The organism is Algibacter sp. Ld11, assembly GCF_045066735.1.
Classification (GTDB): Bacteria; Bacteroidota; Bacteroidia; order Flavobacteriales; family Flavobacteriaceae; genus Algibacter.
On the sequence record NZ_JBISHH010000025.1, the window covers coordinates 634,386 to 724,393 of the forward strand.

Consider the following 90,008-nt stretch of genomic DNA (forward strand, 5'->3'; position numbering starts at 1 on the left):
AAGGTGGAATTGGTGGTTTATTGCCATTTGTATTAATGTTTGTAGTAGTGTATTTCTTTATGATTGCACCACAAATGAAACGTGCAAAAAAAGAAAAGAAATTTGCAGCCGAGTTAAAACGTGGCGATAAGGTTATAACCAAAAGTGGTTTACACGGCAAAATTTTAGAACTTAATGACAAAGACGGTAGCTGTGTTATCGAAACAATGTCGGGAAAAGTGAAATTTGAACGTTCGGCAATTTCTATGGAAATGAGCACTAAACTTAACGCTCCTGCAGTAGTTAAAAAATAAACATTTACTTTAATGTGAATAAAAAAAGAACCCTTTTGGGTTCTTTTTTTTTGATTCATTTTAACTGCGAATATATTTTATCTATCAAATTGTAAGAAAGAATCACCTTATAATGGCGTTAGGAAATACTACTGGACTTTCAAAACCATCTTTTCCAACGGAAGCAATTCCAAAGAAATAATTGTCAATTACAATTCCGTTAAGCATAAACTCTAATACATTACCAACATAACGGCTATAGTCCCAAGTGGGTGAGGTGGTATCTCTCCAGTATATTTTATAGCCAACAGCGCCAGTAACTTTTTCCCATTTAAACTTAACCGCTGGTTCTACAATACCTCCAATAGCAACGGATTTTGGAGCAGGAGGCGCCCAAGCTAAACTAGCCAAGTTAATAGCATTTACTGTGGTTAGCTTTTTTGCATAATCAAAATTAACGTGCTCGATGACATCCCCATATTTTATACCGTTTTCTTCTCTTATATCTTGATGCTGCTGCGTGTAGTTTTCATGAGCTTCCATAATACGGATTCCTGCGAAACCTAAGTCGTTGAAAGGTCTGTGGTGTCCACCACGTCCAAAGCGATCTAATCTATAAACCATTATTGGGTTCATTTCTGGCATGTATGTTTTTACCGTTTTATTAATATAGCGTGCTAATTGACGTGAAATCCCATCGACTTCGCCTCCATAAAACCGTCGTAAATTGCGTTGTTTTTCAGTTTCGTTAGCAGGAACTGGTTCTGAGAAAATTCGGAATGTACGGTTATCAATAACACCATCGACACCTTTTATATTTCCAATCATATCATTATTAAGTATTCCAATAATGTCCCAATCATTATCTTTAGCGTATTTGGCTAAGCCTCCACCACCAAATAAACCTTGTTCTTCACCAGATAGACCAACATAAATAATACTGTTTTCAAATTTATAATTAGATAGTACTCTCGCCGCTTCAATAGTTCCGGCCATACCAGATGCATTATCGTTTGCTCCAGGAGCATCTTTTGTAAACTCCATAGTATCGCTACCACGAGAGTCTATATCGCCGCTCATTATAATATAACGATTTGGGTATTTTGTTCCTTTTTGAATGGCTACAACGTTAACAACCCATGCATCATGAGGAACACGTTTATTACCTTCTTTAGTAACAAAATCCTTTTGGTAAAAAACGTTTAGACAATTTTTGCAATCTTGAGATATGGTTTCAAATTCAGATTTTATCCAGCGTCTTGCGGCTCCAATACCTCTAGTGTCGGAAATAGTATCGCTAAAAGTATTTCTCGTTCCAAAATCAACTAGTTTTTGAATATCTGTCTCAATGCGTTCTGCAGAAATAGCCTCAATGATATCATATAGTTTTTGATTGGTTTGGGCCGATGTTATTGTTATTGAAAGAAGGAGTAAAGGGAGTAGTAATTTTTTCATTCAGTTTTTTCTTAAAAGTACGAAAAAAGAAAAAGGCTAAGCTTGTGATACTCTTTTTAACTAAATATTTAATAAATTAAATTTTAGGGTATAAAAAAAACGCTTCAAAAATTAATTTGAAGCGCTTCTTAACACTTGAGTTAATCACTAATTAATTGTTTTAATCCCTTAAAAGCAATATTTATTTTCGGCCTTAACTTTTTCGGCTATTTCGTTACGTAAATCTACAATGTCTGGGTAGTTTTGATATTTTGTAAAACGTTTAAGTCCCATAAGCATCATACGTTGTTCATCACCTTCAGCAAAAGAAATAATACTTTCTTTCCCTTTTTCTTCAATAATATCCACGGCGTGATATAAGTATAATTTAGACATTGCAATTTGAACAGATTGAGAATCGGCTCCAAAGCGTTTGGCATTTTTTTCGGTTCTTAATATAGCAGATTCGGCCATATATATTTCAATTAAAATATCGGCAGCAGCAATAAGTAATTGTTGGTGTTTGTCTAAATCTGGGCCAAATTTTTGAACAGCGCCTCCTGCAACCATTAAAAAAGTCTTTTTCAACTTATTAATCATTACTTTTTCTTCAGAAAATAATTCTGAGAAATCTGGAGTTTCAAAAGATGGTATTCCCATTAATTCTTCTTGAACTTTTTGAGCAGGACCTAATAAATCGACATGACCTTTCATGGCCTTTTTTACAAGCATTCCAACGGAAAGCATTCTGTTAATTTCGTTTGTTCCTTCGTAGATACGTGCAATACGCGCATCTCTCCAAGCAGATTCCATAGGCGTTTCTTCAGAGAATCCCATTCCGCCAAAAATTTGAATACCTTCATCAGCAGCATGTTGTACATCTTCAGATACGGCTACTTTCAAAATAGAACATTCAATAGCATATTCTTCAACACCTTTTAATTCAGCTTCCTGATGCGTGTTTCCTGCCGCTTCTCTTAAAGCAATTCTGTCTTCAATATTTTTTGCAGCTCTATAAGTTGCAGATTCTCCGGCATAAGCATTAGTTGCCATTTCAGCTAATTTCACTTTAATCGCACCAAAATCTGAAATAGGTGTTTTAAATTGCTTACGCTCGTTAGCGTAATTTACAGCCGTAGATAAAATTCTTCTTTGAGAGTCTAAACAAGCAGCAGCCAATTTAATACGGCCAACGTTCAATGCATTCATCGCGATTTTAAAACCTTCACCACGACCAGCTAGCATGTTTTCAGCTGGAACTACAGTGTCGTTAAAAAATACTTGACGCGTAGAAGAGGCACGAATACCTAATTTGTGTTCTTCTTCACCTAAAGTAATTCCGTTAGGAGTTTCACCATTATATTCTACTATAAAACCAGTAATATTTTTATCATCCTCGATACGAGCAAAAACGATCATCACGCTACAGAAACCTGCATTGGAGATCCACATTTTTTGACCGTTTATTTTGTATGTTTTACCATCCGCAGAGAGTTCAGCAGTTGTTTTACCAGAATTTGCATCAGATCCTGCTCCAGGCTCTGTTAAGCAATAAGCGCCAAACCACTCACCAGATGCTAATTTTGGCACGTATTTTTGTTTTTGCTCTTCTGTACCATATAAAGTAATTGGCATAGTACCAATACCTGTATGTGCACCAAAAGCAGTACTAAAAGAACCTGTTCCGCTTGAGATATAATCACAAGTTAATACCGTAGAAACAAAGCCCATTCCCATACCGCCAAAAGCTTCAGGAACCGCAACACTTAAAAAGCCCATATCGCCAGCTTTACGCATAACTTCTTCAGTTAATGCATAATCTTTAGCTTCGAAACGCGCTTTATGAGGAATGATTTCACGATCGTTAAATTCCATTACGGATTCTTTCATCATTGTTTGTTCTTCTGAAAAATCTTCAGGAGTAAACACATCTTCACAATTTGTTTCTTTCACTAAGAATTGACCACCTCTTAAGATGTCTTTTTCATTTGCTTCCATTTTATATTTTTGTATTTAGTTCTTTATTAGTTTAAAAATTCAAATATTCCACAGGCACCTTGACCTGTTCCTACGCACATGGTAACTGCTCCATATTTCCCTTTCATGTTTTGCTTACGCATTTCATCAAAAAGTTGTACTGATAGTTTTGCTCCTGTGCATCCTAATGGGTGACCAAGGGCAATGGCTCCACCATTTACGTTAATGATATCTGGATTAAGGTTTAACTCTCTAATTACTGCTAAAGATTGAGAAGCAAAGGCTTCATTCAATTCAATAAGAGATAAATCGTCTTGTTTTAATCCTGCTTGTTTTAATGCTTTTGGAATTGCTTTTACTGGTCCAATACCCATAATGCGCGGTTCAACACCTGCAGCGGCATAGTTAACCATTCTTGCAATTGGTTCTAAACCTAGTTCTTTAACCATGTCTTCACTCATAACCATTACAAAAGCAGCACCATCACTCATTTGAGACGAGTTACCAGCGGTAACACTTCCTCCAGCAGCAAATACAGCTCTCAGTTTTGCTAAGGCTTCTTTGCTTGTTCCTGCACGAGGTCCTTCATCTTTAGTTACTGTGTAAGATTTTGTAGCTTTCTTTCCGTTCGCATCAATATATGTTTGTTCCACGTCAATTGGTACTATTTGATCTTGAAAACGATTTTCAGCTTGAGCTCTTAAGGCTTTCATATGAGAATTAAATGCAAACTCATCTTGGTCTTCACGTGATACTTTAAACTGTTTTGCAACAGCTTCTGCAGTATTTCCCATGCCCCAATAATAATCTTCATGCCCCATTTTTACAATGGCATCATAATTTAATTCTGGTTTAAAACCTGTCATTGGTACGCTACTCATGCTTTCTGCTCCACCAGCGATAATACAATCGGCCATTCCAGCTTGTATTTTAGCTGTTGCCATACCTATAGTTTCTACTCCAGAAGAGCAAAAACGGTTTACGGTTACACCAGGAACATCAACAACATCTAATCCCATTAAAGAAATTAAACGCGCCATATTTAATCCTTGAGCGCCTTCCGGCATGGCGTTACCCACTATAACATCGTCAATACGTTTAGGGTCTAGACCTGGCAATTCTTTCATCATATACTTGATGGTTTCAGCTGCCAATTCATCTGTTCTTTTAAAACGGAACACGCCTTTTGGTGCTTTACCAACTGCGGTTCTATATGCTTTTACTATATATGCTGTTTTCATTTTTCTTAGTTTCTTAAAGGTTTACCTTTTGTTAACATGTGCTGAATACGCTCTAGAGTTTTACGTTCTGTACATAAACTTAAGAAAGCTTCACGCTCTAAATCCAATAAATATTGCTCGCTAACTAAAGTTGGTTCAGATAAATCTCCACCAGCCATAACGTAAGCTAATTTATTAGCAATTTTCATGTCGTGTTCACTAATGTAATTGGAATCTTTCATAGAATCTGTTCCTACTAAAAACATACCTAATGCTTGTTTTCCAAGTACTTTGACATCCGAGCGTTTTACAGGTTGTGTGTAGCCAGAATTAGCCATTAACATAGCGTGTTGTTTTGCAACTGCAATTTGTCGGTCTTTATTAACAACAACAACATCTTTGCCTTTTTGTAAAACTCCCATATCAAATGCTTCGTAAGCCGAAGTTGATACTTTTGCCATACCAATAGTTAAAAAGTATTCTTGAAGTGTATTTAGCTGAACATCTCCTTTTCTGAAAGTATCTGATGCTCTTAAAGCCATTTCTTTAGAACCGCCACCACCAGGGATTACACCAACACCAAACTCTACAAGTCCCATGTAAGTTTCTGCAGCTGCAACTACTTTATCGGCGTGTAATGATAATTCACAACCACCACCCAAAGCCATTCCGTGAGGAGCAGAAATAGTTGGAATTGAAGAGTAACGCATACGCATCATACTATCTTGGAAATATTTAATAGCCATGTTAAGCTCGTCATATTCTTGCTCTGCAGCCATCATGAAAATCATGCCTATGTTTGCACCAACAGAGAAGTTTGCAGCTTGATTACCAACCACTAAACCAGCAAAATCTTTTTCGGCTAAATCAATAGCTTTATTTAATCCGGCTAAAACGTCTCCACCAATGGTGTTCATTTTAGATTGGAATTCTAGGTTAAGGATGCCGTCTCCAATATCTTCAATAACAACACCAGAGTTTTTAAACACTTCGTTTGTTTTACGAATATTATCTAGGATGATGAAACTATCTTGACCTGGAATTTTTGTTTGTGTTTTAGAAGGAATATCATAGAAATATGTTGCACCTTCTTTTACAGAATAGAAAGATGTGTTACCAGAAGCAAGCATCTCATTAACCCAAGCAGCAGGTTCCAAACCTTCAGCTTTCATTAATTCAATTCCTTTTTCTACGCCTATGGCATCCCAAATTTGGAAAGGTCCGTGCTCCCAACCAAAACCAGCTTTCATGGCATCGTCAATTTTATAAACGTCATCTGAAATTTCAGGAATACGATTAGATACGTAAGCAAATAATGCAGTGAAGCTTTTTCTGTAAAACTCGCCTGCTTTATCTTTTCCTTTTACTAATACTTTAAAACGGTCAACAACTTTATCAATCGTTTTCGTAAGTTCTAAAGTTGCGAATTTTGCACGTTTTGCAGAACGATATTCTAGAGTATTTAAATCTAGAGAAAGAATTTCTTTAGACCCATCTGCTGACACTTGTTTTTTATAAAAACCTTGTCCTGTTTTACTTCCTAACCATTTGTTTTCCATCATGGTATTGATGAAGTCTGGTAATTCAAATAACTCTAAACGTTCATCATTTGGACAATTTTCTCTAATTCCGTTTGCCACGTGAACCAAAGTATCTAAACCAACAACATCTACCGTACGGAAGGTTGCCGATTTTGGACGACCAATTACTGGTCCTGATAATTTATCTACTTCCTCTATAGTTAAATCTAAATCTTTAACTGCGTGAAATAAACTTTGTATACTAAAAATACCAACTCTGTTTCCAATAAAAGCAGGTGTGTCTTTAGCAACAACCGATGTTTTACCTAGGAACTTTTCACCATATTCATTTAAAAATTCTAAAACAGAAGCATCCGTTTTTGGTCCAGGAATTATTTCAAATAACTTTAAGTAACGAGCAGGGTTAAAGAAGTGGGTGCCGCAGAAGTGCTTTTGGAAATCTTCACTGCGCCCTTCACTCATAAATTTTATTGGAATACCGGAAGTGTTAGATGTAATTAATGTCCCTGGTTTACGGTATTTTTCTAAGTTTTCAAACACCATTTTCTTGATGTCTAATCTTTCAACTACAACTTCCATGATCCAATCTACATCTGCTACTTTAGCAATGTCATCTTCTAAGTTACCGGTAGTAATTCTACTAGCGAAATCTTGATGATAAATTGGAGATGGTTTTGATTTTAATGAGGCCATAAGTGCATCATTAACCAATCTGTTTCTAACTATTTTGTCTTCTAAAGTTAAACCTTTAGCTTTTTCTTTGTCATTGAGTTCTCTAGGAACAATGTCTAGTAACAGAACATCTACTCCAATATTAGCGAAATGACAAGCTATACCGCTTCCCATTATTCCGGAACCAATAATTGCAATTTTTTTTATTCTACGTTTGCTCATTTTATTTAACTAGTTGTCGTTTGGTGTATATATTTTTTTATTTGAAACCATCTCTAGAATCACGTCGGCCACCTCATTAAAGTGCTTTAGTTTTTCATCGGAGATGTTGTTTTTAATTTTTTCATTAAAAGTTAAAACTCGATCCTTAGAGTAGGTGCGTTTCTGGATTCCGAATGGTGTTAGTTTAATGATAACTCCGCGACCATCTTCAGGATTAGGATGTCTATCAATTAAACCTTTTTTTTCCATAGCTTTTAAAATTCGAGAAAGGCTTGTCGCTTCCATGCCCATTTTTGGGCCTAAAGCAGTCGATGGTGTTCCTTTTTCTGGATCTATGCTTAATAAGGTAAAACCTGTTGCCATAGTACTGTCAAATTTTAATGCTTCTTCATTATACATTTTTTGAACGGCCAGCCATGTTGTTCTTAAAATGTAATCGATGGTTCTATCTTTCATGTTGAGAGGTTGTTGTTTTCAAATATAGTAAAATTTATTATGCATGCATAATAAATTTTTAATATTTTAGTTAAACCTTTATTAATATCAACACATTTTACTATCCTCTGTAGATTTTCTCAATAAGAGCAAGGTACTTTTGTTTTATAACTTTACGCTTCATTTTCATGGTTGGCGTTAGGTGTCCGGCATCTATAGACCAAACGTCAGGCGTGATTTCGAATTTTTTAATTTGTTCCCATTTACCAAAGTTAGTGTTGGCATGGTTAATTTCTTCTTGAATTCGTTCTAATAATTGGGTGTTTAATATAATGTCCTCATTGGTTGTAAAAGGAATATCATGGCGTTTTGCCCATTCCTTAACAAAATCGTAATTGACTTGTACTAATGCCGCTGGCATTTTTTCGCCTTCACCTATAACCATAATTTGCTCTATAAAACGCGATTGTTTAAACTGGTTTTCAAGTAGGGTGGGTGCAACATATTTACCTCCTGAGGTTTTAAACATTTCTTTTTTACGGTCGGTTATCTTAAGAAATCCATCAACATCTATTTCGCCAATATCACCAGTATGGAAATAACCATTTTTAATGGCTTCGGCTGTTTTAGTGTCGTCTTTGTAATAACCCATCATTACATTAGGGCCTTTTACCAGTATTTCGCCATCTTCGGCTATTTTAACTTCTACATCGTCAATTATTCTACCGGTGGTTCCTACTCTAAAGCCACCATTTCTCATATCGTTTACGGATACAACAGGGGAAGTTTCTGTTAAACCGTAGCCTTCCATAATAGGTAAGCCAGCAGCTGCAAATACTCTAGTAAGTCTTGGTTGTAATGCGGCACTACCAGAAACCATAAGGTCTAGATTTCCTCCAAGGCCTTCTTGCCATTTACTAAAAATAAGCTTTCTAGCTATTTTAAGTTGAAACTCATACCACCAACCATTTTGTTCGTAAGGCTCAAATCTTAGTCCAAGGTTAACGGCCCAAAAGAAGAGCGATTTTTTTATTCCTGATAAATCACTGCCTTTAGCTATAATTTTATCATACACTTTTTCATATAGGCGCGGCACAGCTGTCATAACATTTGGCTTGATTTCTTTGAGATTGTCGCTCATTTTTTCGATAGACTCTGCAAAGTAAACTTCGGCACCGCAATATTGATATAAATAAAGTATCATGCGTTCAAAAACATGGCAAACAGGCAAGAAGCTCAGTGTTTTTGCTTTGCCATATTCAAAAGGAACCCGATTTTGGCTATTTAAAACATTTGAAACTAGATTTTTATGTGATAGCATAACACCTTTTGGTTTTCCTGTGGTTCCAGAGGTATAAATTAACGTGGCTAAATCGGTCGATTTTACTTCGTTTTTTCTAGTCTCTACTTGAGGTTGGTCATTTAAGTCTTCACCTAACTTAAGGACTTCTTTCCAGCTAGATTCATTTTCAATATCATTAAAGGTATAAACGTTTTTAAGTTTTGTGTTTCCTTTTATTGTATTCAATTTCGCTAGAATTTCTTCATCTGAAACAAAGCAATAGATAGATTCTGAATGATTTAGGATATATTCATAATCTTCTGCGCATATTGTTGGGTAAATAGGCACATTTTGGGCGCCTATTTGTAAAACTCCTATATCTAATATATTCCACTCCGTTCTGTTTGTAGAAGAAATCACTGCAATTTTATCGTTAGGCTTTATACCTAACTTTAATAAACCTCGACTTATGGCATTAGCTTGATCTACATATTCTTGTGAAGAAGTAGATTGCCACTTTCCATTATGTTTTGTATTAAAAGCCTTATCTAAATTGTATGTTTCTAATTGATAATAAGGAAAGTCAAAAAGTCTAGTGATGTTGGTCATTTGCTATTAAAATTATGTAGTGCAAAATATGAAATAAAATAAGATTAACAAATATATGGTCTTAAAAGCGGTGTATTCTTATAAAAGATTGTTGTTTTTTGTCGATTTTGCATTGCTAAGACGTTTGAATCTGTTGATAAGTAAGAAAGTTATTACCTGTGTTTTTTCAAACAAACTTGATTTTATAGTATTTAAAGATACTAAAATCAAGTTTACTATCCTTTATATTTAACTTTGTTTTTGATGTTAAAAAAAGTTAACGTTAAATGGCAGGTTTTCTGTTTGTTAGAGTCGTTTAAGTGGTTTGTATTTTCTATTTAAATAAAATTAAGTTAAGATTAAAACGTATTAAAGATAGTTTACTTTTTATGTGATTTTTGTTTTAAACGAACTTTTTAGTTCAAAAAATATATTCGCTCGTCTTTAAATATATGGCGAATCAATTACAACGTTTTCGTAAATAAAGATTATCTAAAATTTTCATTTTTAAGGGATAAGCTGATAAATGTCAGTTTTATTATTGGTTTTTGATTATAAATTTGTTGCAAACAAAAAGTTTCAAAACTTAAAAATACAATACAATGGAAGTAAAAGAATTTATACACGGAATTTGGACAGAGCAAATAAATGTTAGAGATTTTGTTATTAACAATATTACACCTTATCATGGAACAAGTGAGTTTTTAGTTGGTCCAAGTGTAAAAACCCAAAAATTATGGGATGTTTGTAAAGAAGCCACTCAAGAAGAAAGAGAAAATAACGGTGTTCGTTCTGTAGATACTGAAACTATTTCTACTGTTAGCGCGTTTGAAGCTGGATATATTGATAGAGACAACGAGGTAATTGTTGGTCTTCAAACCGATGAATTATTAAAAAGAACAATGAAACCATTTGGTGGTTTTAAAGTGGTTCAAAAAGCATTATCAGAACAAGGTGTAAAACCTAATGAGGCTATTACTGAGTTGTTTTCTAAATATGTTAAATCTCATAACGATGGTGTTTTTGATGCCTATACTACAGAAATAAAAAAATTCCGTTCATTAGGATTCTTAACCGGCTTACCAGATAATTATGCTAGAGGTAGAATTATTGGTGATTATCGTCGTATTGCACTTTACGGAATCAATTTTTTAATAGAATCTAAAAAAGAAGATTTAGAGAATATTACAGGCCCAATGACCGAGGCTGTAATTCGTTTACGTGAAGAAGTTGCCGAGCAAATAAAAGCTTTAAAAGAAATTATTGAGTTAGGTGCTAAGTATAATTTAGACTTAGGGCGACCAGCAGAAAATGCAAGAGAAGCTGTGCAATGGACATATATGGCTTATTTAGCGGCTGTAAAAGAGCAAGATGGGGCAGCAATGTCTTTGGGTAATGTTTCTACTTTTTTAGATATTTATATAGAAAATGATTTACAAGAAGGATTAATTACAGAAGAAGAAGCTCAGGAGTATGTAGATCAATTTGTAATGAAATTACGAATGGTGCGTCACCTTAGAATGGGAGCTTACGATGAAATATTCGCTGGAGACCCTACTTGGGTAACAGAAGCAATTGGTGGAATGTTTGAAGATGGAAGAACAAAAGTGACTAAAACATCGTTCCGTTTCTTAAATACATTATACAATTTAGGACCATCACCAGAACCAAATATGACAATCCTTTGGTCTGAAGATTTACCACAAAACTTTAAAGATTATTGTGCAAAAGTATCTATCGATACCTCTTCAATTCAGTTTGAAAATGATGAATTAATGAGAAAAAGTAGAGGCTCTGATGATTACGGAATTGCTTGTTGTGTATCATACCAACAATTAGGTAAATCTATTCAATTTTTTGGAGCGCGTACCAACTTAGCTAAAACGTTACTATTAGCTGTTAATGGCGGTCGTTGCGAAAATACAGGAGTACAAATGGTTGATGGTATTGAGCCTTTAGATACAGAATATTTAGATTACGATGATGTCATGGCTAATTTTAAAATAGCGATGAAAGAAGTAGCACGTGTTTATAATGACTCTATGAATATTATTCACTACATGCACGATAAGTATTATTATGAAAAAGCACAAATGGCTTTAATAGATACAAACCCTAGTATTAATATTGCTTACGGTATTGCTGGTTTATCTATTGTTGCCGATTCACTTTCAGCTATTAAATACGCAAAGGTAAAACCAATTAGAGATGAAAATGGTTTAACTGTAGATTTTAAAATTGATGGTGAATTCCCTTGCTATGGAAATGATGATGATAGAGTAGATGTTTTAGCAGCAAACGCAGTTGCCGATTTTAATAATGAATTAAAAAAGTTACCAGTTTATAAAAATGCAGAACCAACAATGTCTGTATTAACTATAACATCTAATGTATCTTACGGTAAAAAAACTGGAGCAACACCAGATGGTAGAGCGAAAGGAATTCCTTTTGCACCAGGCGCAAACCCAATGCATGGTAGAGACTCTCAAGGCGCTATAGCTTCTTTAAACTCTGTAGCTAAAATAGATTATGAAGATTCTCAAGATGGTATTTCTAATACATTCTCAATTGTTCCAAAATCTTTAGGAGCAAACAGTGAAGAGCAAGTAGAAAATTTAGGAACTATTTTAGATGGTTATTTTTCGAGAAATGCGCAGCACGTAAATGTAAATGTGTTAAATAAAGAGACTTTAATGGATGCCATGGAGCACCCAGAAGAATATCCACAATTAACAATTCGTGTATCGGGATACGCTGTAAACTTTGTTCGCTTAACAAGAGAGCAGCAGTTAGAAGTTATTACTCGATCTTTCCACGAATCAATGTAATTTATACTAATATTTTAAAACATCTAGATAAAGAAATAGGTTTCATTATCTAGATGTTTAATTTTAAACCTAATCCTATCAAAACAACTGAAAATATATTAAACGTACACTCTATTGAATCTTTTGGTACTCATGACGGTCCCGGGATTAGAATGATTGTATTTTTACAAGGCTGTAAGCTAAAATGTCTGTATTGCCATAACCCAGATTCTATAGACACTTCTGGAGGTCAAGAATATCATATAGAAGATTTGGTTCAAAAGGCTATTAAAATGAAAGCTTATTTCGGTAAAAAAGGAGGAGTAACTGTTTCTGGTGGAGAGCCTTTATTACAAGCCAAAGCTTTAATTCCATTTTTTAAAAGATTAAAAGAAGAAGGTATTCATACAAACATTGACACCAATGGCAGAATATTGAATCATTTCTCCACGGAGTTATTAGATGATTATGCCGATTTAATTATGCTGGACATAAAGCATATGACTGAAGAAGGCTATATAGCTCTAACAGGTAAGCCTAACAAACAAATCGCATTTAATCTAGCAAAACATAGAGAAGATTCTGGTAAAAACATGTGGTTACGTTATGTGTTAATTCCAGAATTGACTGATAGTCCAGATTTGTTACATGCACTCGGTAATCATTTTAAAGATTATAAAAGCATTGAGAAAATTGAAATTCAGCCCTATCATAAATTAGGAATTCATAAGTGGGAAGCTTTAGGTTGGGATTATGAGTTGAAGGATGCTCGCGAAAATACAGATGAAGAATTGCAAAAAGCATCCGATATTCTAAGTCGATATTTCAAAAAAGTTAAATTGAATTAAGACTTTTTTAAATACTTTCAGTTAATATAATTATTTGTAATACATATGTTTACGAGGTTTTTCGCTTTGTGAAAGGGCTATGTATTGCCAAAAAACTAAGAGTAAATAGTATTTAAATTTTGTCATGCAGAAAATACAAGCGTATGAAAACTTACAAGGAAGAACACAAGAAGGCATCAGAGTTTAAAACCCGATCAGAGTATTTGGATCATGAGTTACAAATAATGAATCCAAGAAGATATAGACTAAATTTACCTGGAAGAGATTTTAGATTTGAATGGGAAGATTTAGTGCCGGCTTTTGCTGGAACTTTAGGGATTATTGCCATGTATTCTTCTGTAATGATGGCTTGGGCCGAAGGCTTAACAGAAGCGTGGGACCATATTACACTTGGTAAAGAATTTGCCATAGAAGTCTCAAGGGTAGAGATGTTAATTCCAGCTTTGTTATTCGTTATTTTAGCTTCAGGGTTTTTCAATCCTAGAGCAAATTTAGCAGGTAATCATGGTCCAATGATACCGCTTATAGCTAGTATAGCTCTAGCAGGGGCTCATCCTTTGGCTTTAGCCATCTTAATTGGTGTTTTTGGCTTACTTCTTAGTTTTTTTAAAGGTGGTTCACGCCTCGTTAATTTAACGAGCAAGGGTGTTGCTGGTGGTTTGTTGATATTTTTGGGGTTTTCTGGTGCTTTAGTTCAAATAGAGACCATTCAAAAATGGAGTATGGGATTAGAGTCTAGTACCGTTGAAGCAGGTTCTATGGGGTTTTTAGGGCTCCTAATTTTGGGTGTAACAGTAGTATTGTATAGTTTCCTTGCACGTATTGAAAAACGTTGGTTGGCCATACCTGCATGTGCTATTACAGCTTTAATAATGGCTTTAATTGGAGGAGCGAGTTTTGATTTGCAATTTACCACTGAGGTGGGGTTACCAAACTTAAACCCTGTATATTGGTGGGGCAATACAGAAGAAGGGTGGATGCTTGGTTTACCAAATACGCAACACTTTTTAGCATCTTTACCATTTGCTATTTTGGCTGTAGCCATGTGGTCTCCAGATTTTTTAGGTCATCGTATTTTTCAGGAAATGAATTATCCTAAAAAAACAGAGAAGGTACTTATGGATGTAGATGATACTATGACTATGTGTTCTATTAGGCAAATGGTTGGTACAGCTATTGGTGGTGGTAATATTACATCATCTTGGGGAACGTATATGATTCCTGCGGCAATAGCAAAAAGACCTATTCCAGCAGGCGCAATCTTACTTGGTTTAATGGTGATTGTTGTTGCTATTTTGGGTTTTCCAATGGATATAGCTGTGTGGCCACCTGTAAGAGCAATTGCATTATTAGTTGGTGTGTTTTTACCAATGATTGAAGCTGGTATACAAATGGTGAGAAAAAGTGCGTGCTCCCAAGCTGCAGGTATCTGTATTTTTACTGCTATGGTTACCAACCCAGTGTTGGCTTGGGCATTAGCTATGTTTTTAGATAATAATGGATTAATTGGAGATAAAGAGCGCCCTAAAACGCTTTCTTTTGTAGATAAATGGGTAATACCATTAGCTATATTAATAGTTTGTATTGGTGCAATGCTGGCCGTTGGTATGTTGGAATCTAGCTATGGTATCTTACCTTACTTATAACTAAAACTATTCTTTAAATTAGAAAACCCAGAAGTACTTTATGTGCTTCTGGGTTTTAATTTGTTTTAAATTTGAATTTAATTACTTTCTATCCAAAGTCTTGCATTCACAAATGCTTCTAACCAAGGAGAAACTTCGTCCGTTCTTCCTTCTGGGTAATTTGCCCAGTTCCACTGAAACGTAGAACGCTCAATATGTGGCATAGTTACCAAGTGACGTCCTGTTTTATCAGAAAGCATTGCTGTGTTATAATCCGATCCGTTTGGATTGTTTGGGTAACCTTCGTAACCGTATTTTGCAACTATGTTATAGTTTTCTTCGGAAAGTGGTAAGCTAAATTTACCTTCACCATGAGAAATCCAAACCCCTAATTCTGTTCCTGCTAAATTAGAAAGCATTACAGAGTTATTATCTTGAATTTTTACAGAAGTAAAAGAACTTTCGTGTTTATGAGAATCATTATGAATCATTTTTCCGTGTACTTCATGTTCCGTATTGATTTCTTCTAATTCCATGAATAATTGGCAACCATTACAAATACCAATCGATAGCGTATCTTCTCTTTTAAAGAAATTTTGAATTACTTTATTTGCTTTCTCGTTATATTTAATTGCGCCGGCCCATCCTTTTGCGGAACCAAGTACATCAGAATTACTAAAACCACCAACAGCACCTAAAAACTGAATATCTTCTAAGGTTTCACGGCCAGAGATTAAATCTGTCATGTGTACATCTTTCACATCAAAACCAGCTAAATACATAGCATTTGCCATTTCGCGTTCCGAATTTGATCCTTTTTCACGAAGAATAGCTGCCTTTGGGCGTTTGCCAGTAAAAGCTTCTAGTTTTCCTGTGAAATTTTTAGGGAATGTATACTGAAGCGGTTGATTTTTATAATTATTGAAACGTGCTTCAGCTAAATTATTTGCCGTTTGTTTTTTGTCTAATAAATAAGACGTTTTATACCAAACATCTCTAGTTTCTGAAACATCGAAAGAGAAACTCTCGTCGTTGTTTTTAATGTTTAATTGTCCTGTATTGTTTACAGAACCAATATTAATAGCCTTTATTTTATTTTCTGCTAAGATAGTTTCTACAGAAGCATCTGCTTGAAAAACAATTCCTGAGTTTTCAGCAAAAAGTACTTTTATAGCATCTTCTTCACCTAATTTAGAAAGATCTAAATCGGCTCCTAAATTAACATCAGCAAAACAAAGTTCTAATAAAGTAGTAATTAAACCACCAGAAGCCACATCATGACCAGCTGCAATTTTATCGTCTGTTATTAAATTTTGAATGGTATTGAAAACAGCTTTAACGTAAGCTGCATCTTTTACATTTGGTGTTTCATTTCCAATAGCATTTAATATTTGGTTGAAAGAACTTCCTCCTAATTTAAAATCGTCTTGAGAAATATTGATATAGTAAATGTTACCACCGTTTTGTTTTAAAACAGGCTCAACAACTTTAGTAATATCATTACAGTTAGCACCGGCAGAAATAATAACTGTTCCTGGAGAAATAACATCACCATCAGGATATTTTTGTTTCATAGAAAGTGAATCTTTCCCGGTTGGTACATTGATTCCTAAATCTATAGAAAATTCTGAAATAGCTTTTACAGCTTCGTATAAACGTGCATCTTCGCCTTCGTTTTTACAAGGCCACATCCAGTTTGCTGAAAGCGAAACCGCATTTAAACCATCTTTTAATGGTGCCCAAACTAAGTTTGTAAGTGCTTCTGTTATTGAGTTTCTACTTCCTGCTACAGGGTTAATTAAACCAGAAATAGGCGAGTGGCCTATAGAGGTTGCAACACCTTCTTTTCCTTTAAAATCTAGTGCCATAACACCAACATTGTTTAAAGGGATTTGTAAAGGTCCAACACATTGTTGTTTGGCAACTTTACCACCAACACAGCGGTCTACTTTGTTTGTTAACCAATCTTTACAAGCTACCGCTTCAAGTTGTAAAACTTGCTCTAAGTATATTTTTAAGTTTTTGGTTTTATAACGTGGGTTTTTATAATTTCTGACAACAGTTTTATCTGTTAAAACAGTTTTTGGTGAGCTACCAAACATATCTTCTAAAGCTAAATCCATTGGTTTGTCGCCTTTGGTTTTAGATTCGAAAGTAAAACGATTGTTGCCAGTTACCTCTCCAACAGTATACATTGGCGAACGTTCTCGGTCTGCAATTTTTTGAAGTATTTCTGTATGCTTTTCAGAAATCACTAAGCCCATACGTTCTTGGGACTCGTTACCAATAATTTCTTTTGAAGAAAGTGTTGGGTCTCCAACAGGTAATTTATCTAAATCGATGTTTCCACCGGTATCCTCAACTAATTCTGATAAACAATTTAAGTGTCCACCAGCACCATGATCATGAATAGAAACAATGAAGTTTTCATCGCTTTCTACCATGCCACGAACGGCATTGGCAGCACGTTTTTGCATTTCTGGGTTAGAACGTTGTACTGCGTTTAACTCAATACCAGATGAAAGTGCACCTGTATCTGCTGAAGAAACTGCAGCGCCTCCCATTCCAATTCTATAATTTTCACCACCAAGAATAACGATTTTGTCGCCTTCTTTTGGTGTGTCTTTTAAGGCTTGGTCTGCTTTACCGTAACCTATACCACCAGCTTGCATAATTACTTTATCGAAACCTAATTTCCTTGGTCCAGAATCGCTAGATGATGCGTTTTCGGCATGTTCAAAAGTTAAAACAGAACCTGTAATTAAAGGTTGTCCAAATTTGTTTCCAAAATCTGAAGCACCATTTGAGGCTTTTATTAAAATATCCATTGGTGTTTGATAAAGCCATTTTCTAGCTTTAAACTTTTGTTCCCAATGGCGGTTTTCTTCTAATCGAGAATACGATGTCATGTAAACAGCCGTTCCTGCTAAAGGTAAAGATCCTTTTCCGCCAGCAAGACGATCTCTAATTTCTCCACCAGCGCCTGTTGCAGCACCATTAAAAGGCTCTACGGTTGTTGGAAAGTTATGTGTTTCCGCTTTAAGCGAAATAACAGACTCGTAATTTTTTGTTTCGTAAAAATCTGGTTTGTCAGCTGTTTTAGGAGCGAATTGCTCAACAACTGGTCCTTTTACAAACGCAACGTTATCTTTATAAGCAGAAACAATATCGTTTGGATGTGTTTCTGATGTTTTTCTAATTAATTTGAAAAGTGATGTTGGCTTTTCTTCACCATCAATTACAAAAGTTCCGTTGAAAATTTTGTGGCGACAGTGCTCAGAGTTTACTTGAGAAAACCCGAAAACTTCAGAATCTGTTAGCGGACGACCAATTTTTTTAGCAACACCTTCTAAATACTCAACCTCTTCAGTGCTTAAAGATAGACCTTCTTGGGAGCTGTAAGCAGCAATATCCTCAATGTTTAAAATAGGTTCTGGCTTAATGTCAATAGTAAAAGTATCTTGATTTAAGCTTGCGAATTTCTCTGAAATCATAGGATCGAAATCCATGAATTCTTCTGTTGAAGCTGAAAATTCTTCAATTCTGATAATGTCTGAAATCCCCATGTTCTGAGTGATTTCAACAGCATTAGTACTCCAAGGTGTGATCATCGCTGCTCGTGGGCCAACAAAAAAAGCATCTAAAGATGCTTGTTCTATTTTAGGTTGGTCGCCAAATAACCAAGACAATTTTGTTATGGTTTCGGTAGATAATTCTTTTGTTGTTTGAACAGCAAATACTTTACTGGTTACGTTTCCAAAGAAATGAATCATTATATGTGTGTTGTTAGTTTAAAGAAAGTGCAAATTTACTTTTTTTTAGCCGATTTTCTATTAAAAAAATACGCAGGAAAATAGAGAGTTATTCACGATGTTTTAAACAAAAAAAAGCGGCTTAAAAAGCCGCTTTTAGTAATTGTGATCAATTTATTTATTGTTTTACTATTTTTTTAGTAATGCTTCTTGCTTCTGATGATAATTTTAAAATATATACACCTTGCTCTAAGTTTGCTACATCTATGCTTTGCGCAGAAGAAGAAATAACGCCTCTGTTGGTTTGCTTTCCAAGGATGTCAAAGATGCCAAATTCTAAAGGTTCGTTAGTGTCAATATTAATATTGCTTCCTTTTACTGGGTTTGGGTAGATTTTTAGCTCTTCTAAAAATTTATCATCTGTACTTAATGAAGTGTAACAAGTCCAAGATAAATCATCTAGAGTTACACGGTCCCCACCACTTGTACTTTCTGTAATTACAATAGTTACATTGCCTGTAATATTGATATTAGATATAGTTGTTGTTTGTGCTGAGTCTCCATAAGGTAGTGAGCCAACAACGTTACCATTTACCATGATGTCTAAATTTCCTGAGCCACCGCTGTAAGCTCTTTGAGTGGTTGCTGTTAAGCTACCAATACCTCCCGAAAACATTGCAGATGTTACATTACCCGTTTTAGTGCCTCTTGCATCAAAGGTAATGGCTTTGCTTTCTGGTAAAATTACTCGATCGATTCTAGCTAGAGTTGCTGTCCATGTGCCTCCATCATTACCTGTCCATGTTCTGTCAGCATATTGGCTGTCATTAGATCCTACTGTGGAAACTAAATTTTCGAAAGTTTCTGTGATACATGCGCTACTTACTGGCGTAGAATCTTCTAAAGTAGTCGCGTTTACAGCATCACTTAAGTCTGATTTGTTATTAGCTAAATCTGTAGCAAGTACTGAAAAACTGTAAGTTGTCTCAGGGTTTAAGTCGGTAAGTGTTAAAGAGGTTCCTGATTGTGAAGAAATAAAATATTCACCATCAACATAAATTTGATAAGAAGTAACACCTGTATCATCTGTAGAAGCATCCCAACTTAAGTCTACTGTAGTACTTGTTGCGTTAGCTGCTGTTAGGTTCGTTGGTACTGTTGGCGCTTCTGTATCGGTTGGTTGAGATTCTCCCCAACGGTTTCTTGCAGTTTGTCCGCCCCAAATAGCTGTTGCTAAATATGGGTTGTCAATAAATGGATTTCTGTTTCCTTGACCATAGGCATTATTAACATCTCCATGATAAGCGTTTCTTTGATCTTCAACTATAGAAACTGGATCTTGTGCATTCCATTCCAAAAGAAGGTTAATCATGTTTGAATCGATAGCGTTGGTTTCTCCATTAGCTACAAACGATGGCTTACATTGTGTACCGTATCTTAAATACATGTACATAATAATTCTTGCAGCATCCCCTTTCCACTCATCTCCGGGATACCAACTTCCAGAAATATTAGCGGCTGTAGTTGTAATTGGGTTACCGTCTGCTCCAATATTGGTGATGTATTTTAAATTTCCGCGGTTAGAGTTCATTCTAACATCTGAAGGTCTTAGGTTGTGAGCATCGGCATAGGGAGGTACATTTTTACCTGTACTTTCTAATTTAGGACTCGCTAAAGAATTCGGGAATGTGTGTTCTCTATTCCAATCGGTGCCTTGATTACCACCTGTTGAAGTGTTACTACGAGTTCTGTCTGTAACGTAGTTGCCATCGGTATCGCTGTAACCGTATATTAATAATACATTATTGAGGTTGTCTGGATCTTGATCGGTTATTTTACTTGCTTCCCAAATACCTGGTGTATAGGTTAGGTATTGGGTATGTTTTGCAGCTGTTTCTGTAGCTAAATCGTTAAAAAGATCTATTCCGGTTTGCGAAAAATCTACATCTTGGTAATAGCTTTGTAAGTTTGCAGGCGGTGCTAGCTGCGCAAAACTTAAAGTTGTAACAAATAAAAAGAATAAGTAAAAGTGCTTCATAGAGGTGAATGGATTAATTAATTATAGTTTGAATTATAAAAATAAGATAAAACACGTAATAAGGGTGTTTTGGTGTCTCGCAAAGTTAAAATCTTTTTTTCGCTCTTGTGTTAAGGAATTGTCAAGTCCATGCTGTTCTATGTTTATGATGTGTTTGAAGGTTCTGTAAATAAAAAAAAGACCATCTTTTCAGATAGTCTTTTTATTTATATTGTAAGTGAATAGGTGTTAGTTCACTTTACGTTCTAAAAGTGCCATGTAAAATCCGTCGAATCCAGATTTATGAGCCATTACTTTTTTATCCTTAACTAAAGAGAAATTCTCTCCCGCTTCCGATTTTAGAAAGATTGCTACTTGGTCTTGGTTTTCAGAAGGTAATACCGAGCAAGTTGCGTAAACCATTTGTCCGCCAGGTTTAACCATTTTACAATACTGTTGGATGATTTCTTGTTGTGTTTTCTTGATTTTATCAATAAACTCAGGCTGAAGTTTCCATTTAGCATCAGGGTTTCTTCTTAAAACTCCTAAGCCAGAACAAGGCGCATCGATTAATACTCGATCGGCTTTATCGTAAAGTTTTTTGATAACTTTAGTAGATTCTATAGCACGGTTTTCAATGTTATGAGCACCATTACGTTTTGCACGTCTTTTTAATTCGTTCAATTTATTACCATAAATATCCATGGCAATAATTTGTCCTTTGTTTTCCATTAAAGAAGCAAGGTGCAACGTTTTTCCTCCAGCGCCAGCACAAGCATCTACAACACGCATACCAGGTTCTACATTTAAAAACTCGGCAACCAATTGAGAAGAGGCATCTTGTACTTCAAAATGTCCGTTTTTAAACATTTCCGTAGAAAATACATTAGCACGCTCTTTTAATTTTAGAGCACTTGGGTGATCTGGTAAAAAATCGGTTTCAATATCTAAATCAAACAAGGCAGTTTGTAGCTCTTCCTTAGTTGTTTTTAAGGTATTAACACGTAAAATAACATCGGCTTGCACGTTTAAAGCTTCAATTTCTTTGCTCCAAAGTTCTTTACCTAATTCTTTTACACCAATTTCATCCATCCAATCAGGGATAGATTCTTTAAATTTTCGGTTATTAGAAAGCTCATCATAACGGCCTTTAATACGGCGTAAAGGTGTACCTTCAAAATATTTCCAATCTGGTAATTTAATACCTTTTAAAGTTGCCCAAACCGCAAACATACGCCACAGGTTGTCACGATCAAAAGGTTCTTTTACTTCAGCAATTTCGGCATATAAACGTTTCCATCGTACCATTTCATAGGTAGTTTCAGCAACAAAACCACGGTCTCTTGCTCCCCAACGTTTATCACGTTTTAATAATTGTTGTATTACCTTATCGGCGTATTTGCCTTCGTTAAAAATTAGGGTTAAACCATCAATAACCGCAAAGCATAAATTTCTGTGTAATCGCATTTTTTCTAGTTCTCAGTTTTCAGTTGGAAGTTTTCAAACAAAAGTTATCCATCTTTCATCCAAACTGCATTAATTATTAGAGTTTGCAAAGTTACGCTTTATTCATTAATAATTTTTCTTAATTTGCAGCGATTAATTAACGTATTTGGAAGAACAAGATTTTATAAACGATTTAAGGGCAGGCAAGCAATTTGCGTATGGAAAGTTACTAGATCTCTTTCAGCAAAAAGTTTTTGCAACTTGTATCTCGTTTGTACCCAATAAAGAAGATGCGGAAGATATTGCGCAGGACGTTTTTGTGGAGGTTTTTAATTCGATTAATAAATTTAAAGGAAATTCAAAATTATCAACTTGGATTTACCGAATTACTACCAATAAATGTTTGGAGTTTATTAGAAAGAAAAATACTAAAAAACGTTTCGCTTTCCTGCAATCTATAATGGGAAATGAAATCCCTATGGATAAAACCAAATATTTTACAGAAATGAATCATCCTGGAGTGCTATTAGAGAATAAGCAAAAGAGTGAAACGCTTTTTAAGGCTATAAACCAGTTGCCCGATGCCCAGCGCGTTGTTTTTACGCTTAGTAAAATAGATGGGCTTAGTAATCAGGAAGTTTGCGATATTACAGAAAAAAGCTTGTCGTCTGTAGAATCGTTAATGTTTAGAGCTAAAAAAAACTTACAAGATGTTTTAGGTGATTTTTATAGAAATGAAATGAAGTGAAAAAAAAGCGCACTTCAACGCAAGTTTTAATAAAATATTGCATCTAAACTTTTATAATACAATAGATATGGATACTAATAAAGACATACAACAGAAAGTAGACAGTGCTTTAAATGCTGTCGATGTTATAGAACCCGTAAATGTATCTCCTTTTTTTAAGGATAAAACCATGCAACTTTTATTTTCTGAAAAAGAAGAAGTTGTTGTGCAATCAGGTTGGTTTACTCCAAAATTACAATTGGCAGCATTGGTATGTGTTGTTGTTTTAAATATAATCGCATTTACGCAATTAGATAGTTCGGGGTCTTCTAGTTATGATGAGAACATTAATCAATTTGCAGAAACTTATGGTTTGTCGTCTAGTTCAACGACATCATTTTTAAATTAATAATCAAATGAAAAAAAATATAGTTTTATACATTCTGCTTGTGTTTTTAGTAGTTGTTAATGTTTTTTTCCTTTATAATTACATAGGTAAACCGGGAGTTGAAGAAAGAAAAGAGCGTCAAGATCCAATGAGTTTTATTGTAGATGAATTAAATTTTAACGAGCAGCAATTGGAGGCGGTTCAAAATTTAAATAAAGAACATCACGAAAGTATGATGAGAAATAATAGTGGTATTAGAAAGTTTAAAGATGCTCTGTTTGATAAATTATCTGATGAAAAAATAGATCCTAAAGTTGTAGATTCTTTAGCGCGAATAATTGCTTTAAAAGAAATGGAGTTTGATAAAATGGCATTTTATCACTTTAGGGATATTCAAGAATTATGTAATCCACAACAAAAAGAAAAGTTTAAGAGTATAATGAATGATGCGCTTAAAAAAGGTTCGAATAAAAGAGAAAGACCAAATAAAGATGGAGGAGAAAGAAATGGGCCTCCACCACCCGGAGGTATGGGAGGAGATCGACAAGGTCCGCCACCGCCACCGCGTTAAAAGTTTTAATAGAAAGACACTATATTTTTAGTGTCTTTTTTTGTGATTATATTAACAAAAAGGAGCGCAAGTTTAAAACAAAGAAGCCATCTAAACTTACATAAACATTTAAATAAATTTTTAAGATGAAAAATAAAACAATTAAAACAGGTGCCTTAGTTTTTGGATTGGCTCTATTAGGATCTACTCAAACATTTGCTCAATCGGAAAGAAGAGAATCGAAACAACCTCCATCTTTTAGTGAGCTGTTAAAAAAGTTAGATGCTAACGAAGATGGTAAACTATCGGAAGATGAAGTAGACGGACCTTTAAAAGAACAATTTGCGGTAGTTGATGCTGATAAAGATGGATTTATTACTGAGGATGAAATGAAAAATATTGCTAAGACTAAAAAAGAAGGAAAGTCTGACAGAGGTGGTGATAAGAAAAGTAAGGGAAGACGTGAAATGCCTGTTTATGCAGATTTAGTTGCAAAAATGGATGCAAATAAAGATGGGAAACTTGAGGAAAGCGAAGTAAAAGGGCCTTTAAAAGACCAGTTTAAAACTATTGATAGCGATAAAGACGGTTTTATATCGGAAGAAGAATTTAAAAACGCACCTAAACCAGAACGCGGACAAAGACGATAGTTGTTTCATATTATTTTTAGAAACCATAGTGCAGTGCTATGGTTTTTTTAAGGCTCAAAATTTATAGATTTTGAGCCTTTTTTTATGTTAAGATATTTTTAACACAAAACTCGCGCAAGTTTTAAAATGTATAGGCATCTAAACTTTATGTAACAATTTAATAACATTCTATTAATATTAAATAAGTTGATAATATGCCGCAAAACATTCAAAAATTAATGAGTAGGTTTTCTTCTATTTCGTTAGAAGAAATGAATAGTGTTGCCTTAATGAAACGTACCGATACTAAGTTTGTAATTAACAAATCTCAGTTGTTTACTGTTTTAAACGAAATAGAAGGGCAATACAAAGTGCTAGAAATTAATGATGATAGAGTAATGAGTTACTCATCATTATACTTCGATACGGTGGATAATAAATTTTATAACGACCACCATAATGGTAAAAATAATAGAACAAAAATTAGACAACGTAAATATGTTGAATCTAATCTTTGCTTTTTAGAAATAAAGCAAAAAAATGGTAAAGGAGAAACTAATAAAACGCGAATTCCTGTAAAAGATTTTGAGTTGAATTTATCAAAATCCTCCGAAGCATTTATAGCAGAAACAACAAACCAAGATTTTAATTTAGAGCCAAGTCTTTGGAATGGTTTTAATCGTATCACTTTGGTAAATTTAAAAAGCAAAGAACGTGTAACTATAGATTTAAATCTTTCTTTTAAAATAAACGATACCGAAAAAAACTATTATGATTTGGTTGTTGTGGAAGTTAAGCAAGAGCGTTTTAATAGAAACTCTGTAATAGTTAAAACTCTAAAATCTTTACGCCAGCATCCTTACAGTATTAGTAAGTATTGCATTGGCATGATAAGTCTTTACAACGACTTAAAGTATAATGTATTCAAAAAGAAATTAATTAAAATCAATAACATTACAGCATAGCTATGGAGTTTTTAGAAATACCAATTTTCGATGACGATTTTTTTAAAATGGGGTTCCGCTTCTTAATAAACTTAGGGTTTTTAACGCTAATTATTAGGTGGTTGTATTATACATCGTCTCGAAGAAAAGATTACTTGTTTACGTTTTATATGATAAGTTTTATTGTGTTTTTTCTGTGTTTTACACTTAAAAAATTCGAATTAGATATTGGTATGGCGCTTGGTCTCTTTGCTATATTCGGAATTATTAGGTATCGAACAGATGCTATACAAATAAAAGAAATGACCTATTTATTTGTTGTTATAGGTGTTTCTGTCATGAATTCTTTGGCTAATAAAAAAATGAGTTATTCCGAGATTTTACTAGCCAATACTGTGGTGGTAATTTCTATAGCAATAATTGAGAAGTTTTGGCATTTAAAACACGAAGTCACTAAAGAGGTTGTCTACGAAAATATAGAAAATATTAAACCTGAAAATTACAGTTTACTCAAAGCTGATTTAGAAGATCGCACAGGTTTAATTATTAATGATGTAGCAATTGGGAATGTCGATTTTTTAAGAGATACGGCGGTATTAACTATTTTTTATTATAACAAGAGATAATATGAAGATGCGAAATAAAGGAGTGAAATTAAGGCGGTGCCTTTTGTTAAAGATTGTACTGTTTACTGTGCTTTGTGGTAATGTTAGTTTTGGACAATCTGGAGATAGTGATTGGGGGTCTTGGAATACTATTGGTTTAGAATATGAGTTAGATAAAAAATGGACATTTAGTTTAGAAGAGCAACTGCGATTAAAAGAGGATATATCTGTTGTCGATGAGTATTTTACACAGTTGAGTGCCGAATATAAATTTTTTAAAGGTTTTAAACTTGCAGGAGGCCTTCGATATATTCGTCAGAATGATAATCAAGGAAATATTCAGGGTTACGAAAATCATTTAAGGTATAATATCGATGTTACATATAAGCATGATATAAATAATTTTACTCTTGGTTACCGTTTACGCTATCAAAATAAAAATGAATTAGGTGTTTCTACATCAGAGGGCGATTATGCCAATCAAAATATTCGGATAAAAGCATCCTTCGAATATAATATCAAAAACTGGAAGTTGGATCCTAAGTTTTCTGCGGAGTTATTTAATCACTTTGAAAAGGAAGATGATAATGGTTTTAGTAAATACCGATTAACATTTGGAACCGATTATAAAATTAAAAAGTTTGGAAAAATTGGTGTTTTCTACCGTTTTGAAAAAGAGTTGAATGTAGACTTACCCGATGTTACCAATATTATAGGTTTAAAATATATATACACAATAAAAAACAAATAATTATGAAGAGAGTTAATTTAAAAACAAAGACAACTATAGCTTTTTTGAGTATAATAACCATGGGGCTGTTTTTATGTATAGGCTGCTCGAGTAAAGAGTCTATTGAGGATAGTGAAGGTGAAACTAGTGAATCTGAGACTGAAGTTGTAATCGATGATACAGATTTCGAAGCTACAGATTGGACGGTCGATACACATTCAAAGGATGCTGACCCTAATTTCGATGAGGTGTTTGAGGATGATGCTGTAAAAAGAATAGATTTAGTAATCTCGGAAGATAATTGGGGTGTTATGCTGGATGATATGGAAGATTTATATGGAACTTTTGGGCGTTCTAGAGGTAATAGTTTTTCAGATGAAGATCCTGTTTTTGTTCCAGCATCTGTATTTTATAATGGTATTGAATGGTACAAAGTAGGTGTTCGTTTTAAAGGAAATTCGAGCTTAGCGAGTTCTTGGGGCTCGGGTATTTTAAAATTATCATTCAAGCTTGACTTTGATGAATTTGAAGATGATTACCCACAAATAAAGAACCAGCGTTTTTATGGCTTTAAGAAATTGAGTCTTAAAAATAATTACCTAGATAAATCCATGTTACGCGAAAAAGTGGCTATAGATGTTTTTAGAAATGCGGGTTTAGTGGCGTCTCATGCTGCATTTTATAAGGTTTATGTAGATCATGGAGATGGACCCGAGTATTTTGGTGCGTATACTATGGTTGAGGAGGTGGATGATACCGTTATCGATACGCAATACAGTGATAACGATGGGAATTTATATAAGCCTGATGGTGATGCGGCAAGTTTTGCTAGCGGAAGTTATGATGAAGATGAGTATGTTAAAAAAACAAATGAAGATGAAGCTGATTTTTCTGATGTTGCAAATTTATTAGATGTCTTGCATGATAGTTCTAGAACTTCTGATGCTGCGGCGTGGAGAGCAAGTTTAGAATCTGTTTTTGATACCGATGTGTTTTTAAAATATTTAGCAGTAAATACCGTGATTCAAAACTGGGATACTTATGGTAGAATGACGCATAATTACTTTTTATACAATAATCCTGATACGGGTAAATTAAATTGGATTCCTTGGGATAATAATGAGGCGCTTCAAACAGGAAATCAAGGCGGAGCATACGCTTTAAATTTTCAAGGTTTAAGTTCGTCTTCATGGCCTTTAATAGGGTACTTGTATAACGATGAGGTTTATAAAGCGCAATATGATACTTATGTTCAAGAAGTTATTGATGGACCTTTTAATACGGCAACAATGCAGGCCCTGTATGATTCTTATGGTGTTTTGTTGGAAGAAGCTGCAACTTCAGAAGTAGATGGATACACTTTTTTGAATTCAACTTCAGATTTTCAGTCTGCAATAAATACATTAAAGAGCCATGTTGCGAGTAGAACTTCTGCAGCCAATAGCTATTTAAATAATTAGTAGTAAAAAGCTAAATGAAAAGCCTTAAAAACTCTGGGTTTTTAAGGTTTTTTTGTTTTTTCTGAATAAAAAAATAATAATTACCGCAAGTTTATTTTAGAGATGGCATCTAAATAAATAGAATCAATTATAACAAACTAGATAAAATGAGTATAGAAATAAAGAAAATAGTTCCGTTTACAAATGTAATGAGTTTAATTTTTTTATCTGTATTTGCATGCAGTGGAAGTGATGATGGGGCTTCGGAAGAAGCAGAAGAAGGAGAAGCTGTAACAGAATTACATTTAGCTTACGCTGCTTTTGATACGGATGCAACAGATATTTATTTATCTTCTAATGGTACAGAAGTAACTATTGAAACTACAGGTTTACCAAACCACGAAACAGTTTATTGGGGGGAAGGTAGCTCGTTGTATCTAGATGAGCCTACAGTTGCAACAACACCATCAATTATGTCTAGTAATAATAATGCGGCTACTATTACTGTAGATGCTACGCCAAATCTAACAGGGAGCACAGTAAGCACACAGTTAAACACGATTGGTATTGCGGTTAGTGGCGCTTCAATTTTTAACGATCAAGAAGGAGCTGGTGATTTGGATGAGGCAGCCGCAAGTTTAGATTGGACAGGTGCGCACATTGGTCCAGGTGTATATCACTATCATTTGGAGCCAGTAGCGTTTTCAGATGATGATGAGAATTTAGTAGGTATCTTGTTGGATGGCGTTTTTCTTTATGGAAGAAAATGTAACGCGACAGGAACTTATCCAACAGATTTGGATGCCTCTGGCGGACATACAACAACCACGCAATATACTGCTGGCGAAGAAGAGTATCACTATCATATTATAAATGAAATATACTCAACAACAGGGTCTTATATTGCTTTTTCAGGTCCTTACCAAGGTTATTAAATTATGAAATTCATTAAGCTTCTTTTTTTGTTACTCTGTATTGCTGTCTGTGGTTGTGAACAAGTGAGTCATAATATTAAAGACCTTGATGGTTTTGATGACATTAAAAATATTGAAGTAGCGAAGTCCAGTCTTAAATTAGATGGTAATAAAGGTGTTTGGTATTACAATGAGAAGCCTTTTTCTGGTTATGCGGTATCCTACCATACTAATAATACTTTAAGAGAAAAGATTGGGTTTAGCAAGGGGAGAAAAGAAGGTGTCGCCCAAATTTGGTTTATAAATGGGGTTTTAAAGGTAGAGTCTCATTATAAGCAAAATAAGCTTGTAAGCTCTTATAAATCTTGGTGGGACAATGGTGTTTTATCTTCTGAAGTGACGTACATAAAAGGCAAAAAGCAGGGGGTCGAAAAAACATGGTATAATACAGGAGTGCTTTCTAAAGAAAGAAACTTGGTTGGTGGTCAGGAAAATGGATTGCAGAAAGCTTGGTTAAAAAACGGCAAGTTGTATGTTAATTATGAAGCTAAAAATGGGCGAGCTTTTGGTATGCGTCGTGCAAATTCATGTTACAGGTTAGAAGATGAGGTTATAGTTTTAAAGAGAAAAAAATAATGAAATACATTTATATATTTTTAGTACTTTCTTTTATTGGTTGTAAAAAAACAATAAAAAAGGAAAACATAAAAGTAGTCGAAACGAGTAGGGTCGATTATTTACCTTATTATAGTGATGAGTCTTTTACGCCACATTGGTTAACTCCAAATACGGATGATGAGCGGAATTTTCATAAAATACCAGATTTTAATTTAACCAATCAATTAGGTGAAGCGGTAACTCAAAAAACTTTTAAAGATAAAATTTATATCACCGATTTCTTTTTTACGACTTGTCCTGGTATTTGTCCTAAAATGACTGGGAATATGTATAAAGTGCAAGAAGCTTTTATAAATGACAAGGATGTTCTATTGCTTTCACACTCGGTTATGCCGGCAACAGATTCTGTTCCTGTTTTAAAACAATATGCTGAGGATTATGAAGTGATTTCTGGTAAATGGCATTTAGTAACGGGTGATAAAAATGACATTTATAATTTAGGGCGTGAGCAATATTTTGTTGAAAATGATTTGGGAGAAGAGAAGAGTATAGAAGATTTTTTACACACGGAAAATTTCTTATTAATAGATAAGAATAAACATATTAGAGGAATTTATAATGGTTTAAACCGGGCTTCTGTTGCTCAGTTAATTATCGATGTTAAAGCTTTAAAACAAGAAATATAAGTATAGCTATTTGAGTCAGTCATATTATTAATAGTAGGTTAAATTTTGTTTAATAGCTCTAAAGGCTCCACGCGCAAAGGTGGAGTCTTTTTAATTTTAAGTAAATTTGCACTTATGAAAAAAATGTGTCTTGTTATTTTAGTGTTGCTTGGGATGTGTTCCTGCGGTAATCATTACCAGTTTCCAATACAACATATAAATTCGGTTGAGGTTATACACTTGTTAGAAGATTCGCTTTTAAACGTTAGAGCTTTAGAGGTTGTTAAGGAAACGAATGGGGCTTACTTTTTAGCGTCAAACGGAAAAGCGGGACATATTTATAGTAGTGATGATAAAAGTTTAAATGTTGTTTATCCAATTTCGATGGCTCCAGATTCTATAAAAAACAATTTTAGGTCGTTGGCTATAACTTCTAAAAATGGTTTTGGGTTGTCGATTGAAAGCCCGGCGAGATTGTATAAAATTAAAAACGATGAAAAGAAATTAGTTTATCAAGAAAACCATCCAAAAGTATTTTACGATGCACTAGATTTTTGGAACGATCAAGAAGGGATTGCAATTGGAGATCCTACCGATAGTTGTTTAAGTATCATTATAACCAGAGATGGAGGAAATAGTTGGTCTAAAATTCCATGCGAAAATTTACCAAACGCTAAAGTAGGTGAAGCTGCTTTTGCTGCAAGCGACACCAACATTGCTATTGTTGGTAAGCATACTTGGGTTGCAACAGGAGGGAAGTCGAGTAGAATATTGTATTCTCCGGATAAAGGAGAAACATGGCAAGCTTTTGAAACTCCTATTATACAAGGCACAGAAACTACGGGAATGTACTCAATAGATTTTTATGATGCGCTAAATGGTTTTGCTATTGGTGGTGATTATACAGCGCCTGAAGCTAATGTTGCTAATAAAATTAAAACTTCCGATGGAGGTAAAACATGGCGTGTTGTCGCTAGTGGGGAAAACCCAGGATATCGTAGTTGTGTGCAATATGTTCCGGCTTCAAACGGAAAAAAGTTAGTTGCAGTTGGTTTTAAAGGTGTAGATGTTTCTAATAATGCTGGAGATACTTGGCGGCATATTAGTGATGAAAGTTTTTATACGATACGTTTTATAAACGATTCTCTAGCTTATGCGGCTGGAGCAGGTAAAGTCTCTAAACTTCATTTTAATTAGTCGTAATTTCTTTATTTAATATTTATTTGTAGGAAAAATAATAATTTTATTTTATCTTGTGTCTTGTCAATTCCTGCGAATTTTGCTCTTGTTTTTTGCAATTCTGTAAAATTTCGATGTTTTTATTAAATTTTTCTTATTTTATTTATAAACGTAAATAGTACGTTAAAGGTCTTGTTTTTAAAGGGTTTTGAGGTTTTTATGGCTTACGTTTTAGTGTAATACTCTGTTTAATAGAGTGTTGTTTTTATTTTTTATTTGGAAATATTAAATATAATTATATATATTTGAAGAATAAACGTCCAAAGTACGTTATAAAAAACTAAACTAAATATTGAAATTATGAAACTACCACAACAAAGAATTAGAAATAATTCTAATCTATCTTCTATTAAGGCTATTTTACTAGCTGTGCTTTTTTTAGGTTTTAACTCTGTACAAGGACAAGACGATTTAGTAAACGATGATTATAAAGCTTTTACAGCTGGTGCTCATTTGAAAAATATGCACTTATGGCATGGGTTTGTTGTGCATCCAGGTGCTATGCTTGCTACTAATTTAGAATTTAATTCAAGAGATGCTAAATTCACTTTTGGTGTTTGGGGCGGTGCGAGTTTAACAACAGTAGATGTTACAAATAAAATTACAGGTGAAAATGTTGGTGCTCACTATCAAGAATTTTCTATTTATACAAAATATCGTTTTTCTGATAAGTTCTTTATCGAAGCGGTTACTCACAATAACTACACAGGGGTTGAAGAACGTGGTGATGTGTTGCATTACTGGAGTTATGATAAAACACAAGGGTACAACTTTGTAGATCTTAACTTTGGTTACAATGTTACTCCAAACACGTTATTATACTTTGCTACCATTCTTGGTGGAGGTTCTGGAGATTACGAAGTGCAAACAGATGGGGCTTTAGAAGACTCTTGGACACATTACTTTGAGGTGAGTAGTAAGGTTTGGGAAAAGGGAGATTCTAGTTTATCACTTTTCGCAGGAGGCGCATGGTCTTTTGTAACAGATAAAACTTTTTATACCGAAGGTGCTGGTAATTTAATAAACGTAGGGGCAACCTTCAATAAAAATGTTAAATTAGGTACTTATAATTTACCAATTGGAGTAACTGCTATGTGGAATCCAGAAAAAGAGAAAACAGTACTTCAAGTAGATTTTACAATATTTTAATAACCAATAACTAAACAAAATAATTCTTTAAAACGTTCATTATGAAAACAAAAAACAAAACTTCGGTTCTAAAGCAATGTTTAAAGCCATTAATGGTGCTTGCATTAATATTTAATTTATCTAGTTGTGTGGAACAAACTGGTTCTACAAGTGCTACCGTTAACTCTTCGGAAGATACGAGTGAAGCTTTTGCAAGTTCAGTAGATCTTACAGGAAAAAAAATAGGGTATTGTACACCTTCTTTAAATGCACCTTATTACCAAGCATTACTTCAAAGTATACAAGCTACAACAGAGAAAAATGGTATGGTGTTTTTATCTGCAGATGGTCAAGATGATATTAATAAACAGATTGCAGCAGTTGAAGATTTAATTACTAAAGGTGTTGATGCTTTATTATTAAACCCAAAAGATCCGGATGCTTTAGTTGGTGTTACTAGAATGGCGAAAGCAGCTGGAATTCCTGTTTTTATTATTGATAGTTCTATAGATTCTTCAGCAGATTATGTTACAACTATTCAGTCTAATAATTTAGCAAATGGAGAATTAGCTGGTGAGTGGTTAGTGAAAAAAATGGGGAATACTAAAATGAATATCGCCTTATTAAGTGGTAACGCTGGTAACCCTGTTGGAAGAACTCGCAAGCAAGGTTTATTGCAAGGTATTACAGAAGAGCAATTAAGAACGCAAGGTAAAATAGATTTAAATGTAAAAACGCAAGCTTATACAGAGTGGTCTTACGCCGGTGGTTTAAAAGCTATGGAAGATATTTTAGTAGCTCACCCAGATATTAATGTAGTAATTACAGAATCTGATGTTTGTGTATTAGGAGCTATTAAAGCAATTGCTCAAGCTGGTAAAACAGACGATATTTTAATTGTTGCTGGTGCAGACGGACAAAAAGAAGCTATAAAATATATTATGGATACTGATTTTTATGGTTGTACTGCAATGAATAGCCCTGTGCAAATTGGTAAAAATGCTGTTCAATACGCCATTGAGTATATGAATGGAAAAAGAGATTTCCAAAAAACATCATTCACAGCGCCATTATTAATTACTAAAGAAAACGCTGCTAAGTACTACAATCCAAAAGCATTATTTTAATCTTTTAAAATTTATTGATATGCATAATTCAGATAATGAATACCGTCTTGAAATGACCGGAATATCAAAAAGTTTTGGTGTTGTTTCAGTACTAGAAAATGTAAACTTAAAAGTAAAGCCTGGGGAAATCCATGCTTTACTTGGTGAAAATGGTGCGGGTAAATCTACTTTGGTTAAAATCCTGAGTGGTGTGCATCAAAAAGATTCCGGAAAAGTAGTTCTGGATGGTGAAGAAATTAGTCCTAAAAACACTCATGATGGGCAGGTTTTAGGAATCAGTGTTGTTTTTCAAGAATTATCCTTAGTGAACGATTTGTCGGTAGCTGAGAATATTTATTTACATAAATTAGGTTCTAGTAAATTTTGGATGAATTGGAAAGAAATCACCAAAGATGCTCAAGAATTAATAGATTCTTTAGGTTTCGAAATAGATGCTTCTGCAAGAGTTAGAGATTTGAGTATTGTTCAAAAACAAGTTGTTGAAATTGCTAAAGCATTATCAGAAGATACTAAGGTTTTAGTTTTAGATGAGCCAACTACCGTTTTCGATCCAACGGATACTAAAAAATTATTCGATAACCTTTTTAAATTAAAAGCAAAAGGTATTTCTATTATTTACATTTCGCATCATTTAGATGAGATTTTCAAGATAGCAGATTCTGTTACTGTGCTTAGAGATGGCGTAGATACTGGAAGTATGGCTGTTGCAGATACAAATACCGATGGTGTAATTCGTTTAATGATTGGTAGAGAGTTGAAAGATTTATATCCAACACGTGATGTGAAAATAGGAGACGTTCCTGTATTTGAAGTTAAAAACTTAACCGCTAAAGATACTTTAGTTCACGATGTGTCATTTTCGGTACGTCCTGGTGAAGTTCTAGGAATTGCAGGCTTGGGAGGAAGTGGAAGAACGGAAACAGCAAAACTTATTTTTGGAGCACATAAAAAGAAATCGGGAACTTTAATTTTAAACGGAAAAGAAATAAAAACAAATTCACCAGTATGTGCTGTTGGACACCAAATTGGTTTTGTTTCAGAAGATAGAAAAGAAGATGGTGTGTTTTTACCATTATCCATTAGGCGAAATATTAGTGTAACCAATTTTAAAGGTATTTCAGGAAAGCTAGGTTTTATTAATGTGGACGATGAGTATAAAAATGTGTTAGGTTTAATTGAGAAATTAAATATAAAAACTCCAAGTTCAGAGGTCGATGTTAAAAACCTAAGTGGAGGAAACCAACAAAAGGTAGCTTTAGCAAAATGGTTAAGTATAGACAGTAAAGTTATTTTTATTGACGAGCCTACGCGTGGCGTTGATGTTGGAGCAAAAATTGAAATTTATAATCTTATAAATGAGGTTGCTAAAAAAGGCGTTGGTGTTGTTGTAATTTCTTCTGATATGCCTGAAATTATGGGGATAGCAGATCGTATTTTAGTGATGCACGAAGGTACATTCTACGGGGAATTAACCAAAGAAGAATTTTCCGAAGAAAACATTTTACGCTACTCTATTGGCGAAAAACTTAAACAAGTAGTCTAACAAAACTATAACAAAAAACAAAAATCATGGCATTAACAATAAAACAACAACTAAGCAGCCCGGGCGGCTGGCTTAAGTTTCTCGTAAAACATAATACTATTTTTATTTTCATATTGCTGGTTGTCTTTTCAGCATTAATTTCCGATGTATTTTTTACATCAACAAATCTTTCAAATTTATTAAAACAAGTTTCTGGTATTGGTATTATAAGTATTGGTATGTTGCTTGTTATTTTAACCGGAGGTATCGATTTATCTGTGGGATCTATGGTCGCTTTACTCGCTGTAACATTTGCTATTCTAGTTAATGTTGTAGTGTTACCATTAGCAATTGTTTTAACTATTGTTATTGGTTTTGCTTTAGGAAGTATTGCGGGGTATCTAGTCGCATTTCAAAAAATGGCACCTTTTGTCGCTACTTTGGCTTTAATGACGATTGCCAGAGGACTAGGTTTTATTTATTCTAAAGGCTCTCCAATTACTTTCAAAACTCCAGGAGGAGAGTTTATGTCTAACTTTGCAAATAATTCTACATTAGGTATTCCAAATATTGCCATTGTATTCTTTTTAATTGTGATTTTAGCAATGGTTATGTTGCGTTACAACGTGTTTGGACGATTAATAATTGCCATAGGAAGTAATGAAGAAGCCTCACGTCTATCTGGTATAAAAGTTAATAAATATAAATTTTTAGTGTACGCTATTTCTGGAGCTTTAGCGGCAACTGCTGCCGTAATTGTAGCTTCAAGAACTAATTTAGGGTCGCCTAATATGGGGATGGCTTGGGAGCTAGACGCTATTGCTGCCGTTGTTATTGGTGGCGCAAGTTTAAATGGCGGAAAAGGTACCGCGATAAATACCTTAATGGGTGTGCTTATTTTAGGTTTAATAGGTAATATTTTAAATCTACTAAATGTACCGTCTTATCCACAGCAAGTTGTAAAAGGTGCTATCATCATTTTCGCTGTGTTACTTCAACGTTTCGATAGCAAATAATACTTAGAAAAAATGACAAGTTATAAATTAAATAGCCAGAACTTAACAAGGTTTGAGGGAGAGGTTGCTATCCCTAAATATAACAGGGATAATGTTAAAACAGGAATTGTACATGTTGGTATTGGTGGGTTTCATAGATCGCACGAGGCGTTTTATACCGATCAATTATTACATGATGAATCTAATGCAGACTGGGGTATTTGTGGTGTAGCATTGCTAGATTTTGATGCTAAAATATATAATACTTTAAAGGAGCAAGATGGATTGTACACTCTAGTTGTAAAAGAGCTAGATGGTACGCTTACTAAGCGTGTAATTGGTTCTATTGTTGAGGTGTTGTATGCGCCAGAAGACCCTAAGAAAGTAATTGAAAAAATGGCTAGCCCAGATGTTAAAATTATTAGTTTAACAATTACAGAAGGTGGCTATAACTATAATGAGGCAACAGGTGAATTCAATTTTGAAAACCCTTTAGTGCAACATGATATAGCTAATGCTGAAGCTCCCAAAACTATTTTTGGTTACTTAACGCAGGCGTTGAAATTAAGAAAAGAACGTGGTTTAAAAGGTTGTACTATTCAGTCTTGTGATAATATACAAGGTAATGGACACATGACTAAAAATATGCTTTTAAGTTATGTCGGTGTTGCTGAACCAGCATTGGTTGCTTGGGTGGAAGAGCATGTATCTTTCCCGAATGCTATGGTGGATAGAATTACGCCAGCAACAAGTCCTTCGGATATTTCAAGTCTAAAAGAAATTTCTGGTATTGATGATGCTTGGCCAGTTGTTTGCGAACCTTTTAAACAATGGGTAATTGAAGATTATTTTTCTGCAGGAAGACCAACCTGGGAAAATGTAGGTGCTCAATTTGTACCAAATGTGGAGCCTTATGAGAAAATGAAACTTCAGTTATTAAATGCTGGGCATTCTGTATTGGGCATTTTAGGTGCTTTAATGGGGTATGATACTATAGATGAAGCAGCTAATAATGCTGGGGTAAATGCATTTTTGAGAGCTTATATGGGCAGGGAAGTTGCACCAATTTTAAGTGACCTCAAAGGTGTAGATTTAGAAAGTTACGAAGTATCTTTACTACAACGTTTCGGTAATGTTTATATTAAGGATCAAATTGATCGAATTTGCTCGGAAACTTCGGCTAAATTCCCAATATTTATTTTGCCAACTATAAACGCGCAGTTAAAATTAGATGGCCATATTGAACACGCAGCTTTAGTAACTGCGGCATGGGCTATTTACAGTTTAGGTAATGATGAAAATGGAAAGGCTATAAATGTTAAAGATGTTATGGCATCTGTTTTAAATGAAAAGGCAAAGGAATCTAAAAATTGTCCAACTACGTTTTTAGAAATTGAATCTATTTTTGGGAAATTAAAAGATTCTAAACCTTTTACAGAAGCATATACTAGTGCTTATAAAGATATCGTGAAACACGGTATTGAAAAATGTGTTTTAGAAATGAATATTAATCGTGTAAATTTTATATAAAATGGCAAATATCACAAGTTTTGGAGAAGTCTTGTGGGATGTTTTTCCAACCATGAAAAAAATTGGAGGCGCTCCATTAAATGTTGCAGTTAGGTTGCAATCTTTTGGAAATAATGTCTCTATGATTAGTCGTATTGGTGAAGATGAAAATGGCGAGGAGATCGTTAAATTCATTAAGTCAAAAGGCGTAAATGTTGATGGTGTTCAGGTAGATTCAACTCACAAAACAGGAAAAGTAAAAGTAATATTAGATGAAACAGGTTCTGCTTCTTACGATATTATGTTTCCTCGAGCTTGGGATAAAATAGAGCTTAACGACCAGGTAAAAGCTATTGTTGCTAATGGAGATGCCTTTGTGTTTGGAAGTTTAATTGCTAGAGATGATGTTTCTAGAGAAACGCTTTATGCGCTTTTAAAATTGGCAAAATATAAAATATTTGATGTTAATTTAAGACAGCCATATTATACTGCCGAGGTGCTTAAGTATTTAATGAGTCAGGCCGATTTTGTTAAGTTTAACGATGATGAAATTTTAGAGATAGCAAGCGATTTGGGTTTAAAGTCTCATGTTTTAGAAGATGCTATTGAGTTTATGGCTAAAGAAACCCAGGCAAAAACAATTTGTGTTACCAAAGGTGGTAAAGGTGCTATTTTGTATGTAAACAATAAGTTTTACTACAATAATGGTTACAAAATAACGGTTGTTGATACAGTTGGTGCTGGCGACTCGTTTTTAGCTTCAATTATTACACAATTATTAAATAAAACAGCACCTCAAGATGCTTTAGATTTTGCTTGTGCGGTAGGTGCTATTGTAGCAAGTAGCGAAGGTGCAAATCCAGAAATTAAGCAAACAGATATAGAACGAATGATTAGCGGTTAAGAATTTGTTTTTTGTTAATAGTGATTGAGAAGCTTTATGAATTTGGTCATAAAGCTTTTCTTTTTTAACAACTTTAAATTAAATTAGCATTAAAGTTTATAATGCTTTCTTTTACACTATGCTCTCTCAAATAGTTCAAGTATTTTAAGTAGACTTTCGTAAAATTAGGATTAGTTCCTAAATCTTTAAAAACAGGTTCAATTTCTAAAAATTTTATTGGATTTTGTTGAGATAGCGCAGCCATTCGAATTAAAATATTACTAATAGAATCTTCTATATTATAGTGGTAGCCTAAATCGTCAATACCATCATTGTATTTACACCAGGCAGCAATAACAAAGGCAATTCGATTGAAAGATTTTTCTTTTTTTGAAAGCTGAATATCCAAGGTTGATAGAATAAAAATTGGAATTTTAGCAGAACTTTCGCTGCAAATCCTAGATAGACTATCGTTAATATTTGGGTTTTTAAATCGAGTTATTAAGGTTGTTTTATATTCCTCTATACTTATTTTTTTAGCTTCAACTAAAGTTGGAGCAACTTCTAAATCCATAAAGTTTTCTAAAAACAGCATAAAGTCGGCATCATTAGCTGCTTCTTGCACAGTTTTATAACCATGTAGTGTGCCTAAAATCCCTAAAATACTATGTCCCGCGTTTAATAGTTGTAACTTCATGTTTTGGTAAGGCGCAATATTTTTTACAAATTGCACACCTACTTGTTCCCATTCGGGTTTTTGTTTCAAGAATTTATCTTCTATAATCCATTCAGAAAACGATTCGCAAACTACAGGCCATTGGTCTTCTATTAAAAAATCTTTCTTTAACGTGTCTATATCTTTAGGTCGAGTTACAGGTGTAATTTTGTCGACCATAGTGTTGGGGAATGTGGTATTATTTTTCAGCCAAGGCAATAATTCTGGCTCATTTTTATTCACATAATTAAAAAATGATTGTTGCATGGTTTCTCCATTATTTTTAATGTTGTCGCAGGATAATATGGTACAACCAGATAAGCCTCTATGTTTTCTTAATTTAAAGGCCTGTGTTAAGTAGCCGAAAACAGTTTTTGGGTTAAATGGATTTACAATATCTTCAGCAACGGCAGGGTGTTTTTGGTTAAATTCCCCTGTTATTTCATTTAAGTGGTAACCATCTTCTGCTATTGTAAGTGATATAATTTTTATATCGGGTGTTGCTAAACGTTCTATAACGGCCATTGGGTTTTCTGGGCCAAAAAAATACTCTACAATAGAGCCTATTATTTTAGGTTTGTGCAAACCGGCAGCATCTTTAGTTATTAAAGTGTAAAGTCCATCTTGGTCTTTTAAAACGTTATAGGTTTTTCTATCGGAATCTAACAAGTCTATGCCGCAAATACCATAATTGAAACCTTGATGTTTTTCAATTAAATCATGCATGTAATTGGCTTGGTGTGAGCGATGAAAGTTACTGACGCCTATATGTGCAATGCTAGTCGTTATTTTATCTCGATCAAACAATGGAGTAGAGGCATTTTCTTTAATGGTTTCTAAGTTTTCCATGTTTAAATATAAAGAATTGGGCATTTTGTTTTTGTATTGATAAGCTGTTAAAAATCTTTTTAAATTTACATAAAAAAATATTGATTTCAGTCGAAAATTTGCGGTTTCATTGTATATTAGAGATTAATAAATAATGTATTCTATTAATTCGGAATATGCTTTTAAGATGAAAAATGGATTTTAGGAAGCGAGATAATGTCTCTGTAGATTGTGTAATTTTTGGACTTGATGATAACGGTTTAAATGTGTTGTTACGAAAACGAACGCTTAATATGTTTGATGATGATTACCCAATAATTGACGATTGGATGATTACAGGAGGAAGAGTTTTTATTAGTAAAACATTAGAGGACTCTGCAAATATTATTTTTGAAGGTATTACAGGTTATAATGAGTTTAATAGAACTCAATTTCGAACTTATGGAAACCCTACGCGGTTAAAATCTGATAAAGATTTATTGTGGGTACGTAGTCACGGTGTAAAAACGCAATCAATGACTATAGCATACTACTTCGCACAGCCTATAGACCGAATTAATCTAAAAACAGATAGCTTTAAATGGTTTTCTATAAAAGCTTTGCCTGAGTTGGGGTTCGATCATAGTAAAATTATTAAAGATGCTCATGATGATTTAAAGCAGAAAATTATGGTAGAACCTATAATTTTCGATTTAATGCCAGATAAGTTTACCTTAAATGAATTGCAATTTGCTTTTGAGTCTGTTTTGGAAATTGAATTGGATAACCGTAATTTTCGAAAGAAAGTATTGAAGAAAATATATATTGTTCCCTTAAATGAAACTAAAAAAGGAACGGCTAAAAAACCATCTAAATTGTATGTTTTTAGCCGTGATGTGTATGATAAAGTCTCAGAAAAAGACTTTATTGTTAATGTGTAATCGCTAAGTTGCGTTTATTCTTTTTTAGGTTCGCGTTTACGTTTTTTATATTCGTCAAACAGTTTGCGGTTAAAATCGTCTTCGGCAGCTTTTAGTAAAATAATTTTTTTTGGTGAAATAATTTTCTTCAAATTAACAATTAAATTTACACGTTCTTGGTGTAGTGTGTTTTCGGCCTGAACAAATTTGTCTAACAACTCTTTAGCTTTAGCATCGGTTAAAGTACTTGCATTTTCCTTAATTTCTTTACGTATACCACGCATATCTTCATATTTGCACTTTCTAGAGTTCTCATCGTATGCATTATAAATGGGCCAGAAGGCTTGCGCTTCTTTGGCTGTTAAGTCTAATTTTTCTGTAATAAAAGAAACTTTTAGAGCTTGTATACGCTCTCGGTCTTTATGCTGTGCAAATACGCTTATGGTAAATAAGAGTACGAATAGGGTTGAAATATATGTTTTCATATTATTTTATTTTGTCATTAAATCTTCCACGGAAGTGTTTTCTAAAAAATAGCCTTCCATAGCTTCGTCTGTAAATTCTAAAGAATCAAAATCGTCTTCAGATATATCATCGACAGCTAATAATGAAGCGATTTCATAAGAACCTACATTTTCATCTAAAATATAATTTTCTACAGTTTCGATATCTAGACTGTCCCAGTTTGTTTCTTTTTCAAAAATTGAAAGATTGAATAGTAACAAAACTGCAGCAGCAATACTTGAAATATAAAGTATATTCTTTCTGTTAAATAAAGGAATTACTTTGGTTGTTTCTTTTTCTGAAACTTTATTTAAAATACGACTTTCTAAAGTATCAAAATAACCATCGGGCGCTTTGAAACCAGACGTGCTGGCGGTTTCATTTAGCTTTATTTCAGACATTAATCGATCTTCAAGATTGTCGAAATAATCTTTTGGAGCTTTTAAGCCTGAGTTAGTTATGTTATGTATTTTATTTGTTTTCATCTTATTATTAAGACTTGTATTTTTTTAAAAGGTTTAATCTTGCGTTAAAAAGGCTTCTATTTTTTTTACAGCCAAATGATATGATGCTTTTAACGCGCCTTCACTTGTTTCTAAAATTTCCGACATATCTTTATATTTTATATCTTCAAAATACTTCATGTTGAAAACTAACTGTTGCTTTTGTGGCAGTGTTGCAATGGCTTGCTGTAATTTTAATTGAATGGCATCGCCTTCAAAATATACATCGGATGTTAAATTATTAATTGCCAAGTTTTGTACGTCTTCGTTATTTGTTTGCAAACGTTTAGCATTTTTATTTATAAACGTAATAGATTCGTTAGTAGCTATACGATACATCCAAGAGAATAGTTTACTGTCGCCCTTAAAATTATTTATGTTTTTATAAATTTTAATAAATGTGTTTTGAAGCACATCATCTGTATCATCATGCGATTTTACAATATTTCGAATATGCCAATATAGGCGCTCTTTATAAAGCGTTATTAGCTCTTTAAAGGCGGCTTCTCTATGCTTACTCGATTTTAATTGCTCAATGAGCTGTACTTCGTCCGTCACTAAAACTTCTTTAATTCTTAGACTTATAAATATACAAAAGGTTTAATGTGCTAGGAGTTTTTTTTATGTAAAACACAAAGCGCTGTTTTTTAGTAGTCTGATGCTATTTTTATCGATAAAAAGCACATAAAAAGGATTAAATGTAAATATTTTTTGGTTTGTAAGATAATTTACCATAAATTTGCTTCAGAAACCTATTTAAGTTGTTAGATGTCCCCAAATCTAGCATTAACCTACAAAAAAAGGATAGAAGCCCCCAAGTCTCTATCCTTTTTATTTTTTGTAAAATGTTGTGTTATTATTCGAAACTTTGCATATCTACAAGTTTTTTATAAACACCATTTTTATCAATAAGTTCTTGGTGTTTGCCTTGCTCTACAATTTCGCCTTTATTTAAAACTACAATTTGATCTGCATTTTGTATGGTGGAAAGTCTATGTGCAATAACTATAGACGTTCTGTTTTTCATCATGTTTTCTAGAGCAATTTGTACTAAGCGTTCGCTCTCGGTATCTAGGGCAGAGGTGGCCTCATCGAGTACCATAATTGGTGGGCTTTTAAGTACAGCACGCGCAATACTTAAACGTTGTTTTTGTCCGCCAGAAAGCTTATTTCCTGCATCGCCAATATTGGTTTCAATACCTTTTGGTAAATCTTTAACAAACTCCCATGCGTTTGCAATTTTTAAGGCATCAATAACTTCATCGTCTGTAGCGTTTTGTTTACCTAGTTTTAAGTTGTTTTTAATGCTTTCGTTAAATAGAATAGCATCTTGTGTTACAATACCTAACTGCGCACGTAAAGCACTTGTTTTTAAATCACTAATGTTGATACCGTCTATTAAGATTTCTCCTTTGTTTACATCGTAAAAACGAGTAATTAAGTTCGCTATAGTAGACTTGCCACTACCAGATTGCCCTACTAGAGCAACGGTTTTTCCTTTAGGAATGGTTAATGAAAAATCTTTTAAAACATAATCGTCTTGATATTTGAAAGAAATGTTTTTAAATTCAATTTCAGAATCGAAACTCGTTTTGTCGATAGCTCCTTCTTTATCCTTTAAAGGGTTTGGAGCTTCTACGATTTCCTGTATTCTTTCCGCAGCAGCGTTACCTTGTTTAATGTTATAAAGTCCTCTGGAAATTGCTTTTGCCGGAACTAAAATGTTATATGCTAATCCCATATATGCGATAAAAGAACTTCCGTCTAGTGTTTTGTCAACTAGAACTAGTTGTCCTCCGTACCATAAAAGTATAGAAATAACTAATATACCCAAGAATTCGCTAGCTGGTGATGCTAAGTTTTGTCGGTTAAGTAATTTGTTAGAAAAATTATAGAATTTACCTGTTGAATCAGAGAATTTTTCATAAAATCTATCTTCAGAATTAAAACCCTTTATAATACGAAGACCTGTTAATGTTTCTTCCAAAGTTGATAGTGTAATACCTTGCTCTTTTTGAACACGATCTGATTTTCGTTTTAAGCTTTTTCCTATTCTGGAAATAACCAAGCCAGAAAGCGGAATAAAAATAAATACAAAAACGGTTAAAGGCACACTTATTAAAAGCATCATAACAATAGTAAAAATAATTGTAAGTGGTTCGCGAACAATAAGCTCTAGTGCTGGTAGCATAGAATATTGTAAAGTTGCTACATCGCCAGTTACACGTGTCATGATATCTCCTTTTTTTTGTTCAGAAAAATAAGAAAGAGGTAGGTCTACAGTTTTTTTATAGACAGTATTTCTAATATCTCTAACCACACCGTTTCTTAAAAATACCATGAAGTAATTGGCTAAATAGCCAAAAATATTTTTTAAAAGAAATAATATTATAATTAAGCTAACTACAATAAGTAATGCTTTTTGGGGATCATTATCTGTGTGCAGGCTTACTTGATAAGCTAAATAGTCTTTATAAAAATCTTTAAGACTAGATATGCCTTTATATACCGGTTCTGCAATGATTGCAGTAGGGTCTTTTTTTTCAAATAAAATATCTAGCATTGGTATTAATGCTATAAAAGAAAGTGCCCCGAATAACGCATAAAACACATTAGATATAATGTGTCCTATGGCGAAATTTTTATAAGGCTTAGCATACCGAAGTATGTTATAAAAATGATTCATCTAAATTGATGCTTATTTTATTTTAATTATTTTGAACCTAAATAAGGTTCATGCTTTTTAAGATGTCTTCAGTTTTAGCATCCAGTGAAGCTTCAGTTGTTTTAAAATCTTCAACAGATGTTAATGCTGTATTTACACTTACATAAAACTTAATTTTTGGTTCGGTTCCACTTGGTCTTAAAGCGACTTGGCTTCCATCTTCAGTATAATAAATTAATACGTTAGATTTTGGAACATCAATAGTAGATTCTTCACCTGTAATCATGTTTTTTGAAATTGATAAATCGTAATCTTCAAATTTTACAACTTTAGAGCCATTAACAACTTTAAGTGTATTGTTACGAGCATCCGTCATCATTTGTTTGATTTCTTGAGCACCTTCAATACCTTTTTTGGTTAATGAGATTAATTTCTCTTTGTAAAAACCATGTTCTGTATATAATTGAAGTAATTCATTAAAGAATGAGCTTCCGTTAGATTTTGTAATAGCAGCAATTTCGCAAGCTAATAGGGTAGAGGTCACGGCATCTTTATCGCGAACAAAATCGCCAACCATAAAACCAAAACTCTCTTCACCACCACCAATAAAGTCTAATTCTGGGAAATCGTGAATTAATTTAGCAATCCATTTAAAACCTGTTAAAACAATTTTACTTTCTACACCGTAAGATTTAGCTAGTTTTGTTAGCATAGGAGTAGATACAATGGTAGACGCAATAAATTCTTTACCTTTAATTCTATCTTCTGCTTTCCATTGTTTTAGTAAGAAATCAGTCATCATTAACATGGTCTGGTTTCCGTTTAGTAGTTGTAGTTCTCCATCAGCATTTCTAACGGCTACACCTAAACGATCACAATCTGGATCGGTACCAATAACAATATCTGCATTTACTTTATCGGCTAATTCTAAAGCCATTTTTAAAGCAGCAGGTTCTTCTGGGTTTGGAGATTTTACTGTTGGAAAATCTCCATTTGGCACTTCTTGTTCCTTTACAATATGTACATTTTTGTATCCAGCACGTTTTAATGTTTCTGGAACTGCGGTAATTGATGTACCGTGTAATGATGTAAATACAATAGTTAAATCGTCTTTAGCGGCTTGAGTTGCACCAACTGAACCGTTTTGAACCGATGCGTTGATAAAAACATCATCAACATCCTTACCTATATATTGAATTAGATCGTTGTTTGCTTCAAACTTAATGTCGGCATAATCTAAATCGTTAATTAAACTAATAACACCACCATCATGCGGAGGGACTAATTGCCCACCATCTTGCCAATATACTTTGTAACCGTTATATTCCGGTGGGTTGTGAGATGCTGTTAATACAATACCACAGTGGCAGTTTAAATGTTTTACTGCGAAAGATAATTCTGGTGTAGCACGTAAATCTTCAAATAGATAAACTTGAATACCGTTTGCTGAAAATACATCGGCAACTAATTTTGCTAGAGATTTACTGTTATGTCTACAATCGTAAGCAATTACAGCTTTGGGAGTTTCATTCGGGAAAGATTTATGTAAATAATCACTTAAACCTTGTGTGCTTTTACCTAAAGTATATTTGTTAATACGGTTTGTGCCAACGCCCATAATACCGCGCATACCACCTGTACCAAATTCTAAATCTTTATAAAAGCTTTCTTGTATGTCTTTTGGGTTGTTTGCAATACTATCTTTTATAGTTTTTTGCGTTTCCTCATCAAAAGCTGGAGTTAACCAGGCGTTTATTCTGTCTAAAATTTTTGGTTCAATGTGTATCATATGTGTATAATTAGTTGTGTAACAAATGAGAACAAAAGTAATCAATTGTTAAAGAATATGTTTTAAAAACTGGCGATTTTGATGCCATTAAAAGTGTTTTTAACTATTTCTTAATGATTTCAGTTTAAATTTAATTCATCTTTAATTAAATACCGTTTTTTATCGGGTCTGTTTCTTAATATAATTTCACCTAAAAAACCAGCAACAAAAAACTGAGTACCAATAACCATGGTAGAAAGAGCAATGTAGAATTGTGGGCGTTGGGTAATTAACCTACCTGCACGATCTAAAAACAGTTTATCAATACCAAGGTAAAGAGCAAATGCAAAGCCAATGGCAAACATTATAAAACCGAGGGCTCCAAAGAGGTGCATAGGTCGCTTTCCAAAGCGTGATAAAAACCAAATGGTGATTAAATCTAAAAAACCATGAATAAAGCGGTCCATGCCAAATTTAGTTTCACCATATTTCCTGGCTTGGTGTTGTACTACTTTTTCGCCAATATTAGAAAAACCTGCATTTTTTGAAAGTACCGGAATATACCGGTGCATTTCTCCGTTAACATCAATATTTTTTACTACCTCGTTTTTGTATGCTTTAAGGCCACAGTTAAAGTCGTTTAGTTTTACACCCGATGTTTTTCTAGCAGCCCAATTAAATAATTTTGATGGAATATTTTTAGCTATAACGGAGTCGTATCGCTTTTTCTTCCACCCAGAAACTAAATCAAAACCGTCTTTAATAATCATATTATAAAGGTCTGGAATTTCATCTGGGTTATCTTGCAAATCAGCATCCATGGTAATAATTACATCACCTTCTGCTTTTTCGAAACCAGCATGCAAAGCTTGAGATTTACCGAAGTTTCGTAAAAACCTAATCCCTTTTACATTGTTGCTTTTATTAGAAAGCAGCGTAATTATGTTCCAAGATTCATCATTACTTCCATCGTCAATAAAAATAATCTCGTACGCAAATTGGTGCTTTTGCATAACGCCAGCAATCCAATCGTGTAATTCGGTTAAAGAGTCTTGTTCGTTAAGTAGTGGTATAACTACTGATATATCCATGTAATTTTTTTCAGATAATAAAATTCAAAAATACTGAAATTATTCTGCGTCAGGATTCTTTTTTTTCATAGCTGCAGCAACTATTAATCCAATAATACTAAACATTACTAGGTAGCCAGCTAAACCTTTAATAATATTGACTAAAGAATAATTGTTTTGAGCCTCCATATTTTCAACGGTTTGATCAATAATATCAGTTGGCGAATTAAAGCCTTCCATCATTTGTACTGTTTTCTCAATAGTAATCTCTTTTAAAACAGTTGCTGCTTCTGGGTCGATAAAGTTGAATAGTACATAAGAAACTAATGTGCTAATTAGTAAGCCTAAAGAAACCGTAATAAAGTATGCCGTAAAAGCTTCTTTAAAAGTTGCAAAGCTGTTTTGTGCTTGTTTGACTTTGGCCACAGAGATAATTCCGAAAACAATAATAGCAATTAATATAAAGACGCCTAGCCAAGTATTAACAAGCAGTTCAATATTGACAGCGTAAGGAATGATGGTTATTAAAGCAAGAAATGCCCCTAAATACAATCCGAAATTAGTAGCGATAGATTTTAATGTTTTTTCCATGATATTTTGATTAAATTATTTTAGTTGAATTGTTAGTGTTCAAAGATACTAAAACGTTACATTTGTAGCAGTAAAAAATAAAATGCAAAAAATATTGTGAATTTATAAAATTTACTTAAATTTGCACTTCCAAAATTGAAAAGAATAAAAAGCATTTAGCGATGAGAAAAGGTATACACCCAGAAAATTATAGATTAGTAGCGTTTAAAGATATGTCTAACGAAGATGTATTTTTAACAAAATCTACAGCAAATACAAACGAAACTCTTGAGGTTGACGGTGTTGAATATCCATTGGTAAAAATGGAGATTTCTAGAACGTCTCACCCTTTTTACACTGGTAAGTCTAAATTAGTAGATACAGCTGGTCGTATTGATAAGTTTAAAAACAAATACGCTAAGTTTAAAAAATAAATTTAGCCTACATTTAATATATAAAGCCTTCATATTTAATATGGAAGGCTTTTTTGTTTTCTACATTTAAGTTACATTTGAAATAATAATTGAAGTTTATATTGGCAAACTTTTAATTTTACACTTAAAATGAATTATATACTTTTTGACGGTCCTTCAAGGAACAATTTATTGCCTTTTACCTACACAAGGCCTGTTGCAGACATTAGAGTTGGCATATTAACTATTCGTGAAAAATGGGAAGCTTATTTAAGTTGCACGACAACAACGATAACCGAAGATTATTTAGCTGATAAATTTCCGATGGTGGAAATGGAAGTTAATGTCATGATTAATGCATCCTATTTGCCTAACGAGGCTTTAGTTTCTAAAATTAAAGCGTTAGAAGAAAATCAAGCAATCTTTCAAGGGGATGATGTTATTGCGTTTTATGCAGTAGAAGGACAAGAAGATATTGATTTTGATGATTATAAAGCTATTGATTTTAACGACGATATATTAAAAATTGAAAACACTTGGGATATTTTCTCTAAAAACGGAGATGCTATTAAAGCCGATTTTGAATTATTGACTGAAGACCGCAAATCTGAAGCTATTTCTGAAACTAATAATATTATAGCTCCAGAAAATATTTTTATAGAAGAAGGCGCAAAGCTAGAATATGTTTCTTTAAACGCCACAAAAGGCCCTATATATATAGGGAAAGATACGGAAATTATGGAAGGAGCTCTTATCCGTGGTCCTTTTGCTTTGTGTGAATCTTCTATTATAAAAATGGGTGCTAAAATTTATGGTCCAACAACTGTAGGTCCTCATTGTAAAGTTGGCGGCGAGGTTAATAATTCTGTTATCTTTGGCTATTCCAATAAAGGGCACGAAGGCTTTTTAGGGAATTCAGTATTAGGTGAGTGGTGTAACTTAGGTGCCGACACTAATAACTCTAACCTGAAAAATAATTATGCCGAAGTACGTTTATGGGATTACCAAACAGAAGGTTTTGCAAAAACAGGATTACAGTTCTGTGGTTTAATGATGGGCGACCATAGTAAATGCGGAATTAACACCATGTTTAACACCGGAACCGTTGTGGGTGTTAGTGCTAATATTTTTGGAACAGGATTTCCGCGTAATTTTGTTCCTAGTTTTTCTTGGGGAGGCAGTAGTGGTTTTTCCACGTATTTAACTAAGAAAGCTTTTGAAGTTGCTAAAATGGTTACGAGTAGACGTGGTATTGGCTTCGGGGATGAAGATCAGGCTATTTTAGAACATGTTTTTGAAGAAACAAAAAAGTTTAGAAGAGAATAGATTTCAGCCCAACAAGAGAGTGATTAAGTTCTCTAGAAGCTTTAAATTATTCAAGTATTTGTATATTTGTTTAAATGTCAGTTTATTATGGTGAGGCTTATAGTTTGTGCTTTTTTATTTTTTAGCGGAATAGTTTTAGCTCAAAATGAAAATTATGTCGTTGAGAATTTGAGTTTTAACAATGAAAATCCGCATTTCGGATTAATGCGCGTTGGCGATGCCGTTCTAATGACTTCTTATCAACTAGATAAAAAAGGGCGCGTAAAACGTGTTCAAGGCCAGCCCAGATTAACAGTGTTCCAAGGAAATATTAAGAACTCGGAGACAATAGAGAACTTATCTCTACTTCAAATAGATCCTAAAGCAGGTATTCCTCAAATTACGAGTGCAACTTTATCTCAAGACGGTAATCTCATTTATATTACTACAGTCTATACCAATAAAAATAAACCAAATGTTAGGTTTAAAGAAACTAATTTTCATTTAGAAGTTGGTGAGTTTAAACCCGGTGTCGGGTTTACCAATTTTAAAGTGCTCCCGTTTTGTAAGCCTAGATTTTCTTATGCACACCCTGCACTGAGTCCGGATGGAAAAATTTTATATTTTACGGCAAACATAAAGGGTGGTAAGGCAAATACCAAAGGGGGTTCAGATATTTTTAAAGTCGATATTTTAGATGATACTACCTTTAGTGAGCCCGAAAACTTGGGGGCTACTGTAAATTCTTATGGAAAAGAAATGTTTCCTTTTATAGCCTCGGATAATACGCTGTATTTTTCATCTAATCGGCCAAACGGTTTTGGAGGTTACGATTTGTATAAAAGTAAAATAAATGATGATGGTACTTTTGAAAAAGCAGAAAAACTTGAAAAACCATTAAACAGTGTTAAGGACGACTTGTCTTTGATAATGAATGCAAATAATACATCTGGGTTTTTATCGTCCAAACGCTTAGGCGGAAAAGGAGATGATGATATTTATGTTTTTAAAAACAAATAGGTAGGTAATTACCTATCTTGTCAAAAAAATAAGTCAACTAATATGTTCTATGAGTATTTTTTTTAAAAATATTTACTTGTTTTCTATAGTGTTTTTTATTGCTGTAATATTGGATAATTTGGTAAAGCAAAATCTAGATACATCTTTTCATCGTCATATTACCAAAAGTATAGTAACTGGTTTATTGTTGGTGTATTATTTAGTTAACAAAAACGATAAGGTTCCAAAATTTAAATCTAATGCCGTAGTTATTGGGTTAATTCTTTTTAGTATTGGCGGTATTTTTGGTGTGCTCATGAATAATAGTTACACATTTTTTTTACTCTCTTTTGTGTTTTTTGTTGCTGGCAAATTTTTTTATGCTGTAAGATTGGTAAAAAACCATGATTTTAATTTTAAAAGAATCCTCTTTTTTCTGTTATTCTTTAGTTTGTATATGTTCGTGCTTGTTAACGAAATTTACGAAAATATTGGAAATTTACTCGTTATAATAGTTATTTATTTTTTTATATCTATAGTTTTATTGGCCTTTGCGTTCGTTAGGAAAGAATTTGTTTGCTACAAAAGTTATGTCTTAGTCTTTTTAGGTTTGTTGCTTTTTGTGATATCCGAGAGTATGTTAGTTGTAAAGCTTTACGGAAGTACTTTTGCTTTCGAGGGGCCAATGCTTCTTATTTTATATGAATTGGGTCAGTATTTGTTTATTCTTGGGGTATTGGAAGAAGTTTTACTGAAATCCGTTGATATCGAGCAGATTTAGTACGGTATTACTAATCAGCCTAAACTTTATTTTCTTGTTTTTTAACCTGTTTTAGCTCTAGCAAGTTTATTGGATTTATGCCTAAATCCTCAACATTTTTTCTGCTAAATCGTACAACTTCATCATAAAATAATGGAATTATAGGCGCTTCTTGCATAACTAAAGAATCCATTTTGGAGTAAAGTTGTTCTCTTTTCTCTGTATTAGTTTCAATAAATGATTGTTCGTACCACGTATCAAATTGATTATTTTTAAAGTGTGTGTAATTAGGTCCGTTTGGTGAAAAGTTTTTACTATAAAATAGAGATAAATAGTTTTCAGCATCGGGATAATCTGCAACCCAACTGGCTCTAAACAAGTCTAATTTATTATTTGCTTTGGCGTCTTTTAAAGTAGCAGCAGGTATAACATCGATGTTTACTATAAGGCCGGTTTTCTGGAGTTCACGCTGTATATATTCGCAAAAACTTAAATAGTTTCTAATAGTTGTAATTGTAATTTCTGGGCTTTGTTTGCCAGTTTCAATTTTATATTGTTCTACTAATTCTTTTGCTTTTTCTGGTTTATAACTAAAACCCGTATTGGCATTGTAGCCAGGTAAGCCTTTAGGGATAAAACCGCCGTTGGCGGGAATACCAACGCCGTTCCGTAAGTAAATCATCATTTTTTTTCGATCAAAACCGTAGTTAATTGCTTGTCTTAATAATTTTGACTGCGTTTCAGAGGTTTCAGAATCTAGGTTAAATCCTAGATATTCTGTGTTTAAATATGGGCCACGAATTAATCTAGATGTTTTTTCATAAGAGTCTCTCAATCTACCGTCGGCAGTTAAAATTTCATCTTTATATGATGCGTCTAAGCCAGAAACAAAATCTATGTTTCCTTGAGCAAATTGCATAAATTCACTTTGTTTATCTGGTAAAAAGGTAATGGCAACCGCTTCTAAATAAGGTAAGCTGTTTCCATTTTGGTCTTTTTCAAAATAAGTTTCATTTTTTCTAAAAACGAGCTTAACATTTTCTTCCCAACGTTTAAATTTAAAAGGTCCCGTACCAATAGGGTGCGATCTAAAGTCTGAATTGTAATGTCTAACAATTTCTTTGGGTACAACCGAGCAGTATTTCATAGTTAATAAACCTAGAAATGCCGGAAAAGGTTGTTTTAATTTAATTTGAAAAGTTGTATCATTTACAACTTGAAATTGGTCTACTTTGCTTAAAATCCAACTTCCAGGAGATGCAATTTGTTTGTCTAATAACCGGTTTAAGCTATAAGCAACATCATTGGCAACAACTGTTCTCGTAGAGTCTTTGCCAAATAGCATGTGTTTATGGAAATAAATATCGTTTCTAAGAGTAAAGTTGTATGTTTTTGCATCTTCAGATATCTCCCAGCTCTTTGCAATACAGGGTATTACATTTAGGTTGTTGTCCATTTGTACTAAGCCATTAAATAGCTGGTTAGTAGCCCAAATATCGGCGATGTCTTTTGAGAATGCTGGGTCTAGCGATCCGATGTTCTTATGCTCATTATACCGAAAAACGAGATGGTCTTTTGCTTGATTTGAATTGCTTTCGCAAGAAAAAAAGAATAAAACAAGGCAACTAATTGATAGGTAGTTTATTATTTGACTAGTAACATGTTTTATCATATAACTTATTAATTGTAAATTTGCAGACTTTTAAATGTAAAGATAATTTTAAAAAGATCTTGAAACAAGTAGAGGATAACAAAATATAATGAATAAAAAAGTCGCATTTTATACTTTAGGTTGTAAACTGAATTTTTCTGAAACATCAACTATTGCTAGAAACTTTGATGATGAGGGGTTTAGTCGTGTGGATTTTTCTGAAAAGGCCGATATTTACGTAATTAATACCTGTTCGGTAACCGAAAATGCAGACAAACGTTTTAAGACTATTGTTAAACAAGCTCAAAAATCTAATCCAGATGCTTTTGTTGCCGCCGTAGGTTGTTATGCTCAATTAAAGCCTCAGGAACTAGCCGATGTAAACGGTGTAGATTTGGTGCTTGGTGCTACAGAGAAATTTAAAATTACTGATTATTTAAACGATTTATCTAAAAACGATTTTGGCGAGGTGCATTCTTGCGAGATTGAAGATGCCGACTTTTATGTAGGATCTTATTCTATTGGAGATCGCACACGTGCTTTTTTAAAAGTTCAAGATGGTTGTGATTATAAATGTACCTATTGTACTATTCCTTTGGCACGTGGTATTTCTAGAAGTGATACCATGAAAGGGGTTTTGAAAAATGCACGTGATATTTCAAAACAAAACATCAAAGAAATTGTTTTAACCGGCGTTAATATAGGTGATTATGGCAAAGGAGAATTTGGAAACAAAAAGCACGAACATACGTTTTTAGATTTAGTTACAGAATTAGATAAAGTAGAAGGTATTGAGCGTTTGCGAATTTCATCTATTGAACCTAATTTATTAAAGAATGATACTATCGATTTGGTTTCGAAGTCTCGTGCTTTTGTGCCGCATTTTCATATACCATTACAATCTGGGAGTAATGAAATTCTTAAAAAAATGAAACGTCGTTATATGCGCGAACTGTATGTAAATCGTGTTTCAAAAATAAAAGAAGTAATGCCACATGCTTGTATAGGTGTGGATGTTATTGTTGGGTTTCCAGGAGAAACGGATGAGCATTTTTTAGAGACGTATAATTTTTTAACCGAGTTAGAGATTTCATATTTACACGTGTTTACATACTCAGAGCGGGATAATACTGAAGCGGCAGAAATGGACGGTATTGTACCAGGGAATGTACGTAGCAAGCGCAGTAAAATGCTACGTGGGTTGTCAGTAAAAAAACGGCGTGCATTCTACGAAAGCCAATTAGGAACGGTAAGAACTGTTTTATTTGAAAGTGAGAACAAAGGCGGTTACATTCATGGGTTTACAGAAAATTATGTAAAAGTAAAAACACCATGGAATCCTGAATTTGTAAACACGTTACATGCAGTTACGTTAACAAAAATTGACGACGACGGTATAGTGCGTTTCGATTTTGTTAAGCAAGATATAGTGGCTTAGTAGCCCTGTTTTCCTGTTAGGTTGATTTATGTGATTTTTATCGATTTTATTTTGCTAACGGTTGTTTACTAATGTAAGTTTACTCTAAAATTTTTTTGATATTCGGTATTGTAATTAATTGCTATGAAAAAAAACTTAAAATTATTAACCTCTATATTGGTTGTTTTTCTCTTTATGTCTTGTTCTAGTGACGATGATAATAAAGATAAAGATTCTATTTTATTAGGTGTTTGGCAAACTAGCGAGGTTAGTACAGAAGCAACAACTACATTTACATTGGTTTTTGGAGACAATAATACAGGATTGAGTATATATGCTATAGAAAATAATACAGGCGAACAAACATCGAGTTTAGAATCTTTTAATTGGGAGCTAAACGGTAAAGTGGTAACGCTTTTAGATGTTGATACGTCTCAAAATAATTACGAAATAAATGATGAAGGTCAGCTAGTTTTAAGTGGGTCTGCAGGAGTGATTATTTTGGAGAAAATATCCGAAGATTATTCCAGTTATTATTAACAAGAATATTGACATATAAAAATAAAAAATCCGAAGCTAAACTTCGGATTTTTTATTTTTAATTATTTTTAAAATTAAATTCTTACGCCTACAGGAAGCATACGTTTGTACTTTCTATTGCTTCTAACAAATTTTGCTATTTCTGGGCAAGTAGGCATTACGCTTAAGTTTCTTTCAGCTATCTGATCAAACACAGCTGCTAAAAAATCTTTACTAAAGTTTTCATCCTTTATGCCTTCTGGAATAATAAGTTTTGTTAAAAAAATTTTTCGTTCTTGTAGTGAATATTCAATTATGGCCAATTGGTCATCGATTTTAATTTCAAATTGACGTAAAAAATCATTGTCAATCAATTCAGCAGCTTCAACCATATCATAAATTTTTTAAAATTATTTGCAAACTTAAAATAGTGAGTACTATTTTTGTATAAGTTTGTCGTGCAAAAGTACGAAAAAAAAACGTTATATTATAGTTAAATAGAAGTTAATCCCTTATGCATCAAGAGCTAATACATGTTTACCTTATGCCAGGAATGGCTGCTAGCCCGTTAATTTTTGAAAACATTAAATTACCCCAAGATGTTTTTGAAATTCATTTATTAGAATGGATGATACCTATTGAAAATGAATCGCTTAGTGATTATGCACTGCGGATGACGAAACATATAAAACACGACAGCGTTGTTCTATTAGGGGTATCTTTTGGAGGTGTTCTAGTTCAAGAAATGGCTAAGCATATTAAAACGAAGAAAGTAATTATAGCCTCTAGCGTTAAATCTATGCACGAATTACCAAAGCGTATGATTCTGGCTAAAACAACTAAAGCCTACAAATTGGTACCAACACAACTCGCCTCAAATATAGATGTATTCGAGAAGTATGCGGTAGGCAGCGTAGTTAAAAAACGTATTGAACTTTATCAAAAATACCTGTCGGTTAATGATAGTCGATATTTATCTTGGGCCATTGAGCAAATGGTTTGTTGGGAGCAAGAAGCGGCTCCTGAAGATATTATACATATTCATGGAGATGCCGATGGTGTTTTTCCTATTAAAAATATTAAAGATTGCCATGTTATCAAAAATGGAACACATATTGCAATTATTAATAAGTATAAATGGTTTAATGAAAATTTACCTAAAATTATATTAGAAAACTAAATAAAAAACTTACATTTAAAATAAAAAAGTAAAAATGAAAATAGTACAAAAAGCCTTAGCATTAGTAGGATTATTAAGTTTGTGTTTATTGTTTATTAACGCCTTTCAAGAAGCTCCAACTGATGAGAATTTTGAAACCAAATTAATAAATGATTATAATGTATATGCTTTGCAAGTTCCCGAAAAGTTAGATTTTGCTGGAGAGTTAATGCCTTTAGAGAATCCAGATATTTTAGAGCGTATGGATAGAGAGTTATTAGTAAATACCTATTGGCAATCTAATGGATTATTAATGTTTAAGCGTTCTAAAAAGTATTTTCCTATTATAGAACCTATATTGGCGAAGTATGGCGTGCCAGACGATTTTAAGTATTTATCTGTTATAGAAAGTGGCTTAACCAACGCTGTATCTCCAGCAGGAGCAAAGGGGTTTTGGCAAATAATGCCAGCCACAGGAAGAGAAAATGGTTTAGAGGTTAATAGTAATGTAGATGAGCGTTACAATTTAGAAATGGCGACAGAAGTGGCATGTAAGTATTTGTTAAGAGCCAAAGCACAATTAGGATCTTGGACGTTAGCTGCTGCTGCGTACAATGCCGGAAATGCGGGTATTTCTAGACGTTTAAAAGAGCAAAATGTAAACGAGTATTACGATTTGCTTTTAGGTGAAGAAACAGGACGCTATATGTTTAGAATAGTAGCTTTAAAAGAAATTCTGTCTAATCCAGATAAATATGGTTTCAATTTTAGAGATAAGGATTTATACAGCCCAGTACCAACTTACAAAGTAGAAGTAGATACAGCAGTAACAGATTTTACAAAGTTTGCAGAAAATTATGGTATTAATTACAAGATTTTAAAACTTCATAATCCTTGGCTACGTGAGCCTCACTTAAACAATAGGTCTAGAAAGCAATATTATATTGATATCCCTAAAGAAGGCTATTACAATTAATATTAATTTTAGAACAAAAAAAAGCCAATACTCAAGTATTGGCTTTTTTTTGTTCTAAAATATCTAAATATTTTTATCCTCTACGTTTTTGAGATCTTACAGAACCTCCAGCACCATAATGTTGAGTAGGCCCAACAGCGCGTTTCATGTTGTCTTTCATCATTTTTATTTGGTCGGTTAGCATACCTTGTTTATCTAGTTTTGTAGCTTCAGTAAGTAATTTTTGAGCTTCTATTTTTCTTCTTTTAGAAAAAGCAATACCAGCTAAGTTTAATTTAGCCATGGCTAAATCATGATCCATAGATAAACCTAGTGAAATAGCTTTTTTAAAATATTTTTCAGCATCATTCATATTAGATTGTGATACCATAATACCATGTAAATAGTTATAGTAACCTTGCTGTTTTTTTACTAAAGCCGACTCTGGGTTTTTAATTTTATTTAACCATTTTGTAGCACCTTCAAAATCTTGTTTTCTAAGTTTTAGGAAAGCCAATAAAATAAATTCATTTTTAAAGTATAAAAAGATAAATATTAGGGATAGTAAAATAAGCATAATGCCATTCCCTATATAACCTTCTGTAAATTGATAAACTGCAAAAGCTATAATTCCTGCAGCGATAATAAGTTTTATAATTTTATTGTACATGGTTAAGTTTTAGTATGAAATTAGAAGAAATAATCCCTCTATTTAACTATTAATTGTGCAAAGAAACTAAATTTTTATGAAAAACAAATGAAACCTTTATCATAAAAAATGCTAACGAAGTCAAATATATTGCGGTGTTCTCTGTGTTTTCGTTGAGAATAAAAATATTCTAACTTTTTTTCTAATAACATTTGTCAAAGTGAAAAGTCTTCGTATATTTGCCGTCAGTTTTGGGGAACACTCAGAACCAAAGATTTAAAAAAATACAATTCAGTTTTAAAGATACAAGATAATGAGTAAAAGAACTTTTCAGCCTTCTAAGAGAAAAAGAAGAAACAAGCACGGTTTTAGAGAAAGAATGGCTTCTGCCAATGGTAGAAAGGTATTAGCACGTAGAAGAGCTAAAGGAAGAAAAAAATTATCTGTTTCTACTGAAACTAGACATAAGAAATAAATGATTAACAATTGTTGATAAATTAAAGGTGTTACTTAAGTGTAATGCCTTTTTTTATGTCAACTGATTACTATTTTTGCAATTCATTAAGGGACAATAAAATAACGAGTAAAAATGCCAAAAAATTCAAAACTAAAATCGATACTAATTATTGGCTCAGGACCAATTGTAATTGGACAAGCCTGCGAATTTGATTATTCAGGAACTCAAGCGTTGCGATCGCTAAGAGAAGAAGGAATAGAAACTATTCTTATCAACTCCAACCCAGCAACCATCATGACCGATCCATCAATGGCCGATCATGTATACTTACTTCCGCTTACTACAAAATCGATAATTCAGATTTTAAAAGATCATCCTCAAATTGATGCAGTTTTGCCAACAATGGGTGGGCAAACAGCTTTAAATTTATGTATTCAGGCTGATGAAAAAGGAATTTGGAAAGATTTTGGTGTGGACATTATAGGTGTTAATATTGATGCCATTAATATTACTGAAGATAGAGAGAAGTTTAGACATTTGATGTTGGATATTGGTATTCCAATGGCGCCTCAAGCAACTGCAACTTCATTCTTAAAAGGTAAAGAAATTGCTCAAGAATTTGGTTTTCCTTTAATTATTAGAGCATCCTTTACTTTAGGTGGAGCAGGTGCTTCTTTTGTATATAAAGAAGAAGATTTTGATGAATTATTAACACGCGGATTAGAGATTTCTCCAATTCACGAGGTTATGATTGATAAAGCTTTAATAGGTTGGAAAGAGTATGAGTTAGAGTTGCTTAGAGATGCTAACGATAACGTTGTTATTATTTGTTCTATTGAAAATATGGATCCAATTGGTATTCATACCGGAGATTCTATTACGGTTGCTCCAGCCATGACATTAAGCGACAAAACATTCCAGAAAATGCGTGATATGGCTATCCATATGATGCGAAATATAGGTGATTTTGCAGGTGGATGTAACGTTCAGTTTGCTATTTCTCCAGATGAGAAAGAAGATATTATCGCTATTGAAATTAACCCACGTGTATCTCGTTCTTCTGCATTAGCGAGTAAAGCAACAGGGTATCCAATTGCTAAAATTGCTGCAAAATTAGCTTTAGGTTATCACTTAGATGAATTAAAAAATCAAATTACTAAATCTACATCGGCACTTTTTGAGCCAACATTAGATTATGTAATTGTAAAAATACCACGTTGGAACTTTGATAAATTCGAAGGATCTGATAGAACTTTAGGGCTTCAAATGAAATCTGTAGGTGAGGTTATGGGTATTGGGCGTTCTTTTCAAGAAGCTTTGCACAAAGCAACACAATCTTTAGAAATTAAGAGAAATGGTTTAGGTGCCGATGGTAAAGAAAACAAAAATTACGAGCAAATAATTGAAAAATTAACTTATGCTTCTTGGGATCGTGTCTTTATTATTTATGATGCTATCGAAATGGGAATTCCGTTAAGTAGAATTCACGAAATCACGAAAATTGATATGTGGTTCTTAAAGCAATATGAAGAATTGCATATGCTTAAGAACGAGATTTCTACCTTCAAAATAGATACCATTCAAAAGGATTTATTATTAGAAGCTAAGCAAAAAGGATATGGTGACCGCCAAATAGCACACATGTTGGGTTGTTTAGAAAGTCAAGTATATAATAAACGTGAAGAACTTGGTGTAAACCGTGTTTACAAATTAGTAGATACTTGTGCAGCTGAGTTTGAAGCGAAAACACCTTATTACTATTCAACTTTTGAAAGTGATATGGAAACTGCAGACGGTAATCGTTATGCAGATAACGAGAGTGTTGTTACAGATAAGAAAAAGGTAATTGTTTTAGGATCTGGACCAAATAGAATTGGTCAAGGTATTGAGTTTGATTACTGTTGTGTGCATGGTGTTTTAGCTGCAGCTGAGTGTGGTTACGAAACCATCATGATTAACTGTAACCCAGAAACGGTTTCTACCGATTTTGATACAGCCGATAAATTATACTTCGAGCCTGTATTCTGGGAACATATCTATGATATTATTAAGCATGAAAAACCAGAAGGTGTAATTGTTCAGTTAGGTGGTCAAACCGCATTAAAACTAGCAGAAAAATTAACGAAATATGGAGTTAAGATATTAGGAACAAGTTTCGAAGCTTTAGATTTAGCTGAAGATCGCGGACTGTTCTCTAACATGCTTAAAGAAAATAATATTCCTTATCCAGAATTCGATATCGCAACAACAGCTGATGAAGCTGCTGCTATTGCAGATGTGTTAGACTTCCCAATATTAGTACGTCCATCGTACGTTCTTGGTGGTCAGGGTATGAAAATTGTAATTAATAAGGAAGAGCTTGAAAAGCACGTTGTAGATTTATTAAGTAGAATGCCAGGTAACCAATTACTTCTAGATCATTATTTAGATGGGGCTATCGAGGCTGAAGCTGATGCTATTTGCGATGGAGAAGATGTATACATCATCGGAATCATGGAGCATATCGAACCTTGTGGAATTCACTCGGGAGATAGTAACTCACTACTACCACCTTTTAACTTAGGTGATTTAGTGATGGAGCAAATAAAAGATCACACTAAAAAAATTGCTTTAGCACTTAATACAGTTGGGTTAATCAATATCCAATTCGCGATTAAAGATGATACGGTTTATATTATTGAAGCCAATCCAAGAGCTTCTAGAACGGTACCATTTATTGCAAAAGCATATGGAGAACCTTATGTAAATTATGCAACTAAAGTAATGTTAGGCGAAAAGAAAGTTAAAGACTTTAATTTCAATCCTAAACTAGAAGGTTACGCTATTAAACAACCAGTATTTTCTTTTGATAAGTTCCATAATGTAAATAAGAAACTGGGACCAGAAATGAAGAGTACGGGAGAAAGTATCTTATTTATTGATAGTTTAAAAGATGATGCTTTTTACGATTTATATTCAAGACGTAAAATGTATTTAAGTAAATAATATTAAGTCAATTTATATTTAAAACCTCGCAATTATGCGAGGTTTTTTGTTTTTTAAAGTTATTCTAGTTGATGGTATTTTGATTAACTTCGTTTGTAACTAATAGCCCTCATAAAATAAAGTAAGTCTACATGAACAGAGAAGACATGATGTATAAGTTAAGGAACGATTCTAAAACTTACGATTTTATAATTATTGGAGGTGGGGCAACTGGAATTGGTATTGCTTTAGAGGCTTCAGCACGTGGTTACTCGGTGGTGTTATTAGAGAAATCCGATTTTACAAAATCTACATCTAGTAAAGCCACCAAGTTAATGCATGGAGGCGTAAGATATTTAGAGCAAGGCGATATTGCTTTGGTTCGAGAAGCTGTTGTAGAGCGTGGCTTAATGTTGCGTAATGCACCTCATATAGTAAAAGTTCAATCGTTCATTATTCCAACCCATGGCTGGTACGATGAAATATTGTACACTGTTGGTTTAACTTTTTACGATTTATTAGCAGGAACGTTAAGCTTTGGTAGATCTAAATATATCTCAAAACAAGAAACTTTAAAACGTATTGCCTTAATAAATCCAGATAAAATTTCTGCAGGTGTTACGTATTACGATGGCCAGTTCGATGATTCTCGTCTTGCCATAAATACGTTGCAAACAGCAGTAGGAATGGGCGCTATTGTACTTAATTATTGTGGAGTAAATACTTTACTTAAAAATGAAAATGGACAAATAACTGGTGTTAAAGTTAAAGATGAAGAGTCTGGTGAATTATTCGAAATAAAAGGAAAGCAAGTTGTTAACGCCACAGGTGTTTTTGCTGATGATATTTTACAAATGGATGCGCCAGGCTCTAGAAAAACAATTGCTCCTAGTCAAGGCGTGCATTTAATATTAGATAAATCGTTTTTACCAGGAGATGATGCGATTACTATTCCGAAAACAGATGATGGTCGTGTGTTATTTCTAGTACCATGGCATAATAAAGTTATTATTGGTACAACAGATACGCCAGTAGAGCATGGATCTCTCGAGCCAGTAGCTTTCGAAGAGGAAATTGAATTTATTTTAAATACTGCAAGTCGTTATTTAACTAAAGCACCAAAAAGAAGTGATGTATTAAGCGTCTTCGCTGGTTTACGGCCTTTGGCAGCTCCTAAAGGAAAAGGGAATAAAACCAAAGAGATTTCTAGAAGCCATAAAATATATACTTCAAAATCAGGACTTTTAACTATGGTTGGTGGCAAATGGACCACATTTAGAAAAATGGGAGAAGATTTAGTGAATAAAGCCGAGAAAAACCATAAATGGGAGCATAGACCTTCAAAAACTAGAGATTTAAAAATACATGGTTATCAAAAAGACGTCGATTTTGATAATGCTTTATATTTCTACGGAAGTGATAAAGATGCACTTCTTAAGTTATCAAAACAAAACGGATGGGATCAATCTATAAGCACTTCTATGTCTGTAATACAAGCTCAGGTCGTTTGGGCTGTAAGGCATGAAATGGCTAGAAAAGTTGAGGATTTCCTTGCACGTCGTGTACGTTGTCAATTATTAGATGCTAAAGAGAGTGTGAAAATGGCGCCGGCAGTAGCTAAGATAATGAGAGAATTGCTTGAAAAAGATCAAGCATGGGAAATCAATCAGATAGCAGATTACGAAAAATTAACTTCAAATTATATATTATAAAAACAGTCTTTTTCTCTAAAATATTAAGCGATTGTTACGAAAGAAACTTCTTTCGGATTTAATGTGAAATAAAAGCTAAACTTCTGTTTAAAAGATGGTTATTGATATTACTATAGACTACCTTTGCAGCAAAATTGTTAGGTTAACAATTTTAACTAAAAAGAGAAATATAATATGAATGCAATATTCACAGATGCTAGTTTTCAGAATATGACGAATGTAGCAAACCGTTATGGAGTAAGCGTTAATGCCGTAACAGATTTAACGCAAGCCCTTATGCGAAGTAATGGTACAATGGCCCAATTTAATATTTCCGAATTAGGCGGCGGAGGTCAGTGGATGCAAGGAGGCATGACCATGGTAGGCGATATGTTTAACAATCAACTTAAATCTACTGTAGATGGTTTATGTGTTGAATTATCTAATTTAATAAATCAAGGAGGGATACAGTATAAACCGTTGCCAAAAGTTGAGAACCAAAACGGATTTCAAGCTGGTTCTGGTAATTGGTGGGGAAATTTAGGTTTTCCAAATTCTACAGGAAGCCAAAACGGAACGAGCTATGCTATTTTTTCTAATATTGGTCGTTTAGCGATTCAACAAAACGGGAAGGTAACTGTTTTTGATACGTTAGATAATCAAATAGGTGGAGTAGGTCAACAACAAGGTGGTAATTATTCAGTGACGTTTACAAGTCAATATGGCACGGTAGATTTAAATACACTACCAATTGTTTCGGGTGAAGATAATAGACCTAAGCCAGCACCGGTAAATAACAACATAATCCAAAATCAGCCAGAGCCTATATTTGAAGAGCAAGCACCTGTAAATACGGGTAACACTAATAGTAGTGCTTTAGAAGAAGATATATTTATGAAAATAGAAAAGTTAGCAACTTTAAGAAATAAAGATATACTTTCAGTTGAAGAGTTTGAAAACAAGAAAGCCGAATTATTAGGTAGATTATAATAAGGAGCTTACATTAAACAAGTTCAATTAATTGAAATAATTTCATTCAGTTAATTGAACTTTTTTTATGTCTTGAATTTATAAAAGAATATATCTTCTTATAAATTTACTTGTACGTTTTGAGTTTTTACAAAATCGATATGTTCTTCAATTTTAAAATCTGAAGAATTAAATCGCGACGATCTTTTTCTAGCTTGGTCTTGCCTTACAATACTACGAGCAAAGCGTCTAACACCTTGTTCTGTATCTAATATTAAACCAGGAACGGGTACATTATTACCATCTTCATCTTTGGCAACCATAGTAAAATACGATGAGTTACAATGCTTAACTTCTCCGGTTTGTATGTTTTCCGATTCTACACGTAAACCAATCACCATAGAAGTTCTTCCTGTGTAATTAACAGAGGCTTTTAATGTTACTAATTGGCCGACTTCAATAGGGTTTAAAAAATCTACTTTGTTTACAGACGCCGTTACACAATAGTGTCTAGAGTGTTTAGAAGCGCAGGCAAATGCAATTTGATCCATTAAATATAAAATATGTCCACCATGAATCTTTCCACTAAAATTAGAGTGGGACGGAAGCATTAATTCTGTAATTGAAACTTGAGATTCTTTAGGATGCTTAAACATAAAATTTTAGTCGTTTAGTTTTAATAATACAGCGAAATATATTCTAAAATAAAAATATATTAAACGTAATCAATAAAGGTATTTAATTTTTAGGAAGTTTTATAGAAATCTACTTTTAAAAAATGATTTTCGTAGCTATCGTTTTACTAAGCTAATAATATATCAATGCGTTATGCCATGATACTTAGTATTATTCATCTTCTTGAGCACGTTTTATAATAGCTTCAGGTAATGCTTTTTTTGCTTTAGCCCCCATTTTTTTAAGTTTTTCTACGCTGGTAATTATATTGCCTCGACCATCAACGAGTTTATTCATCGCCGCGGAATAATCAATTTTTGCCGCATCTATTTTCTTTCCAACGTTCGTTAAATCTTTAACTAAGCCTTCAAATTTATCATAAAGTGCGCCCGCTTGGCGTGCAATTTCTATAGCGTTTTGTTGCTGTTTTTCATTATTCCACATACTATCTATAGTGCGTAATGTTGCCAATAGTGTAGAAGGCGTAACAATTACAATATTTTTCTCGAAGGCCTTATTGTAAATCGAGTTGTCCTCATTTACAACCACAGCAAAAGCGGGCTCAATCGGTATAAAAAGTAATACAAAATCTGGCGATTCTATATCATATAAATCTTGATAGTTTTTATCAGAAAGTTGATCGATATGGCGTTTTATAGAATTAACGTGTGCTTTTAAAAATTGAGGTTGGTCTTCTAGCTCGGCGTTTACATAGCGTTCATAGTCGGTTAAAGATACTTTGCTATCAATTATCATTTTTTTGCCGTCGGGCAAATTTAAAACTACATCTGGTAAAACTCGCGAACCATCGTCTAGAGTAAAACTTTGTTGTACAAAATATTCGCGATCTTTCTCTAATCCCGATTTTTCCAGCACACGTTCCAAAACCAGTTCGCCCCAATTACCTTGCATTTTGCTATCACCTTTTAAGGCGCGCGTTAGGTTGGTAGTTTCTTTCGTCATTTGTTGGTTTAAATCTTTTAAGCCTAACAATTGTTCTTTTAAAGCGGAATGCATACTAATACTTTCCTTTTGAGTTAAATCTACTTTTTGCTCAAAAACCTTAATTTTTTCCTGAAGCGGATTTAAAATATTGGTAATGTTTTCTTTATTTTGAAGTGTGAATTTCTCCGATTTTTCATCGAGTATTTTGGTTGCTAAAATTTCAAAATCTTTACGCAGTTGCTCTTGGCGTTCTTCGAGTTCGGCATCGCGTTTTAAGTTTATGGCCTGTAGGTTTTCAAATTCGGTGTTTCTTCGGGCCAATTCAGCATTTAAAAAATCTTTTTCACGACGAATATTTTCACGGTCGTTTTCAATTTTAGAAATTGTTAGTTTTTGTTCCTGTTTTTCGGTTGCAGTATGTTGTTTAAAGGCTTCAAATTGTTGCTGTAAATTACTATTACGTTCTTCTAAAGTGCTTTTTTCGCTTTTGCTTTTTAGTTTAGTAAAAAGCATGCCTAAATAACCACCAATAACTGCGGAAATTAGAATTGCTAGTATGAGGATTATGTTGTCGTTCATTTAAAAATAGAGTATATATTCAAAGATAATTTTTTTGTTTAAAGATTGAAGTTTAAAAATGTAGCTTCATACAAAGTTTAGTTGGCTTACTTCTTCACCCTAAAACTCCCCGTGTTTTTATCAAAAGCAATTAAATCTTTAGGGAAAAGCGTTTCAAAAACACCTTGTTCTATAAGTTTACAAGGTTGATTTGTAACTACAGTTCCGGCATTCATCACAATTAAAGTATCACAAAGTTGAATAGCTAGATCAATTTCGTGAGATGAAAACAGAATGGTTTTCCCTGTGTCTTTGGCTAATTTTTGAAGTAATTTTAAAATATAAGCTTTGTGATACATATCGAGATGCGAGGTAGGCTCATCTAAAATAATTAAATCGGTATCTTGTGCCAGGGCACGAGCAATCATTACTTTTTGAAGTTGACCATCGCTAAGTTCGAAGCATTTTTTATGTTGTAAATCTTCTATATTTGTTTGCAGAATAGCTGTGTTTATAACGTTTTTATCTTGTTCTGATAAATTCCCAACCCAATTGGTATATGGTTGCCTGCCTAAAGCAATCAACTCAAAAACAGAAAGATTTTTTGATGCTATCTTTTCGGTTAAAACTAAACTCATAACCTTAGCTAAATCTAAAGGGGTGTAGTCGAGAATAGATTTTTCATTTATAATAACTTGTCCAGATAGCGGTTTTTGAACATTAGTTAATGTTCGTAAAAGTGTTGATTTTCCGATACCATTGGCACCAATGAGTCCTATTAATTCACCTTTTTTTAATTCAATTTGTACTCCAGAAGCCACAACCGTTTCAGCCTTTTTAGAAGCATATCCAATAGACAAATTTTCAGTTTTTAAAATAATAGGTTTGGTTTCGTTACTCATTATATTTTTATCAAATTCTTCTATCTTCTATCTTCTATCTTCTATCTTCTATCTTCTATCTTCTATCTTCTATAATTTTTAAAACACCATACCTCGTTTTCTAACCAATAACCAAATAACTACAGGCGCCCCAATTAAGGAGGTAATGGCATTTATCGGTAAGGTGTAATCGCTATTTGGAAATTGTGCAATGGTATCGCAAACTAACATAACAATAGCGCCAAGTAAAAATACGGCAGGTAATAATATTTTATGATTTGAGGTATTAAATATTTGACGTGTTAAATGCGGAATAGCCAAACCTATAAAGGCAATTGGCCCTGTAAAAGCTGTAATAGTACCTGCTAGTAGGCTCGTAGCAACTATGATAATTAATCGGCTTCTGTTTATATTCAAACCTAAACTTTTAGCGTAGTTTTCACCTAGAAGTAAAGTGTTAAGTGATTTTATAGAGTATATGGTGGCTAGAATACCGATGGTATAAATTAGTAAAAGAATAACGAGATCGTCCCATGATAAATTACCTAAACTACCAAAACCCCAAAATACATACTGTTGTAATTGTTCTGCCGATCCGAAGTAGGACAGTACGCTAACTATAGCAGCGGTAATACTGGCAAACATGAGGCCGATAATGAGTATAGCCATAGTATCTCGAACTTTTATTGAAACGATTAAAACCGCTAATAAAACTAGAAAACTACCTAAGCTGGCCGCAATGACAATGCCCCATTTGGAAACAAAAAGCGATGCGAATACACCTCCAAAAACGCCAGAGCCTAAAATAACTAAAGCTACACCTAAACTTGCTCCCGAGCTTATGCCTAAAACAAAAGGGCCAGCAAGTGGGTTTCTAAATAAAGTCTGCATGAGTAAACCTGAAATGCCTAAGCCAGAACCTACAATAATGGCGGTTACGGCTTTGGGTAAGCGGTAATTTAAAATAATATGTTGCCAACTTTGCTGTTCTACATTGCTACTAATTAAACTATTAAAAACGGCTTTAAACGGTATAGAAACAGAGCCCGAACTAATATTCATGAAAAAGCATAACACTAAAAATAGTGTTAAGGCAAGAAAAGAATATTTGTATGTGTTGCTCATATGTTATTCTAAACGTTCAAAAAAATAAAGATTGTAATTGGTAAGTAATTCTGGGTGACAAATTTTTATTAAATCTTTTAATACCAAATCTGGCCTGCTCATGCCTAATTCAAAATATAAAACACCGCCAGTATCTCCGGTGGTATTGTTAAATGAATAAATGTTTTTGTTTTTAAATGCTTTAAACTCGGCATTATGGGCACTGGCATTTTTTAAGTTTTTTAAGCTAGAATAGTTAGAAGGGCTAAGCCAAATATCAGCATCTTGAGCCTTCATGAATACAGATTCAAAATTAAGATGTAAACTTCCTGTGCCTTTAGTATCTTGCCATAAATAATTGGTATTCGCATCTCTTAGCAATTGCGCCTCTGTACTTGTTCCGTTAGGTAAATACCAAATATCACTGTGCATGGCGCCACTTAAAACGGTTGGTTTGTTCTTTACATTTTGCGCTAGTTTTTTAGCTTTTAAGTATTCCGTTTCAATGGTGTTAAAAATAGAATCGGCTTCTTTTTCTTTATTATAAAGTACCCCAAAAAACTTAATCCATTCGGCTTTTGCAAGGGGAGAAGACTCAACCCAATCACCATTATAAATAACGGGAATTCCAGCTTTTTGAATAAGATCTAACGAGCGATTATTACCATCAATGCCAAATCCGACAACCAAATCTGGGTTTAGTTCTAATAAAACTTCGGTGTTCATACCTTCGTTTTTACCAAGTTCTCTTATGCTACCGGTATCAATGTGTTTTCTTATTTTTTTAGACGAAATATACTGTGTTCCCGGAAAACCAACTAAAGTTTCATCCACACCTAGGAGTTCTAAAGCCGGAATGTGTGTTGTAGAGGTTACAACAATACGCTTTATAGGCAAAGAAATCGTGTTGTCTGCTTGTCTATCATTACCATAATTTGCTAAAACATATCTAAAACTACTTTCAGCTTTTGGCCAAGGCGTTTTAACTTCTAGTAGTTTGTAGGTTCCTAAATCTTTTATTGTAAAGCCTTTTGCATATTTTAACTCTATGTCTTTCCCTAGAACAACGGTTTCTGTTTTTGCTTTTTTACAAGAAATAGTACTGATTAGAGTGAAAAACAGAATGCATGAAAAAAGTTTTTTTTGTAACAATAGTGACATTGGTATGGGGTAGTTGTTTTATTTTTATATAAAATTTCTGTTATGAGAAACGGTTCAAATTTAACAATATATATAGTAGGAGGGATTATAATACTACATTTTTTAGTTGGTTTTATTTACCTTGTTTATAAATTGAATAAGAAAAAGTGAATTTCATTAGTCTGCACTTAAAAAAGAATCTATTTTTGCAAAGAATTTTGGTTTCATTCAATACGTGTTGAATGAATTAAAAGGGAATCTAGTTAAAATCTAGAACTGTTCCCGCAACTGTAAGTTTTTACCGGAATATTTTCGGTACTTCTTAAAGAAGATGTTATCAACTTCAAAACCACTGGTAATTTACTGGGAAGGTAGGATAGCATAAAATAAGTCAGGAGACCTGCCATTTTCATCATCTAAAACAACTCTCGGGTAAAGAGTTTTAAAGATTTATGAGGCAGATTTTTACATTTTTAATTTTAGGTTTAGTTGTTTGTAGCGCAGTACAAGCACAAGTAAATGCTGTGCAAAATCTAGATGCGGTAATTTTAAGCGATAGTAAGCTAAAAAACTATGCTGCGGGCATTAAAATTGAAAAACTCACAGATTCTATTTTAAGTAAAAATGTAACTTCACTTACAAATTTACTTACTTTTAATTCTAATATTTATTTTAAGGAAAATGGCTTTGGTATGGTGTCTTCTCCATCTTTTAGAGGAACCACAGCATCGCAAACTGCTGTTGTTTGGAATGGTATCAATATTAATTCGCAATTAAACGGCCAAACGGACTTTAATACCGTAAATACTTCAAACTATAGTTCTATAGATATTAGAAGTGGAGGCGGTAGTGTGCAATACGGCAGTGGTTCTATTGGTGGTAGCATTCATTTAAATAATGATTTAAATTTTAAGAGTCATTCTGAAACCGCTATAAAAACAGGTTATGGAAGTTTTAACTCTAAAAACTTAGGGTTTAATACTTCTTTAGGAACAGAATTGTGGACGGCTAATTTAGGTGCGGCTTATGTGGCTTCTAAGAACGATTATAAATACCTTGGAACAGATGGTTTTAACGAAAATGGAGCGTTCAATAATTTGAACATGAATCTTAATTTAGGTATTTTTGTATCTAGTAAAGATATCTTAAAATTATATCACCAAAGTTATATTGGTGAGCGTCAATTTTCGGGTACACTAGTAGGTCCTTCTAGAAGTAAATACGAGGATGAAAATTTTAGAACCATGTTAGAGTGGGCGCGAGTTGAGGGGAAGTTTAACTCGAAGTTTAAAGTTGTTCATTTACACGAGTTATTTAAATATTTTGAAAATAAAGATAAAGCTATTTATAGCTTAGGAAAAGTAAATACATTATTAGTCAATCATAATTTTAATGTGCGTTTTAATGAGACAATTCAATTTAAAACCATATTAGAATATTCAAATTCAAAAGGAGAAGGCGATAGTTTTAAGGAACCGGTAAGAAACGTATTTTCTACAACAGCGTTGCTTAATCACAAACCTAATAACTCGATAAGTTATGGCGTTAACCTAAGACAAGATTTTACAACAGGAGGTGAGAGACCCTTTGTATTTTCAGTTGATGCTGGTTTTGATCTATTTGAACATTATCAGATTCAAATAAACGGTTCTAAAAACTACCGCATTCCTACTTTTAACGATTTGTATTGGCAACCAGGCGGAAATTTAGATTTGGTTCCAGAATCGTCTTACCAAATAGATTTAGGGCAAAACTTTAATTACCCTAATTTTAATGTTAAACTTAATGGCTATTATATCAATACTGAAGATATGATACAGTGGCAACCAAACAGTACTGGCTTATGGTCGCCTATAAATATTGGTGAAGTAGCAAGTTATGGAGCCGAAGTAGAGGTGAAATCACATTACAACGTTAATGAGCATCAATTTAATATCTCTGGGCATTACTCTTACACTGTTTCTGAAGATTTAGAAACCAATAAACAACTTATTTATGTGCCGTTTCATAAAGGGAATTTAAATATCTCATATGGGTTTAAACAATTTACTATGCGTTATCAACACATGTTTAATGGAGATGTTTCTATATTAGGAAACACTTTATCAGATTATGATTTCGGGAATTTAAGCGTGAGCTATTTGTTTAACTTAACAAGAGAAATCAATATAACTTTAGACTTTAAATTAAATAATTTATATAATACATATTACGAAAACGTGGCTCTAAGACCCATGCCAAATAGAAATTTTCAAATTCAAACAACAATTAAATTTTAAAAATGAACAACAACAAACTAAAAGTATTAGCCTTAGCAATATGCGCAATTTTTACATCATGTAAAAGTGATGATGATAATGGTATGGACAATCTTCCTAAAGGAGATTATGATAATGGCATAATTATTTCTCACGAAGGTAATTATACACAAGGTAATGCATCAATATCTTATATTTCTGATGATTATTTAACAGTTGAAAACACTGTTTTTAATAACATAAACAATACCCTTTTAGGAGATACAGCGCAAAGTATGGCTTTTAGCGATGAACTTGCTTATATTGTGTTAAATGTATCGAATAAAATTGAAGTTGTAAATCGCTACACTTTTGAGAGTGTTGCAACCATTAATTCTGGTTTAATTAACCCAAGATATATGACTATTTCAAACGGGACAGGATATGTTACCAATTGGGGTGATGGTGGTGATGCTACCGATGATTATGTTGCGATAATTGATTTAGCAAGTAATACAGTTACATCTACTATTCCAGTAGGTGAAGGTCCTGAACAAATTTTAGAAAAAGACTACTTACTTTATGTTTCTCATCAAGGAGGTTGGGGTGTAAATAATATTATATCTGTAATTGATACATCGGATAATAATGTGGGAACCATTCAAGTTAACGATGCTCCGGGAGCTATGGTTTTTGATTCTAATGAAAATTTAGTGGTTTTATGTAGCGGCGCTAATCAATCTTGGTTAACCCCTCCAGTAGAAACTTTGGCATCAATTACTCGAATTGATTCCAATACTTCATCCATTATAGCAACAATGGAATTTGCAAGTGGCGAGCACCCAAGTTTAATGGCTCATGATGATGATGAGTTGTTTTATATTTTGAATGGTAGTGTTTACGAGTTGGACGATGATGCTAGTACTTTGCCGACAACGGCTATTTTGGATGTATCAGCAGTTAGTGCTTACGGGATATCTGTAGATGATGATATGTTATATTTAGCTGATTCGGATTTTCAGGAAGAAAGTGATTTGCTTATTTACAATTTGGATAGTGGTTCACTTGTTCAAACTTTTGACTTATCTATTGGCGCAGCCAAAATATACTTTAACTAATATCTCAACTTAAACTAGTCCTGATACATCCTAATGTATCAGGGCACTTTTAGAAAAACAACAATAACATATTAAGAACAGTTGCACTTTGTGACTGTTTTTTTTACACCTAATTTAAAAAATAATGAAGCAAAATTCCCTCAATTTATTACTTTTTGTACTATTTAGTTTATCTGTTAATGCGCAATCTTACGCACCAAAAGCTGGTGCAGATGGCTCTACAGCAATTCATCGTGATTCGGAAGATTTTATAGCTTGGGCTGCAGGATCAACTGTTGTTCGAGGCCTTCAAAATATAACAAACTCAACTGGTAACTATGCTAGTTTTGGTGTTGCAGAAAATGCTATTGGCAAGTCCAATGGTTCAATAGTAAGTCTTGGAGATGGCGGAATTGCGGTTTTAACTTTCGAAAACCCTATAGTTAATAATGTGGGGTTCGATTTTGCTATTTTTGAAAATAGTTTTAGCGATACGTTTTTAGAGTTAGCTTTTGTTGAGGTAAGTTCTAATGGAACAGATTACTTCAGGTTTCCATCGCATAGCCAAACCCAAACAGAGACTCAAGTTGGAGGTTTTGGAAGTGTAGACCCAACTTACATTAATAATTTAGCTGGAAAATATAGAGCGACTTACGGTACACCTTTCGATTTAGATGATATTGCAGATAACGCTTTACTGAACAAAAATGCCATTACTCACGTAAAGCTCATTGATGTTATTGGCACTATTGATCCCGCGTATGCATCATACGATAGTTATGGAAATATGGTTAACGATCCTTATGCGACACCTTTTGGTTCTTCTGGTTTCGATTTAGATGCTATTGGTGTGTTAAAGCAAGTTACGCTAAGCATAAATGGTAAAACCGCAACTAATGCTTTAGGATTGTATCCTAACCCTGCAACGTCTCAATTATACGTCTCTAAATCTGGAACTGTTGCTATTTATTCGGTTACTGGTAAATTAGTACTTAAGCAATTGGTGGGTAATAAAGCAACGCCTATAAGTGTTGCTAGATTAAAACCTGGTGTATATGTTGTGAAGTTAACCACAACAGAAGGTGTATTTACACAGAAATTAATAAAGAACTAAATAGAATACGTATTGTATTTTTATAGAAAGAAATGCCACCTATTATGGTGGCATTTTTTATGTTGTTGGGTTTGGTACTAAATCACAATACCAAACGCCATATTTATCTGCAGAACAGACTGTGTTGTTATCGGTTTTAGGCGTATCATATTCGCGATATACTTTTTCGCCTATAGTGAAAGGTATCGGGTTTTCAAAAATAGGGCCGTCGAAACAAAAGGTATGGAATTCGCCATTTTCCCCACAAGGGTCAACACCTTCTGGTAGATTATCAATAAAGTTTTCATCTATAATAGTGCCTACAAAATCGGCATCGAAATATTTAGAATTAGCACAAACTATAATAGTTTTAAAACCTAAATTTAAAAACTCGGAAAGGAGTGTTTTAGTGTCTTTTTTCCAAATAGGAAATACTGTTTTAATACTGTGCTTGGCTAAATTGTTTTCTCTATAAGTGCGCAAATCTTCCAAGAAAATATCACCAAAAGCACTGTGTGTAAAACCATCGGCTTTTAATTGTGATACGGTTTTAAGCATAACATCCTCGTAAATTTCCATGCTAGGCATTTCGGGAAGCTCTATAAGGCTTGCTTTAATGTTTAAGGCTTTGGTTTGTGCAAGTAGCAAATCTATTCTAAGCCCGTGCATAGATACACGTTTGTAATGGCTATTTACGGTTGTTAATAAAGCATCAACGCTATATTGTTTATTTTGCAATAAATAATATAGCGCTAAAGCGGAATCTTTACCAGAACTCCAATTAAAATACGTTTTGTGTGTTTGCATTAACGCGATAAAAAGTCTGCGTTAATATACATCTCATTTTCAAATTTGTTTCCAGTTAATGGTTCTTTTAAAAGTATTGTGTTACCTGGTTTTGTTACAGTATTTCGTCCAGAAATCCCTCTTATATCATCTAGGGCTGCTTTTAATACCGCTTCGTTTTCGTCTCCAAAGGGTAGTGTGTTATTCCAAAAGTCGTATTCATTAACTTCAGCAATATTTGGTTCAAAACCATCAGCATAATCACTTTCTCCGTTTTTATTAGATATTTCGAAAACAATAGGTTGCATAGCATTTAAATGCGAAGAATTTGCGGTATTTCTGTTTAAAAAATCAGAGTCCGGAGAATCGTATAGTGTAATTGAACCAACATTTTTTCCGTAAGTTGTGCTACCTATAAGTTTTACAGGTATGTATGGCGTTAATCCATTTATTATCATTTCACTAGCCGATGCTGTGTTTCCTGATGTTAAAATATAGATTTGATTAATTGTGGAAAGTCTATTTATAGATTGAGTTCCCGTTTTTTCGCTGTTACTATTATAAACATTTAAAGTGTTTGTAAAATTGTAATAGTCGTTTTCGTCTTGTTGTTTGCTATTAAAAATTAATTCGGCAAAACGTCCTGTTCCCGCATTTTCATAAATCATACTAGCTAAATAGGCTGATGTTTCTACAGAACCACCACCGTTTAGTCTTAAATCTAAAACAAGTTCATCAATATTTTGACCTTTAAGAAATCCAAAAGCTTCATTTAACTCGTCGTTATAAGATGATCTAAAACCGTTGTATAAAATATAACCTACTTTTTTACCATCTATATCTGCCAATACTTTGGTTAGAAATACTGGGTTTTCTGAAACTACAGCTGCCGTGATGCTTTTATCTTCTATAGCAGTTAAGGTTCCGTCACTTTCTGATACAAAAGATAAGGTTACTTGATCTTGATACAGGCCATTTATTGCAGCGTTGTACGTTGTAGTTGTTAAAACAGTACCGTTAATAGAGTTTATAATATCGCCACGGTTAATGTTGGCATTACTAGCAGGAGAATTATCGGCTACGTGGCGCACATAAATAATAACATCACCTTCAGTATTAATTTGAACACCTTCAAAACGTAATCCAAAAGATGTTGTTATCCCTTGAAAAGCTTGTTCTTGCTCAATATAATCTTCTATAAACCAAGAAAACCTATCGACTACATCAGTTTGATATATTAAGCTGTTAAATAAACTTTCTGGAGTTGTATATTGATTTAAGTAGGCGTTATAACTTGCGTTATCGTCATCTTTAGAATCGTCTAAATCTGTAACATCCGATTGCCAATTGTACCAAGAGTTCATCCCTTTCCATACAAAATCGTTAATTTCTTGATTTTTATCATCTTCAGAGACAATAATATCATCTTCATCTTGAAAACAACTTGTTGCAACTAAGGATATTAATGTGATAAGGAAGAGGTTTTTTAAGTTTTTCATGTTTTATTAATTAGAAGAGCTCGTAATTTAAAACTCTAAATTTAGGTACATTATTGTGTAATAAAAAATATTGTTATGGTTTAAAAACAAAGATGATGCCATGTTTAACGATATTGTTTTAGTTTAGACTGTTTTTTGAGCTAGACCTTACGTAAGGGATAGCAGCGGATAGCCCACAGTAAGCCCGATGATAATCGGGATTGCGAGGACTTGGAGCGTATAGCCCGACCCTTTGTAGTTTTTACGAAAAAGGGGTACGCCCAAATTATTTCAAAAAAATATTTTTTTTTGATGTAACAAAAGATAAATGTGGTCGTCGTAACTTAAATAGCCGTAACCAAGCTGTTTTATAAAACCAATTCAAAATGACTCAAACGGAGTTTTTAAATGTTGTAATGCCTTTTAAGGATAAAGTGTTTCGGTTAGCGAAACGCTTGCTAGTTTCGACGGAAGAAGCCGAAGACGCGACGCAAGAGGTGTTACTAAAGTTGTGGAACAATAAGAAAAAGATTGCCGAGTATAAAAATGTGGAGGCTTTTTCGATGACGATGACTAAGAATTTTTGTTACGATAAGTTGAAATCGAAGCAAGCACAGAATCTTAAAATTGTTCATACAAATTACGAGGACAAACAAACGGCTTTACAAAAGCAAGTTGAATTAAATGATAGTGTAAACTGGGTGTCTAAAATTATTAAAGATTTACCGGAGTTGCAAAAAACAATAATTCAGCTACGAGATATAGAAGAGTATGATTTAGATGAGATTGCAAAAATGCTGGATATGAATAATACAGCAGTACGCGTAAACTTATCGAGAGCAAGAAAAACAATAAGAGAAAAATTGACAAATACACATAATTATGGTGTTAAATAATATAGAAGAATTACTAGAGAAATACGACAATGGCGAAACAAGCCTAAAGGAAGAGCAACTGTTAAAAAACTATTTTGCAGGAGACAATGTTGCACCCCATTTAGAAATGTATAAACCTATGTTTGGCTATTTTTTGGTAAACAAGCAGGAGCAGTTTAATAAGGATATCAATTTTGAAACAGAAACTACGGTAACGAAGCGTAATTTTAATTACAAATGGCTTTCGGTTGCAGCGGTTGCAGTTTTAATGATTGGGTTTTACTTTGGGAGTTCGCTAAGTAGTGATGATTTAGGAACCTATGAGGATCCAGAGTTGGCTTTAATGGAAGTAACAAAATCGTTAGAAATGATTTCGCATAGCTTTAATAAAGGTGTGGCAACGGTAAGTTATTTAGACGAAATGGAAAAAGGTAAAGCAACCCTTGGATACCTTAACGAAATTGATAATGCTACAAGTTTAATTTTTAAAAACTAATTAAGAAAAAATGAAAAATTCAAATAAATTAAAATCAAATACAATGAGAAATAGATTAATAGTATTCGTAATCGCCTTGATGTTGGTGCCTTTAACTGGTATGGCACAAAAGGATGTTTTTGAGAAATATAGTGACAACTCTGATGTGACTTATGTATCGATAAAACCAAAAATGTTTCAAATGATTGCCAAAATGGGAATTAATGTTGAAGATGAAGAAGCTAGAGCTTATATGGATATGGTAAAAAGCATTACAAGTTTTAAAACCATGATAACTGATAACAAAGTTATTGCGGCCGATCTTGCTAAATGGGTGAAATCTCGCTCTAGTGCTTTAGAAGAATTAATGGAAGTTAAGGATGATGGAACGAACGTAAATTTTTACGTAAAAGAAGGTAAAGATGCCGACCACGTTAAGGAACTTTTAATTTTTGTAAATGGTGTGGATAAGTTTATGGAAGAAGGTATTGAAGTAGGTGGTAAGGAACGTAAAATAGAAACCGTTGTAGTATCTCTAACGGGTGATATTGATTTGAACGAGATTTCTAAGCTTACCGATAAAATGAATATCCCTGGAGGTCAACATTTAGAGAAAAACAAATAGTTTGTAAATAACTAGTGGTTTATAGCACACAAAATAAATTTCATCAATCAAAATTTCATCAATCAAATTTTTATTAATCACATTAAAACAATCCATCATGAAACGAGCTTTTAATCACTTGTTATTCGGTTTATTTGCTGCAGCTATGTTAGTTAGCTGCAGCAGTGGGCCAACATTACAAACTTATTTTGTAGACCACCAAGAAGCACCAAATTTTATCTCGCAAGATTTACCAATTTCTATGTTAAAAATGGATAAGTCTAGTTTTACAGAAGAGCAACACGAAGCTTTTAATTCTGTACAAAAATTAAATTTTATTGCTTGCAAAGCTAATGAGAACAATACAGAAGATATTAAAACAGAAATTGCTGTAGTTAAAGAGATTTTGAAAAACAAAAAATATACAGAGTTAATTACTTTTAGTGATAAAGGAAATAAGTTTGTTGTAAAGTATGTAGGTACTGATGAGGAAGCCGATGAGGTTGTTGTTTTTGGAAACTCTAAAGAGCTTGGTTTTTGTATTGTAAGGGTTTTAGGGAATAATATGAACCCAACAAAAATGGGGATGTTGGTCTCGACATTAAAAGATGCTGATTTAGATGAAAGCCAGTTAGATAATATCAAAAACTTTTTTAAATGATTTAACTCGTAATTATTACAGTTAAATGTTAATGTAAAAAGGGACACTTTTGCCGAAGTGTCCCTTTTTTTTATGTGTACTTTTACCTATTTCGAGTTTTGCTTGGTATAAATAATGTTGTAAATAATAGTTAAAAACAAAACTGATATAACCGTTAGAACAATGTAGTTTCCAAGAATTTGTAAAATACCTGTACAAAAAATAACCGCTACTAGAACGCCACAGAGTATTAAAGAAGTCTTATCATCAAACATATTATATTCCTGTATAGTTACTAGGTGTAATGTTTTTTAATTCTGTTTTTATAATATCGCTAACTTCTAAAGTATCAATAAAATTAGAAATAGAAGCTTGGTTTATTTTCTCGTTAGTACGTGTTAAACCTTTTAAAGCTTCATAAGGGTTTGGGTAAGCCTCACGGCGCAATATGGTTTGAATAGCCTCTGCGACTACAGCCCAATTATTTTCTAAATCTTGAGCAAATTTAGCTTCGTTTAGAAGTAATTTGTTTAATCCTTTTACGGTAGATTTAAAAGCAATTAATGTATGTCCAAAAGGTACACCAACGTTACGTAAAACAGTACTGTCTGTTAAATCGCGTTGTAATCTCGAGACTGGTAATTTAGCCGAAAGATGCTCGAAAATAGCATTAGCAATACCTAAATTTCCTTCAGAGTTTTCAAAATCTATTGGGTTTACTTTATGCGGCATAGCAGAGCTACCAACTTCACCTGCTTTAATTTTTTGTTTAAAATAATCTGTAGAAACGTAAGTCCAGATATCGCGATCTAAATCTAAGATAATCGTGTTTATACGTTTTAAAGTATCAAATAAAGCTGCCATATGGTCGTAATGCTCAATTTGTGTTGTAGGGAAGGAGTGATGCAAACCTAGTTTTTCTTGTACAAATTTGCTTCCAAAAGCTTTCCAATCAATATTTGGGTAAGCCACGTGGTGCGCATTAAAGTTACCTGTTGCTCCACCAAATTTAGCTGCGCTCGGTATATCGTTCAATAAATTAAATTGTTCTTGTAAACGCACTACAAAAACTTCAATTTCTTTACCTAAACGTGTTGGAGATGCTGGTTGCCCGTGTGTTCTTGCTAACATTGGGATGTTTGCCCAATCTTTAGAAAGACTTTTAAGTTTGTCTAAAACAACAAAATATTCCGGTACATAAACATCGTTCATAGCTTCCTTAATACTTAAAGGTATAGCGGTGTTGTTTATATCCTGAGAGGTTAAACCAAAGTGGATAAACTCTTTGTATGCAGAAAGGTTTAAAGCATCAAACTTTTCTTTTATAAAGTACTCAACCGCTTTAACATCGTGATTGGTTACACTTTCAATTTTTTTAATGGCAAGTGCATCTTCCGAAGAAAAATTCTTGTAAATCCCTCTTAAATCTTCAAAAACAGACGTATCAACAGCTTCTAATTGAGGTAAAGGAATTTCGCAAAGTGCAATAAAATATTCAATCTCTACTAAAACACGATATTTTATTAAGGCTTCTTCCGAAAAATAAGGCGCTAATTCGTTTACTTTACTTCTATAACGACCATCTATTGGTGATATGGCGTTTAATGCTGATAATGACATAGTTTATTTGATTTTTTTGAAGCTGTAAATATAGTTATTATACAATAAAACTCTATTAGAAATTACCTATCTTTAATCTTAATTTTTTTGAAAATGAAAAAAATATACAATCTATTCTTAATCCTGTTTTTAACACAAACCATTATGGCTCAAAATTATAAAAAGTCAGAACCTTTTGCTCATACCTATTCTATTGTTGCTCGTGATGCAGAAACTGGAGAAATGGGGGTTGCGGTACAAAGCCATTGGTTTAGTGTTGGTAGTATTGTAACTTATGGTGAAGCTGGAGTAGGTGTAGTTGCAACCCAATCTTTTATAAACCCAAGTTATGGACCAAAAGGTCTTGCTTTAATGAAAAAAGGAGTGCCTCCACAAAAAGCTTTGGATTCTTTGTTAGGCGAAGATGAAGGAAAGATGTTCAGACAGGTTGCTTTTCTAGATGTAAAAGGGCATGTTGCCACGCATACGGGCAGTCTTTGTATTGAAAATGCAGGGCATAGGCAAGGTGATAACTTTTCTGTTCAGGCAAATATGATGCTTAATAATACGGTTTGGGATGCCATGGCTGTAGCATTTGAAAATACTGCGGGTTCGCTTAGTGAGCGTATTTTAGCTGCAATGAAAGCCGCACAAAATGAAAAAGGAGATATTCGAGGAAGTCAAAGTGCTGCCATTTTAATTGTAAAACCTACTTCTACAGGTAACATCTGGGAAGATACCATTATGGATTTAAGGGTTGAAGATAATGACAACCCAATACAAGAATTAGAACGCTTAATTAAAATTCATAAAGCTTATGACTTTATGAATAACGGTGATTTGGCAATGGAAAAAGGTGATACAAAAGCTGCTGAAACATTCTATTTAGAAGCACAAAAGTTGTTCCCAGAAAATTTAGAAATGAAATTTTGGTACGCTATTAATCTTTTAAACAATAAGGAGTTTAAAAAGGCGCACCCTATTTTAAAAACTATTTTTGATGAAGATGAAAATTGGAGAGAATTAACTAAAAGACTTGTAAAGAGTAAATTATTAATTATTTCAGATAAAGAACTTAAAAATGTTATAGAGCTATAATTACTTTTTTATCTTTTTTAAAATTTGTCGTGCTCGAGCTTTATATGCAGCACTTTGCAATGGATAATCACGATTTAAAATTATTTTTAATTCGCTATGAATCCAATCAAAATCTTTTCCAAATAAAAAGAGTGCAACCATACTATAGGCTTTTGCAGCCACTTTTTCGTCGTTAATCATATTATCAAAACAGGTTTCAATAATCCGCTCTTGCTGTTTTTTTGTTAGTGCTGTTTTTATAAGGTTGTTTTCTTTGGAGTAGTAATGCTTTGCAATAATTTCACAAATTTTGGCAACCGGTCGCACGGCAGGATCTAAATGGACTTTATTTATGTTTTTTGTAAATTGTTCTAAATAAGGAATAAAGGTGTTTAAGTTTTTACTGCACACAAACTCTAAAACCCAGGCTGCTCGTGGTGAAATTTTATCGTCTACCATAAACAAAACATCCATTAATTGCGGAATTAACGATGGGTTTTCAATCACCATTTTAGAATAAAACGAGCGTTTTTCTCTAGAATGGTTTACGTAATTTAATTCTTGGTACAGTTGCTCGGTAGTCAAATGGATTGCTTATTTTTATCCTTTAAAATTAATTAAAATGAAGATAGTAAAAAAAGTATTGTTGTTATTATTAATCGCATTTGTAATTGGTCAGTTTTTTGGACCAGAAAAAAATGAAGGTGATTTAGCTTCTATTGATGCTTTTTTAGCAGAAACTAACCCTCCAGAAGATGTAAAGCTTATTTTAAAAGAAACTTGTTACGATTGCCATAGCGATGTTACCCGCTATCCATGGTATAATAATATAACACCTGTTAATTTTTGGTTAGCTCATCATGTAGATGAAGGTAAAGAGGAACTAAATTTTTCTAATTGGATAGGGAATTCCGTAAAACGAAAAGACCATAAGTTTGAGGAAATAATTGAAATGGTAGAAGAGAAAGAAATGCCATTAGAATCTTATACCATTACGCATACCGATGCTAAACTTAGCGACGCACAAATACAGGCTGTTGTTGATTGGGCTAAATTAGTGCGTATAAAATATGGTATGGAAGCAAAGCCAGAATAGGTTTAACCTTAGTCGTATTTATATTCAAAAAGTTATCAGTTAACGTTTTAATGGCATGTAATTTAAGTGAATAAAAAAGTATTAATTATCGGTTTCGTTTGGCCAGAACCTAAAAGTTCTGCTGCAGGAAGCCGAATGATGCAATTAATTGAAACCTTCCAAGATCAAGATTACAATATTACTTTTGCCAGTCCATGCGCAAAAAGTGATAATGCTTTTAATTTAGAAAGTATTGGCGTTTTACAAACTGCCATTGAGTTGAATAATGAAAGTTTTGACGCGTTTGTAATAGATTTAGACCCAGATATTGTGCTTTTCGATCGTTTTATGATGGAAGAGCAATTTGGATGGCGCGTTACCGAAAACTGTCCAAATGCTATAAAAATTTTAGATACTGAAGATTTGCATAGTTTGCGTAAAGGCCGTCATCAAGCATTTAAAGATGATGTTTTGTTCGATAAAAGCTATTTGTTTAACGATACAGCAAAACGAGAAATCGCTAGTGTTTACCGTTGCGATTTAACCTTAATTATTTCGGAAGCGGAAATGGATATTTTAAAAAACGACTTTAAAGTAGATGAGGCTTTGTTGCTTTATTTACCATTTATGTTAGAGCAAATTTCTGAGGATAGTATTACTAAGTTTCCTGAGTTTGAAACCAGACAACATTTTATAACCATTGGTAATTTTCTGCATGAACCTAATTATAATGCGGTACTTTATCTAAAAGATACTATTTGGCCATTAATTAGAAAACAATTACCCGATACAGAATTACATGTTTATGGGGCTTATGCTTCACAAAAAGTGAATCAATTGCATAATGAAAAGCAAGGTTTTTTTATTAAAGGTTTTGCAGAAGATGTTAATGTTGTAATGAAACAAGCGAAGGTTTGTTTGGCGCCAATTCGGTTTGGAGCAGGTTTAAAAGGTAAATTAATAGATGCCATGCAAAATGGAACACCAATGGTAACATCTACTGTTGGGGCAGAGGGTATGTTTGGCGATTTGGAACCTAATGGTTTTATTGAGGACATTCCCAACAATTTTGCAAATCTAGCTATTCAACTTTATAAGAAAGAAAAGGTTTGGAGTGAGAAGCAAGAGTACGGATTTGCTATAATCAACAATCGATTCAATTCGAAAAAACATAAAAGAATGCTCTTATCGCGAATTGAATCGATTATTGATAATTTACATATACATCGCCAGAATAACTTTATGGGGCAAATGCTACATCATCATAGCATGCAGAGCACCAAATTTATGAGTCGATGGATTGAAGAGAAGAATAAAGCCTAAGCTTCAACTTCACTTTTCTTAATTTTTCTGTAGGTAAATGAGTTAAAAATATTGCGTTTACCAAAACGTGTTTGCTTATCCGATTGAGAAAATTTAATATACAAAGCCTTATTTACTCCAAAAAATTCATAAGTATTTCCGTCTAAAAATGTAACCTCTAAAAGTAAGCCTTTATGTTGCCAGTCCATTATAGGTGTTGCAATAGTCGCATTAAATTCATCTAAATTAGCGGCTTTTGTTTCAGGAGCAATACTCACAAGAAAGTGGTAAGCGTCAATAATTTGTCTACTTTTTAATTCAGCTTCAACAGCTTTTTCATCTCCGGCCTGAAATTTATCTGGGTGCCACTCTTTTACTAAGTTTCTGTAAGAAGATTTTAGAGCTTTTAAACTCATATCTTGTTCGGCACCAAATAATTTCTTGTATTCATTAATACGTTTCATAAATCGTAATTCTAAATTTTGCGCGAAGATAGTCTTTTATATCAGTTTGCCCTTTTGTAAAGCAACTATTTCTTATATAAATTGCTGAAACGATGATTAATGAACTAAATATCCGATTAAAATCAAGACGACCTAATCATATCCATCACTTTTAAAATACCTACAGTAGCTGGCTCTGCAATTATAGTTATATTTTTGGTGCTTGCCATATTCGGTTTAGGATCTATAAAATATGTTGGCGTATGTTGTGGAACATAATGCATTAAGCCTGCCGCTGGATATACTTGCATAGAAGTACCTATAATAATTAAAACATCAGCGGTTTCACAAATTTTAATAGCTTTATCTAGCATTGGGACATCTTCGCCAAACCAAACAATATGCGGTCGTAACTGGTATCCTTTTTTACATAAATCACCTATATTGAGGTCGGTTGTCCATGTTTTTATATCGGTTTCATCAAAGGTGCTTCTTATTTTTAGTAATTCTCCGTGCAAGTGTGTTACGTCTTGACTGCCAGCACGTTCGTGTAAATCGTCTACATTTTGGGTAATAATACTTACCTTATATTCTTTTTCTAGATTAGCTAAAGCCTTATGAGCTTTGTTTGGCTCAACCTCATGGAGTTGTGCACGGCGTTGATTGTAGAAATTTAAAACTAATTCTGGATTTTCAGCGAAACCTTCTGGAGTAGCAACTTCCATAACATCGTGACCTTCCCATAAACCATTAGCATCGCGAAACGTTTTAATGCCACTCTCTGCGCTAATACCTGCTCCCGATAATACAACAATATGTTTCATACGGTTAAAAATATAAATTTAAAATGAATTGGAACGGGCTAAATTTTTAATTTGAAGTAAATGAGTTCGTGATTTAAAATACTTTTATATTTTTGGCCCATGATCGATATAAAACTCTTAGAGCATTTGGAAACTTTCCTTACGCCATCACGAAAGGAAAAATTCACCAAAGTTTTAGCACAGCGAACAAAACATTTTACAGTAGCCACAGAAGATGTTTACCAACTGCATAATACTAGCGCGGTAATGCGTACTTGTGATGTTTTTGGAATACAAGAGCTTAATATTGTTGAGGAACGAAACTCAAAAGATATTGATCGTGAAATTGCTATGGGTGCTCAGAAATGGGTGGATTTAAATCGTTATAACCACGTAAAAGATTGTATTAGCGATTTAAAAGCTAAAGGTTACCAAATTGTTGCAACCACGCCGCATGCTAATGATTGCGATATTAAGGATTTTGATGTTACTAAAAAATCTTGTTTTTTCTTTGGAAGAGAGACGGAAGGGTTATCTCAAGCAGTTTTAGATGAAGCAGATTGCTACTTAAAAATACCCATGGTTGGTTTTACCGAAAGTTTAAATATATCGGTTTCTGCGGCTATTATTTTACAGCAAGCTACTTCTAAACTTAGAGCTTCTAATTTAGAATGGCATTTAACCGAAAATGAAATTTTACAAAAGCGCTTAGACTGGTGTACTAAAACCATTAAAAGTCACGAGAAAATTACCGAACGGTTTTATGAAACCAATTAATCGGTTTCGGTAGTTTTTAAGAGTTTTCTAAAGTCGCGACTGCAGTTTAGAAGTTTGTCTAGTAACATAAATTCGTTTTTCTCTAAAAGTAAATCACTGTTTATATACTGTTCTTCGCAGTAGTCAAAGAATAGAGGTGCATAGCCTTCGGGTATTTCTAATTGATTTGCTAATAGCTCTTCATTGAAAAATTTGTGCGTTGTAAATAGAGAATCGAATGTTTTATGATGTATTGTGGTTATGTTTGCTGGTTTCTCTTTTTTTTTAATCTTTAATAATTTACCTATTAATTTAGAAATTTGAACAAAATCTATTCCCGATTTAGGCATGTTTTTGTACCAGGTTTCTGTATTGTTTTTTAAGTCGTATGTTAATGCAGCTCCTAAATCACTGTTGATTTCAAATGTTTTTAAATCGTTTTGCTTATTGGCGAGTAACACTTCTGGTAGTTTGTTTACTTGTTTATTTAATTCAACAACCAATTCGTTTTCTACATGGAAGCTGTCAATTTTTAGTGTTTTAGTGGCATGAAAAAGCGAACTAATGGTAATAGTATCATTTAATATTGCTGGTATATTAAAACTTCCATTTTCATCGGAATATGTTATAGCATTTTTTGTTTTGTTGAAAATTTTTGCACCTTTTACGGTAGATTCCGAGTCGTATATTTTACCTGTAATGTTTTGAGAAATAAGTGTGGCTGGTAATAAAAAGAAGAGTAATGTTTTTCTATATGGCATGATTTATTTTGATGGTTGAGTATCAAATTAAATCAATTATTGTTTAGCGTATTGTGGTTTTAAGATTTTTTAAAGTGTTAATTAGTAAAGTTTTAACTAATGGTTGTTTTGGTGCTAAATTTGGTAGATGGGTGCGTTAGGGATTGATGCGGCATCCTTTTTGCAAAAATAAAAGTGCTTTAAGTTTGGTTGAAACTAGTGTTTAAAAAAAGTAGGTAGTTTTAAATATATACAGGCGTTTTGCAAAAAGATATAGCGGAAAGCCCGACCCTTGTGGTAACGCTCAAATGCTTTATATTTTACGTGTTCTACCGCGACTTAATAGTTTGTACTCTTCGTAACATTCGCTTATGGCATCTAGAATTTGGAGATCGTTTGCCTTTTGTATAAAACCTTTGGAGTAGTTGCATTGGCTCACAATTTCGTCTAAATCTACACGGTCTACTTGTAGTAAAACGGTAAGCATTTCACGATCGAATTTGGTTGCTAAAAGGTTTCTTATTTCGTCGTCTTCTTTCATTTTTTTAAGCTTTCTTAGCTCGTTTGGTTTTTTGCCAAACATACGATGTAGAAAATCGGCTGGGTTAAAGATAGACCCAATAACTTTGGTGAGTCCAGATTTTTTGTCTGCCTCGTATCCTGAGCCTTCTAATCCAGAAATATTGTAGCGGTAATTACTGTTTACAGCTGGTACTTGTTTTATATCGACTTCTAAAAAACCGGTTAATTTTAATTGGCTTACCACAACTTCTTCTAAAGCAAGGGCAAGTTCGGTAAGTTCTATATTAGAGCTCCCGTATTTTAACCAGTCGTTAGTAACACGAACTTTTATAGATTTAAATCCTAAATAAGAAAAGTGTAGCGTATCGTTAACTTTTGCAATAATTTTAAATTCTCCTTTTTCGTTTGTAGTGGTTCCTTTTACTTGGTTTAGATTTACAATATTTACACCTTCTAAAGCGGTAGCTGTAGATGCATTAAGCACGACACCTTCGGCCTTTTCGGCATCTTGAGCGTAAGTGTGCCCAACGAATAAAGTAAATATAAAAAGGAATATTAAATTTTTTATCATCAAAGAATTTTTTATAAAAGTACTAAAGAATTGAATATAACCATATTTTTTAATATAATTTAACGTAGAAGGGCTTTAATTGAACCTCTTTAACGTAGATTATGTAGCTTTTATCAAAATTAAAATGTTTTTGTTAAGATTATTATTACGGATGCTTATTTTTGAGAGAAATTGTTAAACCCCTCAAAAAACATTGAATTTTAATTGTGAAATTAAGTTAGCTAACTGCTTAAAACACATTGTTTTATTGTGTGTTTGTGCGGCGTTTTTATTTTCCAGTATATCGAGGGCTCAGGATCAGGCAGCCAATTGGTATTTTGGTGCTAGAGCTGGCGTTAATTTTGATAATAACAACGTTAGTGCAATTTTAAATAGTGAGCTTTCTACCCATGAGGGTTGTGCTTCTATTTCGAACGCCAAAGGCGAATTACTATTCTATACTAATGGGGTTTCGGTTTGGGATAAGGATCATAAAGTTATGCCGAACGGAACAGGTTTAATGGGGAATATATCGAGTTCTCAGTCTGCTATTATTGTGCCTAAGCCAAACTCCGAAACCGTTTACTATATTTTTACAATTATTGATTATGCTTATACCGAGGGATTGAGGTATTCTGAGGTCGATATGAGTTTAAATGGCGGTAATGGAGATGTAACGCTTAATAAAAATGTGTTTTTAATTTCTCCGGGTACCGAAAAAATATCTGCAGTGCAGCATAGTAACGGTATTGATTATTGGGTGTCTACGCATCTTTGGGAAAGCAATAGTTTTGCAACATTTAAAATTACTAAAAATGGTGTAGAAACAACACCTGTGCTTTCTGCTGTGGGCAGATATCATGGTGGCGCTAGTTTTAATGTTATTGGTTGCATGAAATTTTCGCCTAACGGAAAAAAACTTGCTTTAACGAAGTGGAGTACCGATAGTTTCGTTGAGTTATTTAATTTTGATAAGGAAACGGGTATCATTTCGAATCCGGTTTTAATCGATAATTTTTTTGGAGCCGATTATTTAAACGGCGCTTATGGTATCGAGTTTTCTACTGATAGTAAACTTCTTTATGTAAGTGAATTAAACCAAAAAGATTACACTTCAGAATTGCATCAACTAGATTTAACTGTATTTACACCGACCGCTATTAAAGCATCCGGTGCGTTAATAAATAAAGAGCAGCGTTTAATTGCCGGTCTGCAATTAGGGCCAGATGGAAAAATATATGTTTCAAACACGTTTTCTACCTTTTTAAGTGTAATAGAAGCGCCTAATACTAAGGGTATAGGTTGTAATTACCAAAATCGAAATATAGATTTAAAGGGTAGGAGTAGTATTTTTGGATTGCCTTCGTTTATTCAGTCATTTTTTATAGGAAAGATAGAGGTTGAAAACGTTTGCTTCAATGATGCCGTAGACTTTAATTTAATAACAAGTGAAGCTATTGATGATGTTTTATGGGAGTTTGGTGATGGCGAAACATCTACTTTATTACATCCAGACCATACGTATAAGGCGGTTGGCGATTATTTGGTTAAAGCCACTTTTAAATCTGGCAATTGTAACTATACCGTATCTAAGGGTTTTACAGTTTACGAGAGCCCAATAGCCAATACGGTTAGCGATTATGTAATTTGTAAAGATATTGGAGATGACGGTTTTGAAATATTCGATTTAAGTAGTAAAACCAAAGAGATTATCGGCTTACAAAGTAATAGTATTTTTGATGTCGCGTATTTTAAAAGTTATGATGATGCGACAGATGGTGTTAATATTTTAAATAGTTCTTACACTAACACGAGTAACTTTCAGGATATATATTTTAAGATCAGTAATACTTTAAACCCGGATTGTTATAGTGTTTCTAGCTTTAAATTAATAATAGAAACTGAAAAAGCAGGTGTTCCCGAAGATTTTGTTTTATGTGATGATTTGTCTAACGATGGAAAAGTAAAAGTCGATTTATCTCAGTTTGAAGCTGATGTTTACAATGGCTCATTAAAAACCTCTTATTCGGTAAATTATTATACCTCTCAATTAGACGCTGATACTGGTGGCAAGAGTTTGGATCCCTTAAGTTTTGAGACAACGAGCAACAAGCAAGACATTTTTGCACGATTAGAAAATACAGTAACCGGCTGTTACAGTACATCTAGTTTTAAAATTATTACTAATAAGTTACCAATAGCAGGCACAGCAGGAGATTTAATTTTGTGTGATGATGCTTCTAACGATGGAAAAGCAACCGTCGATTTAACGCAGTTCAATGCAGCTATTTTTAATGGCGCCTCGCAAACAGAACATCAAGTAACTTATTATACCTCGCAAGCCGAAGCAGATTTTGGCGGCACTGGTTTAAA

The 90,008-nt window shown here is 33.5% G+C and carries 80 protein-coding genes and 1 riboswitch (1 of these 81 only partly in view); of the genes, 47 read left to right on the forward strand and 33 right to left on the reverse strand.

The window, feature by feature from the left end; all coding sequences use genetic code 11:
* A protein-coding gene (yajC, locus tag ACJJV4_RS16415; RefSeq protein ID WP_405296414.1) for a preprotein translocase subunit YajC crosses the window boundary here: on the forward strand, window positions 1-293 show its 3' portion. The gene continues 7 nt to the left of window position 1, outside the view; only the last 293 of its 300 coding nucleotides appear in the window; the start codon falls outside the window, past its left edge; it ends in the stop codon at window positions 291-293.
* A 102-nt stretch (window positions 294-395) separates the two neighbouring features.
* Here yajC and ACJJV4_RS16420 read toward each other — a convergent pair whose 3' ends face one another.
* The 6 genes from ACJJV4_RS16420 to ACJJV4_RS16445 all read right to left on the reverse strand — a co-directional run bounded on the left by ACJJV4_RS16420 (window position 396) and on the right by ACJJV4_RS16445 (window position 9,664).
* Window positions 396-1,727 carry a M28 family peptidase gene (locus tag ACJJV4_RS16420; RefSeq protein WP_405296416.1) on the reverse strand — a complete coding sequence of 444 codons (1,332 nt, stop codon included), beginning with the start codon at window positions 1,725-1,727 and terminating at the stop codon, window positions 396-398.
* Between the two features lie 168 nt (window positions 1,728-1,895).
* Complete coding sequence (locus ACJJV4_RS16425) at window positions 1,896-3,704, reverse strand: acyl-CoA dehydrogenase family protein (protein WP_405296418.1); 1,809 nt, start codon at window positions 3,702-3,704, stop codon at window positions 1,896-1,898.
* Between the two features lie 26 nt (window positions 3,705-3,730).
* A complete protein-coding gene (locus ACJJV4_RS16430; protein ID WP_405296420.1) occupies window positions 3,731-4,924 on the reverse strand; it encodes an acetyl-CoA C-acyltransferase in 1,194 nt (397 codons plus the stop codon).
* 5 nt (window positions 4,925-4,929) lie between these two features.
* Window positions 4,930-7,338 carry a 3-hydroxyacyl-CoA dehydrogenase NAD-binding domain-containing protein gene (locus ACJJV4_RS16435; protein WP_405296422.1) on the reverse strand — a complete coding sequence of 803 codons (2,409 nt, stop codon included), beginning with the start codon at window positions 7,336-7,338 and terminating at the stop codon, window positions 4,930-4,932.
* A 9-nt stretch (window positions 7,339-7,347) separates the two neighbouring features.
* Window positions 7,348-7,794 (reverse strand): MarR family winged helix-turn-helix transcriptional regulator, encoded by a 447-nt coding sequence (locus tag ACJJV4_RS16440; protein ID WP_405296424.1) that lies wholly within the window; start codon window positions 7,792-7,794, stop codon window positions 7,348-7,350.
* Between the two features lie 100 nt (window positions 7,795-7,894).
* A complete protein-coding gene (locus ACJJV4_RS16445; RefSeq protein WP_405296426.1) occupies window positions 7,895-9,664 on the reverse strand; it encodes an AMP-dependent synthetase/ligase in 1,770 nt (589 codons plus the stop codon).
* 581 nt (window positions 9,665-10,245) lie between these two features.
* On the opposite strand from ACJJV4_RS16445, the gene pflB reads away from it, so the two are divergent.
* From pflB to ACJJV4_RS16460, 3 genes are all read left to right on the forward strand, one after another.
* Window positions 10,246-12,471, forward strand: coding sequence for a formate C-acetyltransferase (gene pflB, locus ACJJV4_RS16450; protein WP_405296428.1), 2,226 nt, complete (start codon window positions 10,246-10,248; stop codon window positions 12,469-12,471).
* A 53-nt stretch (window positions 12,472-12,524) separates the two neighbouring features.
* The gene (gene pflA / locus ACJJV4_RS16455; RefSeq protein WP_405296430.1) at window positions 12,525-13,298 is read left to right on the forward strand and encodes a pyruvate formate-lyase-activating protein; all 774 of its coding nucleotides are present in this window, start codon (window positions 12,525-12,527) and stop codon (window positions 13,296-13,298) included.
* A 143-nt stretch (window positions 13,299-13,441) separates the two neighbouring features.
* On the forward strand, window positions 13,442-14,944 hold the full coding sequence (locus ACJJV4_RS16460) for a DUF3360 family protein (RefSeq protein ID WP_405296432.1): 1,503 nt from the start codon (window positions 13,442-13,444) through the stop codon (window positions 14,942-14,944).
* A 77-nt stretch (window positions 14,945-15,021) separates the two neighbouring features.
* Here ACJJV4_RS16460 and purL read toward each other — a convergent pair whose 3' ends face one another.
* The 3 genes from purL to ACJJV4_RS16475 all read right to left on the reverse strand — a co-directional run bounded on the left by purL (window position 15,022) and on the right by ACJJV4_RS16475 (window position 22,159).
* Window positions 15,022-18,696 (reverse strand): phosphoribosylformylglycinamidine synthase, encoded by a 3,675-nt coding sequence (gene purL / locus ACJJV4_RS16465; RefSeq protein WP_405296434.1) that lies wholly within the window; start codon window positions 18,694-18,696, stop codon window positions 15,022-15,024.
* Between the two features lie 157 nt (window positions 18,697-18,853).
* A complete protein-coding gene (locus ACJJV4_RS16470; protein ID WP_405296436.1) occupies window positions 18,854-20,713 on the reverse strand; it encodes an endonuclease in 1,860 nt (619 codons plus the stop codon).
* Between the two features lie 228 nt (window positions 20,714-20,941).
* Window positions 20,942-22,159, reverse strand: coding sequence for an RsmB/NOP family class I SAM-dependent RNA methyltransferase (locus ACJJV4_RS16475; RefSeq protein ID WP_405296438.1), 1,218 nt, complete (start codon window positions 22,157-22,159; stop codon window positions 20,942-20,944).
* A gap of 145 nt (window positions 22,160-22,304) precedes the next feature.
* On the opposite strand from ACJJV4_RS16475, the gene ACJJV4_RS16480 reads away from it, so the two are divergent.
* From ACJJV4_RS16480 to ACJJV4_RS16565, 18 genes are all read left to right on the forward strand, one after another.
* The gene (locus tag ACJJV4_RS16480; RefSeq protein WP_405296440.1) at window positions 22,305-22,886 is read left to right on the forward strand and encodes an RNA polymerase sigma factor; all 582 of its coding nucleotides are present in this window, start codon (window positions 22,305-22,307) and stop codon (window positions 22,884-22,886) included.
* A gap of 67 nt (window positions 22,887-22,953) precedes the next feature.
* Entirely contained in the window at window positions 22,954-23,274 is a 321-nt protein-coding gene (locus tag ACJJV4_RS16485) for a hypothetical protein (RefSeq protein ID WP_405296442.1), read from the forward strand.
* Window positions 23,275-23,281: 7 nt separating this feature from the next.
* Window positions 23,282-23,824 carry a Spy/CpxP family protein refolding chaperone gene (locus ACJJV4_RS16490; RefSeq protein WP_405296444.1) on the forward strand — a complete coding sequence of 181 codons (543 nt, stop codon included), beginning with the start codon at window positions 23,282-23,284 and terminating at the stop codon, window positions 23,822-23,824.
* 125 nt (window positions 23,825-23,949) lie between these two features.
* Entirely contained in the window at window positions 23,950-24,453 is a 504-nt protein-coding gene (locus tag ACJJV4_RS16495; protein ID WP_405296446.1) for an EF-hand domain-containing protein, read from the forward strand.
* A 194-nt stretch (window positions 24,454-24,647) separates the two neighbouring features.
* A complete protein-coding gene (locus ACJJV4_RS16500; protein ID WP_405296448.1) occupies window positions 24,648-25,397 on the forward strand; it encodes a polyphosphate polymerase domain-containing protein in 750 nt (249 codons plus the stop codon).
* Window positions 25,398-25,399: 2 nt separating this feature from the next.
* On the forward strand, window positions 25,400-26,002 hold the full coding sequence (locus ACJJV4_RS16505) for a DUF4956 domain-containing protein (protein WP_405296449.1): 603 nt from the start codon (window positions 25,400-25,402) through the stop codon (window positions 26,000-26,002).
* A 43-nt stretch (window positions 26,003-26,045) separates the two neighbouring features.
* The gene (locus tag ACJJV4_RS16510) at window positions 26,046-26,732 is read left to right on the forward strand and encodes a DUF2490 domain-containing protein (RefSeq protein WP_405296450.1); all 687 of its coding nucleotides are present in this window, start codon (window positions 26,046-26,048) and stop codon (window positions 26,730-26,732) included.
* 2 nt (window positions 26,733-26,734) lie between these two features.
* Window positions 26,735-28,171 carry a CotH kinase family protein gene (locus ACJJV4_RS16515; protein WP_405296452.1) on the forward strand — a complete coding sequence of 479 codons (1,437 nt, stop codon included), beginning with the start codon at window positions 26,735-26,737 and terminating at the stop codon, window positions 28,169-28,171.
* Window positions 28,172-28,317: 146 nt separating this feature from the next.
* Window positions 28,318-29,085: a YHYH protein gene (locus ACJJV4_RS16520; RefSeq protein ID WP_405296454.1), complete on the forward strand. Its 768-nt coding sequence runs from the start codon at window positions 28,318-28,320 to the stop codon at window positions 29,083-29,085.
* Between the two features lie 3 nt (window positions 29,086-29,088).
* Window positions 29,089-29,700, forward strand: coding sequence for a toxin-antitoxin system YwqK family antitoxin (locus ACJJV4_RS16525; protein ID WP_405296456.1), 612 nt, complete (start codon window positions 29,089-29,091; stop codon window positions 29,698-29,700).
* On the forward strand, window positions 29,700-30,368 hold the full coding sequence (locus ACJJV4_RS16530; RefSeq protein ID WP_405296458.1) for an SCO family protein: 669 nt from the start codon (window positions 29,700-29,702) through the stop codon (window positions 30,366-30,368). The genes ACJJV4_RS16525 and ACJJV4_RS16530 overlap by 1 nt, the downstream gene beginning before the upstream one ends.
* Before the next feature lie 114 nt (window positions 30,369-30,482).
* Entirely contained in the window at window positions 30,483-31,544 is a 1,062-nt protein-coding gene (locus tag ACJJV4_RS16535; RefSeq protein ID WP_405296460.1) for a WD40/YVTN/BNR-like repeat-containing protein, read from the forward strand.
* Window positions 31,545-31,886: 342 nt separating this feature from the next.
* On the forward strand, window positions 31,887-32,735 hold the full coding sequence (locus ACJJV4_RS16540) for a hypothetical protein (protein ID WP_405296462.1): 849 nt from the start codon (window positions 31,887-31,889) through the stop codon (window positions 32,733-32,735).
* A 41-nt stretch (window positions 32,736-32,776) separates the two neighbouring features.
* Window positions 32,777-33,841, forward strand: a complete 1,065-nt coding sequence (locus ACJJV4_RS16545) for a substrate-binding domain-containing protein (RefSeq protein ID WP_405296464.1) — start codon at window positions 32,777-32,779, stop codon at window positions 33,839-33,841.
* Window positions 33,842-33,860: 19 nt separating this feature from the next.
* Entirely contained in the window at window positions 33,861-35,384 is a 1,524-nt protein-coding gene (locus ACJJV4_RS16550; RefSeq protein ID WP_405296466.1) for a sugar ABC transporter ATP-binding protein, read from the forward strand.
* A 26-nt stretch (window positions 35,385-35,410) separates the two neighbouring features.
* On the forward strand, window positions 35,411-36,379 hold the full coding sequence (locus tag ACJJV4_RS16555; protein WP_405296468.1) for an ABC transporter permease: 969 nt from the start codon (window positions 35,411-35,413) through the stop codon (window positions 36,377-36,379).
* Window positions 36,380-36,391: 12 nt separating this feature from the next.
* Complete coding sequence (locus ACJJV4_RS16560; protein WP_405296470.1) at window positions 36,392-37,888, forward strand: mannitol dehydrogenase family protein; 1,497 nt, start codon at window positions 36,392-36,394, stop codon at window positions 37,886-37,888.
* Window position 37,889: 1 nt separating this feature from the next.
* On the forward strand, window positions 37,890-38,771 hold the full coding sequence (locus tag ACJJV4_RS16565; protein WP_405296472.1) for a carbohydrate kinase: 882 nt from the start codon (window positions 37,890-37,892) through the stop codon (window positions 38,769-38,771).
* A 73-nt stretch (window positions 38,772-38,844) separates the two neighbouring features.
* Here the strand turns inward: ACJJV4_RS16565 and ACJJV4_RS16570 are convergent, their stop codons facing one another.
* Entirely contained in the window at window positions 38,845-40,314 is a 1,470-nt protein-coding gene (locus ACJJV4_RS16570; RefSeq protein WP_405296474.1) for a mannitol dehydrogenase family protein, read from the reverse strand.
* Window positions 40,315-40,487: 173 nt separating this feature from the next.
* On the opposite strand from ACJJV4_RS16570, the gene ACJJV4_RS16575 reads away from it, so the two are divergent.
* Entirely contained in the window at window positions 40,488-41,213 is a 726-nt protein-coding gene (locus ACJJV4_RS16575) for an NrtR DNA-binding winged helix domain-containing protein (RefSeq protein WP_405296476.1), read from the forward strand.
* Between the two features lie 14 nt (window positions 41,214-41,227).
* Here the strand turns inward: ACJJV4_RS16575 and ACJJV4_RS16580 are convergent, their stop codons facing one another.
* From ACJJV4_RS16580 to ACJJV4_RS16610, 7 genes are all read right to left on the reverse strand, one after another.
* The gene (locus ACJJV4_RS16580) at window positions 41,228-41,677 is read right to left on the reverse strand and encodes a Spy/CpxP family protein refolding chaperone (RefSeq protein WP_405296478.1); all 450 of its coding nucleotides are present in this window, start codon (window positions 41,675-41,677) and stop codon (window positions 41,228-41,230) included.
* A gap of 6 nt (window positions 41,678-41,683) precedes the next feature.
* Window positions 41,684-42,181, reverse strand: a complete 498-nt coding sequence (locus ACJJV4_RS16585) for a hypothetical protein (RefSeq protein ID WP_405296480.1) — start codon at window positions 42,179-42,181, stop codon at window positions 41,684-41,686.
* Between the two features lie 33 nt (window positions 42,182-42,214).
* Window positions 42,215-42,757 carry an RNA polymerase sigma factor gene (locus tag ACJJV4_RS16590; protein WP_405296482.1) on the reverse strand — a complete coding sequence of 181 codons (543 nt, stop codon included), beginning with the start codon at window positions 42,755-42,757 and terminating at the stop codon, window positions 42,215-42,217.
* 298 nt (window positions 42,758-43,055) lie between these two features.
* Window positions 43,056-44,885: an ABC transporter ATP-binding protein gene (locus ACJJV4_RS16595; protein ID WP_405296484.1), complete on the reverse strand. Its 1,830-nt coding sequence runs from the start codon at window positions 44,883-44,885 to the stop codon at window positions 43,056-43,058.
* A 37-nt stretch (window positions 44,886-44,922) separates the two neighbouring features.
* Window positions 44,923-46,653: a phospho-sugar mutase gene (locus tag ACJJV4_RS16600; RefSeq protein ID WP_405296486.1), complete on the reverse strand. Its 1,731-nt coding sequence runs from the start codon at window positions 46,651-46,653 to the stop codon at window positions 44,923-44,925.
* A gap of 119 nt (window positions 46,654-46,772) precedes the next feature.
* On the reverse strand, window positions 46,773-47,723 hold the full coding sequence (locus ACJJV4_RS16605; protein ID WP_405296488.1) for a glycosyltransferase family 2 protein: 951 nt from the start codon (window positions 47,721-47,723) through the stop codon (window positions 46,773-46,775).
* Between the two features lie 39 nt (window positions 47,724-47,762).
* Window positions 47,763-48,293, reverse strand: coding sequence for a DUF4199 domain-containing protein (locus ACJJV4_RS16610; protein ID WP_405296490.1), 531 nt, complete (start codon window positions 48,291-48,293; stop codon window positions 47,763-47,765).
* A gap of 161 nt (window positions 48,294-48,454) precedes the next feature.
* Here ACJJV4_RS16610 and ACJJV4_RS16615 point away from each other — a divergent pair, with 161 nt between their 5' ends.
* The 4 genes from ACJJV4_RS16615 (at window position 48,455) to ACJJV4_RS16630 (ending at window position 51,770) form a co-directional block, all read left to right on the forward strand.
* A complete protein-coding gene (locus ACJJV4_RS16615; RefSeq protein ID WP_405296492.1) occupies window positions 48,455-48,706 on the forward strand; it encodes a type B 50S ribosomal protein L31 in 252 nt (83 codons plus the stop codon).
* A 129-nt stretch (window positions 48,707-48,835) separates the two neighbouring features.
* Window positions 48,836-50,011: a GlmU family protein gene (locus ACJJV4_RS16620; RefSeq protein WP_405296494.1), complete on the forward strand. Its 1,176-nt coding sequence runs from the start codon at window positions 48,836-48,838 to the stop codon at window positions 50,009-50,011.
* Between the two features lie 87 nt (window positions 50,012-50,098).
* The gene (locus tag ACJJV4_RS16625; protein ID WP_405296496.1) at window positions 50,099-51,010 is read left to right on the forward strand and encodes a TolB family protein; all 912 of its coding nucleotides are present in this window, start codon (window positions 50,099-50,101) and stop codon (window positions 51,008-51,010) included.
* Between the two features lie 49 nt (window positions 51,011-51,059).
* Window positions 51,060-51,770, forward strand: a complete 711-nt coding sequence (locus ACJJV4_RS16630) for a lysoplasmalogenase family protein (RefSeq protein WP_405296498.1) — start codon at window positions 51,060-51,062, stop codon at window positions 51,768-51,770.
* A 19-nt stretch (window positions 51,771-51,789) separates the two neighbouring features.
* Here the strand turns inward: ACJJV4_RS16630 and ACJJV4_RS16635 are convergent, their stop codons facing one another.
* Window positions 51,790-53,421 carry an ABC transporter substrate-binding protein gene (locus tag ACJJV4_RS16635; protein WP_405296500.1) on the reverse strand — a complete coding sequence of 544 codons (1,632 nt, stop codon included), beginning with the start codon at window positions 53,419-53,421 and terminating at the stop codon, window positions 51,790-51,792.
* An 88-nt stretch (window positions 53,422-53,509) separates the two neighbouring features.
* On the opposite strand from ACJJV4_RS16635, the gene mtaB reads away from it, so the two are divergent.
* Both mtaB and ACJJV4_RS16645 read left to right on the forward strand, forming a co-directional pair.
* Window positions 53,510-54,838 carry a tRNA (N(6)-L-threonylcarbamoyladenosine(37)-C(2))-methylthiotransferase MtaB gene (gene mtaB, locus ACJJV4_RS16640; protein ID WP_405296502.1) on the forward strand — a complete coding sequence of 443 codons (1,329 nt, stop codon included), beginning with the start codon at window positions 53,510-53,512 and terminating at the stop codon, window positions 54,836-54,838.
* A gap of 123 nt (window positions 54,839-54,961) precedes the next feature.
* Entirely contained in the window at window positions 54,962-55,357 is a 396-nt protein-coding gene (locus ACJJV4_RS16645; protein WP_405296504.1) for a hypothetical protein, read from the forward strand.
* A 74-nt stretch (window positions 55,358-55,431) separates the two neighbouring features.
* Here the strand turns inward: ACJJV4_RS16645 and ACJJV4_RS16650 are convergent, their stop codons facing one another.
* Window positions 55,432-55,728, reverse strand: a complete 297-nt coding sequence (locus ACJJV4_RS16650) for an N-acetyltransferase (protein WP_405296506.1) — start codon at window positions 55,726-55,728, stop codon at window positions 55,432-55,434.
* Between the two features lie 122 nt (window positions 55,729-55,850).
* Between ACJJV4_RS16650 and ACJJV4_RS16655 the strand changes: the two genes are divergently transcribed.
* Both ACJJV4_RS16655 and ACJJV4_RS16660 read left to right on the forward strand, forming a co-directional pair.
* Window positions 55,851-56,516 carry an alpha/beta hydrolase gene (locus tag ACJJV4_RS16655; protein WP_405296508.1) on the forward strand — a complete coding sequence of 222 codons (666 nt, stop codon included), beginning with the start codon at window positions 55,851-55,853 and terminating at the stop codon, window positions 56,514-56,516.
* A 34-nt stretch (window positions 56,517-56,550) separates the two neighbouring features.
* Window positions 56,551-57,471 (forward strand): lytic transglycosylase domain-containing protein, encoded by a 921-nt coding sequence (locus tag ACJJV4_RS16660; RefSeq protein ID WP_405296509.1) that lies wholly within the window; start codon window positions 56,551-56,553, stop codon window positions 57,469-57,471.
* A gap of 73 nt (window positions 57,472-57,544) precedes the next feature.
* Here ACJJV4_RS16660 and ACJJV4_RS16665 read toward each other — a convergent pair whose 3' ends face one another.
* Window positions 57,545-58,120 (reverse strand): DUF2892 domain-containing protein, encoded by a 576-nt coding sequence (locus ACJJV4_RS16665; protein ID WP_405296511.1) that lies wholly within the window; start codon window positions 58,118-58,120, stop codon window positions 57,545-57,547.
* A 292-nt stretch (window positions 58,121-58,412) separates the two neighbouring features.
* Between ACJJV4_RS16665 and rpmH the strand changes: the two genes are divergently transcribed.
* The 4 genes from rpmH (at window position 58,413) to ACJJV4_RS16685 (ending at window position 64,201) form a co-directional block, all read left to right on the forward strand.
* The gene (gene rpmH / locus ACJJV4_RS16670) at window positions 58,413-58,574 is read left to right on the forward strand and encodes a 50S ribosomal protein L34 (RefSeq protein ID WP_042495769.1); all 162 of its coding nucleotides are present in this window, start codon (window positions 58,413-58,415) and stop codon (window positions 58,572-58,574) included.
* A gap of 114 nt (window positions 58,575-58,688) precedes the next feature.
* Window positions 58,689-61,541 (forward strand): carbamoyl-phosphate synthase large subunit, encoded by a 2,853-nt coding sequence (gene carB, locus ACJJV4_RS16675; RefSeq protein ID WP_405296514.1) that lies wholly within the window; start codon window positions 58,689-58,691, stop codon window positions 61,539-61,541.
* A gap of 131 nt (window positions 61,542-61,672) precedes the next feature.
* A complete protein-coding gene (locus ACJJV4_RS16680; protein ID WP_405296516.1) occupies window positions 61,673-63,232 on the forward strand; it encodes a glycerol-3-phosphate dehydrogenase/oxidase in 1,560 nt (519 codons plus the stop codon).
* 174 nt (window positions 63,233-63,406) lie between these two features.
* Window positions 63,407-64,201 (forward strand): SHOCT domain-containing protein, encoded by a 795-nt coding sequence (locus ACJJV4_RS16685; protein WP_405296518.1) that lies wholly within the window; start codon window positions 63,407-63,409, stop codon window positions 64,199-64,201.
* Window positions 64,202-64,299: 98 nt separating this feature from the next.
* Here ACJJV4_RS16685 and ACJJV4_RS16690 read toward each other — a convergent pair whose 3' ends face one another.
* The 5 genes from ACJJV4_RS16690 to ACJJV4_RS16710 all read right to left on the reverse strand — a co-directional run bounded on the left by ACJJV4_RS16690 (window position 64,300) and on the right by ACJJV4_RS16710 (window position 69,504).
* Window positions 64,300-64,836, reverse strand: a complete 537-nt coding sequence (locus ACJJV4_RS16690; RefSeq protein WP_405296519.1) for an acyl-CoA thioesterase — start codon at window positions 64,834-64,836, stop codon at window positions 64,300-64,302.
* Between the two features lie 190 nt (window positions 64,837-65,026).
* Window positions 65,027-66,379, reverse strand: a complete 1,353-nt coding sequence (gene rmuC, locus ACJJV4_RS16695) for a DNA recombination protein RmuC (RefSeq protein ID WP_405296520.1) — start codon at window positions 66,377-66,379, stop codon at window positions 65,027-65,029.
* 86 nt (window positions 66,380-66,465) lie between these two features.
* Window positions 66,466-67,260 carry an ABC transporter ATP-binding protein gene (locus ACJJV4_RS16700; RefSeq protein ID WP_405296521.1) on the reverse strand — a complete coding sequence of 265 codons (795 nt, stop codon included), beginning with the start codon at window positions 67,258-67,260 and terminating at the stop codon, window positions 66,466-66,468.
* Window positions 67,261-67,338: 78 nt separating this feature from the next.
* Complete coding sequence (locus tag ACJJV4_RS16705; protein ID WP_405296522.1) at window positions 67,339-68,364, reverse strand: FecCD family ABC transporter permease; 1,026 nt, start codon at window positions 68,362-68,364, stop codon at window positions 67,339-67,341.
* Window positions 68,365-68,367: 3 nt separating this feature from the next.
* Entirely contained in the window at window positions 68,368-69,504 is a 1,137-nt protein-coding gene (locus ACJJV4_RS16710; protein ID WP_405296523.1) for an ABC transporter substrate-binding protein, read from the reverse strand.
* Window positions 69,505-69,685: 181 nt separating this feature from the next.
* A riboswitch (cobalamin riboswitch) is annotated at window positions 69,686-69,906 on the forward strand.
* A gap of 29 nt (window positions 69,907-69,935) precedes the next feature.
* On the opposite strand from ACJJV4_RS16710, the gene ACJJV4_RS16715 reads away from it, so the two are divergent.
* From ACJJV4_RS16715 to ACJJV4_RS16725, 3 genes are all read left to right on the forward strand, one after another.
* Window positions 69,936-71,762: a TonB-dependent receptor plug domain-containing protein gene (locus ACJJV4_RS16715; RefSeq protein WP_405296524.1), complete on the forward strand. Its 1,827-nt coding sequence runs from the start codon at window positions 69,936-69,938 to the stop codon at window positions 71,760-71,762.
* A gap of 2 nt (window positions 71,763-71,764) precedes the next feature.
* Window positions 71,765-72,838: a YncE family protein gene (locus tag ACJJV4_RS16720; protein ID WP_405296525.1), complete on the forward strand. Its 1,074-nt coding sequence runs from the start codon at window positions 71,765-71,767 to the stop codon at window positions 72,836-72,838.
* Between the two features lie 124 nt (window positions 72,839-72,962).
* Window positions 72,963-73,931 (forward strand): T9SS type A sorting domain-containing protein, encoded by a 969-nt coding sequence (locus ACJJV4_RS16725; RefSeq protein ID WP_405296526.1) that lies wholly within the window; start codon window positions 72,963-72,965, stop codon window positions 73,929-73,931.
* Between the two features lie 57 nt (window positions 73,932-73,988).
* On the opposite strand, the gene ACJJV4_RS16730 is transcribed toward ACJJV4_RS16725, so the two are convergent.
* Window positions 73,989-74,717, reverse strand: coding sequence for an ATP-binding protein (locus tag ACJJV4_RS16730; RefSeq protein WP_405296527.1), 729 nt, complete (start codon window positions 74,715-74,717; stop codon window positions 73,989-73,991).
* A complete protein-coding gene (locus ACJJV4_RS16735; protein WP_405296528.1) occupies window positions 74,717-76,195 on the reverse strand; it encodes a S41 family peptidase in 1,479 nt (492 codons plus the stop codon). The genes ACJJV4_RS16730 and ACJJV4_RS16735 overlap by 1 nt, the downstream gene beginning before the upstream one ends.
* A 365-nt stretch (window positions 76,196-76,560) precedes the next feature.
* On the opposite strand from ACJJV4_RS16735, the gene ACJJV4_RS16740 reads away from it, so the two are divergent.
* The 4 genes from ACJJV4_RS16740 to ACJJV4_RS16755 all read left to right on the forward strand — a co-directional run bounded on the left by ACJJV4_RS16740 (window position 76,561) and on the right by ACJJV4_RS16755 (window position 78,789).
* On the forward strand, window positions 76,561-77,070 hold the full coding sequence (locus ACJJV4_RS16740) for an RNA polymerase sigma factor (RefSeq protein WP_405296529.1): 510 nt from the start codon (window positions 76,561-76,563) through the stop codon (window positions 77,068-77,070).
* Window positions 77,057-77,545 (forward strand): hypothetical protein, encoded by a 489-nt coding sequence (locus tag ACJJV4_RS16745; RefSeq protein WP_405296530.1) that lies wholly within the window; start codon window positions 77,057-77,059, stop codon window positions 77,543-77,545. Before ACJJV4_RS16740 ends, ACJJV4_RS16745 begins: the two co-directional genes overlap by 14 nt.
* Window positions 77,546-77,588: 43 nt before the next feature.
* On the forward strand, window positions 77,589-78,149 hold the full coding sequence (locus ACJJV4_RS16750; RefSeq protein WP_405296531.1) for a DUF4252 domain-containing protein: 561 nt from the start codon (window positions 77,589-77,591) through the stop codon (window positions 78,147-78,149).
* Between the two features lie 97 nt (window positions 78,150-78,246).
* On the forward strand, window positions 78,247-78,789 hold the full coding sequence (locus tag ACJJV4_RS16755) for a DUF4252 domain-containing protein (RefSeq protein ID WP_405296532.1): 543 nt from the start codon (window positions 78,247-78,249) through the stop codon (window positions 78,787-78,789).
* Window positions 78,790-79,044: 255 nt separating this feature from the next.
* On the opposite strand, the gene purB is transcribed toward ACJJV4_RS16755, so the two are convergent.
* Window positions 79,045-80,388, reverse strand: coding sequence for an adenylosuccinate lyase (purB, locus tag ACJJV4_RS16760; RefSeq protein ID WP_405296533.1), 1,344 nt, complete (start codon window positions 80,386-80,388; stop codon window positions 79,045-79,047).
* A 93-nt stretch (window positions 80,389-80,481) separates the two neighbouring features.
* Here purB and ACJJV4_RS16765 point away from each other — a divergent pair, with 93 nt between their 5' ends.
* Complete coding sequence (locus ACJJV4_RS16765) at window positions 80,482-81,465, forward strand: DUF1028 domain-containing protein (protein WP_405296534.1); 984 nt, start codon at window positions 80,482-80,484, stop codon at window positions 81,463-81,465.
* Here ACJJV4_RS16765 and ACJJV4_RS16770 read toward each other — a convergent pair whose 3' ends face one another.
* Window positions 81,466-82,029, reverse strand: coding sequence for an adenylosuccinate lyase (locus ACJJV4_RS16770; protein ID WP_405296535.1), 564 nt, complete (start codon window positions 82,027-82,029; stop codon window positions 81,466-81,468).
* Between the two features lie 37 nt (window positions 82,030-82,066).
* Here ACJJV4_RS16770 and ACJJV4_RS16775 point away from each other — a divergent pair, with 37 nt between their 5' ends.
* Both ACJJV4_RS16775 and ACJJV4_RS16780 read left to right on the forward strand, forming a co-directional pair.
* Complete coding sequence (locus tag ACJJV4_RS16775; RefSeq protein ID WP_405296536.1) at window positions 82,067-82,540, forward strand: heme-binding domain-containing protein; 474 nt, start codon at window positions 82,067-82,069, stop codon at window positions 82,538-82,540.
* 66 nt (window positions 82,541-82,606) lie between these two features.
* Window positions 82,607-83,842, forward strand: a complete 1,236-nt coding sequence (locus tag ACJJV4_RS16780) for a glycosyltransferase (protein WP_405296537.1) — start codon at window positions 82,607-82,609, stop codon at window positions 83,840-83,842.
* Here the strand turns inward: ACJJV4_RS16780 and ACJJV4_RS16785 are convergent.
* Window positions 83,839-84,285 carry a KTSC domain-containing protein gene (locus tag ACJJV4_RS16785; protein ID WP_405296538.1) on the reverse strand — a complete coding sequence of 149 codons (447 nt, stop codon included), beginning with the start codon at window positions 84,283-84,285 and terminating at the stop codon, window positions 83,839-83,841. The two genes, ACJJV4_RS16780 and ACJJV4_RS16785, sit on opposite strands and share 4 nt — an antisense overlap.
* A gap of 122 nt (window positions 84,286-84,407) precedes the next feature.
* Window positions 84,408-85,088, reverse strand: a complete 681-nt coding sequence (locus tag ACJJV4_RS16790) for an SIR2 family NAD-dependent protein deacylase (protein ID WP_405296539.1) — start codon at window positions 85,086-85,088, stop codon at window positions 84,408-84,410.
* Window positions 85,089-85,187: 99 nt separating this feature from the next.
* Here ACJJV4_RS16790 and ACJJV4_RS16795 point away from each other — a divergent pair, with 99 nt between their 5' ends.
* Complete coding sequence (locus tag ACJJV4_RS16795; RefSeq protein ID WP_405296540.1) at window positions 85,188-85,844, forward strand: TrmH family RNA methyltransferase; 657 nt, start codon at window positions 85,188-85,190, stop codon at window positions 85,842-85,844.
* Here the strand turns inward: ACJJV4_RS16795 and ACJJV4_RS16800 are convergent.
* Complete coding sequence (locus ACJJV4_RS16800) at window positions 85,841-86,584, reverse strand: carboxypeptidase-like regulatory domain-containing protein (RefSeq protein ID WP_405296541.1); 744 nt, start codon at window positions 86,582-86,584, stop codon at window positions 85,841-85,843. The two genes, ACJJV4_RS16795 and ACJJV4_RS16800, sit on opposite strands and share 4 nt — an antisense overlap.
* A 292-nt stretch (window positions 86,585-86,876) precedes the next feature.
* Window positions 86,877-87,656, reverse strand: a complete 780-nt coding sequence (locus ACJJV4_RS16805) for a carboxypeptidase-like regulatory domain-containing protein (RefSeq protein ID WP_405296543.1) — start codon at window positions 87,654-87,656, stop codon at window positions 86,877-86,879.
* A gap of 193 nt (window positions 87,657-87,849) precedes the next feature.
* On the opposite strand from ACJJV4_RS16805, the gene ACJJV4_RS16810 reads away from it, so the two are divergent.
* Window positions 87,850-90,008 (forward strand): PKD domain-containing protein (locus ACJJV4_RS16810; protein ID WP_405296544.1); only part of this gene is annotated, 2,159 nt, incomplete at its 3' end.

Excerpts from the sequence above, each read along its gene's own strand:
- ACJJV4_RS16555 (WP_405296468.1), top strand. The coding sequence starts at position 35,411 with ATGGCATTAACAATAAAACAACAACTAAGCAGCCCGGGCGGCTGGCTT.
- ACJJV4_RS16710 (WP_405296523.1), bottom strand. The coding sequence starts at position 69,504 with ATGTCACTATTGTTACAAAAAAAACTTTTTTCATGCATTCTGTTTTTC.
- ACJJV4_RS16490 (WP_405296444.1), top strand. The coding sequence starts at position 23,282 with ATGAAAAAAAATATAGTTTTATACATTCTGCTTGTGTTTTTAGTAGTT.
- ACJJV4_RS16630 (WP_405296498.1), top strand. The coding sequence starts at position 51,060 with ATGAGTATTTTTTTTAAAAATATTTACTTGTTTTCTATAGTGTTTTTT.
- ACJJV4_RS16500 (WP_405296448.1), top strand. The coding sequence starts at position 24,648 with ATGCCGCAAAACATTCAAAAATTAATGAGTAGGTTTTCTTCTATTTCG.
- ACJJV4_RS16585 (WP_405296480.1), bottom strand. The coding sequence starts at position 42,181 with ATGAAAACAAATAAAATACATAACATAACTAACTCAGGCTTAAAAGCT.
- pflB (WP_405296428.1), top strand. The coding sequence starts at position 10,246 with ATGGAAGTAAAAGAATTTATACACGGAATTTGGACAGAGCAAATAAAT.
- ACJJV4_RS16665 (WP_405296511.1), bottom strand. The coding sequence starts at position 58,120 with ATGTACAATAAAATTATAAAACTTATTATCGCTGCAGGAATTATAGCT.
- ACJJV4_RS16705 (WP_405296522.1), bottom strand. The coding sequence starts at position 68,364 with ATGAGCAACACATACAAATATTCTTTTCTTGCCTTAACACTATTTTTA.
- ACJJV4_RS16745 (WP_405296530.1), top strand. The coding sequence starts at position 77,057 with ATGGTGTTAAATAATATAGAAGAATTACTAGAGAAATACGACAATGGC.
- ACJJV4_RS16565 (WP_405296472.1), top strand. The coding sequence starts at position 37,890 with ATGGCAAATATCACAAGTTTTGGAGAAGTCTTGTGGGATGTTTTTCCA.
- ACJJV4_RS16735 (WP_405296528.1), bottom strand. The coding sequence starts at position 76,195 with ATGAAAAACTTAAAAAACCTCTTCCTTATCACATTAATATCCTTAGTT.
- ACJJV4_RS16720 (WP_405296525.1), top strand. The coding sequence starts at position 71,765 with ATGAACAACAACAAACTAAAAGTATTAGCCTTAGCAATATGCGCAATT.
- ACJJV4_RS16680 (WP_405296516.1), top strand. The coding sequence starts at position 61,673 with ATGAACAGAGAAGACATGATGTATAAGTTAAGGAACGATTCTAAAACT.
- ACJJV4_RS16535 (WP_405296460.1), top strand. The coding sequence starts at position 30,483 with ATGAAAAAAATGTGTCTTGTTATTTTAGTGTTGCTTGGGATGTGTTCC.
- ACJJV4_RS16785 (WP_405296538.1), bottom strand. The coding sequence starts at position 84,285 with ATGAAACGTATTAATGAATACAAGAAATTATTTGGTGCCGAACAAGAT.
- ACJJV4_RS16730 (WP_405296527.1), bottom strand. The coding sequence starts at position 74,717 with ATGCAAACACACAAAACGTATTTTAATTGGAGTTCTGGTAAAGATTCC.
- ACJJV4_RS16755 (WP_405296532.1), top strand. The coding sequence starts at position 78,247 with ATGAAACGAGCTTTTAATCACTTGTTATTCGGTTTATTTGCTGCAGCT.
- ACJJV4_RS16790 (WP_405296539.1), bottom strand. The coding sequence starts at position 85,088 with ATGAAACATATTGTTGTATTATCGGGAGCAGGTATTAGCGCAGAGAGT.
- pflA (WP_405296430.1), top strand. The coding sequence starts at position 12,525 with ATGTTTAATTTTAAACCTAATCCTATCAAAACAACTGAAAATATATTA.
- ACJJV4_RS16520 (WP_405296454.1), top strand. The coding sequence starts at position 28,318 with ATGAGTATAGAAATAAAGAAAATAGTTCCGTTTACAAATGTAATGAGT.
- ACJJV4_RS16750 (WP_405296531.1), top strand. The coding sequence starts at position 77,589 with ATGAGAAATAGATTAATAGTATTCGTAATCGCCTTGATGTTGGTGCCT.
- ACJJV4_RS16700 (WP_405296521.1), bottom strand. The coding sequence starts at position 67,260 with ATGAGTAACGAAACCAAACCTATTATTTTAAAAACTGAAAATTTGTCT.
- ACJJV4_RS16505 (WP_405296449.1), top strand. The coding sequence starts at position 25,400 with ATGGAGTTTTTAGAAATACCAATTTTCGATGACGATTTTTTTAAAATG.
- ACJJV4_RS16650 (WP_405296506.1), bottom strand. The coding sequence starts at position 55,728 with ATGGTTGAAGCTGCTGAATTGATTGACAATGATTTTTTACGTCAATTT.
- ACJJV4_RS16600 (WP_405296486.1), bottom strand. The coding sequence starts at position 46,653 with ATGATACACATTGAACCAAAAATTTTAGACAGAATAAACGCCTGGTTA.
- ACJJV4_RS16685 (WP_405296518.1), top strand. The coding sequence starts at position 63,407 with ATGAATGCAATATTCACAGATGCTAGTTTTCAGAATATGACGAATGTA.
- ACJJV4_RS16725 (WP_405296526.1), top strand. The coding sequence starts at position 72,963 with ATGAAGCAAAATTCCCTCAATTTATTACTTTTTGTACTATTTAGTTTA.
- ACJJV4_RS16615 (WP_405296492.1), top strand. The coding sequence starts at position 48,455 with ATGAGAAAAGGTATACACCCAGAAAATTATAGATTAGTAGCGTTTAAA.
- ACJJV4_RS16620 (WP_405296494.1), top strand. The coding sequence starts at position 48,836 with ATGAATTATATACTTTTTGACGGTCCTTCAAGGAACAATTTATTGCCT.
- ACJJV4_RS16645 (WP_405296504.1), top strand. The coding sequence starts at position 54,962 with ATGAAAAAAAACTTAAAATTATTAACCTCTATATTGGTTGTTTTTCTC.
- ACJJV4_RS16635 (WP_405296500.1), bottom strand. The coding sequence starts at position 53,421 with ATGATAAAACATGTTACTAGTCAAATAATAAACTACCTATCAATTAGT.
- ACJJV4_RS16540 (WP_405296462.1), top strand. The coding sequence starts at position 31,887 with ATGAAACTACCACAACAAAGAATTAGAAATAATTCTAATCTATCTTCT.
- ACJJV4_RS16580 (WP_405296478.1), bottom strand. The coding sequence starts at position 41,677 with ATGAAAACATATATTTCAACCCTATTCGTACTCTTATTTACCATAAGC.
- ACJJV4_RS16625 (WP_405296496.1), top strand. The coding sequence starts at position 50,099 with ATGGTGAGGCTTATAGTTTGTGCTTTTTTATTTTTTAGCGGAATAGTT.
- ACJJV4_RS16655 (WP_405296508.1), top strand. The coding sequence starts at position 55,851 with ATGCATCAAGAGCTAATACATGTTTACCTTATGCCAGGAATGGCTGCT.
- ACJJV4_RS16690 (WP_405296519.1), bottom strand. The coding sequence starts at position 64,836 with ATGTTTAAGCATCCTAAAGAATCTCAAGTTTCAATTACAGAATTAATG.
- ACJJV4_RS16570 (WP_405296474.1), bottom strand. The coding sequence starts at position 40,314 with ATGGAAAACTTAGAAACCATTAAAGAAAATGCCTCTACTCCATTGTTT.
- purB (WP_405296533.1), bottom strand. The coding sequence starts at position 80,388 with ATGTCATTATCAGCATTAAACGCCATATCACCAATAGATGGTCGTTAT.
- ACJJV4_RS16425 (WP_405296418.1), bottom strand. The coding sequence starts at position 3,704 with ATGGAAGCAAATGAAAAAGACATCTTAAGAGGTGGTCAATTCTTAGTG.
- ACJJV4_RS16740 (WP_405296529.1), top strand. The coding sequence starts at position 76,561 with ATGACTCAAACGGAGTTTTTAAATGTTGTAATGCCTTTTAAGGATAAA.
- ACJJV4_RS16805 (WP_405296543.1), bottom strand. The coding sequence starts at position 87,656 with ATGATAAAAAATTTAATATTCCTTTTTATATTTACTTTATTCGTTGGG.
- carB (WP_405296514.1), top strand. The coding sequence starts at position 58,689 with ATGCCAAAAAATTCAAAACTAAAATCGATACTAATTATTGGCTCAGGA.
- ACJJV4_RS16475 (WP_405296438.1), bottom strand. The coding sequence starts at position 22,159 with ATGCGATTACACAGAAATTTATGCTTTGCGGTTATTGATGGTTTAACC.
- ACJJV4_RS16575 (WP_405296476.1), top strand. The coding sequence starts at position 40,488 with ATGGATTTTAGGAAGCGAGATAATGTCTCTGTAGATTGTGTAATTTTT.
- ACJJV4_RS16495 (WP_405296446.1), top strand. The coding sequence starts at position 23,950 with ATGAAAAATAAAACAATTAAAACAGGTGCCTTAGTTTTTGGATTGGCT.
- mtaB (WP_405296502.1), top strand. The coding sequence starts at position 53,510 with ATGAATAAAAAAGTCGCATTTTATACTTTAGGTTGTAAACTGAATTTT.
- ACJJV4_RS16610 (WP_405296490.1), bottom strand. The coding sequence starts at position 48,293 with ATGGAAAAAACATTAAAATCTATCGCTACTAATTTCGGATTGTATTTA.
- ACJJV4_RS16530 (WP_405296458.1), top strand. The coding sequence starts at position 29,700 with ATGAAATACATTTATATATTTTTAGTACTTTCTTTTATTGGTTGTAAA.
- ACJJV4_RS16560 (WP_405296470.1), top strand. The coding sequence starts at position 36,392 with ATGACAAGTTATAAATTAAATAGCCAGAACTTAACAAGGTTTGAGGGA.
- ACJJV4_RS16775 (WP_405296536.1), top strand. The coding sequence starts at position 82,067 with ATGAAGATAGTAAAAAAAGTATTGTTGTTATTATTAATCGCATTTGTA.
- ACJJV4_RS16660 (WP_405296509.1), top strand. The coding sequence starts at position 56,551 with ATGAAAATAGTACAAAAAGCCTTAGCATTAGTAGGATTATTAAGTTTG.
- ACJJV4_RS16605 (WP_405296488.1), bottom strand. The coding sequence starts at position 47,723 with ATGGATATATCAGTAGTTATACCACTACTTAACGAACAAGACTCTTTA.
- ACJJV4_RS16440 (WP_405296424.1), bottom strand. The coding sequence starts at position 7,794 with ATGAAAGATAGAACCATCGATTACATTTTAAGAACAACATGGCTGGCC.
- ACJJV4_RS16525 (WP_405296456.1), top strand. The coding sequence starts at position 29,089 with ATGAAATTCATTAAGCTTCTTTTTTTGTTACTCTGTATTGCTGTCTGT.
- rpmH (WP_042495769.1), top strand. The coding sequence starts at position 58,413 with ATGAGTAAAAGAACTTTTCAGCCTTCTAAGAGAAAAAGAAGAAACAAG.
- ACJJV4_RS16460 (WP_405296432.1), top strand. The coding sequence starts at position 13,442 with ATGAAAACTTACAAGGAAGAACACAAGAAGGCATCAGAGTTTAAAACC.
- ACJJV4_RS16545 (WP_405296464.1), top strand. The coding sequence starts at position 32,777 with ATGAAAACAAAAAACAAAACTTCGGTTCTAAAGCAATGTTTAAAGCCA.
- ACJJV4_RS16595 (WP_405296484.1), bottom strand. The coding sequence starts at position 44,885 with ATGAATCATTTTTATAACATACTTCGGTATGCTAAGCCTTATAAAAAT.
- ACJJV4_RS16435 (WP_405296422.1), bottom strand. The coding sequence starts at position 7,338 with ATGAGCAAACGTAGAATAAAAAAAATTGCAATTATTGGTTCCGGAATA.
- ACJJV4_RS16420 (WP_405296416.1), bottom strand. The coding sequence starts at position 1,727 with ATGAAAAAATTACTACTCCCTTTACTCCTTCTTTCAATAACAATAACA.
- ACJJV4_RS16470 (WP_405296436.1), bottom strand. The coding sequence starts at position 20,713 with ATGAAGCACTTTTACTTATTCTTTTTATTTGTTACAACTTTAAGTTTT.
- purL (WP_405296434.1), bottom strand. The coding sequence starts at position 18,696 with ATGATTCATTTCTTTGGAAACGTAACCAGTAAAGTATTTGCTGTTCAA.
- ACJJV4_RS16795 (WP_405296540.1), top strand. The coding sequence starts at position 85,188 with ATGATCGATATAAAACTCTTAGAGCATTTGGAAACTTTCCTTACGCCA.
- ACJJV4_RS16765 (WP_405296534.1), top strand. The coding sequence starts at position 80,482 with ATGAAAAAAATATACAATCTATTCTTAATCCTGTTTTTAACACAAACC.
- ACJJV4_RS16445 (WP_405296426.1), bottom strand. The coding sequence starts at position 9,664 with ATGACCAACATCACTAGACTTTTTGACTTTCCTTATTATCAATTAGAA.
- ACJJV4_RS16485 (WP_405296442.1), top strand. The coding sequence starts at position 22,954 with ATGGATACTAATAAAGACATACAACAGAAAGTAGACAGTGCTTTAAAT.
- ACJJV4_RS16550 (WP_405296466.1), top strand. The coding sequence starts at position 33,861 with ATGCATAATTCAGATAATGAATACCGTCTTGAAATGACCGGAATATCA.
- ACJJV4_RS16800 (WP_405296541.1), bottom strand. The coding sequence starts at position 86,584 with ATGCCATATAGAAAAACATTACTCTTCTTTTTATTACCAGCCACACTT.
- ACJJV4_RS16430 (WP_405296420.1), bottom strand. The coding sequence starts at position 4,924 with ATGAAAACAGCATATATAGTAAAAGCATATAGAACCGCAGTTGGTAAA.
- ACJJV4_RS16515 (WP_405296452.1), top strand. The coding sequence starts at position 26,735 with ATGAAGAGAGTTAATTTAAAAACAAAGACAACTATAGCTTTTTTGAGT.
- rmuC (WP_405296520.1), bottom strand. The coding sequence starts at position 66,379 with ATGAACGACAACATAATCCTCATACTAGCAATTCTAATTTCCGCAGTT.
- ACJJV4_RS16715 (WP_405296524.1), top strand. The coding sequence starts at position 69,936 with ATGAGGCAGATTTTTACATTTTTAATTTTAGGTTTAGTTGTTTGTAGC.